Genomic DNA, 109,511 nt, shown 5'->3' on the forward strand with positions numbered 1-109,511 from the left:
GGCTGGCGGCGGTGTCGGCCCACAGGAGCAGCGCGCCCGAGCGCTTGTCCGGCTCGGCGGCGTAGCGGGCCACGGCGTCGCCGAGGCTGGCGAGGGAGGGCAGCAGCTTGTCGTTCGGGTTGTCGGCGAGCCGGACCGCGGAGCCCGTCACGTAGAGGGCCGCCACGATCAGGAACGGCAGGGCGCCCAGCAGCAGCACGCCCAGCCGGTCCGGCCGCCGGTTCATGATCCGGCGCACGGGCGCGGCCTCAGAGCGCGCCGTCGGCGGCCATCGTCACGTAGGCCGGGTCGAAGCGCAGCTTGACGTTGGCGGGATCGCCCAGCGTCTTGCCGCCGGGGAACGCCATGCCGACGGCGTCGGCCGACGGCGCCCCCTCGCCCAGCAGCCCGTGCTCGAACGAGAAGGTGCGCACCCGGTCCATGGTCCGCACCAGCTCCGCGCTGGTGGCGAACGCCGCCGCCTCGGCCGCGGTGTAGTGCATGCGGGTGGTCTTGAGTTGGGCGTCGTAGCCGGCGAGGTCGGTGCCCGAGGCCGACGCCATGGCGGAGCGGGCGTTGAGCCCGTCGGTGTCGTCCTTGGCCATGACCGCCATCACCTCGAACCAGGCGCCGACCAGGGCCTTGCCGAAGGCGGGGTTGTCCGCCAGCACCGCGGTGTTGACCACGGTCATGTCGATGATCTCGCCGGGGACGTCGGCGCTGCCGAAGACCATCGTGGCGTCCGGCGCCTTGCGGATCTCGGCGAGCTGCGGGTTCCAGGTCACCACCGCCTCGACGTCGGGCGCGGCGTAGGCGGCGACGATGTCGGCGTCGGAGGTGTTGACGACGGTGACGTCCTTCTCCGACAGGCCGGCCGAATCCAGCGCGCGGGCCAGCAGGTAGTGGGAGACCGAGAGCTCCACCAGGTTGACCTTGCGGCCCTTGATGTCCTTCAGGCTCTTGCCGCCCTTCAGCACCACCCCGTCGTTGCCGTTGGAGTAGTCGCCGAGGATCAGCGCCGTGGTGTCGACGCCGCCCGCCGAGGGGATGGTCAGGGTGTCCATGTTGGTGGCGACGACGCCGTCGAACTTGCCGGCGGTGTACTGGTTGATCGACTCGATGTAGTCGTTGATCTGGGTGAGCTCGATGGTGATGCCGTACTTGTCGGCCCACTTCTTCAGGATGCCGCTCTCGGCGGCGTAGGACCATGGCATCCAGCCGGCGTAGATCGACCACGCCAGCGAGAACTCCTTTTTCGGCGCGGCCATGGCCGGACCGGCGGCGGCCAGCACCAGGGCCGCGGCGGCCAGACCCTTGACGAACGCGGCGAGCCCCTTGACGGTGTTCGGCAGTGTGAGCATCGATGTCCCTCCTCGGCTCCGTTTGAACGGCCGTACCGACGAGGGGGGCGGGGCGTGCCGGGACGGCCCGACCGCGCGGCGATCCCTCCGGGGGACCCCCACATCGGTACGCGAACCTCCCGGGCTTTTGTCCCGCCGTGTGTCCAGCGGAGGCCACCGCTGGATCGCACCTCTCGGACCAGTCACCCGCCTGCGGCGGGCCGGAACCCTAGATGCGCCACGGTCCTCGCAAGGGGCGTGCCAGCGGCGGATGCGCTCTTTTCCACGGTCGCCAGGGTCGAGTGAGCGCAATCGGCGGGCAGAATGCACCTGAGTTGGGCATATGCCGGAATCGCATGCACGACCGGACGGCCCATCGCTCCGGCTTGCACGGTTCGGGCTTGGCACCATCTTTGCGCTTCTCCTCCGGTGCGACAGGGAGGAGCCTATGCGGGGATTACCGTTCTTCCACCGCCTGCGTGGCACGCTGGCCGCGTTGTTCCGCCACCGGGCGCGGGCCCTGCATCCTTGGCTGTTCCGGGACGCGGGGCGCTGACGGTTTCCCCGCCTGCCGCTGGCAGCGACAGATCGACGTCAGTCCGCCTCACTTCGTGAGGCATGACATGGATACTGCTGGGCCAACAGGCAGACACACGCCTTGCCCCCACCCTTCCCATGCTGCGCATGGGCCCCTCCCTTGCCGCTTCGCAGGAAAGGGCAAACCAAGCGCCCTCCCCTGCGAAGCGGGGGAGGGGCGGGGTGGGGGCGTGGCGTGTCACAAAGCGTCCGCCCCCATCGCGAAAGACAGTCCACCGCCGCCAGCCGGTCGAGAGCCAGTGGCTTGTCGAGATGAGAACGGACGCGTTCGACGCCGCGGCCTATTTCAGCCCCTGCCGGGCCATGGCGCCGAGGCGCAGGCGCAGCGCGTTCAGCTTGATGAAGCCTTCCGCGTCCTTCTGGTTGTAGACGCTGTCCTCCTCGAAGGTGACGTAGTCCATGCGGTAGAGCGAGTTGGGCGACTTGCGGCCGGCCACCATGATGTTGCCCTTGAAGAGCTTCAGCCGCACCGTGCCGTTCACCACCTCCTGGGTCTGGTCGATCAGCGCCTGCAGCGCCAGGCGCTCGGGGCTCCACCAGTAGCCGCAGTAGATCAGCTCGGCGTAGCGCGGCATCAGCTCGTCCTTGAGGTGGGCCGAGCCGCGGTCGAGCGTGATGCTCTCCATGGCGCGGTGGGCCGCCAGCAGCACCGTGCCGCCCGGCGTCTCGTAGACGCCGCGCGACTTCATGCCGACGTAGCGGTTCTCCACCAGGTCGAGGCGGCCGATGCCGTTCTCGCCGCCCAGCCGGTTCAGCTCGGTCAGCACCTGCATCGGCGACATCGGCGTGCCGTTCACGGCGACGGCGTCGCCGCGGCGGAACTCGATCTCCACGTAGGCGGGGGTGTCCGGCGCCTTCTCCGGGGCGACCGAGCGGGTGTACATGTCCTCGTCCGGCTCGATCCACGGGTCCTCCAGCGCCTTGCCCTCGTAGGAGATGTGCAGGAGGTTGGCGTCGGTGGAGTAGGGGGCCTCGCCGCGCTTGTCCTTGGCGATCGGGATCTGGTTCTTCTCGGCGTAGTCGATCAGCTTGGTGCGGCTGTTGAGGTCCCACTCGCGCCAGGGGGCGATGATCTTGATGTCGGGGCGCAGCGCGTAATAGCCGAGCTCGAAGCGGACCTGGTCGTTGCCCTTGCCGGTGGCGCCGTGGGCGACGGCGTCGGCGCCGACCTGGTTGGCGATCTCGATCTGGCGCTTGGCGATCAGCGGCCGGGCGATCGACGTGCCCAGCAGGTAGACGCCCTCGTAGACGGTGTTGGCGCGGAACATCGGGAAGACGAAGTCGCGCACGAACTCCTCGCGCAGGTCGTCGATGAAGATGTTCTCGGGCTTGATGCCCAGCATCTCCGCCTTCTTGCGCGCCGGCTCCAGCTCCTCGCCCTGGCCGAGGTCGGCGGTGAAGGTCACCACCTCGCAACGGTAGGTCTCCTGCAGCCACTTCAGGATCACCGAGGTGTCGAGGCCGCCGGAATAGGCGAGCACAACTTTCTTGATCTCTTTGCCGGTCGCACCGCTCATGGGACTCGCTCACGCCGAAGGGTAGGTCGGGAGCGGCGACAGTACGGCGTGTCGCGGCGGGCTTCAAGCCCGTCCGGCGGCTACTCCGCGCCGGCCGGCGGCTCCATGAAGGGCCAGCGGGCGTAGGCGAACAGCCAGATCCCGACCAGCTCGGCCCAGGGGACGAGCACCACCAGCACCCACATCGGGCTGCGCCCGGCCTTGGCGACGATCCAGCCCCCCAGCACCACCTTGTAGGTGATGTAGAGGGCGAAGATCAGGCCGGTCTGCCACGGCTCCAGCGCCGGCACCACCGCGGAAAGCCACTCGCTCATGATGTCCCATCCCTCACAAGGTGCGGCGCGCCTTGGGCGCCGGGCGCGCCGGCCGGGCCGGCAGGTTGGGCCAGCGCCGGTGCCCGAGCACGGCGTAGACCGCCAGCACGCCCACCACCGGCACCAGCACCAGCAGCGCCAGCCACGGCGAGAACCCGGCGCGGCGCAGGATGCGGGCCGCCGGCCACAGCACCAGCGGGCCGAACAGCAGCGTCATGACGAGGGGGTCCTGCAGCAGCTCCATGATGGCGGTCCCGGGTGGCCGTGAACGTCGCGGTGTCGCGGCGGCCTTGATGCCCGCAAGGGCCCGCCCTTGTCGAGCCCGAAAGCGCGGCGGTGCACGTCTCCCGTGCATTGCGCGGGGCGACCGCGTAGAGTGGCCGTCGTTTCCGCTCCCGCGATCCCATGCCCGTGACCGCCCCCACCGATCCGCCGATCTCGGTTCTGCGCGCTCCCGCGGCGACGGCCCGTTCCAACGCCTCCGACTTCCGCCGCGTCCGGGCCGTGCTCCTGGCGCTGGTCGGTCTGGTGGTGGTCGGGCTGGCGGGGCTCGCCGCCCTCGACGTCCTGCGCAGCCGCGAGCGGGCCGAGGCGGAGGCCATGCGGCAGACCCAGAACCTCGCCAACACCCTGGAGGTGCACGCCCGCGGCGCCTTCGCCACCGCCGAGCTGGCGGTCGCCACCCTGGCCGAGGCGCTGCGGCCGCTCCTCCACGGCGGCGGGCTGCCCGACGACGCCGGCGTCCGCGCCCAGGTGGAGAGCGCGCTGCGGCACACCACGGTGTTCCGCACCCTCGTCGTCGTCGACGCCGCCGGCCGGGTGCGCTTCGACGCCGATCCGGCCAACTCCAGCGTCGGGCTCGACGTCGCCGACCGCGAGTATTTCCGCTTCCACCGCGACAACCCGGGGGCCGGCACCCACATCTCGCCGCCACTGTTCAGCCGCGTCGGGCGCGGCTGGTTCGTCGCGGTGAGCCGTCGGCTCGAGGACGCCGACGGCGGCTTCGCCGGGATCGTCTGGGCGGCCATCGACCTCGCCTATTTCGACCGCTTCTACGCCACCCTCGACGTCGGCGCGCACGGCACCGTCACCCTGTGGAACCGCGACGGCATGGTGCTCGCCCGCCATCCCCGCGACGAGGCGCTGATGGCGGACCCCGGGCGTCACGCCGGCACCGTGCCGCGCACCACGGCCGGGGTGGCGGAAGCGACCCTGATCGGCCCCTCGGGCATCGACGGGCAACGGCGGATCGTCACCATCCGCGCGGTCGAAGGCTACCCGCTGTCGGTCGCCGTCCGGCTGGGCGAGGCGGACTATCTCGCCACCTGGCGGGCCGGCACGGCGCAGCGCCTGTTCGGCCTGTTCTGCGGCGTCGCCCTGATGATCGGCCTGACGGCGCTGCTGCTGCGCTACCTGCGCCGCCTGCAGGCCACCGCCGCGGCGCTGGCCGACAGCGAGCGGCGCGCCCGCGCCATCTTCGACAGCGCCTTCCAGTTCATCGGTCTGCTGCGCCCCGACGGCCGGCTGCTGGCGATCAACGCCGCCGGCTGCGCCCTCGCCGGCAGCGCCGCCGAGGCGATGGTCGGCCGCCTCCTGTGGGAACTGCCGCCCTGGCGGCGCAATCCCGAGGGCGCGCAACGGCTGCGCCGGGCGGTGACGGAGGCGGCGGCGGGGGCCTTCGTGCGCTTCGAGGTGCAGTCGCACCCGCACGCCGGGCCGCAGACCCTGGACTTCTCCATCAAGCCGATCCGCGACGACGGCGGCCGCGTCGTCATGCTGATCCCCGAGGCGCGCGACATCACCGAGCGCAAGCGCATGGAGGACAGCCTGCGCCAGAGCGAGGCGCGGCTGCGCTCCTATCTCGACGCGGCGATGGAAGGGATCTTCGTGGTCGACGGCGGCGGCCGATTCGCCGAGGCCAACCCCGCCGCCTGCGCGATGCTCGGCCTGGAGCGCGAGGACGTCGGCGCCGTCCGCCTCGCCGACGTGCTGGAGGACGGGCGGGGTCCGGGCGGCACAACCCGCGACGCGCTGGCGGCGCTGGACGGCGGCGGCCGCCTGCACCGCGAGGTGATGCTGCGCCGCCCCGACGGCGACACCCTGCTGTGCGAACTCAGCGCCGTCCGCCTGGAGGGCGGCGGCAGCCTCGGGGTGATCCGCGACGTCACGGCGCGGCGCCAGGCGGAGGAGGCGCTGCGCGCCAGCCGGGCGCGCCTGGCGGCGCTGATCGGCGCGCTGCCCGACATCGCCTTCATCATCGACGCCGACGGCCGCTACCGCGAGGTGCTGGCGGCCGGCGACGGGACGGCGCTGACGGCGCCGTCCGGGGAGTTGGTCGACCGCCGGCTCGAGGAGGTCCTGCCCGCCGACGTCGCGGCCCGGCTGCGCGGCGCCATCCGGCGCACCCTGGAGAGCGGCACGGCGCAGGGGGTCGAGTACCGGCTGGGCGGGACCTCGGGCGGACGCTGGTTCGAGGGGCGGACGGCGGTGCTGCCGGCCGACGTGGCGCCGTGCCCGGCGGTGCTGTTCCTGGCCCGCGACGTCACCGACCGCGTGCTGGCGGCGCAGCGCCTCGCCCAGGCCAAGGAGGAGGCGGAGAGCGCCAGCCGCACCAAGAGCGCCTTCCTCGCCACCATGAGCCACGAGCTGCGCACGCCGCTCAACGCCATCATCGGCTTCTCCGAGATCATGGCGCACGAGGTGTTCGGCCCCATCGGCAACCCGCGCTACGCCGAATACGCCGGCCACATCCGCATCAGCGGCACCCATCTGCTCGACCTCATCAACGACGTCCTCGACATGTCGAAGCTGGAGGCGGGGCGCTACGCGCTGGAGGAGCGCGACCTCGACCTCGCCGCCGTCCTGGAATCGGGGCTGGCGGTGGCCGAGGCGGCGGCCGAGCAGGGACGGGTGGCGCTGCGCCTGGCGCTGCCGGCCGTCCTGCCGCGCCTGTTCGCCGACGAACGCGCGGTGCGCCAGGTGCTCCTCAACCTGCTGTCCAACGCCGTGAAGTTCACGCCGCCCGACGGCGCGGTGACGATCGGCGCGGCGGTGGCGACGGACGGCGGGATCACGGTGACGGTGGCCGACACCGGCATCGGCATCGAGCCGGAGGCCCTGCCGCGGCTGACGGAACCCTTCCAGCAGGCCGACACCTCCATCAGCCGCCGCTTCGGCGGCACCGGTCTCGGCCTGGCGATCAGCCGCAACCTGATGGAGCTGCACGGCGGCCGGCTGACGATCGCCAGCACCGCCGGCGCGGGGACCACCGTGTCCATGCACTTCCCGCCGGAGCGGACCCTGGCGGAGGCGGCGGCGATCCCGCTCTAGACCGACGACGCACCGCCATCGCAGCCCTTTCCCCGCCACGAATCCCGACTAGAGTGAAGGACCGGCCCATTGGTCGGACCAGCAAAGGAGAAACGCGCCATGTCGACCCTACACAAGCGTGCCATGGAGGCCGTCCTGCAGGCGGCCGAACAGGACATCGCCAGCACGCTGGCCGAGCGTGGCATCAAGGACAAGTTCGACGACGAGGGGGACGAGGCGGTGCTGGACGTCGCCATCCTGCACGCCTACCGCATCTTCGTGCGCATCAGCGAGGCCAACGGCCTGTCGGTGGACGCCGGCCTGTTCGCCGAACTCGCCGGCGAGCTGGCCGACGAAATGGCGGAGGACGCCGACCAGGACTGACGGTGCAGCCGCGGCTCGTCCGCAAAAGGAGACGGCCACCGCAACGGGGGCTCGTGCGGTGGCCGTCATGTCCCGGCCGGGGTCTGGCCGGGTGGGGGTTTTGAAGGGAGCCGCGTCGCGCCGTCCCTCGCCGGTAGAGATACGTGGAGATCGTGGCAAAATTTTGAAGTTCCGTCGCGCTCCGCCGGACCGGCCGGCCGGGCGTCCGCGCGCGCCCGTGCCGCCGACCGGCGAGCCACGCCTGCCGACGCCGCGCCCCACGCGAAAATCCGCTTTGCCGGCGCGGGCTTACCGGTCTAGCCTGTGGTCAGACCAAACCGCCCCGATACAGCCGGTATGCACCGACATCCCCCGATCCGCTCCGACGCCCCCGTCGCCGTCCACGTGGAGAACCTGCACAAGCGATTCGGCGCGCTGGAGGTGCTGAAGGGCGTCTCGCTGACGGCGCGGGAAGGGGCGGCGATCGCCATGATCGGCTCCTCCGGGTCGGGCAAGAGCACGCTGCTGCGCTGCATCAACATGCTGGAGGTGCCGGACGACGGGAGGATCACCGTCGGCGGCGAGACCATCGGCCTGAAGAAGACGCGAACCGGCCGCACCGTGCCGGCCGACCCGCGCCAGGTCGACCGCATCCGCACCCGGCTCGGCATGGTGTTCCAGGGCTTCAACCTGTGGACCCACATGACGATCCTGGAGAACGTCATCGAGGCGCCGGTCCACGTGCTGGGCGTGCCGAAGGCGGAGGCGGTGGAGCGGGCGCGCGGGCTGCTCGACAAGGTCGGCATCCTCGCCAAGGCCGACGCCTACCCGGTGCAGCTCTCCGGCGGCCAGCAGCAGCGCGCCGCCATCGCCCGGGCGCTCGCCATGCAGCCCAAGGTCATGCTGTTCGACGAGCCGACCTCGGCGCTCGACCCCGAGCTGGTGGGCGAGGTGCTGCTGGTCATCCGCCAGCTCGCCGAGGAGGGGACGACGATGATCGTCGTCACCCACGAGATGGGATTCGCCCGCGAGGTCGCGTCGGAGGTGGTGTTCCTCCACCAGGGCCGGATCGAGGAGCAGGGTCCGCCGGACAAGGTCCTGGTCGATCCCGAATCGGAGCGCGTGCGACAGTTCCTGGCCCGCCACCTGGCGGGCTGACCCGTTCCATCGAAGCGTTTCGCCGGGCCCTCCGTGAAGAGGGGGCAGCGAACAGAGGAGGCTTATAACCGTGAACAAGACCATCGCGACGCTGGCGCTCGGCGCCATCCTGACGGCCGCGGCGTTCGGCGCCGAGGCCAAGGACTGGAACAAGATCCGCATCGCCACCGAGGGCGCCTACGCCCCGTGGAACGCCACCTCGCCGTCGGGCGAGCTGATCGGCTTCGAGATCGACCTCGCCCGCGAGCTCTGCAAGAAGATGAAGGCGGAGTGCGAGATCGTCGCCCAGGACTGGGACGGCATCATCCCCGCCCTGCAGCAGGGCAAGTACGACGCCATCATGGCCGGCATGTCGATCACCGACGAGCGCAAGAAGGTCATCGACTTCGCCGGGCCCTACGGCAGCGAGCCGACCGCCTTCGCCGCGCCCAAGGGCAGCGACCTCGCCAAGCTGAGCTTCGACGCCAAGAACGTCGACCTCGCCACCGTCGACCCCGCCGACCAGAAGGCCATCGACACGCTGGCCAAGGCGCTGGAGGGCAAGACCGTCGGCGTGCAGACCTCGACCATCCAGGCGAACTTCATGGAGAAGCACCTGCCCGACGTCTCCCTGCGCACCTACGGCACCCTGGACGAGGCCGGCATCGATCTGGTCAACAGCCGCCTCGACGCCATCCTCGGCGACCGCTCGGCGGCCCAGGAGATCGTCAAGAAGGAACAGAGCCTGACCATGTTCGGCCCGAACTTCGCGCGCGGCGTGCTGGGCGAGGGCGTTGGCGTCGGCCTGCGCCAGAAGGACACGGACCTCAAGGAGAAGTTCAACAAGGCGATCGCCGAGGCCAACCAGGACGGCACGATCCAGAAGCTGTCGGAGCAGTGGTTCGGCTACGACATCTCGGTGAAGTGACGGAGACGCCGCCCCCGCGCTCCGGTCCGGGGCGCGGGGGCGGCCGGCGCTGGCCCCAGCCATGCTCGAACTCCTCTCCTTCGGCGACCGCGGCTGGGGCGACCAGCTGCTGATGGGCGCCGCCATGACCGTCGCCGTCTCGGTGTCGGCGTTCTTGCTCGGCCTGCTGTTCGGCACGCTGGGCGCGGCGGCGAAACTGGGCGGCAACCTGATCCTCGCCGGCCTCGCCGAGGTCTACACCACGGTGCTGCGCGGCGTGCCGGAACTGCTGGTCATCTACCTGCTGTTCTTCGGCGGCAGCGGCGCCGTCATGGCGCTCGGCCGCCTGTTCGGCTACGACGGCTACATCGAGGTGAACGCCTTCTCCGTCGGCGTGCTGGCGGTCGGCCTGATCTCCGGGTCCTACTCGACGGAGGTGATCCGCGGTGCCGTGCAGGCGGTGCCGCACGGCCAGATCGAGGCGGCGCGCGCCTGCGGCATGAACCGCTGGCTGGTCCTGCGCCGCGTCCTGGTGCCGCAGACCCTGCGCTACGCCCTGCCGGGACTCGGCAACGTCTGGCAGCTCACCCTGAAGGACACCTCGCTGATCTCGGTGACGGCGCTCGCCGAGATCATGCGCATGGCGCACGTCGCCGCCGGTTCGACCCGCGAGCCGTTCCTGTTCTACACCGTGGCCATGGTGCTCTACCTGATCCTGACCTCCGTCTCCACGGCGGTGTTCGAGCGGGCCGAGCGTCACGCCATGCGCGGCGTGCGGAGGGCCTAGAGCCGATGAACTGGCAACTCATGTGGGACAGCCTGCCCACCCTGCTCTCGGGCGTGCCGCTGACGCTGCAGCTCGTGCTGCTGGCCGAGGCGCTGGGGCTGGTGGTGGCGACGGGGACGGCGCTGATGCGGCTGTCCGGCAACCGGATCGCCGGCTGGATCGCCCAGGCCTACGTCTTCGTCTTCCGCGGCACGCCGCTCTTGGTGCAGATCTTCCTGATCTACTACGGCCTCGGCCAGTTCGCGGTGATCCGCGACAGCTTTCTCTGGGTCTTCCTGCGCGAGCCCTACTGGTGCGCGGTGCTGGCGCTGATGCTCAACACCGGCGCCTACACCAGCGAGATCGTGCGCGGCGCCATCCTCTCGGTGCCGCACGGCCAGATCGAGGCGGCGCGCGCCTGCGGCATGTCGCGCTTCCTGCTGTTCCGCCGCATCGTCGCCCCCGTCGCCATCCGCCAGGGCCTGCCGGCCTACGGCAACGAGGTGATCCTGATGGTCAAGGCCAGCTCGCTCGCCTCCACCATCACGCTCCTGGAGGTGACCGGTCTGGCGCGGCGCATCATCTCGCAGACCTTCGCCGTGTTCGAGATCTTCATCCTGGCCGGCGCCATCTATCTCATCCTCAATTTCGCCATCGCCCGCTTGGTGCGCTGGACGGAGTGGCGGCTGACGCCCTACCTGCGCGCGCGGGCGTGAGGCGGGCGATTCGCCGCATTGACGGTGCGCCGCGGCACCGGTTATCCAGGCCGATCCCTCGGTCGTTCCGGTGCGCCATGCGCAAGTGGATTTGCCTTCTCGTCGTTCTGTGCGTCGCCCTGGCGGGCGGCGTGCCGGCGGCGTCGATGGCGTCCGCGGTGGCGCAGGATCACGCTGGGATGCAGGGGGCGGCAATGCATGGGGGCGTGGCCGGCGGCACGTCCATGGCGGATCACGCGCGTGCTGACGCGGACGACTGCGGCCGCCCGGCGGCGGGCGACCGGGGCGCCGGCGTTGCCGGCACGTGCCTGCCGGGGATGACGGCCGGATGCGGCATGTTCCCGGCGGCGGCCGTCCTGCCGGCCTTCGATTCCGTGGCCCTGCGCGTCACCCGCTCCGCCTACGGGCGGACGCCCGAACGGGTCGCCGCGGACCGCTCGACCGTTCCCGACCCGCGGCCTCCCCGCGTCTTCTCCTGAGTCCAGTGCCGTGCGGCGGGTCGCCACCCGCCGCCCCCGCAACGGATTGGGAAGAAGGACACATCCCTCATGTCCGCACGCACGTTGCTGCTCGCCGCGGTGGCCCTGGCCGCCGGGCTCGGCGGCGGCATCGCCTATGAACGCTCGGCCGCCGGCGCCGGTGCCGCGCCGGGCGAGAAGAAGATCCTCTACTGGGTCGCCCCCATGGACCCCAACTACCGGCGCGCCGCGCCGGGCAAATCGCCCATGGGGATGGACCTCATCCCCGTCTACGACGGCGAGGAGCCGGCCGCCGCGCCGGTCGCCGCGCCGGCCGACGGGGCCGGGGTCGTCGCCGTCTCGCCGGCCACCGTCAACGCCATCGGCGTCCGCATCGGGCAGGCCGTGCGGGCCGACTTCGGCGACGAGATCCGCACCGTCGGCTACGTCACCCTGGACGAGGACCGAACCTCCCACGTCCACGTCCGCGGCGACGGCTGGGTCGAGAGGCTGGCCGTCCGCTCGCTCGGCGCCGAGGTCAGGGCGGGCGATCTCCTGTTCGAGGTGTTCGCCCCCGAGCTGGTGGCCGCCTCCTACGAGTACGTGCGCGACCTGCAGCGCGGCAGCGACAGCTTCGCCGCCGGCGGGCGGGCCAAGCTGCGGGCGCTCGGCGTCTCCGAGCCGCAGATCGCCGAGATCGCCGCCACCCGCCGGACGCCCGAGCGCATCCGGGTGCTCGCCCCCCAGGACGGGGTGGTGACGCAGATCGCGGCGCGCGAGGGCATGTACGTCAAACCCGACGAGACGCTGATGACCCTGGCCGACCTGTCGTCGATCTGGGTCATCGCCGACGTCTTCGAAAGCCAGTCGGCGCGCGTCCGGCCGGGCATGGAGGCGGAGGCCCGCCTCGACCACCTGCCCGAGGACGTCTGGCGCGGCCGGGTCGACTACGTCTATCCCGACCTCGACCCGGCGACGCGCACGCTCAAGGTCCGCCTGCGCTTTCCCAACCCGGAGCTCAAGCTGCGCCCCAACATGTTCGCCAACGTCGTGCTCAAGGGGGCGGCGCGCTCCGGGGTGCTGGCGGTGCCGGCGGAGGCGGTGATCCGCACCGGGCGCAGCGACCGCGTCGTCCTCGACCTCGGCGCCGGACGGTTCCGGGCGGTGCCGGTGACGGTCGGCGCGCGTTCCGGCGAGCGCCTGGAGATCCTGTCCGGGCTGGAGGAGGGCGCGCGCGTGGTCCGCTCGGGCCAGTTCCTGATCGATTCCGAGGCCAGCCTCACCGCCGGCCTCGCCCGCCTGGAGACCCCGGAGCAGGGGCATCGGCACGAGCCGGCGCCGCCGGCCGCCCCCGAGGCGCTGGCGCAGACGTCGGCGACCGTCAACGCGGTGGACGCCGGCGGCCGCACCGTCAACGTCACCCACGGGCCGATTCCCGTGCTCGGCTGGCCCGGCATGACCATGGACTTCGGCCTGGCCGACGCCGTGGACGCCGCCGCCCTCGCGCCGGGCGCCCGGGTCCGTCTGTCCATCGGCCGCGACGCCGCCGGCGCCTTCGTGGTGGTCGGCGCCGAGGCGGAGGCCTCGTCATGATCGCCGCCCTCATCCGCTGGTCCCTCGACAACCGCTTCCTGATCGTGGTGCTGAGCGTCCTCCTGGCGGTGGGCGGGGCGTGGGCGGTGGCGACGACGCCGGTCGACGCGCTGCCCGACCTGTCCGACGTCCAGGTGATCGTCAAGACCTCCTATCCCGGCCAGGCACCCCAGGTGGTCGAGGACCAGATCACCTATCCGCTCGCCACCGCCATGCTCTCGGTGCCCGGGGCGCGCACGGTGCGCGGCTATTCCATGTTCGGCGACAGCTACGTCTACATCATCTTCGAGGAGGGCACCGACCTCTACTGGGCCCGCTCGCGGGTGCTGGAGTACCTGTCCCAGGTGACGTCGCGCCTGCCGGCCGGTGCCGCCCCGGCGCTCGGCCCCGACGCCACCGGGGTGGGCTGGATCTACCAGTACGCGCTCGTCGACCGCAGCGGCCGGCACGACCTGTCGCAACTGCGTGTGCTCCAGGACTGGTTCCTGAAGTACGAGCTGCAGACCGTCCCCGGCGTGGCCGAGGTGGCCACCATCGGCGGCATGGTCAAGCAGTACCAGGTGGTCGTCGATCCGCAGCGGCTGCGCGCCTACGGGCTGCCGCTCTCGGCGGTCGCCGCGGCGGTGCGCGCCGCCAACCAGGAAACCGGCGGCTCGGTCGTCGAAATGGCGGAAGCCGAGTACATGGTCCGCGCCGGCGGCTACATCGACGAGATGGCCGATCTGCTGGCGGTGCCGCTGAAGACCGGCGCCACGGGAACGCCGGTGCTGCTGTCCGACGTGGCCGAGGTCCGGCTCGGGCCGGAGTTGCGCCGCGGCGTCGGCGAGCTGGACGGCGAGGGCGAGGCGGTGGGCGGCGTCATCGTCATGCGCTGGGGCGAGAACGCGCTCGCCACCATCGACGCCGTCAAGGGCAAGCTGGCCGAGCTGCGCCGGGGCCTGCCCGAGGGCGTGGAGGTCGTCGTCACCTACGACCGCTCCGGCCTGATCGAGCGGGCCATCGACACCCTGACCCACAAGCTCGGGGAGGAGATGCTGGTGGTGGTGCTGGTGTGCGCCGCCTTCCTGCTGCACCTGCGCTCGTCGCTGGTGGTGGTGCTGTTCCTGCCGCTGGGGCTGCTGGCCGCGTTCGTCGTCATGCGCCTTCAGGGCATCAACGCCAACATCATGTCGCTGGGCGGCATCGCCATCGCCATCGGCGCCATGGTCGATGCCGCCATCGTCATGATCGAGAACCTGCACCGCAAGCTGGAGACGGTGCGCCTCACGCCGGAGAACCGCTGGCGGGTGGTGGCCGAGGCGACCACCGAGGTCGGCCCGGCGCTGTTCTTCTCGCTGCTCATCATCACCCTGAGCTTCGTGCCGGTGTTCGCGCTGGAGGCGCAGGAGGGGCGGATGTTCAAGCCGCTCGCCTTCACCAAGACCTACGCCATGGCGGCGGCGTCGATCCTGTCGGTGACGCTGGTGCCGGTGCTGATGGGCTGGTTCATCCGCGGCCGCCACATCGTGCCCGAGCACCGCAACCCGGTGAGCCGCCTGTTCATCGCCCTGTACCGGCCGCTGCTGGCCGGGGCGGTGCGCCACCCCGTGGCGACGGTGGTGCTGGCCGTGGCGCTGACCGCCACCGCCGCCTACCCGCTGGCGCGCTTCGGCTCGGAGTTCATGCCGGAGCTGGACGAGGGCGACATCCTCTACATGCCCAGCCTGTTCCCCGGCGTCTCCATCGGCAAGGCCGGGGAGATCCTGCAGCAGACCGACCGGCTGATCCGCACGGTGCCCGAGGTGGCCAGCGTCTACGGCAAGGTCGGCCGGGCCGAGACGGCCACCGACCCGGCGCCTCTGACCATGGTCGAGACGACGGTCCGCCTGAAGGCGCGCGAGGAGTGGCGCCCCGGCATGACCATGGCCGGCATCCGCGCCGAGCTCGACCGGCGGGTGAAGATCCCCGGCGTCACCAACGTCTGGATCATGCCCATCAAGAACCGGCTGGACATGCTGGCGACCGGCATCAAGACGCCGGTCGGCATCAAGGTGTCCGGCGCCGACCTGGACGAGATCGGGCGCATCGCGGCGCGCATCGAGCAGGCCGTGAAGGGCGTCCCCGGCACCGCCTCGGCCTACGCCGAGCGCACGGTGGGCGGGCGCTATCTCGACGTCGACATCGACCGCCGGGCGGCGGCGCGGCACGGGCTGTCGCTGGCCGACGTGCAGGACGTGGTGCGCACCGCGCTCGGCGGCATGCGGATCTCCGAAACGGTGGAGGGGCTGGAGCGCTATCCCATCAACGTCCGCTATCCCCAGGACGAGCGCGGCAGCCCGGAGGCGTTGCGCGAGCTGCCGATGGTGACCCCGTCGGGGGCGCACATCGCGCTCGGCGACGTCGCGGCCGTCCGCATCGTCGACGGGCCGGCGATGATCCGCTCCGAGGACGCACGGCCCAACGGCTGGATCTACGTCGACATCGCCGGGCGCGACCTCGGCGGCTACGTCGACGAGGCGCGCCGGGTCGTCGCCCAAACGGTCGAGCTGCCGCCGGGATACTCCGTCGCCTGGTCCGGCCAGTTCGAGTTCCTGGAGCGGGCGGAGAAGCGGCTCGGCATGATCGTCCCGGTCACGCTTCTGCTGATCGTCGTCCTGCTGTTCATGGCCTTCGGCCGGGCGCTGGACGTCGCCACCATCGTCGCCACCCTGCCGGTCGCGCTGTCCGGCGGCGTCTGGCTGCTGTGGCTGCTCGACTATCAGCTCTCGGTGGCGGTGGTGGTCGGGTTCATCGCCCTGGCCGGCGTGGCGGTGGAGACCGCCATCATCATGCAGGTCTACCTGAACATGGCGCTCGACCGGCGCCGCCGCGAAGCCGGCGCGGCTGGCCGTGCCGTCACCATGGACGACGTCCACGATGCGGTGACCGAGGGCGCGCTGCTGCGCCTGCGGCCCAAGGTGATGACGGTGGCGACCATCTTCGCCGGCCTGCTGCCGATCATGGCCGGGACCGGAACGGGGTCGGAGGTGATGCGCCGGATCGCCGCCCCCATGGTCGGCGGCATGGCGACCGCCACCCTGCTCACCCTCTTCGTGATCCCGGCGGTGTTCGTGCTGCTGAACCGGCTGAACGCCGTCCGCAACCCCGGGACCCCGTCCGCGACCGCCGGCGCGCTCGCCCACGGGCACCCGGCCGAATGACCCCCCAACCGGAGACAGACACCATGCGCGCCCTTTGCGTCCTGACGACCGCCCCTCTTCTCGCTGCCGTTCTTCTCGCCGCCGCGCCGGCGCTGGCCGCCGACGGCCACATGGCCGGGCACGGCGCCCTGACCGCCACCGCCACCGCCACCGCCACCGCCGACGCCGTGGCCGGCACCGGCACGGTCGACGCCGTGGACGCCGCCAAGCGCACGGTCACCATCAGCCACCGGCCGATCCAGGCGCTGGGCTGGCCGAGCATGACCATGAGCTTCGCCGTCGCCGCCGGGGTCGATCTCGCCGCCGTGAAGCCCGGGACCGCGATCGACTTCACCCTGAGGCGCGGCGCCGACGGCATCTACATGGTTGGGACCCTCGCCGGTCGGTGAGGGTGCCCCCTCCGCGCCGCCGGCCTCCCCTCCCGGGCGGCTGGCCGGCGGCGCTCCCGCCCAGCACATGGAAACGGCTGGCGTCACGCCCGCGGGGCCGAAAATTGTCCCACCAGGGCCAGCGCCAGCCTGACCATATAGGGAATGCCCCGTGGCGCCGACGTGCCGGGGGGCACCGTCCTGGGGGGAGCAAGAGCATGGGTCTTGGGGTCGTTCTTCGTCACGCCGGTCTGACGGCCGTCGCCGTTGCCGTCTCGGCCGCCGTTTCGCTGCCGGCAGCGGCCGGCGACCATCGGCACGGGCACGGTCGCGGCCACCACAAGCACCACCGCTACGGGCCCCCGGCCGTGGTGTACACGGCCCCGCCGCCGCCCGTCGTCGTCGTGCCGGCGCCGCCCGCCGTGGTCTACGCGCCGCCGCCCCGGGTCGTCTACGCGCCGCCGCCGGCGGTCGTCTACGCCCCACCGCCGATGCCCGGCGTGAGCATCCAGATGAACATCCCGCTGCGCTGACGGGCGCCGCTACTCGCCGGACGTCTCCAGCCGGCGGACCTCCTCGGCCAGCGCCGCGCGGGCCTCGGGCGGCAGGTGGCCGATGGCCCGCGCCAGCACGGTCAGCCGGCGGCGCAGGCCGTGCACCGTGTCGAGCAGCGAGAGCACCAGCGGCACCGTGTCGTCGTCGAGGTCCAGGTCCTGGCGCAGGTCGCAGATCAGCTCGATCCGCGCCAGGTCGATCGCGGTGAAGGTCACGGCGCCGCCGCCGCCGTGCGGGCGCACCCAATGCCGTTCGATCCACAGGGTGAGGTCGCCGCGCGACACGCGCCGGCAGGCGGCCAGCGCCTCGTCGAAGCCGATCCCGCTCATCCTCCCGCCTCCATCGCCTTGCGCGGGTCGTAGCCGGCCGGCGCCCAGGACTTGGCGAACGCCTCCAGCTCGGCATCCGGCCGGTCGGGCAGGGCGATCCGCACGGTCACGTACTGGTCGCCCCGCGTCTTGCGGTGGGGGTCGGGAACGCCCTTGCCCTTGAGGCGCAGCACGGTGCCGTTGTTGGCCCCCTTGGGCACGCTCAGCATCACCGCCCCGTCCACCGTCGGCACCCGCACCTTGGCGCCCAGCACCGCCTCGCCCAGGGTCACCGGCAGGTCGAGGCGGATGTCGTCGCCGTCGCGGCGGAACCAGGGATGGGGGCGGACCTGCACGGTGACCAGCGCGTCGCCCGACGGGCCGCCGCCGACGCCGGGCATCCCCTGGCCCTTGAGGCGCACGGTCCCGCCGTCCTCCAGCCCGGCCGGCAGGTCGATGTCGAGGGTGCGCCCGTCGGGCATCGTCACCCGGCGCTTGCCGCCCTTGACGGCGTCGAGGAAGTCGAGCGGCAGGGTCAGGCTGAGGTTGCCGCCCTTCACGCGCGCCTCGGTGCGGCGGCCGCCGGCCGCCCCGGCGAAGCCGCGGCTGCCGAACAGGTCGGCGAAGATGTGCTCGAGGTCGTCGGCGGCGAAGCCCTCGGCGCCCTGGTAGCGGGCGCCCCCGGGGCCGCCGGCGAAGTCGCGGTAGTAGTGGCGCTGCGGCCGTTCCTGGCCCGAGGCGTCGATCTCGCCGCGGTCGAAGCGGGCCCGCTTGTCGGCGTCCGACAGCAGGTCGTAGGCGGCGGTGATCTCCTTGAAGCGCTGCTCCGCCTCGGCGTTGCCGGGGTTGAGGTCGGGGTGGTGCTTCTTGGCGAGCTTGCGGTAGGCCTTGCGGATCTCGTCCGCCGAGGCGGTCTTGGACACGCCGAGAATGTCGTACGGGTTGCTCATGGCGCGATCGAAACAATGCTGGGGCGGGTTTCCCTGCCATATGCGTTCGATTTTACGCCATTCAAGTGGGAATAGCGGGCGGGGCCGGCATGCGCCGGCGGAAGGGCGCGGCCCCGCCCGGCCGGTCAGCCGCCGCGGATGCCGCCCAGCACCGGCAGGATCTCGCCCGTGATGAAGCTGGAGCAGGCGGGAGCGGCGAGGAAGACGTAGGCCGGCGCCAGCTCCTCCGGCTGGCCGGGGCGGCCCATGGGGGCGCTGCTGCCGAAGGACTTGACGCCCTCGGCCGGCTTGTCCGCCGGGTTCAGCGGCGTCCACACCGGGCCCGGCGCCACCGCGTTGACGCGGATGCCGCGCTCCATCAGGTGTTCGGCGAGCGACATGGTGAGGGCATGGATGCCGCCCTTGGTGGTGGCGTAGTCGATCAGGCTCTTGTTGCCGGCGAGGCCGGTGACCGAGCCGGTGTTGATGATCGAGCCGCCCTCCGGCAGGTGCGGCACCGCCGCCTTGGCCATGTGGAAGTAGCCGTAGAGGTTGGTCTTGATGGTGCGGTCGAAATGCTCCTCGGTCAGGTCCTCGAAGGTGGGGACATGCTCCTGGAAGGCGGCGTTGTTGACGAGGATGTCCAGCTTGCCGAGCTCGCGCACGGTGCGGGCGACGGCGTTGCGGCAGAAGGTGCTGTCGGTGACGTCGCCGGGGATGGTCAGGCAGCGCCGCCCCTCGGCTTCGACCGCCCGCCTGGTCTCCTCGGCGTCGGAGTGCTCGTTCAGGTAGACGATGGCGACGTCGGCCCCTTCGCGGGCGAACAGCACCGCCACCGCCCGGCCGATGCCGGAATCGCCGCCGGTGATCAGCGCCACCATGTCCTTCAGCTTGTCCGACCCCTTGTAGTCCGGCGCCCGGTAGCGCGGCCGCGGCTCGAGATCGGACTCCAGGCCCGGCTTCTTCAGGTGCTGCGCCGGCAGCGGCAACTCCGGCTCGGGGCGCGGCCCGGCCTGCATCGCGCCCTGGGACCCCGACCCCTTGGCGCGGGCGTCCGCCTCCTCCACCTGGCGCTGGATCGCGCGGTGCTCTTCGGCCGTGCGCTCGGCGTCGCGGGCGTGCTTGTCCAGGGGCGTGTCGTGGGAGCGGTCGCTCATGGGAGACCTCGGATCGCAAAGGGGGAAACGTCATGTTCCGCCCTGCAACCGGGCGCCCGGCGCTCCGGTTCCCGGATGCGGCAACCGCGGGCGATGCGTCCGGCCCGAACCGGTCTAGACTGCCCGGGCAAGCGTTCCGGACCGGGAGGACGAACGGATGGATCCCCAACGACTGGGGCTGGTTTCCACGCGGCTGCTCTATTTCCAGCTGGTGGCCGAGCAGGGTTCGGTGCGGAGGGCGGCGCTGGCCCTCAACGTGGCGCCATCGGCGGTCAGCCGGGCCGTCAAACACCTCGAGGAGGATCTCGGCGTTCCGCTGCTGGACCGCATCGGCCGCCGGCTGAAGCTGACGAGCGCCGGCGAGACGCTGCTGCACCATGCCCGCGCCAGCGTGCAGCAGCTGAGCAGCGGGCTCGCCTTCATCCAGGACCTGCAGGGACTGCGCCGCGGCAACGTCCGGGTGGCCGCCGTCGAGAGCATGATGCGCGAGACGCTGCCGGCCGTTCTCTCCCGGTTCTGGGGACGCTTTCCGAACGTCAGCGTCGATCTCCGCACCACCGGCTCGCAGGAGGCGCTCGACGCCGTGGCCGACGGCCGGATCGACCTGGCCATCGCCTTCGACGTGCCGGTGCCGCGCAAGGCGAAGCGCCTGGCGAGCGCCAAGCTGGGCTTGGGGGCCCTGGTGCGGCCCGACCACCCGCTGGCCGGCAACGGGACGGTGCGCCTGCGCGAGTTCGCCGGCGAGCGGGTCCTCCTGGCCGACACCTCGCTGACGCTCGGCCGGACCATCGAGCAGACGGCCGTGGCGGCCGGGGTGCGGTTCGAGCCGCGGGCCATCACCAACTCCATCGGCGCCCTCATCCACTTCGCCGTGCAGGGTTACGGCGTGACGTTCCAGACGCGCCTGGGCGCCGAGCGGGAGCTGAGCGAAGGCAGGCTGGTGTTCCTGGCCCTGCGCGAGCGGGGCCTGAGACCGCGCGAGCTGGTGCTGGCGGCCCGGGCCAACGGCCAGCTCTCCGAGGGGCCGGCAACTTTGGCGCACATGCTGAGCAAGGTCGTTGCCGATTTGGACGAGGAAACGTCCTGACCCGTACCTGTTGCCTCCAGGGCAACAGCCGGTGCGAATAATAACGTCTATCTCGCACATGCGAGAGCGTGCCACGCTGCGTCGACACCGTGTTCCGGCGCCGCCGGGACCGGGTCGAGCGTCCGGCAGAGGCCCGCATGAGTCCCATCCCCGTCGCGTCCGCACCTCCCTTCGCCAAGATGGTGGAACTGGAGAACGTCGTTCTCGAGTTCGGCCGGGGCGCCGCCGCCGTGCGGGCGCTCGACGACGTGTCCCTGGACGTCCGGCAGGGTGAGTTCGTGGCGCTGGTCGGGCCGTCGGGTTGCGGGAAGTCGACCATCCTCAGGCTTCTCGTCGGCCTGGCGAAGGCCAGCTCCGGCGCGGTGGTGGTGGGCGGCCGCGAGGTCGGGGCGAAGCCGCTGCGCGCCGGCCTCGCCTTCCAGAACCCGACGATGCTGCCGTGGCTGACCATCGAGCGGAACGTCATGCTGCCGCTCAAGATCGTCGAGCCGTTCCGGCAGCGGTACCGGCAGGAAAGGAACCGCGAGTTCCGCGACCGCGTCGCCGACCTGTTGGAGCTCGTGGGCTTGCGCGACTTCGCGCACAAGTACCCGTGGCAGCTCTCCGGCGGCATGCTGCAGCGCGCCAGCCTGTGCCGCGCGCTGATCCACGAACCCGAACTCCTGCTTCTCGACGAGCCGTTCGGCGCGCTCGACCAGTTCACCCGCGAGGAGCTGTGGGCGAACATGCAGGAGATCTGGCTGGCACGCCGCCCGACGGTGCTGCTGGTCACCCACGACCTGCGCGAGGCCGTCTATCTCGCCTCCCGCGTCATCGTGATGAGCCCCCGCCCCGGCCGCATCGTCGCCGACCTCCACGTTCCCTTCGCCCGCCCGCGGACGGTCGACACGACCTACGAGCCGGCCGCCGCCGCCCTGTGCCAGGACATGCGGCGGCTGATCACCGCAACCCCGCAGACAGGACGCCGGGCATGACCCTCTCCTCGCGCCAGGCACGCTCGCGGTTCTGGTCGTCGCTGATCATCGTCGGCACGTTCGTGGCCTGGGAGGTGGCGTGCCGTGCCCTGGACGTCAGCACCTTCGTCCTGCCGATGCCCAGCGAGATCGCGGTGGCGCTCTATCAGCGGTTCCCCGCGCTGTGGCCGCATCTCGTCCAGACGATCCAGACCACGACCATCGGCTTCCTCCTCAGCATGGTCGTCGGCGTCGCCCTGGGCGGCCTCGTCGGGACCTCGCGCGTCGCCTACGACGCCGTCTACCCGCTGCTGGTGGGGCTCTCCTCGATCCCCAAGGTGGCGCTCATTCCGATCTTCGTGGTGTGGCTCGGCGCCGGCACCGGCCCCGCCATCCTCACCGCGTTCGTGATCTCGATCTTTCCGGTGGTCGTCAACGTCGCGACCGGCCTCGCCACCACCGAGCCCGAGCTGGAGGACATCCTCAAGGCGCTGGGCGCCAGCCGGGCCGACATCTTCTGGAACGTCGGGCTGCCGCGCACCGCCCCCTACCTCTTCGCCGCCATGAAGGTGGCGATCACCGTCGCCTTCATCGGCTCCATCACCTCGGAGTCCATCGCCGCCAACAAGGGCATCGGCAACGCCATGCTGATCGCCTCGTCGAACTTCGACATGCCGCTGCTCTTCGCCGCCCTGACCCTGGTCTCCGTCACCGGCATCCTCTTCTACGTCGTCTTTTCGCTCATCGAACGCCGCGCCACCCGCTGGGCGACGCGCGGCCGCGATCCGATCGCTTGACTCAACCGTCCCTGGAAGGGAGTCCGAACATGAAGCGTCTCGTCCGCTCGCTGCTCCTCGGTGCGATGGCGACCCTGTTCAGCGCCGCGGCGTTCGCCGACGGCGTGCCGATCCGGTTCACGCTGGACTGGAAGGCGCAGGGACCGCACGCCTGGTTCTACCTCGCCAAGCAGAAGGGATACTTCGCCGCCGAGGGGCTCGACGTCACCGTCGACCAGGGGGAAGGCTCGGCCGCCGCCGTCACCCGCGTGATGTCCGGCGCCTACGACGCCGGTTTCGGCGACATCAACGCCCTCATCCAGGCCGCCGTCAAGGCGCCGAAAGAGGCGCCGGTGATGGTCTATCTCGTCTACAACAAGGCGCCCTTCGCCATCATCGCCAAGGCCGGCGGCCCGGTGCGCAAGCTGGCCGACCTCGAGGGGAAGACCATCGCCTCGCCGGCCGGCTCGGCCACCTTCAAGCTGTTCCCGGCGCTCGCCGAGGCCAACGGCTTCGACGCCTCGCGCGCCAACGTGCTGAACGCCGCGCAGAACCTGATCGAGCAGATGCTGGTGCGCGGCGAGGCCGACGCCATCGCCCAGTTCGGCCCGACCAGCTACATGAACTTCATCGCCATGGGCCTCGACCCCGACAAGGACTTCACCTGGTTCTTCTACAGCGACCACGGTGTCGATATGTACTCGAACGGCGTGATGGTCTCGCAGGCGCTCCTCAAGAAGAACCCGGACGCGGTGAAGGGGCTGGTCAAGGCCATCAACCGCGCGATCATGGACGTCGCCGCCGATCCCAAGGCCGGCATCGACGCCCTGGTGGCCGTCGAGCCGCTGACCAACCCGGACCTCGAGCGGCGGCGCATGCTCTACACCCTCGACAACCAGATGCGCACCGCCGAGACGCAGGCGCTGGGCCTCGGCGCCCTCGATCCCGACCGGCTGAAGGCCTCCATCGCGACGCTGGCCAAGGTCTACGAGCTGCCGGCGACGCCCGACGCCGCGGCCGTGTTCGATGCCTCCTTCCTGCCGCCGAAGGCGGAACGGATGCTCCCCCCGGCGAAATGACATCCACCCCGGAGCGGGGGCCGCGGCGCCCGCTCCTGCAGAGGAACGACGTGACCATGATTTCCGAGCACGAAAAGTTCATGGCCATGGCCATCGAAGAGGCCAAGGCCGGAGCCGCCATGGGGGAGCAGCCGTTCGGCGCCGTGGTGGTCCTCGACGGCGAGGTGATCGTCCGCAGCCGCTCGCTCAAGGTCTCCACCAGCGACACCACCGCCCATTCGGAGACCCTGGCGATCAAGCTGGCGACGCAGAAGCTGCAGAAGCGGCACATCCCCGACGCCGTGTTCTATTCCACCTGCGAGCCCTGCCCGATGTGCCTGGGCGCGGTGCTGAACGCCGGCATCCGCACGCTGGTGCTCGGCGCCCGCAACGAGGACATCAAGCGGCTGGCGACGCTCGCCTTCAACTTCAAGGACTACAGCGTCGAGAGCTTCGCCGCGATGGTCGGCTGGGACCTGACGCTGGTGACCGGCGTGCTGCACGAGGAGTGCGTCGACCTCTACCGCACCGCCGCGGTCGAGCTGACCCGCTGACCCCCGGACCCGCGAGGCAACCCCGATCATGCACCCGTCAGCGGTGAACGCCGTCATCCGCGGCCTCAAGGCGGCCGGCGTCAGCGTCGTCTGCTACTTGCCGGACTCGCTGTTCAAGGAGCTCTACCCGGCGCTCGACGCCGATCCCGACATCCGCACGATCCGCGTCACCAACGAGGGCGAGGGGGCCGCCATCTGCGGCGGCGTCTTCCTCTCCGGCAAGCGCGCGGCCCTGGTGATGGAGAACTCCGGCCTGCGCGCCTCGGTGGAGCCGCTGGCGCGGCTCGGCCTCGGCGCCGGCATCCCGGTGGTCATGCTCATGAGCTACCGCGGCGAACTCGGCGAGAACAACTGGTGGGCGGTGCCGCACGGCATGACCATGGAGCCGCTGCTGCAGGCGCTGCGCGTGCCCTACCGCGTCGTGACGGAGGAGGAGAAGATCGAACGCGCCATCCGCGACGCCTTCGACTGGTCCTACGCCGCCTACTACCACTCCGCGGTCGCCCTGGGCGGGAGCGTGGTCCGATGAAGCGCTACGATTGCATGGAGGCGCTGGCCAGGCGCCTGAAGGACGAGCTGGTGATCCTGTCGCTCGGCGGCAGCGTCGACGAGTGGTACAACGCCGCCCCCCACATGCGCGAGGCGAGCCTGTTCCAGCAGCAGCTCGGCTGCGTGACGCCGCAGGCGTTCGGGCTGGCGGTCGGCCTGCCGCACCGCCGGATCGTGTCGCTCGACACCGACGGCGGCATGATGTTCAACCTCGGCATCCTGGCCACCTTGGGCAACGAGCGGCCGAAGAACCTGTTCGTCGTGGTCTGGGACAACGAGTGCTACCAGTCCATCGGCGGGCCGCCGACGCACACGGCGTCGGGCCGCGTCGACATCGCGGCGATCGCCCGCGGCGCCGGCGTCGACGACGCCCACACCGCCCGCACCCTCGACGAGTTCGACGCCCTGTGCGCGCGCGGGCTGGCGGCGACGGCGCCGTTCCTCGTCGTCGCCAAGGTGTCGGGCCAGGTGCGGCCGGACATCCGGCGCAAGCACTCCGACGGGCGCGAGGACAAGTACATCTTCGTCCGCCACGTCGAGAAGACCGAAGGCGTCGTCATCATGGGGCCGAGCGAGCACAACTAGCCGGCACCGCACGCCCGTGCAGAAGGAAGCACACCCGTGTCCGCGTCGATCTCCTTCCACCTGAACGGGGAACGCTGCGTGCTGCCGCCGCAGACCTCCCCCACCACCACCCTGCTCGACTGGCTGCGTGGCCCGGCCGCCCTGACCGGCACCAAGGAGGGCTGCGCCGAGGGCGACTGCGGCGCCTGCACCGTGGTGCTCGAAGCGCCGGACGGTGCGCGGGTGCCGGTGAACGCCTGCCTCGTCACCCTCGGCCAGCTTCACGGCGCCGCCGTGCGCACGGTGGAGGGGCTGCGCGGCGCCGACGGCTCGCCCCATCCCGTGCAGCGGGCGATCGCCGACTCCCACGGGACGCAGTGCGGGTTCTGCACGCCCGGCGTGGTGATGACGGCGTGGGCGCACGCGCGGGAGGGCGGCGACCCGCACGAGGCGCTGGCGGGCAACCTGTGCCGCTGCACCGGCTACCGCCCGATCGTCGAGGCCTTCGCCCGCCTTCCGGACGAGGCGGCGCCTCCGCCGGCACCGACCGAGCCCGCCGTCTCGACGGCGTTCGAGGGACAGGGGCAGGTGTTCCACCGGCCGGCGTCCCTGTCCGAGCTGGTGGCCCTGCGCGCCGCGCATCCCGGGGCGTGGCTGCTGGCGGGGGGCACCGACCTCGGCCTGCGCCTGTCCAAGCACCGCGAGACGCCGGCCCGGGTGATCTGCACCTTGGGCGTGCCGGAACTGGAGGTGGTCGAGGCCGGCGCGGCGGGCCTGCGGGTCGGCGCCGCCGTAAGCTACCGGCGCCTCCTGTCGCTGTGCGCCGCCGAACCCGGCTTCGCGCCCGTCGCCGACCTGCTGCGCCGGCTGGGCTCGCGCCAGATCCGCGGCCTGGGCACCGTGGGCGGCAACCTCGGCACGGCGTCGCCGATCGGCGACGCGCTGCCGCCGCTGCTGGCGCTGGGCGCCACCGTGCGGCTGGCCGGGCCGGCGGGCGAGCGCGCGATGGCGGTGGAGGACTTCCTCCTCGGCTACCGCCGCAACGCCCTGGACCCCGGCGGCGAAGTCATCCGCGACGTCTGGATGCCCCGCCCGCCCGCGGGCGCCTGGCTTGCCTGCGAGAAGCTGTCGCGCCGCCACGACCAGGACATCACGATCGTCGGGCTGAGCGCGCTGGTCACGGTGGAGGACGGCCGCATCGCCGCGGCGCGGGTGGCGCACGGCGGCCTCGGCCCCAAGGCGGCGCGGTCGCCGGCCGCGGAGGCGGCGCTCACGGGGGCGGCCTTCGCCCCGGCCAGCTTCGAGCGGGCGGCGGAGGCGCTGGCCGGCGAGGTCGCGCCGATCGACGACCACCGCGCGTCCGCGGCCTACCGCCGGCGCGCCGGCGGCAACCTGCTGCGGCGCCTGGGTTGGCGCTGGTCCGGCGCGGAGGCGGCGTGATGGAGGCGGCGCCGCTGCTCACCCGCGTCGTCGGAGCGCCGCTGCCCCACGACAGCGGCCTCGCCCACTGCACCGGCGAGGCGCGCTTCGCCGACGACATCCCGGAGCCGCCCGGCACCCTGCACGCCGCGCTGGTGCTGTCGGACGTGGCGCACGGCCGCCTGGCGGCGCTGGACGCGGCGGACGCCCTGGGCATGCCCGGCGTCGTCGCCGTCCTCGGCGCCGCCGACGTCCCCGGACGGAACGACGTGTCGCCGTCGCCGCGGGCGGCCGCGCCGCTGTTCGCCGCCGACGCGATCCTCCACTGGGGGCAGCCGCTGGCCCTGGTGGTCGCCGCCACCCGCGACCAGGCGCTGGCCGCCTCGGCCCGCGTCCGCGTGGCGGTCGACGCGCGGGAGCCGGTGCTGACCGTCGAGGCGGCCCTGGCGGCGGGCGACCTGCTGATGGACCCGATGGTGCTCGCCACGGGCGACGCGGCGGCGGCGCTCGCCGCGGCCCCGCACCGGGCGGCCGGCGAGTTCCGCTGCGGCGGGCAGGAGCACTTCTACCTCGAAGGGCAGATCTGCCTCGCCGTCCCCGGCGAGGACGGCGACCTCGTCCTGCACTCCTCGTCCCAGCACCCGACCGAGGTGCAGCACGTCGCGGCCCGCGTGCTGGGCTGCGACTTCAACCGCGTCACCGTCCAGGTGCGGCGCATGGGCGGCGGCTTCGGCGGCAAGGAGAGCAACGCCTCCTGGGTGGCCGCGGCGGCGGCGCTGGCGGCGCACCGGACCGGCCGGCCGGTCAAGCTGCGCCTGTCGCGCACGGTGGACATGGCGGCGACGGGAAAGCGCCATCCCTTCCTGTTCCGCTGGCAGGCCGGCTTCGACGACAGCGGCCGCATTCTCGCCTTGGACGCCCTGATGGCCGCCGACGGCGGGCACGTCCTCGACCTCTCGGCCGGAGTGATCCTGCGCGCGGTCACCCACGGGCTGAACGTGCTCGACGTGCCGGCGGTGCGGATCGACGGGCGGGTGGTGCGCACCAACACCGTCAGCAACACCGCCTTCCGCGGCTTCGGCGGGCCCCAGGGCGTGCTGCTGGCCGAGGACGTGGTGCGCCAGGTCGCCCGCACGCTGGGCATGACGCCGGAGGCGGTGCGCGAGCGGAACTTCGCCGGCGGCGGCAACGGCGATCGGACGCCCTACGGTCAGGCGCTCGATGGCGATCTGATCCGGCGGGTCTGGGCGGAAGCCCGGGCGCTCGCGGACTGGGACGGGCGGCGGACCGAGGTGGACCGCTTCAACGCCGCGCATCCCTTGCGGCGCCGCGGCCTCGGCTCCTTCGTGCTGGCCTTCGGCATCTCCTTCGCGGTCCAGCACCTGAACCAGGCCGGGGCGCTGGTGCACGTCTACGCCGACGGCTCGATCCGCCTGAACCACGGCGGCACGGAGATGGGGCAGGGCCTGTTCGTCAAGGTGGCGCAGGTGGTCGCCGAGGTCTTCGGCGTGGCGCTGGCCCGGGTGCGGGTCAGCGCCACCAGCACCGCCGAGGTGCCCAACACCGCGCCGACCGCGGCGAGCACCGGCAGCGATCTCAACGGCTGGGCCGCCCACGCCGCCGCGACGGCGATCCGCGACCGCATGGCGGCCGTGGCCGCCGAGAGCTGGGGCGTGGAGCCGGGCGACGTCGCCTTCGCCGATGGCGTGGTGTCGGCCGGCAACCACCGCCTGACGTTCGGCGAGCTGGCGGGCCTGTGCCATCTCCGGCGGGTCTCGCTGTCGGCCACCGGCTTCTACCGGACGCCCGGACTGCACTGGGACGCCGCCACCATGCGCGGCGAGCCGTACTTCTATTTCTCCTACGGCGCCTCGGTGGCCGAGGTCGAGGTGGACCTGCTCACCGGCGAGCACCGCTGCACCGGCGCGTGGCTCGTCCAGGACTGCGGGCGCAGCCTGAACCCGGCGGTGGACCTGGGCCAGATCGAGGGAGCCTTCGTCCAGGGCCTGGGCTGGCTGACCTGCGAGGAGCTGCGGTGGGACGCGCAGGGGCGCCTGCGCACGCTCGGTCCGTCGACCTACAAGATCCCGGGCTCGCGCGACGTGCCCGAGACGTTCCAGGTGCGGCTCCTCGACGACGCGCCGGCGCGCGCGGCGACGATCTTCCGCTCCAAGGCGGTCGGCGAGCCGCCGCTGGTGCTCGCCACCGCCGTCTGGAACGCGCTGGTCGACGCGGCCGGCACGCCGACCCTGGACCTGCCGGCGACGCCGGAACGCCTGCTGCTGGCGACGGCGGCGGACCGCTAAGCAGGTTTTCCGAACTCCGCCCACCTTTGGGCGGGCTCGGAAAACCTGCAAAACCAGAGAGTCCGCAGGTTTGCCCAGGCCGGGCCATCTGTGGCCCGATCTGGGCAAACCTGCTTAGAGCGGGATCACTCCCGGTGGAATCACCGGGAGTGATCCCGCTCCACATTCGAATGCTTAGGGCAAGATCACGCCGACGGGTCGGATCAGTCGTGCGCCACCGCCGGCGCCGGGGAGGCGGCCGCCTGGGACGGGCTGCGCAGCACCAGGAGCAGCGGCACCGCCGCCAGGGTGACGATCATCATCAGCAGGAAATCGTCGACGTAGGCGATCATCGCCGCCTGCCGCGTCACCTCGGCGTTGACCGCCGCCAGCGCCTGGGTCGGCCCGGCCGAGGCGAGCGCCGAGAGGTACGGGTCGAGCGACGGGTTGGCGGCGGTGACGTGCTCCGCCAGCTCGGCGTGGTTGAGCTGGGTGTTCTGCGCCAGCAGGGTCGACACCACCGAGATGCCGACGCTGCTGCCGAGGTTGCGCACCAGGCTGAACAGGCTGGCGGCGTCGGTGCGGTCGCGGGCCGACAGGGTGGCGAAGGCGATCGTGCTCAGCGGCACGAACACCAGGCCCAGGCCGAGGCCCTGGACGACGCCGCTGATGACCACCGGCCAGTAGTCCATCTCCAGGCTGAAGCCCGTCATGGCGTGCAGCGACCACGCCGTCAGGCCGAGGCCGGTGAGGATCAGCAGCCGCGCGTCCACCCGGCGCACCAGCCGTCCCACGAGCAGCATGGAGATCATGGTGCCGACACCGCGCGGCGCCATCACCAGCCCGGTGGTGACCACGGGGTAGCCCAGCAGGTTCTGCAGCAGCGGCGGCAGCAGGGCGAGGCTGGCCAGCAGGATGATGCCGACGATGAAGATGAAGATCAGGCCGGTCACCAGGTTGCGGTCGCGGAACAGGCGCGGCTCCAGGAACGGCTGCTCGGCGGTGGCCGTGTGCACGGCGAAGGCCCAGAACCCCGTGGCCGCCAGGCCGGCCTCGAGGATCACCTCGGTGGAGGCGAACCAGTCGAGCTGCTCGCCGCGGTCGAGCATCATCTGCAGGGCGCCGACGCCGAGGCTCAGCAGGGCGAAGCCGAGGAGGTCGAAGGGGCGCCGGCGGGTGCCCTCGTCGGGCAGGAAGGTGAGGATGCCGAGGAAGGCGAGGATGCCGAAGGGCAGGTTGACGTAGAACACCCAGCGCCAGTTCAGCGTCTCGGTCAGCCAGCCGCCGAGCGTCGGCCCGATGATCGGGCCGACCATGATGCCGGCGCCCCAGAGCGCCATGGCCTGGCCGACCCGCTCGCGCGGGTTGATGTGCAGCAGGACGCTCTGCGACAGCGGCACCAGGGCGGCGCCGAACACCCCCTGGAGGACGCGGAACGCCACCATGCCCTCCAGGCTGCTGGTGGCGCCGCACAGCATCGAGGCCACGGTGAAGCCGGAGACCGAGACCAGGAACAGGCGCTTCTGGCCGATCCGGTCGGACAGCCAGCCGGTCACCGGGGTCATGATGGCGGCGGCGACGATGTAGGAGGTGAGGACCCAGGTGATGGTGTCCTGGGCGGCGCCCAGCGTGCCCTGCATGCTGGGCAGGGCGACGTTGGCGATGGTGGTGTCCAGCACCTGCATGATGGTCGCCAGCATGATGGACACGGTGATCAGGCCGCGGTGCGGCACCTCGGTCCCGGGGCGCCCGCCGGCGGCGGCGGTGGCGGTTGCCATGCTGTTCCTTCCGGGCTGTTCCTTCCGGGCTGTTCCTTCCGGACGCCTCAGCGGGCGTCCGTCGTTCCGGGGGCGGCGTCGGTGGCGTAGGCGGTGCCGGCGCTCAGGCCGAGGGCCGAGAGCACCGAGCGCACCGGGCCGGGCAGGCCGCGCCGGTGCTCGGTGTCGACGACGACGGTGGCCGACAGGCCGGCCCGCAGGGTGACGCCGGGCGGCGGCGCGTCGCTGAGGCGCACCCGCACCGGCACCCGCTGCACCACCTTGACCCAGTTGCCGGTGGCGTTCTGCGCGGGCAGCAGCGAGAACTCCGACCCGGTGCCGGCGCCGATGCTGGCGACGCGCGCCCTCAGCGCGTGGCCGGGATAGGTGTCGAGCTCGACCTCCACCTCCTGGCCCGGCGCCATGTGGGTGAGGTCGGTCTCCTTGTAGTTCGCCTCGACGTAGGTGGTGGCGCTCTTGACGAGGCTGAGGGCCGGCGTGCCGGTGGCCATGAACTGGCCGACGTTGAGGCGCGAGGTCTGGCTGACGACGCCGTCGGCCGGCGCCCGCACCTCGGTGTGGGCGAGGTCGAGGCGCGCCTTGTCGCGGCCGGCCAGCGCCTCCAGCACCAGCGGGTGGCGGTCGGTCGGGATGTCGGGGTCGCCGCCCAGCGCCGCCAGCGCGCTGGTCACGCCCTGGCGCGCCTTGGCCAGGGTCTGCTGCGCCGTCTGGAGGTCGTTCCTCGCCTCCTCCATGGTCGACTGGGCGGCGTAGCCGTTCTTCGACAGGCGCGCCTGCCGGTCGTATTCGTGCTGCCGGTACTCCAGGTCGTGCTCGGCGGCGCGCAGCTCGGCCTGGCTCTGGGCGTAGGCGGCCCGGCGCTGCTCCACCTGCAGCCGGGCCGAGGCCAGCACCGCCTCGGCCTGGGCGAGCGCGATGCGGAAGGGCTCGGGATCGATGCGGAACAGCACCTGCCCGGCCTGCACCCGCTCGTTCTCGGCCGCCGCCACCTCGAGGATGCGGCCGGAGACGTCGGGGGCGAGGGAGACGATGTCCTGCTGGACGTAGGCGTTGTCGGTCGAGACGTAGCGTCCGCCGGTCACCCAGAAATAGCCGCCGCCCAGCACCAGGACGACGGGCAGCGCCAGCATCAGCGCCCAGCGCCGGCCGCGGGCCTTGCGGCGCGGTGTCTCCGGGGCGGTGGCGGGTTCGGTGTTCGACATGGATGGAAAGCTCCGTGGGCGCCCGTCAGGGCGCGACGTTCCGTTTGGCGGGCCGCTCGGCGCGCTCCTCGGCGGAGCGCTCGCACAGATTGGCCCGCATGTGTCCGAGGGCCGCCACCAGGGCGGCGCGCGCCTCCGGGGTCAGGCCGGCCAGCGCCTCCTCGTAGATCTCCTCCGCCAGCTGGCGCATCTCGCCCAGCGCCGGCCGCGCCTTGTCGGTCAGGTAGAGCAGCCGGGCACGGCGGTCGCCGGGGTCGGGGCGGCGCTCCACCCATCCCCCCTCCTCCATGCGGTCGAGCAGGCGGGTCAGGGTGATCGGCTCGACGTCCAGGCATTCGGCGAGGTGGGCCTGCTTGGAGCCCTCCTCGCGGGCGATGTGGAACAGCGCCTGCCACTGGGCGCGGCTGAGGCCGCTGGCCCGGGCGCGCTGGTCGAAGCGCCGGCGCATCAGCCGGGCGACGTCGCCGATGAGGAAGCCCAGGCTGGGGGGCGGGTTGGCGGGGGGCGTCTCGATCATGGGGTCAATATAATAAGCTAGCTTATAATAGCCATGGCTTGATGAATGCGCGCGGCGCCGCGCAGCCATGCGGGCGGGGTGCGGGGACGCGGCCGGCCGAGGGCCGGCCGACGCCGCGCCGGCCTCTGTAAAGGATTCGGACTCCTCCCTTCGCAGTCTCCGAAGGCGGTACTATTTGCCGATTGTTCCGGCGTCATTCCCGTTGCACTTGGAACCGGTGGGCTCAAGGGGCGTTGTGGTTGCAAATCCGGACCTGTGCCGTTGTGCGTCGGCGGCGAGGCCTCGGGTGGAGACAAAACGGGACACAGATCATGCGCAAGATTCCGATGATGGTCGCCGCGTCCGGCTTGGCCCTGGCGTTGGCGGCCTGCGGCAACACCACCGAGCAGCGGTCCGCCACCGGCGGGGCCGGCGGTGCGGTGGCCGGCGCGCTTGTCGGCGGGCCGGTCGGCGCCGTGGTCGGCGGCGTCGGCGGCGCCGCCGCCAGCTCGCAGCTCGACGAGCCGATCGACGAGAAGGTCGGCGAACTGACGGACGACTCCGCCCGCAGCGGCAGCACCGGCGGCCGCACGACGGCCTCCGCCTCGTCCTCGGGCATGAGCGCCGGCGAGATCCGCCAGGTGCAGCAGGCGCTCAACGAGCGCGGCTACAGCCTCGCCGTCGACGGCGTCTGGGGCCCGAACACCCGCGACGCCGTGCGCCGCTTCCAGCGGACCAACGGCATGGAGGCCACCGGCCGCGTCGACCGTCAGACCATGGCCGCCCTGCAGACGAACGGCGGCAACGCCGGCCAGCAGCCGACGTCCGGCTCGTCGGCCACCGGCAACAGCGGCGCCACCGGCAACACCGGCCCGGCCGGCGGCATGAACCAGGACCAGCAGAACCAGTAACCGCCGGCCGCATCGGCCCCGTCCCCGCCGGCCATGCCGGCGGGGACGGGGCCGTTTGGCAATCGCCGACCGACTCGGCCCCCTCGATTCCCTCTCCTCCCCCTGTTGGCAATCGCCGACCGCCGGCCGAGTCGCCGGCTTTTCCCGCCGGCCGCTTGGCAGTCGCCGACCGCGGGCTTGGCAATCGCCGACCGCGACTCGCGGGCGACTCGCGTTATCCCCAGGCGATCGCCGACCAAGCAAATAGACTCCTGGCAAATAATCCGGCAACTAGCCTGGTCGGCGATCGCCAAATGGACTCTCCGGCCCTGTGCGTGATGGGATGCCCGGGATCGGAGGGGACCATGGGTGACGTACACCAGCTCATCATCGCGCACGGCCGGCAGGAGGCGCGCAACCTCGTCGAGCCGCGCCGCGCCAGCGTCGTCGACGTGGCCGCGTCGGTGCTGGAGGACGAATCCAACGCGCTCGGCATCACCTATTCCGGCTTCTGCCTGACCAGCCTGCCGCACCGCCGGCTGGCCGCCGACGCCGAGTGGCGGCGCGACCAGGGCCGGGTGACCCTGCTGGTCGAGCCGGGCAAGGAGCGCCGGCGCGACGGCACGCTGGCCCATGTGGGCGTGCCTTACGGCGCCAAGGCGCGGCTGATCCTGCTCTATCTCCAGACCCGGGCGATCCAGGACAACAGCCGCGAGATCGAGCTGGGACGCTCGATGAACGACTGGCTCGACCGCATGGGCGTCTCGGCCGGCGGCTCCACCTACAAGGCGGTGCAGGAGCAGGCGACGCGCATCAACCTGTGCCGCCTCACCTTCTTCTGGGACAAGAACGGCGCCGAGGGCTTCGCCAAGGAGAGCATCGTGTCGGGCGGCATCCGCCTGCGCGACGACGACGGCCAGGGCACCCTGTGGCGCGAGACGGTGCAGCTCTCCGAGACCTTCTTCGCCGCGCTGAAGCGGTCGCCCGTGCCGATCTGGGAACCGGCGATCCGCCACATCGGCGGCTGCTCCATGGCCATCGACGTCTATGTCTGGCTGGCCTACCGCCTGCACGTGCTGCGCGACCCCACGCCGGTCACCTGGACCGCCCTGTTCAACCAGTTCGGCGGCGGCTACAAGGCGCTGAAGCACTTCAAGCCGGAGTTCCGCGAGGCCCTCGACCTGGCGTTGGCCGTCTACGAGGCGGCGCGGGTCGAGGTGGGCGACACCGGGGTGCTGCTGCACCCGTCGGCGCCGCCCATCCCCGAACGCATGATCGCCGCCCGCTGACGGCCGCCCGCTGATGGCCGCCCGCCGACCGGCGTGAGGCGTGCGCCGGGGCGGTCGGCGATTGCCAAGACGGCGGTCGGCGATTGCCAGAGGCCCGGCGGCGCCCCCCTGATTCGGGACGGGGCGACGGCCGTCACGACGTCCCGCCTTCACGACGCTCCCATGCGGGGCGAGAAAATCGACGCCGCCCTGTCGGAGGCGGTCCCCGCCGTCCGTCCTTGGGACGGGAGCGGCCGTGCGCACGGCCGCCTCCGCCCATTCGATGGAGGAACACCGCGATGAAGGTCACGCAGCATCTCTGGTTCGCGAAGGACATGGAGGCCGCGCTCGGCTTCTACACCTCGCTCATCCCCGGCTCGTCGGTCCACTGGGTGTCGCCCCTCCCGGTCGACAGCCCGAGCGGCCCTGCGGGCAGCGTCAAGATCGCCGCCTTCACCCTGGGCGACCAGCGCTACATGGCGATCGAGGCGGGCCCCCTCGACCCGTTCAACCACAGCTTCTCGATCATGGTGGAATGCGACACCCAGGCCGAGATCGACCGCCTGTGGGGCGCCTTGGCGGAGGGCGGCGCGGTCGAGCAGTGCGGCTGGCTGCGCGACCGCTGGGGCCTCTCCTGGCAGATCGCGCCGAGACGGCTGGGCGAGCTGATGGGCGGTGCCGACCGCGACAGGGCCAGGCGCGTCGCCGAGGCCATGCTGCGGATGGTGAAGCTCGACATCGCCGCGCTGGAGGCCGCGGCGAGCGGCTGACGGGCCGGCATGCGCTCGTCGGACGGCGGCCGAGGCCGGGGCCGGGCGACGTGGGAATCCCGCCACACTTGTCACTCCCGGCCTCCGCCGTCGCGCGCCGAAGATCCCGCGAGGCCGCCGGAGGGACGTCGTTCCCGGGCATCGTGCCGCCGAGCAGCCCGCCGAGGGTCGCGGCGCCGGGCGTGGATGCCGGACGCAATCGGAGACGCAGAGATGACCGACACACACTATCGCTGGGTGATCGTCGCGGCGGGCGGCCTGCTGGGCTGCATCGCCATCGGCGCGATGTTCTCGCTGCCGGTTCTCCTCATGCCGATCGTGCGGTCCACCGGCTGGTCCGTGACCGGCATCTCCACCGCCATGACGGTCGCGTTCGTCGCCATGGCGCTGGGCAGCATGGGCTGGGGCGCCCTGTCGGATCGCTTCGGCCCCCGCGCCGTCGTGCTGGCGGGCTCCGTCCTGCTGGCCGCGAGCCTTGCCCTGGCGAGCCGCACCACCTCGCTCGTCCAGTTCCAGCTCATCTTCGGCGTCGCCGCCGGCGGCGCCACCGCGGCCATCTTCGCGCCGGCGATGGCCTGCGTGACGGGGTGGTTCGACACCCACCGCAGCCTTGCCGTCTCCCTCGTCTCGGCCGGCATGGGCATGGCGCCGATGACCATGTCGCCGCTGGTCGCGTGGCTCGTCACCATCCACGACTGGCGGACGGCCCTGCTGATGGTCGCCGCGATCGTGGCGGTGGTCATGATCCCCGCGGCGCTCCTGGTGCGCCGCCCGCCGGCGCTGCGGGGCGGGGCGGCGGGCACGCCCGCCGGCGACCGGCAGCCGGACCTGTCCGTGGCCCGGGCGCTGCGGTCGCCGCAGTTCGCCATCCTGCTGCTGACGAATTTCTTCTGCTGCGCCACCCACTCCGGCCCGATCTTCCACACCGTGAGCTACGCCGTGAGCTGCGGCATCCCGCTGATCGCCGCCGTCTCCATCTACAGCCTCGAGGGGCTCGCCGGGCTGGGCGGCCGCGTCGCCTTCGGCATCATGGGCGACCGCTTCAGCGCCAAGCGCGTGCTGGTCCTTGGCCTGCTGGCGCAGGCCTTCGGCGCGCTGGCCTACACCGCCGTGCGCGAGCTCGCCGGCTTCTACGCGGTCGCGGCCCTGTTCGGCTTCATCTACGCTGGCGTCATGCCCCTCTACGCCGTCATCGCCCGCGAGAACTTCCCGCTGCGGATGATGGGCACGGTGATCGGCGGGACGGCCATGGCCGGCGGGTTCGGCATGGCGACGGGGCCGCTGGCGGGCGGCCTGATCTACGATGCCTCCGCCGGCTACGCGTGGCTCTTCGTCGCATCCTTCGCCCTCGGAATCGGCGCCTTCCTGATCGCCCTGACCTTCAAGCCCTTCCCGAGGGCACGGCCGGTGCCGGCGGCGGCCTGACCGCCGCCGCGCGGAGCGCGGCCACGCGTTGCCGGTTTTTGACGCTCCGACCTAAAACCCGGACCGTCGTGCCACCATATGTCCGTCAGCCCACCGACCGGGCTGCACAGACGACGGTAGACGATGCTTCAGTTCCGCTCCCAACGTTCCCGTGCGGTGACCGCCGCCGCCGCCGCCCTGATGGTCGCCCTGGCCGCCGGCGCCGCCGACGCCCGCGCCGGCCGCAGCTCCAGCCTCGGCAGCCGCGGCGCCCGCACCTACGAGGCGCCGGCGCCGACGCGCACCGCCCCCACCACCGCCGCTCCCATGGAACGCTCGGCCACGCAGCCCGGCGTGACGCAATCCGCCCCGCGCCCCGGCCTGGCCGGCCCGGCACGCGGCGGCTTCTTCTCGCGCGGCGGCTTCATGGGCGGGCTGATGGGCGGCCTGATCGGCGCCGGCCTGTTCGGCCTGCTGTTCGGCGGCGGCTTCTTCGCCGGCCTGGGCAGCCTCGCCGGCGTGCTCGGTTTCCTGCTGCAGATCCTGCTGGTCGTCGTGCTGGTGCGCTTCGCCATGCGCTGGTTCCAGAGCCGCAACCAGCCGGCCTACGCCGGGGCGCCGAACCACCGCGAGGCGGCGTCCCCGCCGCGCGGCCCGCTGGGCGGCTCCCTCGGCGGGGCGACCGCCGGTCCGGGCGCCGCCCGGACCGGGCGACGGACCGGCCCGAGCGACGCGATCGGCGTGCAGCCGGCCGACTACGACGCCTTCGAGCGGCTGCTCGGCGACGTCCAGGACGCCTATTCCCGCGAGGATCTGACGGCGCTGCGCGGGCTGACCACGCCGGAGATGGCGTCGTACTTCGCCGACGAGCTGGCGGCCAACGCCGACCGCGGCGTCGTCAACCGGGTGTCGGGGGTCCGCCTGCTGCAGGGCGACCTCGCCGAGGCCTGGCGCGAGGGGGGCGCCGAGTACGCCACCGTGGCGATGCGCTTCGCCCTGGTCGACGTGACGGTGGAGCGCGCCTCGGGCCGCGTCGTCGAGGGCGACGCCGAGCGCCCGGTCGAGGCGGTCGAGCTGTGGACCTTCCGGCGCGCGCCGGGCGCCGCCTGGACCTTGTCGGCGATCCAGCAGACCCGCTGACCGTCCGGCCTCATGCGAAGCGGGGGCGCCGCGGCCGCGGCGCCCCCGCTTTCGCGTGGCGCTCCCCGCTTTCGCGGAGCGGCGGCGCCGGCGCGTCAGGACAGCGCCTGCACCGCGGCGTCGGCGTTGGCGTGGATCTCGAACAGGCTGGTGAAGCCGCTCATGTCGAACACCTCGCGGATCGACGGGGCCATGGCGGCGAGCACGATGCGGCTGCCGGCCGGGCGCGCCTTCTTGGCGGCGACGAGCAGGGCGCGCAGCCCGGCCGAGCTGATGTAGGCGAGCTGCGCCATGTCGACGACGACCGAGGCCTGGCCCCCGGCGACCGCCTGCACCAGCCTGCCCTCGAAGGCCCCGGCGGTGCCGCTGTCGACCCGGCCGGCCGGCTTGAGGACGAGAATGCCGTTTCGAGTTTCTTCCTGGATATCCATGGTTCGCCTTTTCCCTCCTCGGGGAGGTGGATCTCCCGCGCGTCTGTCCGCCCCTATAGCACACCGCGGCGTCGACGTCCTTCCTCCGATGGCGCCCGGCGCCGCCGGGTGGGACCGCCACGGGTGACCGGCCCGAGCCGGCCTGCTATACGTTGGCCGGACCGGCCCTCGTCGCCGGCCAGCCATCGGAAGCGGGAGCAGGGGCGGGACGGGCATGCGGTCGGGGGGCGACATCGCGGACGTGCCGGCGTCCGCCGGCCGGGCGGACGTGCCGGCGGATGCCGCCCTGCCGGCCGCCGCCGACGGCTCCTGGCCGGCGGCGCCGCTCGCGCGCGCCGTGCGCAACCCGCTGCTGGGCGCCGCCGCTCCGCTGCTCGACCTCGCCGGCCGGTTGCGCGACCTGCCGGGTCACCCGGACCCGGACGCCCTGCGCGACCGCGCGCTCGCCGAGGTGCGGCGGTTCGAGGCGGCCGCCGCGGAGGCCGGCGTCGGCGCCGAGGAGATCCGGGTCGGCCGCTTCGCCCTGTGCGCCACCCTCGACGACGTGGTGCTGGCGACCGACTGGGGGCCGGGCACGGCGTGGGCCGGGGACGGCCTGGTTGCCGCCACCGAGCGGGACGCCGCCGCCGGCGACCGCTTCTACGACCTGCTGGACACCATGCTCGGCAGCCCGCACCTGCACCGCAACGAGCTGGAGCTGTTCTACGCCTGCCTGTCCCTCGGCTTCGAGGGCAAGCACCGCACCGGCCCGCGCGGCGGCCACGCGCTGGCCCACCTGCGCGACCGTCTGTTCCGCCTGCTGCGGCGCGAGCGGGCCGGCGCCGACCGCGCCCTGTCGCCGGCCTGGCGCGGCGCCGGCGGGCGCTTCCGGCCGCTCGCCCGCATCGTGCCGGTGTGGACGGTCGGCGCCGTCGCCGCGGTGCTGCTGCTGGTCCTGTACCTGGCCCTCGCCCGCTCCCTGGCCGACCGCGCCGACCCGGTGGCGGTGCGGCTGGCGGCCCTGCTTCCCGACCGGCCGGTCGAGATCGCCCGGCTCGCCCCGCCGCCGGCGGTCGCCACCCCGGCGCTCGCCGCCCGCATCGCCGAGGCGTTGGCGCCGGAGATCCGCTCGGGCGCCGTGGCCGTGCTGGCCGGCGACGACGGCGCCCTGGTCGTCGGCGTGCGCGGCATCCCCTTCCCGGCCGAGAGCGACGAGCTGCGCGCCCGCCACCGCGCCGTGGTGGAGCGGATCGGCGAGACCCTGGCGGCGGTGCCGGGGCCGGTGCTGGTGCTCGGCCACGGCGACGGCGCGCCGGTGCGCACCCTGCGCTTCGCCGGCGTCCGCGAGCTGAGCGAGGCGCGCGGGCGCGCCGTCGCCGCCGTCCTGGAGCGTCACCTCGGCGCGGGCCGCGTCGTCGCCGAGGGGCGCGGCGACGACGGGACCGCCGACCGGCGTGTCGACATCCTCCTCTATCCGCGGTAGGGCTCCATGCCGACGCTCGTGCGCCTCGCCCTGTTCCGGCTGGCCGCCAGCCCGCGCCTGCGCCGCGCCGCCACCCTGGCCGGCGCCCTGGCGCTGGCGGCGGTGTTGTGGCAGCTGGCGCCGCTGCTGCGGCTGGCCGGGCAGCGGCCGCTCGACGGCGGGCTGGCGCGCGCGGTGCCGTCGCTGCTGGTGCTCGGCGCCTGGGGGCTGGCGGTGTGGCGCGCCGAGCGGCGCGCGCGCGCCGCCAACGAGCGGCTGGTGGCCGCCCTGGCCGGCTGCTCGCCCGACGACGCCGACATGCGGGCCACCCTGGACGAGATGGCGGCGCTGCGCGGCCGCATGGGGGAGGCGCTGGCGCGCCTGCGCACCCTGCGCTTCCGCGGCCGGAGCGGCCGGCGCCGCCTGCACGAGCTTCCCGTCTATCTGATGATCGGCGCTCCCGGCTCGGGCAAGACGACGGCGCTGGCGGCCGCCGGCCTCGGTTTCCCGCTGGGCGCGCGGCCGCACGCGCTGCCCCTGCCGCTGCCGGTGCCCGAGCAGGTCGGCGGCACGCGGACCTGCGACTGGTGGTTCACCGACGAGGCGGTGCTGATCGACACCGCCGGGCGCTACACCACCCAGGACAGCCGCCACGCCGTGGATTCGCGGGTGTGGATCGGCCTGCTCGACCTCCTGAAGGAGCACCGGCCGCGCCGGCCGGTCAACGGCGCGCTGGTGACCGTCAGCCTGGCCGACCTGGCGACCTGGAGCGACGGCGAGCGCCGCGCCTACGCCCTGACGCTGCACCGCCGCCTGCAGGAGCTGCGCCGCAACCTCGGCCAGGCCGTGCCGGTCTACGTCGTCTGCACCAAGGCGGACCTGCTGGCCGGCTTCACCGCCTTCTTCGACGCGCTGACCGCCGAGGAGCGCCGGCAGGTCTGGGGCGTGACCTTCCCGCTGGGCGACGGCCCGGGGGCGACGAGCCCGGCGGCGTGGTTCCGCGACACCTACCGCGGGCTGCTGCGCCGCCTCGACGAGCGGCTGATGGAGCGCCTGCACCAGGAGCCCGACATCGAGCGCCGCGGCCTCGCCTTCACCCTGCCGCTGCAGATGGCGACCCTGGAGGGGCCGCTCGGCGACCTGCTGGAGCGCGTCTTCGCCGTCGGCCCGGAGGACGAGCCGCTGCTGCTGCGGGGCGTCTACTTCACCAGCGCCACCCAGGGCGGTCCGGCGGTCGACCGCCTGGCCGGCCGCTTCGGCCCGCTGCGCACCGGCCCGGCGCTGCCGGTGGAGCCGCCGGCCGACGAGTGCCTGAGCTATTTCCTCGACCGGCTGCTGCACGAGGTCGTGTTCGCCGAGGCCGGGCTGGCCGGCGTCGACCGTGCCCTGGAGCGCCGGCAGGGCCGCCGCCGCGCCGCCGCCCTGGCCGGCACGGCCGCCGCCGCCCTGGCGCTGGCGGTCTTCTGGGTGCACGGCCACGGCGCCAACGGGCTGCTGATCGACCGCGTCGCCGCCGCCGTCGCCGAGGCCGAGGCGCAGCTCCGCGTCCTCGACACGCCGCCGCGCTCGCTGGCGCGGGTCGCCGACGGCGACGTCGCCGCCGTCCTGCCGGCGCTCGACGCGCTGCGCGCCATTCCCGCCGGCTACGGCGACCGCGGCGCGCCGGTGCCGTGGCGGCTGGCCGGCGGCCTCTACCAGGGCGACCGGCTGGGCGGGCTGGCCGACGCCGTCTACCGGCGGGCCCTGCGCAGCGTCTTCCTGTCGCGCCTCGTGCTGCGGCTGGAGGAGCGGCTGCGCGCCGGGTGGGCCGAGCCGGACCGGCAGTGGCCGGCCCTGCGCGCCTATCTCATGCTGGGCGGGCGCGAGCCGATGGACGCCGCCTTCGTCGGCGAATGGATGGCGGCGGACTGGCAGGCCACCTTGCCCGGGCCGGCCAACCAGGACCGGCGCCGGGCGCTGGGCGACCATCTCGCCGCCCTGTTCGACATCGGTTTCGCCGCCGTGCCCCTCGACGACCCGCTGGTCGCCCGGGTCGTGGCGGCGCTGCGGCAGGGAGGGTAGGGTGGCGGCGTCGGGCGCCGACCCGGCGCCGTTCGGCCCCGGCTTCCACGGCAAGCTGCCGGCGCGCGGCGATTTCGTGCAGCACGGGCTGCCCGGCGCCTTCGTCGAGCGCTGGGACGCCTGGGTGCGCACCGCGCTGGTGGACAGCCGGCTGCGCCTGGGCACCGCATGGGAACGGCTGTTCGCCGCCAGCCCGGTGTGGCGGTTCGCCCTGAGCGCCGGCCTGTGCGGCGGCGGCGCGGCGGCCGGCGTCCTGGTGCCCAGCGCCGACCGGGTCGGCCGTCTCTACCCCTTCACCGTGGTGGCGTCGCTGCCCGGCGGCGTCGACCTCGCCGGCGTGCCGTTCGCCGCCGTCTCCTGGTTCGAACGCGCCGAGGCCGCCGCCCTGGCGGCGACGCGCGGCGACCGGCCCGACCTCGACGCCGTCGCCGCCGCCGTGGCGGCGCTGCCGCGGCCGCTGGCCGACGTCGTTCCGGGCGCTGCGAACCCCTTGCACCGGGCGCGGCTGGAGGCGATGGTTGGGGCGTTGCCGGAGCGGCCGACCCTGTGGTGGTCGCGGGGCGGCCACTGGGTGGCGCCGTCGCTGGTCGCCTGCCCCGGCCTGCCCGCCGGCGAGCGCTTCGCCGCTTTCCTGGACGATGGCTGGGAGCGGTGGGGTTGGCGGGACCTCGAGCAGGATCGGAGTGGGGATGAGCCTCACTGACACCACGCCCCGGAAGATCGGCCCCTACCGGGTGCTGGCGCCGCTCGGCGAAGGGGCGATGAGCGTCGTCTACCGGGCCGCGGCGCCCGACGGCACGGAGGTGGCGCTCAAGCTGCTGCGCGGCGAGCTGTTGGCCTCCGCCGAACGGGGGGTATCGCTGGCCCGCTTCCGCCGCGAGGTGGAGATCGGCCGCCGCCTCGTCCACCCGCACGTGGTGCGGGTGCTCGACCACGGCGACTGGCTGGGCAGCCCCTATCTCGTCATGGAGCTGGTGGCCGGCCGCGACCTCAAGCGGTGGATCGACACCGGCGGCCTGCCGGCCGACCGGGCCGTGGCGGTGACCGCCGGCGTGCTCGACGCGCTGGCCTACGCCCACGGCGAAGGCATCGTCCATCGCGACATCAAGCCGGCCAACATCATGGTCGGCGACGACCTGCGGCCGAAGGTGATGGACTTCGGCATCGCGCTGGTGCCGAGCTCCGACCTCACGATTCCCGGCGACCTGCTGGGCACGCCGGCCTACATGGCGCCGGAGCTGCTGCGCGGCCTGCCGGCCGACCCGCGCTGCGACCTGTTCTCGGTGGGGGTGGTGCTGTACGCCCTGCTGGCGCGGCAGCGGCCCTTCTCCGGCGCCGTCGCCGCGGTGATGCAGCAGATCCTGTTCGACGACCCGCCGCCGCCGTCGGCCGTGGCCCCCTGGCTGCCGCCGGTCGTCGACGAGGTGGTGATGCGGGCGCTGGAGAAGGACCCGGCGCGCCGCCATGCCAGCGCCGCCGCCTTCCTCGCCGCCCTCGACCGGATCGCCGCGGTGCTGGCCGAGGACACGACGATGGCCGACCGCACCGTGGCGGCGACGGCCGTGGCGGCGGACCTGCCGGACCTCGACGGGCTCGTCGCGGCGCTGCGCGCCCACCTCGCCGCGCTGGCCGCCGGGGCGCTGACGGAGAAGGCGCTGGCCGGGATCGCCCGCTCCCTCGACGCCTGGTTCGAGGCGGCCGCGCACGCCACCCCGTCGGCGGCCGACCGCAACGGGCTGCGGGCCGCCGTGGTGGAGGAGGGCCTGGTGCCGCTGGCCGCCGCCATCGCCGCGGCCATGCCCGCCCCCGGCGCGCCGCCCGCCGCGGCGCGGGGCGACTGGATGCTGCTGGTGCGTCTGCTCGCCCGGCTGCGCACCGCGGCCCGCCAGCTCGGCAGCGGCGACGCCGCGGCGGCGGCGGTCGACGGGCTGGTGTTCGAGCTGCAGAGCGCGCTCCTGCTCTACACCGACCGCCTCAACCGCCTGCTGCTGGCCGGCGACGAGCCCGACCTGATGATGCTGAGCGCCGATTTCCTGCGCCTCGACGTGCTGCTGCACGCGCTCGAGGTGCTGGAGGCCGAGCGCGAGCTGCGCACCGCCCGCGGCACGCTGATGCTGTTCGCCAACCAGGCCATGCGCAAGGTGAACGCCATCATCGCCGACGCCCTGGCGCGGGCGGAGGGCGAGGGCGAGGACGCCGCCGCCGCGCGCTTCGGCGTCGCCCTCGTGCTGGCGCGGGTCGAGGAACTGCTGTCCATCGCCGGCCGCCTGCTCGAGGACGGCGACGACGCCGGGCGGTTCCGCGCCGTCGGCCAGGAGGTGGTGGTGGAGTTCGTCGGCCTCGCCCGCCGCCTCGCCGCGCGGACGGTGGCGGATCTCGTCGGCGCCGCGGCCGGCGAGGACCCCTACGCCTTCGCCGGCCGCCTGAAGACGCTGGGGGCGCTGTACACCTTCGCCACCCGGCTGCCCGGCGCCGCCGGCCAGGCGCCGCTGGCGGCGCTGACCGAGGACCTGTACGCCGGCCTGCGCCGGCTGCTGGCCGCGGTGGCCGGCGCCCCGGCCGGCGACGCCGCCGCCACCCAGCGCGTCGCCGCCGTCTTCGAGATGGCCGACGCCCTGGGCTGGGCGGAGATCCGCAACACCGCGGCGGCGGCGCTGCGCCGGCGTCTGCTGGGCTGAGCGCCGCGCCGCGGCGCCGTCAGGCCCCCTGGTCCATGGCGTGCAGCTTGGCGACGCGGCGGCGGAAGTCGGCGTCGGTGGAGAACTCCGCCGCCAGGAAGGCGTCGATCAGGTCGAGCGCCAGCCAGGCGCCGACGATCTGGGCGCCGATGCAGCAGACGTTGACGTCGTCGTGCTCGACGCACTGGTGGGCGGAGTGGACGTCGTGGCAGACGGCGGCGCGGATGCCCTTCATCTTGTTGGCGGCGATCGAGGCGCCGACGCCGGTGCCGCACACCAGGATGCCGCGCTCCGCCCCGCCGGCGGTCAGGGTCTGCGCCAGGGCCCGGGCGATGTCGGGGAAGTCGACGGGCGTGTCGTCGTGGGAGCCGACGTCGACGACCTCGTGCCCCTTGGCCTTCAGGTGCTCCAGGACCTGGGGCTTCAGCACCCAGCCGGCGTGGTCCGATCCGATGACGATGCGCATGTACGATGTCTCCTTGGAGTCCGAAAGCGGGATGCCGCGGCGCCGGCTGGCGAACCGACTCAGCGCAGCAGGCTGGGCAGCCACAGCGTCAGGCCGGGCCACAGGGTGAGGATCGCCAGGGTGGCGAGGAGCGGGACGTAGAACGGCAGCAGCGCCTTCAGCAGCGCGCGCATGCTGACCTTGGCGATGTCGCAGAGGAGGAACAGCGACAGCCCCATGGGCGGCGTCAGCAGGCCGATCATCAGGTTGAAGATGGTGACGATGCCGAGATGCACGGGGTCGACGCCGGCCGCCACCAGCGGCGGGGCGATGATCGGCACGATCAGCAGGGTGGCGGTCGTGCTGTCGAGGAACATGCCGGCGGCGAAGAACAGCAGGTTGACGATCAGCAGCAGCACCACCGGGTCGGTGGAGATGCCGAGCAGCAGCCGGGCGGCCTCCTGGGGGATCTGCTCCACCGCGAGGATCCAGCCGAACAGCGCCGCCACCGCGACGATGATGAGGATGGCGCTGGTGTTGCGCGCGGTGAGCACGGCGGCGTTCAGCAGATGGGCGACGGTCATCTCGCGGTAATGGAGGAAGCCGACGGCGATGACGTAGACGACGGTCACCGCCGCCGCCTCGGTGGGCGTGAACAGGCCGGACAGCATGCCGGCGATCATCAGGGCCGGGGCGATCAGGGCGGGCAGGGCGGGGCGCAGGTCGCGCCACACCGCGGCCCAGCCGGGCCAGCGTTCCGCCCGCGGGTAGCCCTGCCACAGCGCGATCACCGCCGCCGTCGCCATCAGCAGGGCGACGCACAGCAGCGCCGGCACGATGCCGGCGATCAGCAGCTGGACGATCGACACGCTGGTGACCGAGCCGTAGACGATCAGCGGGATGCTGGGCGGGAAGATCGGCCCGACGATGGCCGAGGCTCCGGTCACCGCGGCGGAGAAGGAGGTGGGGAACCCCTTGCTCTTCATCGCCGCGATCTCGATGCGGCCGAGGCCGCCGACGTCGGCCAGGGCGGCCCCCGACATGCCGGAGAAGATCAGCGACGAGAAGATGTTGACCTGCGCCAGCCCGCCCGGCACCCGGCCGACCAGCGTGTCGGCGAAGCGGAAGATGCGGTCGGTGATGCCGGACAGGTTCATCAGGTTGCCGACGAAGATGAACAGCGGCACCGCGACCAGCGGGAAGCTGTCCAGCGCGTAGGTGATGCGCTGGGCCAGCAGGCCGAAGGGCAGGTCCTCCCAGACGATGTAGGCGGCCGCCGGCAGCAGGATGGTGTAGACGACCGGGAACCCGGCGACGAAGAGGACGAGGAAGCTCGCCAGCATGATGGTGCCCATGGGCGTCGGTCTCCCGGTCCGGTCAGGGGGTGGCGTCGGCGGCGCCGGCGGCCTCGGGCCGCGGCGGCCGCACGAGGTGGCGCAGATGCACTCCGGCGGCCCCGGCGAAGCCGACGAAGGTCGCCGACAGGAACAGCCAGAAGGGGATCTTCAGGGTCGGCGTGGCGTTGTTCAGATACTTGAAGGCCGTCGTCCAGGTGACGTAGGCGACGAACAGCGAGACGGCGACGGCGGCCAGCGCGATGGCGATGTCGACGGCGCGCCGGACGCCGTCCGGCAGGGCCGCCTTGAATTCCGCCATGACGATGTTCTCGCCCGTCGCCACCACCAGCGGGAAGCCGGCGAAGACGAGGCAGATCAGCAGGAAGCGGGTCAGCTCCTCGGCGCCGACGAAGGGCACGCCGAGGCCCCGCGCGACGATCTGGAGCGACGGGATGAGGACCAGGCCGAACAGCAGCAGCACCGTCAGCGCGGTCAGCGACCGGGTGAGGAGGTTGGTCATGGCGGACACCTTGCCGGCGGCGGGCTCCGCTTCGGGAGCCCGCCGGCCGTGCGCTCACTTCACGGCGTCGATCTGCTTGATGTAGCTGTCCCAGGTCGGGAAGTCCTTGGCGACCTGGGCGAGGACGGACGTCTTGAAGGCGGCGAGGTCGAGGCCGCTGTCCGGGGTGACGAAGGTGACGCCCTTGCCCTTCAGCTCGCCGACCAGGCTGTTCTCGGCCTCGGTCGCCCACTGCAGCGACTCCTCGGCCTTGCGGTCGAGCGCCTGCTTGATCGCCTTGCGGTCGGCCTCCGGCAGGCCCTGCCAGATGTCCTCGTTGATGAAGACGGCGAGCACCGAGTGCATGTGCCCGGTCAGCGAGACGTGCGACTGCACCTCGTACAGCTTGTTGGCGTTGATCATGGTCAGCGGGTTCTCCTGCCCGACGACCAGGCCGGTCATCAGCGCCGTCGGCAGCTCGGCCACCTCGACCGGCGTCGGGATGGCGCCGAAGCCCTTGACCATCGACACCCAGAGCTCCAGCGGCACGGCGCGGAACGGCTTGTTGGCGAGATCGGCCGGGCTCTTCACCGCGAACTTGGCGGAGATGTGCCGCGCGCCGCGGTAGATGCGGCCGATGATGCGCACGCCGCCCTCCTTGACCAGCCGCTCGTTGATGGCGGTGACGACGGGGGTGTCGGGGTCGGTGGCGCGCAGGGCGTGCTCGGCGTCGCGGTAGATGAAGGGGGCGTTGAAGACGGCGACCTCCGGCACGATGCGCGCCAGCGAGGCGAAGTCGTGGTGGCCCATGGAGATCGACCCCATGCGGATGCCGTCCACCATCTCGGCCACACCGCCGAGTTGGCTCGCCGGGTACACCTTCAGGGTCACCCGCCCCTCGGTCGCCTCGGCGATCGCCTTGGCCGCCTCGTCGGCGAAGCGGGTCTGGATGTCGCCTTCGGCGCCGACGTGGGCGTAGCGCAGATCCTTGGCCAGCGCCGGGCCGGCGAGGGTGACGGCGGTCGCCGCGAGGGCGCCGGCGACGAGGGACGCGAACCGGTTGGTCACGGTCATGGTGTTTCCTCCGTTTGCTGGATCGGTTCTTGTTGGCTCGGCCCGGGCGCGCCGCCGCTGGCGGCGTCCCGGTGTGCGCCGCCGCTGGCGGCGTCCCGGTAGGCGGCGATGATGCTGCGCCGCCGGAACTCGTCGCCGATGGCGAAGTGCTCGCGCAGCTTGCGCTCCGCCTCGTCGGCGTCGCGGTGGAACAGCGACAGGAACACCTCGCGGTGGGCGTCGGCGAGGTAGTCGCGGATGCCGTCGACCGGCGTGGTCACGGCGCGCCGCTGGACGTGGGAGCGCAGCAGCAGGGCGGAGATCGCCTCGTACATGGTGACGAGCACGCCGCTGTGGCTGGCCCGCACGATCGCCCAGTGGAAGCGGTGGTCGGCTTCGCCGCCCCGCTGCGGGTCGGTCAGGGTCGCCATGATGCCGTCCAGGGTCGCCTGGATCTGCGCCAGGTCGCGCTCGGTCGCCCGCTCGCACGCCAGGCGGATGGCCTGGCACTCGATGGCGATGCGGCCCTGCATGACGTCCTCGAGGATGTCGGGCTGCTGGGCGAGGCAGAAGGTGAAGAAGTCGCGCAGGACGCCGAGATCGGCGTGGCGCACCACGGTGCCGCGGCCGTGCTGGATGTCGAGGAAGCCCAGCATGGCGAGCGAGCGCAGCGATTCCCGCAGCAGCGGCCGGCTGACGTCGAGGGCGATGGCCAGCTCGCGCTCGCCGAGCAGGCGGTCGCCCGGCTTCAGCTCGCCGTTCAGGAGCTTGTCCCGGAAGAAGGCGAACACCTTGTCCGACGCCCGCGCGCCGTCCCCGTTCGTGCCTTCGCTGCGTGTGACGACGACCATGGAGCAACTGACCTTGCCGTGGTCTGACCAGTTGATCACGGACCGTTGGCGCTGTCAACGACCGGCCGCGGCGCGCGGACCGGCGGGGCGGGGCGGGGGCGGGGTGGGACGGCCGCGGCGCGCCTCAGCGGCGCAGGCGCAGCCACGTGGTCTTCAGCTCGGTGTACTTGTCGAGCGCGTGCAGCGATTTGTCGCGGCCGATGCCGGACTGCTTGTAGCCGCCGAAGGGGGTGGTGATGTCGTCGGCGTCGAAGCAGTTGACGTAGACCACGCCGGCGCGCAGCGCCCGCGACACCGCGTGCACGGTGTTGACGTTGTCGCTCCACACCGCCGCCGCCAGGCCGAACGGGCAGTCGTTGGCGACGCGCACCGCCTCCTCCGTGCTGTCGACGGTGATCACCGACAGGACGGGGCCGAAGATCTCCTCGCGGGCGATGCGCATGGCGTTGTCGACGCCGTCGAAGACGGTGGGCTGGACGTAGCAGCCGCCGGTCTCCCGGCGCACCCGCTCGCCGCCGGCCAGCACCGTCGCGCCTTCCTCGCGGCCGACGTGGATGTAGCCGAGCACCCGCATGGTGTGCGTCTCGTCCACCAGGGCGCCCATGCGGGTGGCGGGGTCCAGCGGGTCGCCTGGCTGGTAGGATGCGGCGTGGCCGAGCAGGCGCTCCAGCACCCGGTCCTTGACGGCGCGGTGCAGGATCAGGCGGGAGCCGGCGGTGCACATCTCCCCCTGATTGAAGAAGATGCCGGTGGCGGCGGCGTCCGCCGCGGCGTCGAGGTCGCCGCAGTCGTCGAGCACGATGTGCGGGGTCTTGCCGCCGCATTCCAGCCCGACCCGCTTCATGTTGGACTGGCCGGAATACTGCAGGAACAGCTTTCCGGTCTCGGTGGAGCCGGTGAAGAACACCCCGTCGACATCGGCGTGCAGGCCCAGCGCCTTGCCGGCGACCGGGCCGAAGCCCGGCACCACGTTGAGGACGCCGTCGGGGATGCCGGCCTCCGCCGCCAGCTCGGCCAGCCGCAGCGCGGTGAGCGGCGACTGCTCCGCCGGCTTCAGGACCACCGAGTTGCCGGCGGCGAGCGCCGGGGCGACCTTCCAGGCCGCCATGATCATCGGGAAGTTCCAGGGCACGACGGCGCCGACCACGCCGAGCGGCTCGCGCGTCACCAGGGCCAGGGAGTCGGGGGCGGTGGGGGCGACCTCGTCGTAGACCTTGTCGATGGCCTCCGCGTACCAGCGGTAGCAGCGCGCGGTGGCCGGCACGTCGACCGCCAGGCTGTCGGCGATGGGCTTGCCCATGTCGAGGGTTTCCAGCAGCGCCAGCTCCTCGGCGTGGGCCTCGATGCGCTCGGCGAAGGCCAGCATCAGCGCCTTGCGCCGGGCCGGGGCGAGACCGCGCCAGCGGCCGTCCTCGAAGGCGGCGCGGCCGGCGTGGACGGCGGCGTCCACGTCCTCCTCGGCACACTCGGCGACCTCGGCCAGGGTGCGGCCGTCGATCGGGCTGATCGCCGGAAAGGTGCGGCCGGCCACGGCGTCGACGAAGCGGCCGCCGATGAAGGCGCGGTCGCGGATGGTCAGGGCCTTGGCGCGGATGCGCCAGGTCGCCGAAGTGGGCGCAGCGGCCGTCGTCGTCATGGCTCGTCCTTCCATCTGTGCTGCGGCCATCATGCCGCCGTGCCGGATGCCGGACAAGCCACCCTGCCGCACCACACCGACAGCGGGCGCGGTGCCCGGCCGCGGCGGCGTCATGGAACGCGGATGACGCGAGGCTTGCCGGCCGGCTGCCGGAGCGGTTCCGCGCGAAACAAAATTCCGCGCCGCCTTCGCAAATATATATTCCAAATGAACGGATATATCGCCGAGGTGAAATATGCGCACATCACAGTAATAACGTTTAAATCGCCTTTGCTCAAAGTATATCGTCGGCATAAGAACAATATTAATCGTTGACACGCTGCAGAACAGCATATACCAAAGGGAAACATATGGCATTTTCTTGTCACAATAACAGAAACATGGCGAATCGTATGTATGATATGATGGGTTTTGAAAGAAACAATGTGTTCTAAACATCATGATTTTTGTTAATAATCTTGGGGCATGCTAATTTAATTTATTTGTACTCGTCGCATCGTCGTGGGAATTCCTTGCTGAGTCGGCTTGGTGTTGCCCAGCAACAAATCGAGGAAAAGATGTACCGTTCAATCGTTGCCGGTATGGTTGCGGCCGCTTTGCTGATCGCCGCTCCGGCGGGGGCCGAGGTGAGTTCCAAGGACGTCCAGGTCGCCGCCAAGACCTTTGGCTTCACCGTGCCGCCGCTCAGCGGGACCGTCAAAGTGGCCATCGTTTTCGATGCCGCGGTGCCGGAATCGAAGATGGAGGCCGATCAGCTCGGCGGCATTCTCGGCAGTGGGCTCGCCGTGGGTTCGGCAACCCTGACCCCGGTCCTGGTGCCGGTGGGTCAGCTCGACAGCGGACTCGAGGGCGCCGGGGTCGCCTTCGTGACCAGTGGGCTGTCGGCCAGCCACGAGCGCATCTTCGCCGCGACGAAGGCCAGGAAGCTGCTCAGCGTTTCGGCGGACGCCGCCTGCGTCCAGAGCGCCCGCTGCGTCATGGGCGTGAAGAGCGAGCCCAAGGTCGAGATCGTCGTGAGCAAGACGGCAGCGGAAGCCTCCTCCGTCTCCTTCGCCCCGGCGTTCCGCATGATGATCACAGAGCTTTGAGCCGCCCCCGACCCCCGGCGCCACACCCCTTCCCTGAGGATTTTCGATGAAGACCAACTTCGTTGCCGGCGCGATGGGCGCCGCGCTCGCGCTCGGCTCGGCGCTTCCCGTGGCGGCGCAGACGATCGATTACGGCTCGCTGGAACAGCTCTTCGGCGAGCCGGTCACCACCAGCGCCACCGGCAAGCCGCAGCGCGTCAGCGACGCTCCGGTGAACATGGAGATCATCACCGCCGACGACATCCGCCGCACCGGCGCCGCGAACGTGTCCGATGTCCTGCAGCGGGTGGTCGGCGTCGACGTGGCGCGCTGGGGCGTGGCGTCGGCGGACGTCAGCGTCCGCGGCTACAATTCCGCGCGCACCCCCCGCCTGCTGGTGCTGGTCAACGGGCGGCAGGTCTACGCCGACCACCTCGGCTACACGCCGTGGTACGCGATCCCGGTCGAGATGGCGGAGATCCGCCAGATCGAGGTCGTCAAGGGGCCGAGCACCGCGCTGTTCGGGTTCAACGCCGTCGCCGGCGTCGTCAACATCGTCACCTACAGCCCGCTCAACGACGACGTGAACAACGTCACCGCGCGGTTCGGGACGCAGGACCACCGCGAACTGTCCGCCGTCACCACCCTGAAGCTCGGCGAGCGCGGCGGCGTGCGCCTGTCGGCCGGCGGACTGAACTCCGACGAGTTCGACACCCCCGGCCGGCCGCAGGACAGCACCTCGCTTGAGCCGCGGCGGCGGTCGGTGAGCATCGACGGCCAGTACCGGCTGACCGACGACGTCGTCGTCGGCGCCGAGGTGACCAAGGTCCACGCCGAGATGGCGGAGCGGTCCCTTTACGGCATGCTCCCCAGCAACTACGACACCATGTCCGCCAAGGCGTCCGTGAACGCCAACACCTCGCTCGGCCTGATGAGCGCCACGGTGTACCGCAACCAGCTCGACATGGACATCATCGGCGCCCTCGACTACAAGAACGTCGTCACGGTCGCCCAGCTCCAGGATCTCTTCAAGATCGGGACGGCGCACAGCGTCCGTCTCTCCGCCGAGTACCGGCACAACAGCCTCGACAGCACGCCGATCCACAACGGCACGATCTCCTACGACGTCTACTCCGCCGGGGCGATGTGGGACTGGGCGCTGTCCGACCACCTGTCGCTGGTCAACGCCGGCCGCGTCGATCACCTGCGTCTCAAACGCACCGGCGCCTTCGCCGGGCCGGCGCCCTTCACCAACGACGACTACGACCGCAGCCTGACCGAATACAGCTTCAACAGCGGCATCGTCTACAAGGCGACCGACGTCGACACGCTGCGCTTCTCGGTGGGCCGCGGCATCCAGGCGCCGGCGCTGTTCGAGTATTCCGTTCTGCAGTCCATCGGCGGCGGGACGCAGTGGAGGTACGGCAATCCCGACATCGATCCCAGCATCGTCATGAACTACGAGGTCGGCTACGACCGCGCCATCGACGCGATCAACGGCGCCTTCCGGGCCTCGGTCTACTACCAGACCAACACGGACCTGAAGTCCTATGCGCGCAGCTACACCACGACGCCGCCGGTGTCGATCTACGACAACATGGGCGATTCGAAGGCCGTGGGCTTCGACACGCAACTGAAGGGCCGCGTCGGCTCCGACTGGTCGTGGAAGGTCGGCTACGCCTACGAGCGCATCGTCGACGACCTGGTGCCCGGCTCCGGCCAGAACTTCGAGGACAGCCAGCCCAAGCACAAGATCTCGGCGGAGCTCGGCTACGCCAACGGCCCCTGGGAAGCGAATCTGTTCGGCCAGTACGTCTCGCAGGTGCAGTTCGTGCAGTCCGCCTCCGCCGGCGAGATCACCGTCCCCGACTACCTCTACGTCGGTGCCCGGGTGGGCTACGAGGTCGCGCCGGGCGTCCAGGTCGCCCTCACCGGCATGAACGTCACCCAGGACGAAGCGCGCCTGGTGTCGCAGCCCGCCGAGGAGCGGCGGGTGTACCTGACGCTGTCGGCGAGCTTCTGACGGCCACCGGGGCGCCGCCGCGGCGGCGCCCCGGCCAGCACGCACGCGGCGGCTCCGGGGGGCCGCCGCCGGGGCGTCTCCGCCGATCACCGGCTCCGTCGCGGACCGGTCGGACGCGGGACGCGGCCCATTCCACCCCCCGCAGCGGCATCCTTGCCGAGCGCGCAGTCTTCCCCTGCGCACGCATCACAGAAGAAGAGGATCCGGACGTGGCTTTCGCACGACTGAAGCTGTCCAACATGGGCTTCGCGATGAAGTTCGCCATCGTGCCGGCGATCGCCGTCGGGCTGATGTGCGGGCTGGCGTGGTTCGGTGCCGTGGGGCTCGGCGAGCAGGTCGAGAACACCCGCGCCATCGTCGACCGCAACCTCGAGGGGGCGATCCGGCTGTCGGACGTGGCGGCGCGCGTCCAGGCGGCCAACGGCGAGCTGTTCCGGATCATGACCCGCCAGGCGGCCAAGGAGACCGTCGACGTCACGGCGGCCATCGGGGCCCTGCAGTCCCGCCTCGACGCGATCGTCGCCGACCTCGCGACCTACCGGACCGACTTCGCCGCTCCCGAGCAGCGCGAGAAGATCGACGAGGTCACCGGCGAGCTCACGAAGTACAAGGAGGCGACGAGCTTCGTCGCCTCCATGCTGGAGCTGGACTTCGCCAGCGTGGTGTCGTTCATGGCGCCCTTCGAGGCCAACTTCACCCGCCTGTCCGGTCTCATCGGCAGCGTCGTCACGGAGACCGCCGCCGACTCCCGCCGCCTCGCCGGCCTTGCCGCCGCCGACGCCACGAGAACGGAGGGGATCTTTCTGGCGGTGGTGGTCTCGGCGGCCGTGGCGATCGCTCTGGCGACGTGGCTGACGGGCCGCGCCACCACCCGCTCGATCCGCCGCATCGCCGACGCCACCCTGCGCCTGGCCGACGGCGACACCGACGAGGATCTCGCCGGCCTGGGCCGGCGCGACGAGCTGGGCGCCATCGTCGCCTCCCTCGGCGTGTTCCGCGACAACATCGTCAAGGTCCGCGCCATGCAGGCCGACCAGGAGCGGCTGCGCCGGGAGGGCGAGGCGGAGAAGCGGCGCGCCATGGCCGAGCTCGCCGACAGCTTCGAGGCGCAGGTCCGCCGCGTCGTCCATGCCGTGTCCGAGGCCTCGTCGAGCCTCAAGGCGAGCGCCGCCGGCATGCGCGAGAGCGCCGACGGCGCCTACCAGCGCTCCAGCGAGGTGGCGCAGGCCGGCGAGGAGGTGACCGTCAACGTCTCGACGGTGGCGACCGCGGTGGAGGAGATGACCGCCTCGGTGGGCGAGATCGCCCGCCAGGTGTCCGACGCCGCCGCCATCGCCCGCGATTCCGTGGAGCGCGCCCGGCACACCGACGGGATCATCGCCGAGCTGGCGGACACCGCGCTGCGCATCGGCGACATCGTGGCGATGATCCACGGCATCGCCGGCCAGACCAACCTGCTGGCCCTCAACGCCACCATCGAGGCGGCGCGCGCCGGCGAGTTCGGCAAGGGCTTCGCCGTCGTCGCCTCCGAGGTCAAGAGCCTGGCCAGCCAGACCGGCCGCGCCACCGAGGAGATCTCCACCCAGATCGCCGCCATCCAGGCGCGCACCAAGGAGTCGGTCGAGGCGATCCGCCGCATCGGCGAGACCATCGAGCGCATGGACGCCATCGCCGGCGGCATCGCCGCCGCCGTCGAGCAGCAGGCCTCCGCCACCCACGAGATCAGCCGCAACATCCAGCAGGCCGCCGCCGGCAGCGGCGCCGTCTCCCACACCATCGCCGGTGTGCGCGACGCCGCCCGCACCGTCGGCACCAGCGCCGACCAGGTCCTCACCGCCGCCGAGGTCCTCAGCGTCCATTCCACCACGCTGGAATCCGAGGTGGACGCCTTCCTCATGCGCGTCCGCGCCTGAGGCGCCGGCGGGCGTCTCTGGTCCAATAACAGGACAATAGGCGGCGTTCCGGGTCGTTCCCTGGTGCCTGCGGCAGAACACCGCGGGCACCAGGGAACTTCAGCCGTTCCCGCTATCCCCTTGGAAATTCGGAATATTTCTCCATTGCTGCGGCGCAATAGGAATGAAGATTCCAATAATTCTCGATTACACGCATCATTCTTGCGGTGAATGCGGTTTCGCCCCCTCCGGTTCAGTGGTATGGTAACGCCCGCATTGTCCAATTGTTGGATCAAACCATGCCCAGCCATCCGGCAGCCCCATGAACGGCGTCTCGACCGTCAAGGCCATCTTCGAGGAGTTGCGCAAGGAGATCCCGGAGCGCTACCGCCCCGGTGACCTGCTGCCGAACGAGCGGCTGCTGGCCGAGCGGTTCGGCGTCGGCCGCAACACGATCCGCGAGGTCATCGTCTTCCTCGAGGCCTACGGCTTCGTCGAGAAGACCCAGCGGGGGCCCCGCGTCTGCGCGCCCGACGTCGAGGCGATGTTCCGCATCCTCGAGCAGTGCTTCGACCGCAGCGTGAAGACCTGCCGCGAGATGCTGCAGTTCCGCCGCCTCATCGAGGTCGGCATCCTGCCCGAGGTCGTCGACCTGATCAGCGACGAGGAGATCGCGCTGCTCGACCGTCTGGCCGACGAGATGGAGCACCAGCTGACGGTGCGCGAGGCGGCGGAGATCGATTTCCGCTTCCACGCCACCATCGTCGCGGCGTCGCGCAACACGATGCTGCAGAAGATGTACCAGGCGATGGCGCAGCCGATGATCTACTACCTTGAGATCGGCAAGAGCAACGCCACCATCGCCCCCACCACCGTGAACCACCACCGGCAGATCGTCGCGGCCCTGCGCGAACGCTCCTACCGCAAGGCGCTCGAAGCGTGCAGCTCGCACTTCAACTTCAGCGAGAGCGTGTTCAACGAGGAATCGTCCCCCGTGGGCGCCGCCGCATCCGCCGACCAAGGACGCGAATGATGAAAGCGTTGATGATCGAAGGCGTCGAGCGCTGCGCCTTCCACGAGGTTCCCGAGCCCTCGCCCGGTCCCGGCGAGGTGCTCCTGGCCATCCGCCACGTCGCCCTGTGCGGCAGCGACCTCAGCACCTACAAGGGCCTCAACCCCCTGGTGGCGCTGCCGCGCATCCCCGGCCACGAGATCGGCGGCGAGATCGCCGCGGTCGGCGAGGGCGTGCCGGCCGAGTACGCCGCCGGCCGGCGGGCGATCGTCATCCCCTACACGAGCTGCGGCACCTGCCCGTCGTGCCGCAAGGGCCGGGTCAACGCCTGCCGCAGCAACCGCACGCTGGGCGTGCAGCAGAACGGCGGCCTGTCCGAGTACGTCGTCCTGCCCCACGGCAAGCTGATCCTCAACGACACCCTGGCGCCGCGCCACCTCGCCCTCGTCGAGCCGCTGTCCGTCGGCTTCCACGCCGTCGCCCGCGGCCGCGTCGAGGCGGCCGACACGGTGGTGGTGCTGGGCTGCGGCATGATCGGCATGGGCGCCGTCGCCGGCGCCGTGCACCGCGGGGCCCGGGTGATCGCCGTCGACGTCGGCGCGGCCAAGACCGGGCTGGCCCGCCGCTACGGCGCCGCGCACACCATCGACGCCGCCCACGAGGACGTCGCCAAGCGGGTCGAGGAGCTGACCGGCGGCGACGGCGCCGACGTCGTCATCGAGGCGGTCGGGCTGCCGGCCACCTTCACCCAGGCGATCGACCTCGTCGCCTTCGCCGGCCGCGTCGTCTACATCGGCTACGCCAAGGAGCCGGTGTCCTACAAGACGCAGTTCTTCAACCTGAAGGAACTCGACATCATGGGGTCGCGCAACGCGACCGGTGCCGACTTCCAGGCCGTCATCGGCTACCTGGAAGCCCTGGAGACCCCGCCCGACGACCTGATCTCCAAGGTCTTCCCCTTCGCCGACGCCGAGAAGGCGCTGCCCTACTGGGTCGCCGAGCGGGACACCACGCTCAAGGTGATGATCGAGCGCTAGCGCCCACACCCCGGCGGCCGCGCCCCCCTCCCCCCGCGGCGGCCGCCCCATCGGAAAAGCGATCACCGACGGTCCGCAGCGGCGCCGCGCCGGCGCCGCCGCGCGCCCGGGCTTTGTGAAAAACCGGAGGAAATGATGAAACGCCTATTGGTTTCCGCCCTCGCGGCGTGCGTTCTGACCCTGGGCGCCGCCACCGGCGCCAAGGCCGCGACCGAGATCCTCGTGGCCTACGAGAACAATCCCGGCGAGCCGCTCGACCGGGTGATGCACTACTGGGCCGACCTGCTCAGCGAGACGAGCAAGGGCGCGGTGACGCTCAAGCTCTACCCCAGCTCCCAGCTCGGCGCCAAGAAGGACGTCATGGAGCAGGCGATGATGGGGATGAACGTCATCACCCTCTCCGACGTCGGCTTCCTGCAGGACTTCGATCCCGACGTCGGCATCCTGTTCGGCCCGTACCTCACCGACGACCCGCAGAAGCTCTTCCAGATCTACGAGAGCGACTGGTTCAAGAAGAAGGACGCGGACCTGCGCAAGAAGGGCGTCCACATCGTGATGTCCAACTATCTCTACGGCGTGCGCCACATCCTCGCCAAGAAGCCGATCAACACTCCGGCCGACATGAAGGGGATGAAGATCCGCGTCCCCAACAACGTCATGCAGATCAAGACGATCGAGGCGATGGGCGGGACCGCCACGCCGATGCCCCTGGGCGAGGTCTACCCGGCCCTGACCACCGGCCTCATCGACGGCGTGGAGAACCCGATCTCGGTCCTGTACGGCGCCAAGCTGCACGAGCAGGCCAAGTACCTGAGCCTGGTCGGCTACATCACCAACACCTCGGTCTGGGTCGGCGGCGAGGCCTTCTTCAGCGCCCTGCCCGAGGAGGTCGTCCGGATGGTGCACGAGACCGGCTACCAGGCCGGCCTGTACAGCCAGAAGCTGGCGGCCGAGGAGGACGCCAAGTTCATCGACAAGATGAAGGCCGAGGGCGTCACGGTGATCCAGCCCGACGTCGCCCCGTTCCGCGAGGCGACGACGGTCGTCTACACGCAATTCCCGAAGTGGACGCCCGGTCTCTACGACCAGATCCAGGCGCAGCTGAAGTAGGACGCGCGAGGGGTGCGGGCGGGCCCCCGGCCCGCCCGGCTTTGGGAGGACGACCTCATGGAATTGATCCGACGCCTGCCGTCGGCCGTCGCCGGGGGGGCGCTGGTGCTCCTGGTGGCGATGACCATCGTCGGGGTGGCCGCGCGCTACGTGTTCGACGCGCCGCTGCACTGGGCCGAAGAGATGTCGGGGCTGCTGATGATCTGGATCATCATGGTCGGCGCCGTCGTCGCCGAGCGCGACGGCCAGCATCTCCACATCCCCGTGCTGACCGATCTGCTGCCGCCGCGCGCCAACGCCGCCGTCGACCTGGCGATGACCCTGCTGTCGATGGCGGTGCTCGCCTACGCCGCCTGGCTCGGCTACGGCCTCGCCCGCAGCGCCGAGTACAAGCTCACCGAGATCCTGCAGATCTCCTGGTTCTGGATCGACATCGCCGTGCCGATCGGCCTGGCCGGCATCGAGATCCTCCTGGTGCGCCGCTGCATCGCCGACCTGGCGGTGATCGTCAAGGGAGAGGCGCCATGAGCTGGCCCGTCATCATCCTCGTCATGCTGTGCCTGTTCGCCCTGAACATGCGGCTCTACGTCGCCATCTTCGCGGCGGTGCTCGTCTACTTCGTCTTCTTCAGCCGCGTCCCCGACCAGATCGCCGTGCAGCGGCTGATCGGGGCGTCGCAGAATCTCTCGCTGCTGGCGATCCCCTTCTTCATCCTGCTCGGCACGCTGATGGACCACACCGGCGTCGCCAAGCGCCTGCTGCGGGTCGCCGACCTGATCGTCGGCAAGTTCACCGGCGGCATGGCCCTGACCAACATCATGCTGAGCACGCTGCTGGGCGGCGTCAGCGCCTCCAACCTGGCCGACAGCGCCATGCTCACCCGCATGCTGGTGCCGGAGATGGAGCGCAAGGGCTACGACCGCGCCTTCGCCGCCGCGGTGACCGCCTCGGGCGCCCTCGTCACGCCGATCATCCCGCCGGGCATCGCCCTCATCATCTACGGGCTGGTCGCCGACGTGTCGATCGGCGCCATGTTCATGGCCGGCATCCTGCCCGGCATCCTGATGGCGGTGCTGCTGATGATCGCCGCCTACGTCGTGTCGAAGCGGCACGGCTACCCGCCCTCGCGCACCACTTGGCCGAGCGCGGCGGAGACCGGACGCACCCTGCTGGGCGCATGGCCGGTGCTGGTGCTGCTGGTCGCCGTCATCGGCGGCATCCGCGCCAACGTCTTCACCCCCACCGAGGCGGGCGCTGTGGCGGTGGCCATCGTGCTGGTGATCGGCTTCGTCATCTACGGCGAGATGCGCATCAAGAACGTCGCCGACGCGCTGGTGGAGACCTTCAAGTCGACGGCGTCGGTGATGCTGGTGATCATGGCCTGCTCGGCGCTGGCCTGGATCCTGTCGCTGGAGCAGGCGGCGCAGCAGCTGGCGACCTACATCACCGCGGTCACCGACGACAAGTACGTGTTCCTGCTGCTGCTCAACCTCGTCCTGCTGCTGCTCGGCATGCTGATCGAGGGCAACGCGATCCTCATCGTCATGGTGCCGCTGCTGATGCCGACGGTGCACCAGTTCGGCATCGATCCCGTCCATTTCGGCATCATCGTCATCGTCAACCTCGCCCTCGGCTGCCTGTCGCCGCCGGTGGGCACGGTGATGCTGCTGGTGTGCAACCTGGCGAAGGTGAAGATCTCCGACTTCATGCGGGAATCCGTCCTTCTCTTCGCGGCCCTGCTGCTCTCCCTGCTGATCGTCACCTTCGTGCCGGAGCTGTCGCTCCTGCTCGCGCGATGATCCCGGCCGTCCCCACCCGTTCCTGCGTCGAGGCTTCCCAAGCATGGCCAAATATCTGAAGATCCACGCCGACGACACCGTGGCCGTCGCCCTGGAGCCGCTGGCGCGCGGCCAGGCCGTCGAGTCGCTGGGCGTCGTCCTGCTCGACGACGTGCCGCAGGGACACAAGTTCGCACTGACCGAGCATCGCCCGGGCGACCGGGTGATCAAGTACGGCAGCGTGATCGGCATCGCCCGGGAGGCCATCCCGCCCGGCCGCCACGTCCACACCCACAACATCAAGACCGCGCTGGGCGGGGTGCAAGATTACGCCTATGCCGGCCCCGCGGCGGCGTCCGCGGAAGCGGCGCCGGCGGCGGTGCCGACGATCCCGGCCTACGTCCGCGCCAACGGCGAGATCGGCGTGCGCAACGACCTGTGGATCATCCCGCTGGTCGGCTGCATCAACGGGCTGGCCAAGAACGCCGCCCGCCGGTTCGAGGCGTCCGGCCTGCTGCCCGAGGGCGCGCGCGTCCTGGTGCTGGAGCACCCCTATGGCTGCTCGCAGCTCGGCGACGACCTCGACAACACCCGCAACATCCTGCGCGACCTCGCCGTCCATCCCAACGCCGGCGGCGTCCTCGTCATGGGGCTGGGCTGCGAGAACAACACGCGCGAGCTGTTCCGCCAGGGCTTCGAGCATCCCGACCCGCGGCGCATCCGCTACCTCACCACCCAGGAGGTCGGCGACGAGCTGGAGGCGGCGCTGGCCGACCTCACGGCGCTGGCCGAGGTCATGCGCGGCGACGTCCGCCAGCCGGTGGGGGCCGACCGGCTGCGCATCGGCCTGAAGTGCGGCGGCTCCGACGGCTTCTCCGGCATCACCGCCAACCCGCTGCTCGGCGCCTTCTCCGACTGGCTCTGCGGGATCGGCGGAGCGACGGTGCTGACCGAGGTCCCGGAGATGTTCGGCGCCGAGCACCTGCTGATGGAGCGCGCCGAGAGCCGCGAGGTCTTCGAATCCATCGTCGGCCTGATCAACGACTTCAAGCGGTACTTCCTCGACCACGACCAGCCGGTCTACGAGAACCCGTCGCCCGGCAACAAGGCGGGCGGCATCTCCACCCTGGAGGAGAAGTCGCTGGGCTGCACCCAGAAGGCAGGCCGCACCCCTGTGCGCGACGTCATCCGCTACGCCGGGCGCATCCGCACGCCGGGCCTGACCCTGCTGGAGGCCCCGGGCAACGACGGCGTCGCGGTGACGGCGCTGGCCGCCGCCGGCTGCCACATCGTGCTGTTCACCACCGGACGCGGCACGCCGCTCGGCGGCATCGTGCCGACCATGAAGATCGCCACCAACAGCGACCTCGCCCAGCGCAAGCGGCACTGGATCGACTTCGACGCCGGCCCCATCGCCGCCGGCACCGCCACGGTCGACGGGCTGCTGCCCGCCTTCATCGAGCGCATCCTGGCGGTGGCCGGCGGCGCGCCGGCGCGCAACGAGGAGAACGACGTCCACGACGTCGTCATCTTCAAGACCGGCGTGACCCTGTAGCCGCCGCATCCCCCCGGCGGCATCGGCGAACGGTGCCGCCGCCGACCCACGCCGCCGCCGGGCGGCGCCCGACACGCCGACGGCCCGCGATCCTCCCCCCGTTCCGGGGTGGGGCGCGGGCGGGGCGACGCGCGCCGCCGCCGCCCGCCGGCGCAACCCGAGGACCCCGATCATGGAGCGTCTCAACGCCTCCTTCCTGCAGGGCCGCCCGCGCCCGACGCCGCGCATCGTGCAGTTCGGCGAAGGCAACTTCCTGCGCGCCTTCTTCGACTGGAAGGTCGACCGCCTCAACGAGGCCACCGGCGGCGACTGGGGGGTCGCGGTGGTCCGCCCGATCGCCGGCGGCCTGCCCCACAGCCTGGACGAGCAGGACGGCGTCTACACCGTGCTGTCGCGCGGCGTCGACGAGGCCGGCGAGAAGGTCTCGGAGAGCCGGCTGATCGCCTGCGTGCGCCGCGAGATCCCGGCGCACGGCGACTGGCCCGGCGTGCTGGCGCTCGCCCGCGACCCCGCCGTCGCGGTGGTGGTCTCCAACACCACCGACGCCGGCATCGCCTACGTGCCCGAGGTGGCCTACGACGACGCGCCGCCCGCCTCCTTCCCGGGCAAGATGACCCGCTTCCTGCACGAGCGCTGGAAGGCCTTCGGCGGCAGCGCCGAATCGGGCCTGCAGATGCTGGCGTGCGAGCTGATCGACCACAACGGCGACGAGCTCCGCCGCATCGTCCTGCGGCACGCCGCCGACTGGGGCCTGGAGCCCGGCTTCGTCGCCTGGGTCGAAGCCGACAACGCCTTCTACAACACGCTGGTCGACCGCATCGTCCCCGGCTTCCCGCGCGCCGAGGCCGACGACCTCACCCGCGAGCTCGGCTATGCCGACAGCTTCATGACGGCGGCCGAGCTGTTCCATCTCTTCGTCATCGAGCGCAAGGAGGGCATGCCCGAGCTGCGGCTGCCGCTCGGCGCGCACGACCCCGGCACGGTGGTGACCACCGATGTCACGCCCTACAAGGCCCGCAAGGTCGCCATCCTCAACGGTGCCCACACCGGCCTGTGCGCGCTGGCGCTGCTGGCGGGCGTGGAGACGGTCGGGGAGGCGGTCACCGAGCCGGCCGGCGCCCGCTTCCTCGACCGCCTCCTCAACGAGGAGGTGATCCCCTTCCTCACCCTGCCGAAGCCGGAGCTGGAGGCGTTCGCCGCCGCCGTGCTGCGCCGCTTCCGCAACCCCTACATCCGCCACCTCTGGCACGACATCAGCCTCAACGGCCTCGTCAAGTACCAGACCCGCAACCTCGACCGCCTGCTCGCCTACCGCGAGCGGCACGGCCGCCCGGCGCCGCTGATGACCCTGTCGCTGGCCGCCTGGCTCGCCTTCTATCTCGGCCGCTTCCCCGGCGCCGACCGGCTGCCACCGCGCGACTCCGCCGCCGTGCTGGAGCGGATGCGGGCGATCGGCGCCCTCGACGACGGCACGCCGGCGGGGCGGGAGGCGATGGTCGCCGCCTTCCTCGGCGAGAGCGCGTTCTGGGGCCGCTCCATCGACGACCCGCAGCTGCGCGCCGCCGTCGCCGCCGACGTCCGCACCCTGACGGAGGAGCCGTTCACCTTCGCCAAGCTGGCGGCGATCCTCGAGCGGACCTGAACCCGGCGCCGCGCCCTCGCCCGTTCCCGCGGCGGGGCCGGGCGAGGGCGGCCGGCGAAGTCAGGCCGCGGCGGCGAGGGCCGGCGCCGGAGCGGCAGCCGGCTCCTCCGCCTCGGCGGCGGCGCGCACGTCCTCGAAGGGGATGGCGCGGGCCTTGGGATCGCGCGGTCCGTCGCCGTGCCCCAGCGCGGCGGAGCGGACGAGATAGCGGGCGTGGACCAGGTCGACGCCGACGATCTCGCCGTCCACCGTCACGCGCCGCCAGGACCGGTCGTTGGTGGTGACCCGCACGGCGTCGCCGAAGCCGAGGGATGGCCGCACGGCGTGCGCCGCCGCCCAGGCGGCGACCAGCGAATCGTGGGCGCGCAGCATCTCGACGGTGAAGTCGTCCAGCACCTCCAGCAGGGCGGCGCCGGCCCGGTGCCCGTAGTGGCGCGCCAGACCGTCGGCGATGGCGTGGGCGTCGCGGTGGTGGCGGGTGACGGCGACGAGCTGCGCCGCCACCGTCTCCTCGGCGACGGCCGGCTCGTCGGGCCGGCGCAGCGCCTCGGCCGCCCGCCCGGCCAGCGCGCGGGCGGCCAGCTCGCGCACGATGGGAAGGGCCAGCGACGGGCGCCGGCGGCCGGCGGTCGGAGCGGTCAGGAGGGCGGCGGAGGTGGGAAGATCGGTCATCCCAGCGGGCTCCATGTTGCAGAACCGTGAACCGGAGCCCATAGGCGCACAACATGGTTAACGGAAGGTGACCGCGCTCAGCTCGCTTCGTGCGCTCCCGGCGGCCCCTCCGGCGGGGTGTAGACCCGCACCGCGTTGCGCAGCACGCGGAAGGTGGCGGGGGTGCGGGTGGACACCTCGCCGTCGGTGTTGATGCGGCGCGGCCGGCGGGTGCGGATCGTCACCTCCGCGCAGGCGAAGGCGCGGACGTCGCTGCGCCTGCCGTGCCGGCCCGTCCAGAAGGCGGGCAGCAGCGCCAGCAGCTCCCACCAGTGGCTAATCTCCAGGCTGTAGACGTGCAGGAGGCCGTCGTCGAGGCTGGCGTCGGCGCTCACCGTCATGCCGCCGCCGTAGTGGCGCCCGTTGCCGACGGCGACCTGCACGGTGCGCACCCGCCGGCTCCCTTCGGCGGTGACGATCTCGGCGGTGAAGGGGCGCATGCGGCGCAGGATGCGGAAGCCCGCCACGGCGTAGCCGAGGCGGCCCCAGCGCCGCTTCAGGGAGGAGGAGAGCTCGCGGGCGAGGTCGACGCTCATCCCCAGGCTGGCGACGTTCCAGAAGAGGCGGCCGTTGACCTCGCCGAGGTCGACGGTGTGGGCGTGGCCGGCGACGATGATGCGGGCCGCCGCCAGCGGGTCGGCGGGAATGCCGAGCGAGCGGGCGAGGTCGTTGGCGGTGCCCAGCGGCAGCACGCCGAGCGTCAGCCCGGTCTCGCGCAGCACCGGCGCCACCGCGTTGAGGGTGCCGTCGCCACCGCCGACGATGACGCAGTCGTAGCCGGCGGCGTGTTCGCGGATGAAGTCGGGAATCGGCTGCTTCTTCGGGCATTCCCGCTCGTCGATGGCCAGCCCGCCGTCGCGCAGCACCGTCAGCACCGGGTCGAGCGCGGCGGTGCCGTTGCGCGCGTGGCGGTTGACGACCATCAGGGCACGGCGCGGGCGATCGCCCTCCGACCCGCCGGTGGGCCGGGAAACCGCCTCGATGGTCATGTCGCGCTCCTTCTCCGCCGCCCCGCAGCCCGCCCCGGGGCACGCGATGCGAACGCCGCGACCCTGGCCCTGGTTCCCCCTGGCCCTGGTTCCCCCTGGCCGCCGGCCTCAGCCGGGCCGGCCGCGCGGCGGGAAATGGCCGGCGGTCGAGCGGACCGGGGCGCGCGTACCGGACGGCTCGTCGCCCTCGCCGTCGTCGCGGGGCGGCGGCCGGTTGCGCGCCTTGTCGGCCTCGGCCTCGGCGATCTCGCCCTCCAGGGCGCGGATGCGCTGGCGCAGCGGGGCCACCACCGCCCCCGTGGGGTTGCGGGCGGCGATCTGCTCCAGATCCTGGCGCAGACGCACGAGCTGCCCCTTCATCTCGGCCAAGCTGCTGCGCCGCTTGCCGACCCGGAACGCCCGATCCTCGAATTTGCTCACGTCGATCCTCCCGTTCGCTGCTTTTTCTGCCCGCCGGACACGGCGACGCCGGGATGCACGCCGGTCCCCTTGGACGGAGCGTACCGATAGACATAGGGAGTGGTGCGGCGGATCGGTAGCCCGCGCGGTCGGCGCCTGGACGGATGGGCCCTCATCCCTCCAGAATCGTCTCGACCTCCGGCATGTCGGACAGGCGCCGCGCCAGGCGTTCGGTGCAGCGCACCTCGACGATGCCGAAGGCGGCGGAGGGATGGATCGACTGCAGGTCGCCCACCATGCCGTTCTCCGACACGAATCGCTTGAGCTGGCCGACGATGGCGTCGCGCTCGGAGCGGCCGGGACGGACGGCGGGCCGGCTGAAGTGGATCTTGTAGCGCTTGAACATGCAGGCTCCGGTGAGGACGGGGCAGGGGGACGTCCCCCCTGTGGCACAGGCCGCGGTGTCCGTTCAAGCGCGCCGGGCGTGACCGGCGGGCCGTGCCGGCTGTTGATGCACCGTCGACGGTCCAACCGGAGGAGCATCCATGAACGACGACACCGCCCTGGAGTCCCGCATCCGCGCCCGCGCCTACGAGCTGTGGGACCGCGAGGGGCGTCCCGAGTACCGTCACCTCGACCACTGGGAGCAGGCCCGGCGGGAGGTTGAGGCGGAGGACGCGGCGGCCCGGGCCACGGCGCCGGCGCCCGGCCCGTCCGCCGGCGTGCAGACCCCGGCGAACGTGGTCGAGCGCAACCTGCGCGAGGCGGCCGAGCGGCTGAAGGCGGCGGCCGCCGCCGAGCCGCGACGGACGGCCGCGCCGCCCCTCACGCAAGACTGACGGACACCGCTTCCGGCCCCTTCTCGCCCTGGCGGACGGTGAGGTGGACGCGCTGGTTCTCGTCGAGGCTCGACAGGCCGGCGCGTTCCAGGGCGCGCACGTGGACGAAGACGTCGCGCTCGCCGCTGTCCGGGCGCACGAAGCCGTAGCCCTTGGCCGTGTTGAACCACTTGACGGTGCCGTCGACCTCGCTGGTCGGGCCGCCCGGGGCGGCGGCGCGGGACGGGCCGCCCGGGGTGTCGGGGCGCGGCCGCGCCGGCGCGCCGCGCGCCGGTCCGGCGGCGGGGCGGGCGCCGCGCGGGGCGGCGGCGGTCGGCCGTGCGGTTGGCCGGGCGGTCGACAGGTCGACGGAATGGATCGCCGACACCTGGGCGCCCTTGCGGCCCTCGACGAGGTCGACGACCAGGGCGGTGCCGTCGGGCAGTCCGTCGTGGCCGGCGGCCTGGACGGCCGCCGCCGGCAGCAGCGCGTCGGCCGACCCGTCGCGCGGCTGGACGAAGCCGAAGCCGCGCGACGGGTCGAACCACTTCACCGTGGCCTCGACGGCGGTCGCGAGGACGGTCTGCTGGCGGTAGACGTGGCGGGGGGGAGTCTGGCGCATGGGCTTACCGGCTTGGGGCCCGGCCGAGGCCGCGGCCTGGGAATCGTCCCCCACAGATCGCCACGCCCACGCGCCGTGGCAATGCCGCACCGCCGAAAAATTCGCGCCTCCCCCGTCCTATCGGGGAGGCGGCGGGGCGACCAGCCGCTCCGGTGCCGGCGGCGGCTCCGTCGGCGGCACCGGAATGGGCGGCGGCGGGTCGTCGAGCGGCGGGCGCGACGGGTCGCCGGGAACGTCCGGCAGGTCCGGCGGCATGCCCGGCGGCGGTCGGTGCGGCGGCTCCACCGGCGGGATCGGCGGGTAGGGGCCGGTCATTGCCCGTCCCGCCGGGCCGGCGGCTCGCCGGTACCGGCGCCGCCCTCGGCGAGCTGCTCGGCCTTGGCCAGCGTGTCGAGGCAGCGGGCCTCGTCGCCCTCGTCGGCGGCGGCGAGCGCACCGGTCACCATGGCCTCCATCTGCGCCTGCCGGGCGGCCCGGCCGAAGGTGTCGGTCGACGGCGGCGCCGCGGCCATGCCGGGATCGGGGCGGATCGCCGGCGCCGTCGGCATGTCGTTCAGGGTGCCGGGCGGCGGCTCGATGACCGCCGGGGCACCGACGTCGGGCGGCGCGATGACGCCGCCGGAATCGGCGAGCTCCTCGCTGGTGACGCCGCTGCCGTCGGCGACCGGCGGCGTGCCGCTGCCGCCCGCCGTGCCCGGCGGCAGGCCGGCGACCGACGAGGGCGGGGCCTTGGGCGGCGGTTCCGTCGACAGGCCGTTGGCGGCGGCGAACCGCTCGACCATGTCCGTGCAGGTCTGCGCCGCGGCGCCGGCCGGCAGCGCCGCGGCGGAGAGCGCCGCGACCCCGGCAAGCACCGTCAGCGGTGCCGCGAACCCCGTGAAGCGCGTCATCGTCCGATCCTCCGTACATCGACGATTCGTCTAACGCGGCGGTTGCCGTGCCAGTTCCCAGGAACATTATCGGTATGACCAGCGTTGCCTCGGCTGCGGCCTGCCGCTGGCGGGGAGGGACCCATGGGGAGCGGTCTCCAACACCTGGTGCTGGACCCGTCGGCGCTCGCCGCCCTGGCGGCGCTGCTCCTCGCCGCATTCGCCGGTGCCGCCGTCCCCGGCGGCCGCGGGCACCCGCCGCCCGACACCACCGCCCGTCAGGACCTCCGGCTGGCCCGCCACCGCCTCGCCGCCGCCCGCGCCCTGCTCGACGAGCCGCCGGCGGGGGCGGCCGGCGAGCAGCCGACCGTCGCGGTGCCGACCGCCGTGGTGGAGGCGCAGCTGCGCGAGGCGGTGCGGCAGATCCGCGGTGCCCGCGGCAAGCCGGGCTGGCTCGAGCTGCCGGCCGACCGCACCGCCGCCCTCGACCGGGCGCTGCCCGACCTGGAGCAGGCCGTGGCGATCCTGCGCCACCACGGCGACGGCGACACGCGGCGCCGGCTGTGCGCGGTGCTGGAGACGCTGCACGGCGTGCTGGACCGGCTGGAGCCGGCGGAGTGAAGCGGGACCGCCGCGGTGGCCGCGCGCTTTTCGTCGCGCTGCGCTGTTAGGGCGGGGGCGGGTCATCGCGCGTGACCGCCCGGCCAACCACGAGCGACCGACGATCATGACCGAAACCCTTCGGCAGCTCGCTGCCGCCGCCTCCCCGGAAGCCGAGGCCTTCTACGCCGAGAGCCTGCGGCTGCTCCGGGAATCGGGCATCCCCTTCCTGCTCGGCGGAACCTACGCGGTGTGCGCCTACACCGGCATCTCGCGGCCGACCAAGGACATCGACGTGTTCTGCAAGGCCGGCGACTTCCCGCGCATCCTGTCCTACTTCCAGGACCGCGGCTACGGCACCGAGATCGAGGACGAGCGCTGGCTCGGCAAGGTGCTCCAGGGCGACCTGTTCTTCGACGTGATCTTCAACTCCGCCGTCGCCACCAACCCGGTCAGCGACCGCTGGTTCAAGGAATCGCACACCGCCCGCGTCTTCGGCCACGAGGTGCAGGTGACGCCGCCGACCGAGCTGATCTATTCCAAGGCCTTCGTGCAGATCCGCCACAAGTACGACGGCGCCGACGTCGCCCACCTCATCCTGCGCTGCCACGACGCGATCGACTGGAAGCGGCTGCTGTCCTACATGGAGCAGTATTGGGAAGTGCTGCTGATGCACGTCCTCAACTTCCGCTTCATCTACCCGTCCGAGCGCGACCTGATCCCGCCATGGCTGCTCGACGAGCTGCTGCTGCGGGTGCAGGAGCGCGCCCGTCTGCCGGCACCGCAGACGCGGATCTGCCGCGGCCGCCTGTTCTCGCGCGAGGACTACCTGATCGACGTCACCGAATGGGGCTTCGCCGACATGGGCGGCGAAGGAACGAAGAATGGCTGAAGGCAAGCTGCGCGTCGCCGCCATCGGCGACATCCACGTCTCGGAGACCGCCGTCCATCCCTACCGCGAACTGTTCCAGGAGATCGCCCAGCGCGCCGACGTGCTGGCGCTGGCCGGCGACCTCACCAACCACGGCAAGCCGAGCGAGGCGGCCGTCCTGGCCGAGGACCTGCGCGGCCTCGGCATCCCGGTGGTGGCGGTGCTCGGCAACCACGACCACGAGTGCGGCGACGTCGCGGCGATGACCGGCATCCTCGCCCAGGCCGGCGTGCATTTCCTGGAAGAGGAGCCGTGCGAGATCCGCGGCGTGGCGTTCGCCGGGGTGAAGGGGTTCGGCGGCGGCTTCGAGCGGATGATGCTGGACGCCTTCGGCGAGACGGCGATCAAGCAGTTCGTCAACGAGGCGGTGCAGGAGGCGATGCGCCTGGAGAGCGCGCTGCGCCAGGTGGAGGCCGAACGCTGCTTCGTCGTCCTGCACTACGCGCCGATTGCCGCGACGGTGCAGGGCGAGCCGCCGGAGATCTACCCCTTCCTCGGCTCGTCCCGGCTGGCCGAGACGCTGGACCGCTACCACGGCCAGGTGCGGGCGGTCGTCCACGGCCACGCCCACCACGGCCGCTACGCCGGCGCCACCCCGCGCGGGACGCCGGTCTACAACGTCGCCCAGACCATCGAGAAGGACGGAGGCCGGCCCTACGCCCTGCTCGAGGTGTGAGGTTGCCGCGGGGCCCCCACGAACTCCCCTTTCCCCCCGAAGCATTCAAATGTCCTCATATCTCTGTGTCCAATTGCCGCAACCGCGTCCTCCAACAACAGCATTAAGAAAGTGGTAGTACCACCGACTCGATAGTATCAGGAGATTACGATCCTTCTCCTGCGAGTCAGTCATGCGTGCAAAAAATATTCGTATCCTGTACCGCCTGATGAGCGTCGTGGCGCTCGGTGCGGTCGGTCTGCTGGTGTTCGCGGCCGTTTCCGTGATGTCGTTGAAAGACACGATGATCGCCGAACGGCAGATGAAGACCAAGGAGCAGATCGAAACGGTGCTGTCGGTCGTCAAGGCGGTGGCCGCCGAGGCCAGGGAGGCCGGGCGCAGCACGGATGCGGCGCGCCAGGACGCGATGAGGATCGTCTCCACCCTGCGTTACGCCGGCGACCAGTATTTCTGGATCAATGACATGTCCGGAACGATGCTGATGCATCCGACGAACGGCGCGCTCGTCGGCACCAGCATCCTGGACGTCGCCGACGCCAACGGCAGCCGCATCTTCGCCGACATGATCGATCTCGTCCGCCGCCAGGGCGGCAGCTACTATCATTACTGGTGGAAGGGCGCCGCCGACCGCGACGCGCGGGAGAAGATCTCCTACGTCGTCCGCTTTCCCGACTGGGACTGGGTGCTGGGCACCGGCATCTACGTCGACGACGTCGACGAGGCCTTCTGGCACCAGACGCGCACCCTGGCGCTGATCGGCGCCGGCATCCTGCTGGTGACGGGATGCGCCGCCTTCGCGATCACCCGCGGCGTCACGACGCCGCTGGGGGACATGACCGCGCGCATGCGCGACCTCGCCGACGGGCGTCTCGGCGTGACGATCCCGTTCACCGACCAGCGGGACGAGATCGGCCGCATGGCGGCGAGCGTGGCGGTGTTCAAGGACAGCCTGATCGAGGCCGAGCGCCTGCGCGGCGAGCAGGAGGCGGAGAAGGCGCGGAGCGCCGCCGAGCGCAAGCGCACGATGGAGGCGCTGGCCGACCGCTTCGAGGCGACGGTCCGGACCGTGGTGTCGCAGGTGTCGTCGGCGGCGACGCAGATGCAGGGCAACTCCCAGGCGCTGTCGGCGATGGCGGAGCAGGGCCGGGCGCAGACCGCCGCCGTGGCCGCCTCCACCGAGCAGACCTCCGCCAACGTGCAGACGGTGGCCGCCTCGGCCGAGCAGATGGCGAGCTCGATCGGCGAGATCACCCGGCAGGTCGGCGAGTCCGCGGCGATCTCGCAGCGCGCCGCCGCTCGCGCCGAGACCACCAACGCCACCATCCAGGCGCTCGCCGACCAGGCCCGCAGCATCGGCGACGTCGTGCAGCTCATCAACTCGATCGCCTCGCAGACCAACCTGCTGGCGCTGAACGCGACGATCGAGGCGGCGCGCGCCGGCGACGCCGGCAAGGGCTTCGCCGTGGTGGCCAGCGAGGTGAAGAACCTGGCCAGCCAGACCGCCAAGGCGACCGAGGAGATCGCGACGCAGATCGCCGCCATGCAGCAGGCGACCGGTGGAGCGGTCGGGGCGATCAGCGACATCACCCGCACCATCGGCGACCTCAACCAGATCGCCACGACCATCGCCGCGGCGATCGAGCAGCAGGACGCGGCGACGCGGGAGATCGCGCGCAACGTCCAGCAGGCGGCGCAGGGCACCCAGGAGATCTCGACCAACATCGGCGGCGTGCAGCAGGCGGCCGAAGGCACGGGCAAGGCGGCCGGGGAGGTGCTGGAGGCGGCGCAGGAGCTCTTCCGCGACTCCGAGAAGCTCTCCCTCGAGGTCGACCGCTTCATCCAGCAGGTGCGCGCCGCCTGACCGGCGCCCGCGGCGGGCGCCGACCGTCCGACGGTTCGCCTACTTCGCCCCTTCCGCGGCCTGCTCGCGCCACAGGTTCCAGGCGCGGTCGATCTGCCCGGCGTTGGTGGCGGTGGTCGCGGCCCCCTCCTCGGGGGTCAGATAGGTGACCGGGCCGAGGCGCAGCGCCTCGCTCTGCAGGCGGGCGTTGACCTCGGTGTAGACGGCACGGAACACCGCCTCGCGCAGGCTGCGGCCGACCACGGTCGAGCCGTGGCCGCGCATCAGCACGGCGGGCGACCCGCCCAGCGCGTCGGCCAGCGCCGCCCCCAGCGGACGGTCGCGGATCAGCAGGTCGGTGGCCGGGCCGGCGACGTCGCGGATCTCGAACACCGGCACCGGCGAGGCGAGGAAGCCGCCCATGTGGCACATCGCCTGGAGCGGCACGCTCTTGACGACGCTGAACGGCACCACCGCCGGGGAGTGGCTGTGCACCACCGCCACCACGTCGGGACGGGCGCGGAAGATCTCGCCGTGGATGAAGCGCTCGAGATAGACCCGGCGGCCGCGCGGATCGAAGGGGCGGCCGTCCAGGTCGAACTCCATGATGTCCTCGGCCGTCACGTGGCCGGGCGCCATGTTGCGGGCGAGCAGGAAGCGGTCGGGGGCGCGGTCGTGGCGCACGCTGACGTGGCCGAAGGCGTCGACCACGCCGCGGTGGTAGAGGATGCGGTTCGCCGCCGCCAGATCTTCCACCAGCTCCCGCGAGGCGGCGATCGGCTCGCCCGCCGCCACCTCTGCGGCGTCGGCGCCGGCGCCGTGATGATCCGTGTCGCAGCCTTGGCATGCCATGGGATGTCCTCCATTCCCGTCGTCGGTTCGAGTTGCTGATCACTCGGTGGCGAGCATTTCACCGGGCATCGATGGCGTCAAGCGGCTTCGGCGTGCCGTCGCCGCAGTCCGGACCCTCAACAATATCGTTTGGCGTCGAGCGTTTTTCCGGCGACCGTGCGGTGGCTCGGGCCGGGAGGGAGGGGCATGGACGGGGATCTGGCGGCGGTGTTGGCGGTGACGCTCGGCGCGTGCCTGGCGGGCGGCGTGGTCAAGGGCATGCTGGGGCTGGGCCTGCCGATGGTGGCGGTCCCGGTGCTGTCCTTCGTGATGCCGGTGCCCCAGGCCATCGCCCTGCTGCTGCTGCCGGTGGTGGCGAGCAACCTCGTGCAGATGAGCCAGGGCGGGCGGGTGGACGAGGTGGTGCGCCGCTTCTGGCCGCTGCTCGTGGCGCAGGTGGCGGGGCTGCTGGTGGGAGTCCAGTTCCTGGTGGCGCTCGACGATTCGCTGCTGGCGGTGGTGCTGGGGGCGACCATCCTGGCGCTGGTGGGCCTCAGCGCCGGCCGTTTCGAGCCGCGCCTCGACGTCGGCGCCGAGCGCTGGGCGTCGCCGTCGGTCGGCCTGGTGGCCGGCGTGCTCGGCGGCTTCACCTCCTTCTACGGACCGCCGCTGATCGTCTATCTCAATGCCCTTCGCCTGCCCAAGGAGACGTTCGTCCGCGTGCTGGCGACCGCCTACTTCGTCGGCTCGCTGCCGCTGACCCTGGCGCTGCTGGCGAACGGCACCATGGGGGCGCGAGAGGTCTGGATGTCGGCGGCGGCGATGGCGCCGGTGTTCGTCGGGCTGCGGCTGGGCCGCGCCGTGCGCGACCGCATCCCGCAGCAGGCGTTCCGCAGCCTGGTGCTGGTGGCGCTGGCGGCGATCGCGGTGAGCCTGATCTGGCGCGGCCTGTCCGGGTGATCTAGGGTGTCGCCGCCCGCCTGCGAATCGAGGGGAGAGCCGATGGAAACGAGCAAGGGCACGAAGGCGAGGACGCCGGCGGCCGGCGGCGGGGCGGACGAGGAGAGCCTCGGCTATCTCGTGCGCGACACCCACAAGCACTTCGCCCGGTTGCTGCAGACCCGGCTGGAGGGCGAGGGGATCGGGCTCGGCCAATGGTACTTCCTGCGCGTGCTGTGGGACGGCGACGGGCTGACCCAGGCCGAGCTGGGCAACCGCGCCGGCACCATGTCGCCGACCACGGTGTCGGTCCTCAACGGCCTGGAGGCCCAGGGGCTGGTGGAGCGCCGCCGCCACCCCACCGACCGGCGCAAGTTCAACGTCTTCCTCACCAAGCGCGGGCGCCAGCTCAAGCGGACGCTGTTGCCGCGCGCCATGGGCGTCAACGCGGTCGCGGTCGAGGCGATCGCGCCGGAGGACCTGGAGCGCGCCTTCGCCGTGCTGAAGCGGGTGCGCGCCAACCTGATCCGGGCCCTCGCCGCCGACGCCGAGACGCCGCAAGCCGACGTTCCCGTCACCGCCGATTGATCCAGCTCAAGTCGCTCGCCGGCGAACGGTGGTACGGTCCGATCGTTCGCCAGCTAGCGACTTGAGGGAGGAACGGGATGATGGGTGGCCTCGACGGGATTCCGGAGCCGATGCTGCGGCTGTTCCGGTGCATCGGCATCGACCTCGGCGACGCGCGCCGCGCCGGCCTGGGGCCGCAGGTGGCGGCCATGGCCGAGGCCTGCCGCGGCTGCGCCGAGGCACAGCGCTGCCGCGCCACGCTCGGCGCGCCGGGCACCGCGGCGGTGCCGGACCGCTGCCCCAACGCCGGCCGCTTCGCGCTGGCCGACGGCTACCTGCGCCGCTGGCGCATCGCCGAGTGAGGTCCGCCCGGGGTGATCGCATTTGGAATGCGCTCCTACGGCAGACGCCAGAATCCCCGTCTCCCGCCCCGGGAGGGAAGCGACTGAACTGCATCGGGTTTGTCGGAGTCCGCCGATGCTGCCTAAGTCGTTGATTCCTCGATGAAGTCCATCTTTCAGGGAGACCCCATCGGCCCCGATGAAGGGCCTCCCTGAAGGCGGTTCAGTGAACAAAGTCAATTCGTTGGATTGCTCGAAACGGCGCCCCGGACGTGGGCGCCGACCCCCGTTCTCCGCCAATCCCCTGTCACTCGGGACGGTCCGGTGTTCCGGCCCCGAGCCGACATCCGCCTCACTTCCGCCTTGTGCCGACGGCGGTCGGTGGGCAGCCCGTCTCAGATCAGTCCGTTAGGCCCTGCGACCCTTTGATATCGAAGCGCTGCTGTGCCGCGGCGAGATCGTCTTGATGCTCGACAGCCCAGTCATAGAGAGCCAGGAGAGGGTCCTGCAACGTCCGCCCCAACGGGGTGATGGAATATTCGACGGCGATAGGCGACGTCACCGTGACCTCGCGCTGCACCAGCCCGTTTCTTTCCAACCTTCGCAAAGCGTCCGTCAACGCCTTCTGGGTGATGCCATCCAGCCGACGTTTCAGGGCATTGAAGCGCTTCGGCTCCTCGCAAAGGAAGGTGAGGATCAGGATCGACCATTTGTGCGCGATCTGGTCGAAAACCGGTCGCACGCCCGGAAGCGTTTCGAGAACTTGCTCCTCAGTGTAGGGCATCAGGTCTCCTTGACGATACTTAGGATACGGTAAGTGCGTAATTGACGCCTAGTGCATCTTATATGCCTGTGTGGGCGACTCGTCACCATCAACCGGAGAAGTCGCCTTGACACAGTCAGACGCGGAAAAGCCCGGCACGGCCATCGTAACCGGTGCATCGTCCGGGATCGGCAAGGTCTATGCCGAGAGGCTCGCCTCACGCGGCTACGACCTTGTCCTCGTTGCACGCCGACAGGATCGCTTGCAGCAAATCGCCGCCGACCTTCAGCAGCGGTTCTCGGTCGATGCCGAGGCGCTGGGCGCCGACCTTTCGACGCCGGACGGCATCCGGGCGGTTTCGGAGCGCCTGTCCAACGACGCCTCCGTTTCCCTGCTCGTCAACAATGCCGGATTTTCGGCCCTCAGGGCTTTGACGCAGACGCCGGACGAAACCATCAGACGCATGATCGCGCTCAACGTCTTGGCTCTGACCGCGCTTTCCAAAGCTGCGCTCGACGCTTTCAAGGGCCGCAACGCCGGAACGCTCGTCAATATCGGTTCTGGTGCCGGCTTCAGCCCCTACCCTGGCATTCCGGTGTACGGGTCCACCAAGGCCTATGTGTTCCTCTTCACGCAGAGCCTCCAGCATGAGGTCGAGGGAACGTCGGTGAACGTGCAGCTTGTCCTGCCGGGAGCGGTGATCTCCGAAGGCTGGGAAGTCGCAGGTGGTGGCGACCTTGAACCTCTGCCGGAGAGCGTTGTCATGACCACGGAAGATTGCGTCGATGCGGCTCTATCCGGCTTGGATCAAGGGGAAACGATCACCGCGCCGTCCCTTCACGACGCATCCGTTCTTTCCGACTACATAGCTCTGTCCGCCAAGCTGCTGCGGGCGATGTTCGACGCGAAACCTGCCGAGAGGTACATGGTGGAGAGATAGCGATCGCCTCGGACAATCCGGCTCGGTCGCGAAGGATGAGGTTGCTCAGGTGGGGAGCGGCGTCGACGTCCCGGCCAGGAGCCGATGCCGCCCGAATCATCGCTTCCTCGACAAACTCCAGCCTTCGGAGGTGGCCTTCCATCGGCGCCGATGGACTTGCTCGGAACGGCGCCCCGGACTGGGGCGCCGGCCGACACCCCCGGGGACCGCCCGTTCAGTCCGCCGCGTCCAGGGCCGTCTTGCGGCGCACCGGGCGCTTGCGGGCGGCGTCGCCGACCAGCCGGTTCACCTCGCGGGTCGACGGGATGCGGCGGCGGTCGCTGGTCTGTTCGGCCTCGTCGCGGGCCAGGCTCTCGACCATGGCGAGCAGGGTGCGCCGCGTCACCGCCACGTCCTCCGGCGGCACGGCGCGCAGGGCGACCGTGTTGACCTCCTCGGCCAGCGGCACCAGGACGTTCTTGAGCGACCGGCCGAGCGGCGTCAGGTGGACGTACACCTTCTTGCGGTGATCCGGCTGCTGGCCCCGGGTGACGTAGCCCAGCGCCTCCATGGCCTTCAGGGCGGAGTAGGTGGTCGGCTCCATCAGTCCGGCCTGCAGGCTGAGCTCGCGCTGGGTCAGCCCGTCCTTGTCCCAGAGGATGCGCAGGAACGTCCAGTGGCCGAACGAGACGTTGTGCTCGGCCAGCCGCATCTGCAGCGAGCGGGTGAGGCCGCGCGCCACGTCCTTGACCAGGTGGGCGAGGCGGTCGCCCGGCACGTCCTCGCGCCAGTGGCGCAGCGCCGTCTGCATGGTGCCCGATGGCGTGGCCGGGGCGGTGCCCGGAGTCGTGCGGGTGCGGCCGGTGCCGTCGTCGCTCATGGGGGTCCCCGCCGGGTTCGTGCGTGCAACCGTCATTGTAGCGCATCCGCCGCCGTCTGGTGGCGCAGCGCGACCGGGACGCCCTCGCGGGCCGAGCGCAGCAGCGCCAGGCACGCCTCGGTCGTCGCCATGCCCCAGGCGCCGTCGTGCAGCGGCCGCCGGCCGTTCACGACGGCGTCGTAGAGCTCGTCGATCACCTCGGCGCGCGGCACCGGCGGCAGCGGCACCGGCTCCACGTAGCGCTCGCGGTCGCCGTAGACGAGGATTCCGTCGGGGGTGGGGCGCAGGTCGGCACGCTCGCACGACACCACCAGCAGGCCGAAATGGTTGTGGTGGCGCGGCGGCTCCACCACCGGCCGGCCGGCCGGGCCGGTGCCGTAGGCGCGGGCGTTCTTCAGCGCCGCCTCCTCCTCGGGCGAGGCGACGCGGGCCAGCGCGGCGCGGGCGGTGCCGTAGCGGTCGGGATCGCGCTCCTGCCCCAGCTCGCCGACCCAGCCGCAGAACTCGTCGGTGTCGAAATGGCCGTAGCCGCTGTAGGTCAGCGAGGCGAAGGCGCCGTCGGCGAAGCGCAGGTGCGCGGCGTAGGCGCCCTCGGTCGGGCGCGCCGGGTCCCAGGCGCCGGTCGTGGCCTGGACCTGCGCGACGCGGCCGCCGCCCAGCAGGCGGACCACGTCCATCTGGTGGGCGGCCTGGCTGAAGACGACGCCGCCGCCGCGGGCGGTGTCCAGCTCCTCCGGCCGGCGCGGGCGGTAGAGGAAATCGGTGTAGTTCATCGCGGTGATCATGCGCACCCGGCCGAAGGCGCCGCTCGCGATCAGCGCGCGCGTCCTCAGGACGGGCGAATCGAAGCTGTGGCTGTGGCCGACGAGGAGGTGCACGCCGGCGGCGGCCGCCGCGTCGATCATCGCCCGGCAGTCCTCCAGGGTCAGCGCCATCGGCTTCTCCACCAGCACGTGCTTGCCGTGCGCCGCCGCGGCACCGACGTGGGCGACGTGGAACTGGTGCGGGGTGGCGACGTAGACCGCCTCCACCTCGGGGTCGGCGCAGAGCTCCTCCACCGAGGCGTGGCCGCGGCCGCCGAAATCCTCCGCGAATCGCCGCCGTGCCTCGGGACGCGGGTCGGCGGCGGCGACCAGGCGCAGGCGCGGGTGCCCGGCGAGGGTGGGCAGCATCAGCATGAAGCCGCGCCCCAGCCCCGCGACCCCCAGCTTCAGGATGCGTTCGGCCATGATCGGCCCTCCCTCAGAGGTCGAGCACGAGGCGGTCGCCGCAGGCGCGGGACACGCAGGGCATGATGGCGCGCACGCGCTCGTGCTCCGACAGCACCAGGTCGCGGTGCTCGGCGGCGCCCTCCAGCAGGCCGACCCGGCAGGTGCCGCAGGTGCCGCTCTCGCAGCTGCTCGGCACCAGGTGCCCCTTGGCCCGCAGGGCCTCCAGCAGGGTCTCCTCGGCGGCCACCGCGACATCCTCGCCGCTGCGGGCGAGGTGGACGGTGAAGGGCCGGTCGGTGGCGGCGTGGGCCGCCTGGCCCGTGCCGAAATCCTCGAAATGCACGGCGGCGGCCGACCAATGGCCGGTCATGTCGCGCACCGCCTCCATCAGCGCGCGCGGGCCGCAGCAGTAGACGTGCGCCCCCTTGGGCTCTTCGAGGATCGGCCAGAGGTCGAGCGAGCGCCCGGGGTCGCCGTGGTCGTGGTGGAGAACCACCTTGCCGCGGAACTCCGGCGCGGCGAGCTCCTCGCGGAAGGCCGTCGTCTCCGGGCTGCGGGTGAGATAGTAGAGCTTGAATGGCTTGCCGCCGGTCTCGACGAGATGGCGGGCCATGGACAGGACCGGCGTGATGCCGATGCCGCCGGCGATGAAGAGGTAGCGCGCCGGGCTGCCCTTCAGCGCGAAGTCGTTGCGCGGCACCGAGACCAGCAGCTCGTCGCCTTCCGCCGCCTCGTCCACCAGGCTCCGCGAGCCGCCGCGGCCGGCGTCCTCGCGCTTCACGGCGATCTCGTAGCGGTCGCGCTGCGACGGGGGATTGCTGAGGGAATAGCGCCGGACCATCCCGTTGGGCACGCGCACCAGCACGTGGGCGCCCGGCGCGAACTCCGGCAGGTCGGCGCCGTCGCGGCGGGCCAGCTCGAACAGGCGGATGCCCTCGGCGGCCCAGCGCGCGTGCCGCACCGTCAGCGGCATCGCCGTTGTTCCTTCGAGTTCGGCAACCATTCATCCCTCCGTCGCTTGCGATCCGTCTCCGTGGCGTCGGCCGACGCCCCGACGCAGCGAAATTAGAGATCTAAGACGCTGACGGCAAGGCCCGCTGATCGCTATCCGGTGAATTATCAGCGCATCGGAGATTCCCGTTGAAACCGAGCGCGGCGGTCATGTATTAGGTCTCTAAGATCGCCGGCCGGCACCCCGCGGACGCGGGGCGGAACCGGCCGGAACAAGGGCGTGCAAGAGACGGAGAGGACCCGATGCTGAGCGCTGAAGAGAACGATCTGCTGTGCCGCGTCGAAGGCGATGCGCCCATGGGGCGCATGATGCGGCGCCACTGGGTGCCGGCGGCGCTGTCGGAGCAGCTGGTCGAACCCGACGGGAGCCCGGTGCGCGTGCGCCTGTTCGGCGAGGACCTCGTCGCCTTCCGCGACAGCGACGGGCGGGTCGGCGTGCTGGGCGAGCGCTGTCCCCACCGCAAGGCGTCGCTGTTCTACGGCCGCAACGAGGAATCGGGCCTGCGCTGCCTCTACCACGGCTGGAAGTTCGACGTCGACGGCAACTGTACGGAGATGCCGTCGGAGCCGCCGGAGAGCGGCTTCTGCACCAAGGTGAAGCACACCGCCTATCCCACCCGCGAGGCCGGCGGCTTCGTCTGGGTGTACATGGGGCCGGCCGACGCCATGCCGGAGTTCGAACCGCCGCCCTGGGCGCCGACGCCGGACGCCAAGGTCAGCATCGTGCGCATCGACCTGCCGTGCAACTGGGCGCAGATCATGGAGGGGCAGATCGACAGCGCCCACAGCTCCAGCCTGCACTCCAGCGACATGAAGCCGGCGCGCGTCGACACCGCCAAGGCGGCCGACACCCACTGGCTGCGCCCCTCCACCGACAAGATGCCGCGCATCCAGGTGCAGGTCACCAACTACGGCATGCGCTACGCGGCGATCCGCCGGCCGATCGTCAACGCCACGACCCACGACTACGTGCGGATCACCACCTACGTCGCTCCCTTCACGGCGCTGATCCCGCCCAACAGCTCCTACAACGTGGCCAGCGTCATCGTCCCGAAGGACGACCACAACAGCTACTTCCACTTCATCGCCTGGCACCCGACCGACTGCATCGAGCAGGAGTCCTGGCGCAAGTTCTGCGCCGCCCAGGTCGGCGTCGACCTGGACGAGGACTACAAGCCGGTGCTGCGCCGGCGCGAGAACCGCTACGGCCAGGACCGCCAGGCCATGAAGCTGGGCGATTTCACCGGCATCCGCGGCATCCCCAACCAGGACATCGCCATGTGGGAGTCGATGGGGCCGATCGCCGATCGCACCAGCGAGCGGCTGGGCGCCAGCGACATCGCCGTGGTGCAGTTCCGCCGCCTGATGCTGGACGCCGTGCACCGCTTCGCGGCCGGCGACGAGCCCATCGGCCTCAGCCAGCCGCACGTCGCCCAGGCCAAGCTCTGCTCCTTCCAGGGCATCGTGCCCAAGAGCGAGGGCTGGCGCATGCTCGGCGCCTCCGAGGACGAGGCGACCCTGCTCGGCGCGCTTGAGCGGGGGCCGATCGCCGGCGCCGCCGAGTGACGCCCGCCGACCGCACCATCGAACCGACCGCACCATCGACCGCCCGGTGCGCACCGGGCAGAACCGGACAACCCGACAAGGGGGGGACATGATGACGAACGTGAAGAAGGCCCTGGGCGTCGCCGCCCTGGCGGTCGCCATGCTGACCGGCACCGCCGTCGCCCAGACCAAGGACATGCGCCTCACCATGGCCGGCGCCAGCCCCGGCGGCCTGTGGTCGCTGCTCGGCGTCGGCGTCGACCGCGCGGTGAAGGAGAGCTTTCCCAACTCCACCGTGACCTACCAGACCTCCGGCGGCGGCGTCGCCAACGTCGTCCTGCTGGAGCAGAAGCGGGCCGACATCGGCCTGGTCCACAACGCCGAGCTGCGCCTGGCGCTGCAGGGCGAGGCGCCGTTCCGCCAGAAGTCGACCGGGCTCGTGGCCATCGCCTCGATGTACGACTGGGCGCCGATGCAGTTCGTCGTCGCCAAGGACTTCGCCGAGCGGTACGGCCTGAAGACCATCGAGGACCTCGCGGCGAAGAAGCCGCCGATCCGCCTCGTCCTCAACCGCCGCGGCAACATCTCCCAGATGGTGGCGGAGAAGATGCTGGCGGCCAACGGCATCAGCGCCGGCGACATCGAGAAGTGGGGCGGCGCGGTGGTCCTGGCCGGCTCGGAGGAGCAGGCCGACCTGATCCGCGACGGCCGGGTCGACGCGCTCTTCAACAGCCTCTTCGTCGGCCAGCGCTCGCTGATCGAGGTGGGCCAGCACATGAACGTGGTGATGCTGCCGGCCGGCGACGCGACGATCGCCAAGGTCGCCGAGTCCATGGGCGTCACCAAGTTCACCATCCCGGCGAACTCCTACGAGTTCCAGAAGGAGCCGGTGCAGACCGCCTCGCTGGGCGCGCTCCTGGTCGCCGACCAGGCGATGCCGGAGGACACCGCCTACGCGCTGGCCAAGGCGCTGGTGGAGAACGTCGGCCAGATCACCTCGGTGCACCCCGCCATGAAGGCGCTGACGCCGGAGTTCATGACCAAGCAGGACGTCCTCCCCTTCCATCCCGGCGCCGAGAAGCTCTTCAAGGAGAAGGGCCTGATGTGACCGACCGGCCGCGCGTCCGGGCGGCGCGCGGCCGGCCTTCCGCATGAACAGGCAACCGTCGAGGTCAGCGCATGTCGGTCGTTAACGTTCTCTTCGGGACGGGCAAGATCCGCCGTCCCGAAGGCTGGCTGGGAACCGCGGTGAAGCTCTATTCCGCCGCGATCTCGGTCGGGGTTGTCTACAACACGATCTTCACCATCACGGACATGATGGGATTCCTGATCGTGTTCCTGTCGGCCATGCTGGTGCTCGTCTTCCTGACGGTGGCACCGACGATGGAGGACAGAAGCGGGCGGCCGTGGCTGCTCGACTGGGGGTTGGCGGCGCTGGCGGCGGCGTCGGGCGTCTATTTCTGGCTGCACCTCGACACCATCGTCCAGCGCATCGCGCTGTTCGACCCGCTGACGCCGTACGACATGTTCTTCGGCAGCGCCGTCCTGCTGATGACGCTGGAGGCGACGCGGCGGGCGACCGGGCTCGGCCTGCTGCTGATCGTCGTCGGCTTTCTCGCCTACAACCTGTTCGGCCACCATTTCGGCGGCGAGCTCGGGCACGGCTACATCCCGCCGGAGCACCTGATCGACGTCACCGTCTTCACGACCGACGGCATCTTCGGCGTGCCGCTGCGGGTGGCGGCGACCTACGCCTTCCTCTTCGTGCTGTTCGGCACGGCCCTGGCGCGGGCCGGCGGCGGCGACTTCTTCTACCGCATCGGCGCGCTGCTCACCGGGCGCACCACCGGCGGCACGGCGAAGATCGCCATCGTCTCGTCGGGCGCCTACGGCATGGTGTCCGGCAGCCCGACCTCCGACGTGGTCACCACCGGCTCGGTGACCATCCCGGCCATGGAGCGCGCCGGCTACAGCCCCCGCCAGGCCGGCGCCATCGAGGTCGCCGCCTGCACGGGCGGCTCGCTGATGCCGCCGGTGATGGGCTCGGTCGCCTTCATCATGGCCGAGTACACGACGATCCCCTACTACGAGATCGCCGTGGCGGCCATCGTGCCGGCCGTCCTCTACTATCTCGGCGTCTTCGTCCAGGTGCACTACATGTCCAAGCGCCTGGGCATGCGCGGCCTCGACCGGTCCGAGATCCCCTCGCTGCGCGAGTCGCTGCGCGGCGGCGACCTGTTCCTGGTGCCGCTGACGGCCATCGTCATCGGCCTGGCGCTGGGCTATTCGGCCTCGCTCGTCGCCTTCATCGGCACGCTCGCGGTGCTGGCGGTCTCCATGTTCCACAAGGAGAGCCGCCTGGGTCCGGTGGCGATCTTCGACGTGCTGACGGAGACGACCCTGAAGACGGTCGGCGTCGTCGCCGCCTGCGCCGCCGCGGGGCTGGTGATCGGCGGCCTCAGCATGACCGGCTTGGCGGCCAAGTTCTCGGCCCTCATCACCGTGGTCGGCGGCGGCACCATGATCGGTTCGCTGATGGTCGCGGCGGCGGTGACGATCCTGCTCGGCATGGGCATGCCGACGCCCAGCGTCTACATCCTCGCCACCATCCTGGTCGGTCCGGCCATCCAGGGCTTCGGCCTGTCGGTGATGGCGGCGAACATGTTCCTCCTCTACTTCGCCGTGCTCTCCGCCACCACCCCGCCGGTGGCGGTGGCCGCCTACGCCGCGGCGGCCATCGCCCGGGCCAACCCGGTGATGATCGCGGCCACGGCGACGCGGCTGTCGATCGCCGCGATCCTGGTTCCCTTCGCCTTCGCCTACAGCCCGGAGCTGCTGCTCATCGGCTCCCCGGTCGCCATCGTCGTCGCCATCGTCACGGCGGTGGTCGGCGTCGTCTTCGTCGGCATCGCCGTGGAGGGCTATCTCGACCGCCCCCTGCCGGCGTGGTCGCGGCTGCTGACCGGCGTCGGCGGCGTCTGCCTCGTCATCCCGTCGATGTGGCTGGCGCTGCTCGGGCTGGCGCTCGGCATCGCCGGCCTCAGCGTCGGCTACGACCGCAGTGGCAAGCGGGCGCGGACGGCGACGCCCCGTTCGGCCGCCCATGAGGCGACGGACGAGCCGATGTCCCTTCACCGCGAGGCGGTCGCCGGCAAGTAGGTTCCATCGGCCGGTGGCCGCACCGGCCCCCGCCTGACCTGCCACCCCCGGTGCGGGGAGGGTCGGGTGGGGGCGGTGCGGCAACGTTCAGCCTCCAATCAGACCATCACGGAAAAGACCATGACCGAACTTTCGTTTGGCTGCTGGAACTACGACCGGATGCGGGCGCTCGCCGACGGCTCCGTGCGTCCCGACGGCATCGATCTGACCTATCTGGAGATGCCGGTCGAGGAGACCTTCTTCCGCATGCTCCGGCACCGGGAGTTCGACGTCTCGGAGATGTCGCTGTCGTCCTACGCGGTGTCGCTGTCCTCGCCGGAGCGGCCGTTCGTGGCGATCCCGGTCTTCCCCTCGCGCTTCTTCCGCCACTCCTGCATCTACGTCAACGCCGCGGCGGGCATCCGCCGGCCGCAGGATCTGGTGGGCCGGCGGATCGGCGTGCCGGAGTACCAGATGACGGCGCCGGTGTGGATCCGCGGCATCCTCTCCGACCATTACGGCGTGCCGGTGGATTCCGTCACCTACGTCACCGGCGGCGAGGAGGAGCCGGGACGGTCGGAGAAGATCAAGCTGGACCTGCCGCCCAACATCCGGGTGGAGCCCATCGGCCCGGAGCAGACCTTGTCGCGCATGCTGCTGGAGGGCGAGATCGACGCCCTCTACACCGCGCGCATGCCCTCGACCTTCCTCACCGGCGGCGGCCGGGTGAAGCGCCTGTTCGAGAACTACCAGGAGGTGGAGCGCGACTATTTCCGCTCGACCGGCATCTTCCCGATCATGCACACCGTGGTGATCCGCCGCGAACTCTACGAGAAGAAGCGCTGGATCGCCCAGTCGCTGTTTAAGGCGTTCCAGGAGGCGCAGCGGCGCACCTACCAGGACCTCTACCAGACCGCGGCGCTGACGGCGATGCTGCCCTGGCTGACCGCCCACGTGGAGGAGACCCGGGCGCTGATGGGCGACGACTATTGGCCCTACGGCTTCGCCCGCAACGAGGCGACGCTGGCGACCTTCCTGCGCTACCACCACGAGCAGGGGCTGTCCAAGCGCCAGCTCGAGCCGCGCGAGCTGTTCGCGCCGGAGACCCTGGAGTCCTTCCGGATCTGACGGGCAACCGGCCCCTGGTGCGCCGGCGCGGGGTGGGGTAGGGTCGCGCCCCCGGGTCCACTCCGCAGTCTCCCCATGCTTCTCGATCCCACGGCGCTCGCCAGCCTCGGCGGGCTGGGCGCCGCCCTGTGCTGGGCCGTCAGCGGCCTGCTCGCCGTCGAGCCGGTGCGCGTCCTCGGCTCGGTGGCGTTCAACCGGGTCCGGCTGAGCGTCGCCTTCGTCATGCTGGCCCTGGCGGCCGGCCTGCTCGGCGCGTGGGACACCCTGGCCCTCGCCAGCCTGGTGCCGCTCGCCCTGTCGGCGGTCGTCGGCATCGTGCTCGGCGACGTCGCCCTGTTCTGGGCGCTGGACCGGCTCGGGCCGCGGCGCAACGCCGTGGTGTACGCCACCAACGCGCCGATGACGGCCCTGCTCGGCTGGGCCTTCCTCGGCGAGGGGTTCGCGGCGACGACCCTGGGCGGCATCGCCCTGGTCACCGCCGGCGTCATGCTGGCGGTGTTCTACCGGTCCCGCGAGCCCGACCCCCACCGCTGGGAGGCGGTTCGCGGATCGCTCGCGGCCGGCTTCGCCCTGTGCCTGGTGGCGGCGCTGTGCCAGGCCGCCGGGTCGGTGATCGCCAAGCCGGCGATGGCCGCCGGCACCGACCCGGTGGCCGCCGCGGCCGTGCGCGTCGGCACCGCCGCCGTCCTGCTGCTGGCGCAGGGCCTGCTGCCGGGGCAGCGCGACGGCTGGGCGGAGGCCCGGCAGCCGCGGGTGCTGGCGATGGTCGTGCTCAACGGCTTCGTCGGCATCGGTCTCGGCATGACCCTGCTGATGCTGGGGCTGGCCTACGGCAAGGCGGGGGTGGTCGCCACCCTGTCGGCCACCAGCCCGGTGCTGATCCTGCCGCTGCTGTGGCTGGTCACCCGCCGTCCCCCGGCGGCCGGCGCCTGGATCGGCGCGGCGCTGGCGGTGGCCGGCGTGGTGCTGATCGTCAACCGCTGACGCACGGCGGCTGCGCCCCCGGGCCTCAGCGGACCGTCGCCGTCTCGTCGCCGGGCAGCAGCGGCGCCGCCGCCTGCGGGGTGCCCCAGACCTCGTCCAGGCGGCGGTCGCGGCCGCAGGTGAAGCGGTAGAACCGGTACTGCAGCGGGTTCGTGTGGTAGTAGTTCTGATGGTACGCCTCGGCCGGGTAGAAGGGCCGGGCCGGCTCGACCGTCGTCGCGACGGGGCGGCCGAAGCGCTCGGCCACCGCGCGGCGCGACTCCTCGGCCAGGCGCCGCTGCTCCGGCGTCTCGGGAAAGATCACGGCGCGGTACTGGTCGCCGCGGTCGCAGAACTGGCCGTCGGCGTCGAACGGGTCGACGTTGCGCCAGTAGACCTCCAGCAGCGCGGCGTAGCTCACCTTGTCCGGGTCGTAGCGCACGCGGACCGCCTCCTGGTGGCCGGTGCCGCCGGCCGACACCTGCTTGTAGCTGGGGTCCGCCACCGTGCCGCCGGTGTAGCCCGACGTGGTGGAGAGCACGCCCGCCATCTTGTCGAAGGGCGGCTCCATGCACCAGAAGCAGCCGCCGGCGAAGACCGCTTCGGCGGTCCGTTCCTGCGCGACCGCCGGACCCGCCAGCAGGACGAGAGCCAGCATCGGGACGAAACGCATCGGACATCTCCTTGGTTCGCCGGGTGCACCCAGGCCGACAGGAGGATGGTGCGCCCGCCGCGACCTGGCGCTACACGTCTCGTCACGTCTGCGTGAGGGCCCGCCCCGGTACCGTCCCGGGGCGGGCCCCGCGCCGCTCAGCCCGCGTCCTTCAGCACGCCGCGCTGCACCTGGTCGCGCTCGATGCTCTCGAACAGGGCGCGGAAGTTGCCCTCGCCGAATCCGTCGTCGCCCTTGCGCTGGATCACCTCGAAGAAGATCGGCCCGATCACCGTCTTGGTGAAGAGCTGCAGCAGCAGCCCGCCGCCCGGCGCGCCGTCGACCAGCAGGCTGTCGCGCTTCAGGCGCTCCACGTCCTCGCCGTGGTCGGGCAGGCGCTCGGCCAGCATCTGGTAATAGGTGTCGGGCGGCGGCGGCATGAAGGCGGTGCCGTTGGCGCGCAGGGCCTCCACGGTGGCGTAGGCGTCGCGGGTGCCCAGCGCCACGTGCTGGATGCCCTCGCCGCGGTAGGCGTCGAGATACTCCTCGATCTGGTCCTTGCCGCCGTGGCCGGCGGATTCGTTGATGGGGATGCGGATCTTGCCGCAGGGGCTGGTCATCGCCTTGGACTTCACGCCGGTCAGCTTGCCCTCGATGTCGAAGTAGCGGATCTGGCGGAAGTTGAAGAGGCGGGTGTAGAAGTCCGCCCACTCCTCCATGCGGCCGCGGTGGACGTTGTGGGTGAGGTGGTCGATCTCGAACAGGCCGACCCCCGCGGGCGTCTCCGGCTCGGTCTCGTCAAACTCGAAGTCGACGTCGTAGATGGAGCGGTCGCCGTAGCGGTCGACCAGATAGATCAGGCTGCCGCCGATCCCCTGGATGGCGGGGATGTTCAGCTCCATCGGTCCGGCCGTCCCCGGCACCCCCTTGGCGCCCAGGCTCTGGGCGCGCTCGTAGGCGTAGGGCGCGTCGGCGACGCGGAAGGCGATGGCGCAGATGCTGGGGCCGTGCACCCGGGCGAAGGACTGGGCGAAGCTCTCGGGCTCGGCGTTGACGATGAAGTTGATGCCGCCCTGGCGCCACAGGGTCACCCGCTTGCGGCGGTGCCGCGCCACCGGGCGGAAGCCCATGGTCCGGAACAGCGTCTCCAGCTCGGCCGGGTTGGGGGCCGCGTATTCGATGAACTCGAAGCCGTCGGTGCCCATGGGGTTCGTGTCGGAGATCCGCGCGGCCTTGCGTCGCGTGCTCATGCCTCTCCTCCCTCGGCGGAAGTCCGTTTGCCCATCCATGTGGTGTCGCCGGGACGGTTCGGCACGCGGGCAAGCGGGGAGGGGGCACGAAAAAACGGCCGGGGGAAGGTCCCCCGGCCGGCGGAGTTGAGGTGTCAGCCTCACGGAAGTCGATCGGTTGGCCCGATCAGTGGAACTGGTCGGCCTCGGTGGAGTCCTTGTAGGCGGTGGTGGAGGACATGCCGCCGGACACCGCCATGGACACGGCGTCGAAGTAGCCGGTGCCCACCTCGCGCTGGTGCTTGGTCGCCGTGTAGCCCATCCGCTCCGCCTCGAACTCGGCCTGCTGCAGCTCGGAGTAGGCGGCCATGCCGCGCTCGGCGTAGCCCTTGGCCAGCATGAAGGCGGAGTAGTTGAGGGAGTGGAAGCCGGCGAGCGTGACGAACTGGTACTTGTAGCCCATGGCGCCCAGCTCGGCCTGGAACTTGGCGATGGTGGTCTCGTCCAGGTTGGCCTTCCAGTTGAAGGAGGGCGAGCAGTTGTAGGCGAGCTGCTTGCCCGGGAACTCCTTGTGGATGGCCTCGGCGAAGCGGCGCGCCTCCTCCAGGTTCGGCTTGGAGGTCTCCCACCACAGGCTGTCGGCGTAGGGCGCGTAGGCGAGGCCGCGGGCGATGCAGTGCTCGACGCCCATGCCCTTCTTCAGGCGGTAGAAGCCCTCCGGGGTGCGGCCCTCGGCGAAGTCGATGAAGGGGTGGTCGCGCTCGTCGATGTCGGAGGTGATGAGCTGGGCGCTCTCCGCGTCGGTGCGGGCGAACAGCACGGTGGAGGTGCCGCAGACGTCGGCGGCGAGGCGCGCGGAGTTGAGGGTGCGGATGAACTGCTTGGTGGGCAGCAGCACCTTGCCGCCGAGGTGGCCGCACTTCTTCTCCGAGGCCAGCTGGTCCTCGAAGTGGACGCCCGAGGCGCCGGCCTTGATCATCGCCTTCATCAGCTCGAAGGCGTTGAGCGGGCCGCCGAAGCCGGCCTCGGCGTCGGCGATGATCGGGGCGTACCAGTAGGTGCCGCTGCGGCCCTCGGCGGTGTCGATCTCGTCGGCGCGGCGCAGCGTGTTGTTGATGCGCTCCACCACCGCCGGCACCGAGTTCGCCGGGTAGAGGCTCTGGTCCGGATACATCTGGCCGGCCAGGTTGGCGTCGCCGGCGACCTGCCAGCCCGAGAGGTAGATGGCCTTGAGGCCGGCCTTCACCGCCTGCATCGCCTGGTTGCCGGTGAGCGCGCCGAGCGTGGGCACGAAGGGCTCGGTGTTGAGCAGCTCCCACAGGCGCTTGGCGCCCATCTCGGCCAGCGTGTACTCGATCCTGACCGAGCCGCTCAGACGCTTGACGTCGGCGTCCGTGTAGTCGCGCGTGATGCCTTCCCAGCGCTTGGCGTGGATGGCGGCCTTGGTCTTCTCGTCGATCGGGGCCATGTGCGTATCCTCTTGGTCCGACTGGGCATGCCGGCGGGGGTGCGTCCGTTCCCCCGTCCGGCCCGTCTGTTGTCCGGCGCGGCGCACTGCACCGCAGCACCTGATTGACAGTTATGACGGAACCCGCGGGGCCGCAATAAGTGCTTGTTTGTAAAGTGGTCTGTTTGTAAACTGCCTGTGAAGCGATTCTGTAAAGTCGTAAACTTTGTAAAGTCGGCAGGGCGGAGAGGCGCCGCGGGGTGATGGACAAGAAGGCGATGCTGGGGCCCAAGGTGCGGCGCCTGCGGCGCGAGCAGGGGCTGACCCAGGCGCAGATGGCCGACCAGCTCGGCATCTCGGCCAGCTATCTGAACCTGATCGAGCACAACCAGCGGCCCGTCACGGTGCCGCTGCTGCTGAAGCTGGGCGTCGCCTTCGGCGTCGACATCCAGACCTTCGCCGAGGACGAGGAGAGCCGCCTCGTCGCCGGCCTGCGCGAGGTCTTCGCCGATCCCCTGTTCGCGGCGTCCGACATCAAGAACCAGGACTTCAAGGAGCTGGCCGCCGTCGCCCCGACCCTGGGGCAGGCGGTGGTGGCGCTCTACCAGGCCTACCGGGAGCAGCGGGCCGACCTGGAGGCGCTGTCGGAGCGGGTGGCCGACCGCGACAAGCTGCACGTCGTGCAGAACGCCGCCTTTCCGCTGGAGGAGGTGCGCGACTTCTTCCACACCCACCACAACCACTTCGCCGAGCTGGAGGAGGCCGCGGAGGCGCTGTGGGCGGACGCCCGGCTGGAACGCAGCGACATCTACGGCGGCCTGGTGTCGTGGCTGCAGACGCAGCACGCCACCCGGGTCCGCCTGATGCCGGCCGACGTCATGGGCTACGCCGTGCGCCGCTACGACCGCCACGGCCGGCGCATCCTGCTGTCGGAGATGCTGGCGCCGTCGGGACGGGCGTTCCAGCTCGCCTGCCAGATCGCGCTCCTGCGCCACCGCGACCGTCTCAACCGGATCGTCGACGGCGCCGGACTGTCGGGCGACGAGGCGCGGCGGCTCGCCCGCATCGGCCTGTGCAACTACTTCGCGGGCGCGGTGCTGATGCCCTACGACGGCTTCCTCGAGGCGGCGCGGCAGGTGCAGTACGACATCGACATCCTGCGCCGCCGCTTCGACGCCTCGTTCGAACAGGTGTGCCACCGGCTGACCACGCTGCAGCGGCCGGGCGCCAAGGGGGTGCCCTTCTTCCTCATCCGGGTCGATGCCGCCGGCAACGTCTCCAAGCGCTTCAGCGGCGCCGGGTTCCATTTCGCCCGCTTCGGCGGCGCCTGCCCGCGCTGGATCGTCTACGAGGCGTTCCGCACGCCGGGCAAGATCCACACCCAGCTTGCGACGATGCCGGACGGCACCGCCTACTTCTCGCTCGCCCGCACGGTGGTGAAGGCCAGCGGCGGCTTCCGCAACCCGCCGCAGCAGTTCGCCATGGCGCTGGGCTGCGAGGTGGCCCACGCCGCCCAGATCGTCTATGCCAGCGGCCTCGATCTCGACAACACCCAGGCGGCGACGCCGATCGGCGTGAACTGCCGGCTGTGCCCGCGGCTGGACTGCTCGCAGCGGGCCTTCCCGCCGCTCAACAACCGGCTGATCGTCGACGAGAATCTGCGCGGGCTGACGCCCTATCTGTTCGCGCCGCCGGTCGGGGAGGGGCGATGATGTTTTTACAGTAACATCACGTTTATCTCATGAAATAACACACTTTCCGTACGGGCATTTTTTTGTGGCGCTGCGGTAGTGATGTGGTTTATCGATGGTCCGCGCGCTGCCCGGCGCGGAGCGACGGAACGGAAGGTGACTGGAATCCATGAGCAACATTCTCCGGGAACGAGTCCTGCGCGTCCACCACTGGACCGACAATCTGTTCAGCTTCACGACCACGCGCGACCCGTCGTTCCGCTTTCTGAACGGGCAGTTCACGATGATCGGGCTGGAGGTCGAGGGCAAGCCGCTGCTGCGCGCCTACTCCATGGCCAGCGCCAACTACGAGGAGTCGCTGGAGTTCTTCTCCATCAAGGTGCCGAACGGGCCGCTGACCTCGCGCTTGCAGCACCTTAAGGAGGGCGACACCGTCCTGGTGAACCGCAAGGCGACGGGCACGCTGATCGTCGACGACCTCCTGCCGGGCCGCACCCTCTACCTCCTGTCGACCGGCACCGGTCTGGCGCCGTTCCTCAGCGTGATCAAGGACCCCGAGGTGTACGAGCGCTACGAGCGCGTCGTCCTCACCCACACCTGCCGCACCGTGGCGGAGTTGGCCTACCGGGAGATCATCACCGAGACCCTGCCGAAGAACGAGTTCTTCGGCGAGATGGTCGCGGACAAGCTCATCTACTATCCCACGGTGACGCGCGAGCCTTTCGTCAACCAGGGCCGCATCACCGACCTGATCCGCAGCGGCAAGCTGTTCGCCGACGTCGGCTTGCCGTCCCTGGACCTGGACACCGACCGGGTGATGATCTGCGGCAGCCCGGAGATGCTGACGGACACGACGGCGCTGCTGGAGGAACGGGGCTACGTCATGGGCAGCCACGGCGAGCCCGGCCACTTCGTCATCGAGAAGGCCTTCGTCGAGCGCTGAGCGCCACGTTCAGTCGAACAGCTTGATCGCCGCCAGGAATCCGACCCCGGCGGCGATCAGCCCGCCGAGGCGGATCGTCATGTCGCGCCGCAGGATCTCCATGTCGGCGCGCAGCCCGGCGATCTCCGCGCAGACGTCCTTGAAGCCCTGCGTCGTCGCCGATTGGGAGGCGGCCATTTCGGCGCGGACGTCCTTGAAGCCCTGCGTCGTCGCCGATTGGGAGGCGGCCGTTTCCGCGCGGACGTCCTTGAAGCCCTGCGCCGTCGCTGACTGGGAGGCGGCCATTTCCGCGCGGATGTCCTTGAACCCTTCGGCCATTTCGGCTCGGACGTCCTTGAACCCTTCGGCCATGTCGGCGCGCACATCCTTGAGGCTGGCGGCCATCTCCGTCCGGACGTCCTTGGTGTCCTGGGCGGCAACGGTGCGGACGTCCCTGATCTCCGCCGACAGGGCGGCCTGAAGGTCCTTCAGGTCCTGCTTCGTGGCGAGATCCGACAGGTCGGCGCTGCGCACCTCGCGCAGCACGTCGGTGACGGTTTCCGCCTGCGGATCGGAGAAGCCGGCCGCGCGCAGGCGTTTGACGATGCGGTGCGTGTCGAAGGGGAAGGCGTTCATGGCAGCCGTCCGGGGGCGTTCGCGCCGGACGAGCATAGGGGACGGGGGTGGTCGCCGTCCACGCTTCGTTGGGCCGTGCGCCGGCCGTGGAATAAACGGGACGCCCGCCCGTTGGTGGCGGTGACGCACGGCCGGCCTCCGTTCCGCCCCGATTCCATGCTATGGCTGACCCGTGTCCCGTCTGCACAGTGGGCCCTCATGCGCATCCTGACCGTCCTTGCCGTGCTGCTGGTCGCCGGCCTCGCCAACCTTGCCGTCTGGTACCTGCCGAACCGGCCGGTTCCCCTCGACCCGCTGCCGACCGCGACCTTGCAGAGCGTGTCCTACGCGCCGTTCCGCGGCGGGCAGAGCCCGCTCACCATGGACGTCGCGACGCCCGGGCAGATCGACGAGGACCTCGCGGTGCTGTCGCGCCAGGTCTCGGGCATCCGCACCTACACCTCGCTGGAAGGCATGCAGGCGGTGCCCGCGCTGGCCCGCAAGCACGGGCTGACGGTCACCATGGGCGCTTGGCTGTCGAGCCGCCTCGACAAGAACGAGGAGGAGGTCGCCTCCCTCATCGATCTCGCCAACCGCTATCCCGACGTCATCACCCGCGTCATCGTCGGCAACGAGGTGCTGCTGCGCGGCGAGCTGACGCCGGACAAGCTGGCGGGCTACATCCGCCGGGTGAAGGCCGCGGTGAAGCAGCCGGTCTCCTATGCCGACGTCTGGGAGTGGTGGCTGAAGTACCCGCAGATGGCGGCCGAGGTCGACTATCTCACGATCCACCTGCTGCCCTACTGGGAGGACATCCCGGCCGGCGTGGAGATGGCGGCGGAGCACATCGCCTGGTCCTACCGCGAGATCGCCGACCGCTTCCCCGGCAAGCCGATCCTGGTCGGCGAGACCGGCTGGCCGACGGCCGGCCGCGCCCGCGGCCCGGCGGCCCCCGGCCTGGTCGCCAAGGCGCGGTTCGTCAACCTGTTCGTCCGCCTCGCCGAGCGCGAGGGCTTCGACTACAACATCATCGAGGCGTTCGACCAGAACTGGAAGCAGAAGCTCGAAGGCACCGTCGGCGGCCATTGGGGGCTCTACACCGCCGACCGCCGGCCCAAGTTCCCGCTCGCCGGGCCGGTGGTGGAGAATCCGCATTGGCCGCTTCATTTCGGTATCGCAACCGCAGCCGGCTTCGGGCTCCTGGCGCTGCTCGCGGTGAGCGGGCCGGCGCTGTCGCTGGGCGGCTTCGCCGCCCTGGCGGTGCTGACCCAGGGTGTGGCGACCGGCACCGTCCACGCCGCCGACGTGGCACTGCACTGGAAGTACTACTGGCACGAGGTGACGCTCGGCGTGGCGATGCTGGCGCTGTCCACGCTGCTGGCGGCGGCGGTGCTGCCGGCGGCGCGGCGGCTGCTGTCGGGCGGTGACGCGGGCGGCGGGGCGCTGGCCGGCCTCGGCCGGACCGTCGGCGCCGTGCTGGCCGGCGTGGCGGTGGTGTGGAGCCTGCTGATCGTGTTCGACGGCCGCTACCGCGACTTTCCGGTGGTCAACTACATCGTGCCGGTGTTCGGTCTTTTCGTTCTCGGAATAATTGCGATCGCGGTACGGCCTGAGGGGACCGGCCGCGCCGAGGCGTTCGCCGCGGCGACCCGCTTCCGCTCCTTCGGCGCCGCCGGGACGAGCCGGCTGGACCTCTGGCTGTCGCGCGGCCTGCTGCTGGCGGCGGTGCTGATCGTCCTGGCGGAGGGCGTGCTGCCCGTCGACGCGCCGCTGCGGGGCTGGCTGCGCGGCACCAGCGCCGCCCCGCTCAGCGCCATCGACTGGGCATCGCCCAACTGGGAGGCGCTGAGCTGGGCGCTCCTGCAGGCGCTCCTGGCGGTGCCGTTCGCCCTGCGCGCCCGCGAGGCGGCCCGCGCCGTGGCGGCGGAGCCCGCCGCCCAACCGGCCGAATAGGCGCCTCACGCCCCCGCCGGCGCCCCCGCCGGCGCACCGGCACGGGCGGCCGCGAAGGGCCGGTCGTGGGTGAGGGACGGGACCATGCCGCGGGCCTCGGCGACCCGCGCGAGGTCGAGCTCGGCGGTGACGATCCCCACCTCCTCGCCGCCGGCGTCGGCCAGGACCTCGCCCCACGGGCTGACGATCAGCGAATGGCCGTAGGTCTTGCGGCCCTGGTCGTGGGTGCCGACCTGGGCCGGGGCGACGACGAAGCAGCCCGTCTCGATGGCCCGCGCCCGCAGCAGGACATGCCAGTGGGCCCGCCCCGTCGGCACGGTGAAGGCGGCCGGCACCGTGAGGATGCCGGCCCCGGCCTTGGCCAGGCTGCGGTAGAGCTGGGGAAAGCGCACGTCGTAGCAGACGCTTAGGCCGATGCCGCCCCACGGGCTGTCCGCCACCACCGCGCGGTCGCCGGGGCGGAAGGTCGCCGACTCGCGGTAGCTCTCGCCGTTCGCCAGGTCGACGTCGAACATGTGGATCTTGTCGTAGCGGGCGGCCACCGCGCCGGTCGCGTCGAACAGATAGCTGCGGTTGGCCACCCGCTCGCCGTCGTCCAGCAGGATGCCGAGCGAGCCGGCGAGCAGCCACGCCCCGGTCTCCCGCGCCAGCTCGGCGAAGAAGGGGACGGCGGGGTGCTCGCCCTCGGCGCGGACGCGGTCCAGGACCTTGCGCCGGCCCTGCACGATCATGCTGACGTTCTCGGGCGTGGCGATGAAGTCCGCCCCGGCGTCGCGGGCGCGGCGGACCAGCTCGCCGGCGGCCGTCAGGTTGGGGGCGATCTCCGGCCCGGCGTTGACCTGGACGCAGGCCGCCTTCAGCACCCCCGCCATCTCAGGCGCGCCCCAGCAGGGGGTCGAGCTTGCCGGCGCGGTCGAGCGCGTGGATGTCGTCGCTGCCGCCGTACGGCTTGCCGTCGATGAAGACCTGCGGAACGGTGGTGCGGCCCTCGGCCCGCTGGATCATCTCCTCGCGGCGGCCGGGGTGCATGTAGAGGTCGATCTCCTCGTAGGCCACGCCCTTGCCGTCGAGCAGCTTCTTGGCGCGCATGCAGTAGGGGCAGAACGGGGTGGTGTAGATGACGACGTCGGCCATGGCGGCGGTTCTCCTCGGAAATCCAGGGGACTATATGGCGTGAACCGGCAGCTTCGCCAGACGTCACCCGCGCACCACGCGGGCCAGGGTCAACACCGCGATCCGGGCGGCGCCGGCCCGGGTCAGCGCCTTGGCGCATTCGCCGACGGTGGCGCCGGTCGTCAGAACGTCGTCCACCAGCACGACGGACCGTCCGGCCACCCGGTCGGCGCGGCCCGGGCGCAGCGCGAAGGCGCCGGCCACGTTGCGCGCCCGCCCCTCGCGGTCGAGACCGCCCTGGCTGCGGGTGCGGCGCCGGCGCACCAGCAGGTCGGGGGCCGCCGGCACGCCGGAGACCCGCGCGACCGCCTGGGCCAGCAGGGCCGCCTGGTTGTAGCGGCGGGCGAACAGGCGCCAGCGGTGCAGCGGCACCGGCACCAGCAGGTCGGCCTCGGCCAGCAGCTCGGCCCCGGCGCGCGCCAGCCACGCGCCGAAGGCGCGGGCGGCGTGGGTGCGGTCGCCGTGCTTGAAGCCCAGCACCAGCGGCCGGCTGGCGTCGTCGTAGACGAGCACGGAACGGGCGCGGGCGAACGCCGGCGGTGCCGCCACGCAGGCGCCGCACAGGGCCTCGCCGGGCACCGCGAACGCGAAGGGCAGGCCGCAGCAGGCGCACAGGGGAGGAGCGATGAAGGTGAGCCCGGCCCAGCAGGTCGGGCACAGGCCGCCCTGGCGGTCGACGATCTCGCCGCAGCAGAGGCAGCGCGGCGGCAGCAGCGCGTCCAGCGCCGCTTCGGCCAGCCGGGCCAGTCCGCGGGGCGCCGCCATGGCTCAGTTCAGGTTGGCGATGCGGTCGAAGATCAGCATCGTGTAGTCGTGCAGCGCGATGTAGATCGCCGGCGCCGTCACGAACAGCACGGCGATGGTGGCGAAGATCTTCAGCTGCTGCTGCAGGTTCGGGTCCTGGATGTGCGTCACCGCCTGGAACAGCGTCACCACCAGGCCGATCGCCGTGCTGACCAGCAGGGCCGGCATGGAGATCTTGATGATGACGATCAAGGCTTCGTAGGAGGCGGCGATGGCCTCGGGCACGCCCATGGTGCGGCTCCCGGATGCGGACGGCGGCGGTGTGGCACACCGGAGTGTAGCACAACGGACGGCGCCGCCGAACGGTGACGCGGTTGCCAACCCGGCCTCGCCATGGGTCGGCCAGCGGCCTCGCCGCGTCCTCGACGATCCATCCTGCGCTTGTCCCGAGGGCGCTCATGCGACCGCCACGGCGGTCACGACGAGGGCGTGCGGCGGTCGGCCGCCAGAATATGCATTCCCGTCTAAGAGGATCGGACGGCTAGCGGGACTCGCCCGAGCTCGTGGAAAGTAGTAACAGTCCGATCCCGCCACCGCTAAGGCGTGCGTAGCGGGAGTGTCCGGGAACGATTACCGGAGGTTGCCGGGAACGAGGTGCTCCATGCCCCAACTCAGCGGATCGGGGGCGTTGCCGGCGGCGACCGTGCTCATCGCCGAGGACAGCCCGACGCAGGCCGCGCAGTTGGCCCATCTGCTGGAACAGCGCGGATTCCGCGTGCTGTGCGCCGGCGACGGCGCGGCGGCGTTGGACATGGTGCGGCGGCACCGGCCCGACCTGCTGGTCAGCGACATCATCATGCCGGCGATGGACGGCTACGCCCTGTGCCGCGCCGTCAAGTCGGACCCCGCCCTGCGCAGCACGCCGGTCATCCTGGTCACCGAACTGTCGAGTTCCCACGACGTGTTCCGGGGCCTCGACGCCGGCGCCGACAACTTCATCGTCAAGCCCTACGACGACGATCTCCTGACCGCGCGCGTCAACTACCTGATGACGAACCTGGCGCTGCGCAAGTCGGGCACGCGTCAGCAAGGCATCGAGATCGAGCTGGCGGGCCAGCGCCACTTCATCACGGCGGACCGCCAGCAGATCCTCGACCTGCTCATTTCCACCTACGAGCAGGCGATGCGCCTCTACGACGAGCTGGAGGACCGGCAGAGGGCGTTGAGGCGCTCCTACGACACGCTGAACGCCCTGTACCACCTGGCCGACGGATTGAACCGCTGCCACGGCGCCGCCGATGTCGGCGCGGTGGCGCTGGACCGTGCCCTGAAGCTGCCGGGCGTCGGCGGCGGCTGGATCGACCTGCGCCGCGACGGCCGCTTCGAGCGGCTGGCCGCGCTCGGCCCCGCGGCCCCCGCCGTTGCCGCCGGCGGCGCGGCGTGTCCGTGCGCGGCGCGCCTGCTGGCCGGCGCCACGGCCGCCGCCGCCGACCTCACCGGCTGCCCGTGCCTGGCCGGCGCCGGGCGTGCCGGCCAGGCACGGGCCCACGCCGGTGTTCCGCTGCTTGCCGACGGGGCGGTCATCGGCCTCCTGCATCTCGTCGGCGTCGACGGGCCGCCGTTCGCCGACGACGAGCTGCAGACCTTCTCCGGCATCGGCAACCAGATCGCCACGGCCCTGGCGCGCGCCCTCCTCCACGAGGAGATGGAACGGAAGGTCGGCGAACGCACCCGGGAACTCCAGGCCGAGGTGGAGGAGCGGCGGGACGCCGAGACCGCCGCCCGCCAGGCCACCGAGGAGTTCCGTCAGGCCAACCAGACGATCTCCGCCATCCTCGAGGCGTCGCCGGTCGGCATCGTCGCCGTCGACCACGACGGTCTGGTGCGGACCTGGAACTATGCCGCGGAGGCCATCTTCGGCCACGCCGCAGCGGAGACGGTCGGCCGGCCGATGCCCGGCCTGCCGCCCGAGCTGAGGATGGCGCTGCCGGCCGATCCGGTGCACCGCTGGCTCGCCGCCGGCAAGGTGGTGCGCAACGCCGAGCACGCGGGACGCCGCAAGGACGGCGCCGCGGTGTCGCTGCGGGTGTCGTCGGCGCCGCTCGCCGACGCCACCGGCTGCATGCAGGGGACGGTGCTGGTCGTCGAGGACGTGAGCGAGCGCAAGCGCATCGAGGAGCAGCTCCACCAGTCCCAGAAGATGGAGGCGATCGGCAACCTGACGGGCGGCATCGCCCACGACTTCAACAACATGCTGGCGGTGGTGATCGGCAACCTCGACCTCGTCGGCGAGCAGCTCGAGGACCGGCCGCAGACCGCCGAGCTGGTCGCCGCGGCGCTGCAGGCGAGCCTGCGCGGCGCCGACCTGACGCGCCGGCTCCTCGCCTTCAGCCGGCGCCAGCCGCTCGCCCCGGAGACCGTCGACGTCAACCGGCTGATCCGCGGCGTGGTCAAGCTGCTGGCCCGCACGCTCGGCGAGCAGGTGGAGATCCGCTTCCTCGAGGCGGCCGACCTGTGGTCGGCCAAGGTGGATCCGGGCCAGCTCGACTCCGCCATCCTCAATCTCGCGGTGAACGCCCGCGACGCCATGCCCGAGGGCGGCCGGCTGACGTTGCAGACGCGCAACCAGTCGGTCGACGCGGACTTCAGCCGCACCCGGCCGGACATCGCGCCGGGCGACTACATCGTCATCGACGTCAGCGATTCCGGAACCGGCATCCCGCCCGACCTGTTGCCCCGCGTCTTTGAGCCCTTCTTCACCACGAAGGCGGCGAACCAGGGGACCGGCCTCGGCCTCGCCATGGTCTACGGGTTCGTCAAGCAGTCCGGCGGCCACGTCGCGGTCTACAGCGAACTCGGCCACGGCACCACCTTCCGGCTCTACCTGCCGCGAGTCGGCGCGGCCGAGGCCGGCGCGGCGGACGCCGCGGCTCCGGCGGAGACGCCCCTGGGCCGCGGCGGCGAGACGGTGCTGGTGGTGGAGGACGACGCGGCCGTCCGCTCGATGGTCCGCCAGCAGCTCTCCGAGCTCGGCTACCGGGTGCTGTGCGCCGGCGACGCGGCGGCCGGGTTGGCCCTGCTGGAAGGCGGGGAACGGATCGACCTGCTGTTCACCGACGTGGTGATGCCGGGCGACCTCAACGGGGTCGGGCTGGCCCGCGAGGCGAGCCGCCGCTGGCCGGGCCTCAGGGTGGCGCTCACCTCCGGGTTCACCGAAGCGGCGCTCGGCCGGGCCGGCGACGCCGGGTCGTTCCCGATACTGAACAAGCCCTACCGCCGGGTCGATCTCGCCCGGCTGCTGCGGCAGACGCTCGACGGTTGAAGGGAAAGGGATGTCGAACCGCCTCCTCATCATTGACGACGACGCGGCCGTCTGCGCCTTCGTGGCGACGGTTGCCAAGTCGTGCGGCTTCGAGGTCGGCACGGTGACCAAGGTCGACGACTTCTACGACATGGTGGCCGATTGGCGGCCGACCCACATCGTGCTGGACCTGCACATGCCGGACGCCGACGGCGTCGAGGTGCTGCGTTTCCTCGCCGACCGCCGGTGCCGGGCGCGCATCGTCGTGATGAGCGGGGTCGACCAGAGGATCATCGAGGCGGCGCGGCACCTCGGCGTCGGCAGCGGCCTCGACATCGCGGCGATGGTGCAGAAGCCGGTGCGCGTCCAGGAGCTGCGGCGGGTGCTCGACGGCATCGGGCGGGCGGCGGACGTCATCGACGAGGCGGCGCTGCGGCGGGCCATCGCCGCCGGCGAGTTCGAGCTGGTCTACCAGCCCAAGGTCACCCTGGTCGAACCGCCGGCGCCGGACGGCCGCCCGCGCACCGCCGGCTTCGAGGCGCTGCTGCGCTGGCGCCACCCGCAGCGCGGCGTGCTGCCGCCGGACGCGTTCCTGCCGCTCGCGGAGACGCTGGCGCTGATGGACGACCTGACCGACACCGTCGTCGACCAGGCGCTGACGCAGGTCCAGGCGTGGCGCGACGCCGGGTTCCGGACGACGCTGGCGCTCAACATCTCGGCGGCGAACCTGCACGCCGCCGCCTTCGCCGACCGGCTGGTCGCCCGCGTCCGCCAGGCCGGGGTGGCGCCTGACGCCATCGTCATCGAGCTGACGGAAACCGTCGCCATGACCGATCCCATCAAGGCCATGGACATCCTGACGCGGCTGCGCCTGAAGGGTTTCCGCCTGGCGATCGACGATTTCGGCACCGGCTATTCGTCGCTGGTCCAGCTGCAGCGTCTGCCCTTCTCCGAGCTGAAGGTCGACCGCCTGCTGGTGGCCGACTGCGCGACCTCCGGCCAGTCGCGCATGATCGTCAAGGCGGCGATCGACCTCGCCCACGCGCTGGGCATGACCGCCTGCGCCGAGGGCATCGAATCCGCCGAGGTCCTGGCGGTGGTGCGCGAGCTCGGCTGCGACCTCGCCCAGGGCTACCACATCGCCCGGCCGATGCCGGCGGCCGAGACCGTCGCCTGGCTGCGCCGTTCCTGAGGTGCCGGGCGGGACGCCCGTCGCGCGGACAAGACTCCTTGTGGGGGTGCGGCATCGGGCTATAGTTCCGGCCATGACCGATTCCATGACCGTCTTCGACCGCACGCTCGTCCGCCGCCGCCGCGACCGTGCCGCCCCCGGCTTCGCCGGGCACGCCTTCCTGTTCGAGGAGGTCGCCGAGCGCCTCGCCGACCGGCTCGACGACGTGTCGCGCGACTTCCCCCGTGCCCTCGACCTCGGCAGCCGCGACGGCGTCCTCGGCCGGGCGCTGGCCGGGCGCAAGGGCATCGACTCGCTGGTCGCCTGCGAGCTGTCGGAGGCTCTGGCGCGCCGCGCCGGTGTGCCGGCCGTGGTGGCCGACGGCGAATTCCTGCCGTTCGCCGAAGCGTCGTTCGACCTGGTGGTGTCCAACCTCGACCTGCACTGGGTCAACGACCTGCCGGGCGCGCTGATCCAGGTGCGCCGGGCGCTCAGGCCCGACGGCTTCTTCTGCGCCGCCATGCTGGGCGGCGAGACGCTCGTCGAGCTGCGCCAGTGCCTGTACGAGGCGGAGCAGACGGTGTGCGGGGGATTCAGCCCGCGCGTGTCGCCGTTCGCCGAGGTGCGCGACGCCGGCGGCCTGCTGCAGCGCGCCGGCTTCGCCCTCCCGGTGGTCGACACCGACACCTTGACGGTCACCTACGGTGACGCGTTGGCGCTGATGCGCGACCTGCGCGGCATGGGAGAGACGAACGCGGTCCTGGCGCGGCGCCGGGTGCCGGCGCGGCGCGAGATGATCCTGGAGGCGGCGCGCCTCTACGCCGAGCGGTTCGCCGAGCCGGACGGCCGCATCCCCGCGACCTTCCAGGTGCTCTACCTCGCGGGGTGGGCGCCGCACGAGAGCCAGCAGCAGCCGCTGAAGCCGGGCAGCGCCACCCATCGCCTGGGCGACGCGCTGAAGGGCGGCTGCGGCTGAGCGGCCTTGCGGCCGCGCCCTACACCAGGCTCCACGCCATCCAGCCCAGCACGGCGGCGTTGACCGCCATGATCAGCGGGGCGGCGTGGGCGACGGCGCTGCGCCAGGCGCGCGCCGCCAGATGGCCGGCGAGGCCGACCGCCAGCAGGCTGGGCAGGGTGCCCAGCGCGAAGGCGGCCATGCCGACGGCGCCGGTCAGGGCGTTGCCGCTCGCCGCGGCGACGGCGACGGCGCCGTACAGCAGGCCGCAGGGGATGAAGCCCAGCGCCAGGCCCAGCGCGTAGCCGCGCCAGCCCACCGGGTTGCCGAACAGCGGCCGGGCGCGCCCGGCCACCCACTCCCCCCAGCGCCGCTGCAGCGGGCTGTCGAGGTGCGGCAGCAGCGCCGCCACCCCGCGCAGGGCGTAGGCCAGGAAGAACAAGGCGGCGAAGGCGAGCAGCGCCACCGACAGCCACTTCAGGCCGGGCAGCGCGCCGACATGGCCGGCCACCGCGGCGGCGGCGGCGCCGATGCCGGCGTAGGTGGTGGCGCGGCCGAGATGGTACGGCAGCGCCGCCGCGCCGGCCAGCCGGTGGAACTCGCTCATGCGCGCCGCCGGCACCCGCTCCAGCCGGGCACCGACCTGGGCCAGCACGAACGGTCCGCACATGCCGACGCAGTGGGTGGCGCCGCCGACCAGCCCGGCGGTCAGCAAGGCCAGCAGCAGGCCGCCGTCACGGTCGACGACGAGAGCGCACTGGCCGAGGCCGGCTTCGAGCAGGGAGAGCACGGACGGGGCGTCCACGGGCATCCTCCGGGTCAGGGACCCGGGCAATGTGGCGTGTGGACGGCCCCTTGCCCATGACGTGGGTCAATGAAGGCTCAGTCGGCGCCCGACTGCGGCACCTCGTGCACCTCCACGGGCCGGGCGCCGTGGCGGCCGAGGATCGTCCGCGCCTGCGCCTCCTGGGTGGCGTCGCGCAGGTTGACCCACAGCAGGATGCCGCCCTTGTCCAGATGCTGGCGCAGCGGCTCGTTGCGCTTGTCGGTCAGCCATTGCGAGAGCACGCTGCCGACGGCGCCGCCGCCCACCCCGGCGGCCGCGGCGGCGAGCGCCGCCGCCAGCGCGGTGCCGCCGGTGGCGACCACGGCCCCGGTGGCGATGATGGCGCCGACATAGGCCGGCACGCCGATGGCCACGCCGCGGGCGTCGCCCTCGTCCTCGGGCGCCACGAACGACTGGCGCGGCGCGTCGGGGTCGTGCTTGGCCTCGTCGACGCTGCGCGGCACGCGGCCCAGCGTGCCTTCGATGGTCTGGTTGTTGGCCATGAGGCTCAGCTCGGAGCGATCGAACCCGGCCAGCGACAGTTCGTCGACGGCGCGTTGCAGCGCCTCGGCGCTGTCGAAGATTCCCACGGCCTCACGGACCACGCCTCGCGTGGCCCGCTCCCGGCCGGTATCGGTCTGGTGCGTCATCGCGTCCTCCGTTTCCGCACAGGGAAACGGGGGGCCGGTGCGGAAGTTCCCGGCCGCCGGCGCCCGCCCGGCGCCGTGACGGCGGGGGCCGGCACGACGCCGCGCGGCTCCGGCAGGCCGGCCAGGAACCACCACAGACCCAGCCCGATCAGCAGGGCCTTCGCGGCGAGGACGAGCGCGACGTGGCGGACGAGCGGGTTGCGCATCATGGCGGGGCGCCGGATGGTGGCGGGGGCCGCGGGTGGCCGTCTGGTCAGCGGCCGCGGTTGCCGCTACTATGCGCCCGCCGTCCGCGGGAGCGCCACCGCGGCGGACGGCGGATTGGCGAAGGGGGGTTACGTGAAACGACGGATTGCGGCCAGCGCGTTGGCGCTCGGCCTTTTGACGTTGGCGGCGGCCGGGCCGGCGCGCGCGGACGTGACGCTGTTCACCGGACCCGACCTGTACAAGGCGGTGGAGACCGGTGACATCAAGACGGTGCGCCAGTTGCTGCTGCGCGGTGCCAATCCGAACGGCGTCGGCGCCGGCGGCAAGACCCCGCTGATCGTCGCCGTGCAGAGCGAGCGGATCGACATCGCCACCGCGCTGCTGGAGAACCGGGCGACCACCAGCCGCGTCGACCCGGTCGGCAACAGCGCGCTCTACTGGGCGGCGACCCAGGGCAACGCCGATCTGGTCGAACTGCTGATCGCGCACGGCGCCCGTGTCGACCAGGAGAACCGCCAGGGCATGACGCCGCTGATGGCGGCGGCCCGGGCCGGCGCGGTCGATGTCGTCGACCGGCTGCTGAAGCACGGCGCCAGCGTCGACAAGGCCGACTTCACCGGCCGCAGCGCGCTGTCCTGGGCCGAGGAGGGGCGCAACGGCCGGATCGTCGCCACGCTGCGCAAGGCTGGCGCGCACTGACCGGCCTCCGGCCATGATCGCCACCGTCTTCGGCGGCCCCGGGCCGGTCTTCCTGTTGCTGCTGGCGCTCGCCATCGACGCGGCGGCGGGCGACTGGGTCGGCCGTCTGCTGCCGGATCCGGCCGGCCTGTCGGCGCGCCTGTGCGGCGTCCTCGACCGCCGCCTCAATCGTCCGGAACGCGGCGCCGCGACGCGGCTCGTGCGCGGCGCGCTGGTGGTGCTGGCGCTGCTGCTCGCCGCCGCGGCGGCCGGCCTCGTGGTGGAGTGGCTGAGCGGTGCCGCCAACGGCGGCTGGCTGCTCGAACTGGCGGTGCTGCTGGCGGTGGTGCGCGGGCGGGCCGCCTGGACGCGGGCGCGGGCGGTGCGTCGGGCCCTCGACGGGCCGGGCCTCGCCGCCGGGCGCGAGGCGCTGGCCGGGCTGACGCGGCGGCCCGTCCACGCCCTGGACGCCCACGGCGTCGTCCGCGCCGCCGTCGAGCATCTGGCCAAGGCGTTCGACCGCAAGGCGGTGGCGCCGGCCTTCTGGTACGTGCTGCTGGGGGTGCCGGGATTGCTGGCCTGGGCCGCGGTGGACGGGGCCGACCGGGCGGTGGGGCACGCCGGCGTGCGCCATCAACGCTTCGGCCTCACCGCGGCGCGGATGGACGACGCGCTGAACGCCCTGCCGGCCCGGCTGGCCGGGCTGCTGCTGGTCCTGGCGAGCCCCTTCGTCGCCACCGCCAGCCTGCGCGGCGCCGCCACCACGGTGCTGCGCGACGCCCGCCGGCACCCGTCCCTCAACATGGGCTGGCCGCTCGCCGCCACCGCCGGCGCCCTCGGGCTGGCGCTCGTCGGGCCGTTCCGCGACGGCGGCGTGACCGTCAGCGAGCCGTGGATCGGCGGTGGCCGGGCGCGGGCCGTGCCGGCCGACATCGACCGGGCGTTGGCGCTGACGGCGCTGGCCGACCTGCTGCTGGTGCTGCTGGTCGGGCTGCTGATGGTGGCGATGCAGGGGCTGTGAGCGATCGGTGGCCGTGACGCGGTCGCCACGGAATGGATGTGAAGGGATGTCGGCAATCGATAGGGCTCTCGCCATCGTCGCGTTCGGCAGCGGCCGCGGCTGCCGCGCGGCGGCATCGTGCCGCCACCCGTCGGCTCGACGCGCTGGCGCAGCGCTACGCCCTCGCGGCGGCCGGGGCGACGGTCGCGATCGCCGTCGCCGCCTATGGCGCCTGGCAGACCTGGTGGCTCTGCGGCATCGCGCTGACCGCCCTGGTGACGGTCACCGCGGCGCGGCCCGCGGCCGACGATCCGGCGCGCGCCGCGGAGGGGAACGGGGGTCAGCGGAAATTGTGGGAGAACTCCGCCCAATCGACGTCGGGCACCGGCGTGTAGGGGGGATAGAAGCGGCCGTGCCGGCTGTACAGGCCGTAGACCCAGGTGAACGGCCCGGTGAAGATCGGGTTGATCGGCGCCATGCCCGGCTTTGCCCAGGCGGTGCCGGTCGTCCGCCGCAGCGCCGGCATGTCGAGGGGGCGGCCGTCGGCGGTCAGCGCGATCCAGCGTGCGTTGGAATCGACGACCAGCCAGCCCCGCTCGGTCAAAACCTCCGTCACGGCATGGGACGCGGTCCCCGACGTCATCAGCGCCCGCCACGCCGAGCCCGCCTCCGCCATGCTGTAGACCGCCACGTGCCGGGTCGCCATGCCGTGCAGACGCAGGACGGTCTCTATGGCCCGGCTGCGGTCGTAGCACAGCCCATATCCCGCGGCCACCACGTCGGCGAGGTCACGGCTGCCGCCCAGCGGCAGACCCCGGTCGATCGGCGCGGCGCCCAGCACCGCGTCCTGGACCGCCGTGACCAGGGCGATTTCGGCCGCGAAGCCGTCCGGGGCGGCGAAGCCGGACCAGCCGGGCAGCGCCGCCGTCATCAGGGCCGCCGCGGCCCCGCGGTCCGCCGCCGGAATGGTGGACGGCACGTCGTTCCAGGCGAGGATCGCGACGCCGGCGGCCAGCAGGATCGACAGGGTGGCGAGGGCGATCCGGCGACCGCGCCCGACCGGACGTTTCAGGCCGACCGCCGTCGGCATGGGGTGGGTTGCCATCGCGTGTCCACGGGGTCCGAAGAAGCGGCGGCATTGTACCATCGGCCGGCGCCAGTCCGTAAGGAGTCACCGGGGCGGGACCGCCCGGGCCGCCTACTTGACCACCATGCGTTCGATCAGCACGCGGCGGACGACGTTGCGGCCGGTCTCGCGGTGCACCGCGTCGGCGACCGAGTCCTTGACCCGCTCCGCCGACCCCGGCCCGAGCAGGCCCGCCTCGCCGTAGTCGCGGATGTCGTCGTAGAGGCGGTCGCCGATCCGTTCGATCACGTCGTCGGCGAAGCCGGGATCGGTGCGCGGCGCCAGTTCGAGCGAGACCTTGAGGTCGAGGGACCGCCGGCCGCCCAGCTCGAATTCCCAGGCGGGCAGGGAGGCGACCGGCGGCCGCGGGCCCATGCGGGCGACCACCGCGCGGCGCTCGGCGTAGCGCTCGACGGCGATCACGCCGCCGAAGCCGAGGCCGGCCAGCGTCGCCAGGACGCCGACCACCGCCACCAGCAGGCGTGTCGGCGACGTCTCTTTGCGGTGGCCGCGGCTGTCCATGATGCGGCCTTCCATCGCGAGGATCGCCTTCCAGTATAGAGGGATCGGCGCCGCCGCGGGAGTCCGCGACGGGCGGACACCACGCCGCAGCCCGGTCAGGGGGACGGCGGCCGGTCGCCGGGGGCGTGCAGACGGTCGCGCAGCAGGTCGCGGATCTCGCCCAGCAGCACTTCGTCGCGCGGCGGGGCGGGCGGCGGCGTCGGCTTGGCGGCCTGGTGGCCGTGGAGGCGGTTGACCTGCTTGACGACGACGAACAGCGCGGCGGAGACGATGAAGAAGTTGATCACGGCGTTGAGGAAGCGGCCGTAGTTGATGGTGGCCGCCCCCGCCGCCTCCGCCGCGGCGAGGCTCTCGTAGGCGCCGCCGGACAGGTTGATGTAGTAGTTGGAGAAGTCCAGCCCGCCCATGATCCAGCCGAGCGGCGGAGTCAGCACATCCTTCACCAGCGAATTGACGATGCCGGTGAACGCCGCGCCGATGACGATGCCCACCGCCAGATCCACCACGTTGCCGCGGCTGACGAAGGTGCGGAACTCCTGCCACATGCCAAGCCTCCTGCGCTCGGCCAGGACAACGGCCAAGTTCCCGCCCGGTTCCCCCCGCTCACCGCGGCCGCGGCGGGAGGGGGCTCCCGCGTCACTCCACCTTGCCGTGGCAGTGCTTGTACTTCTTGCCCGAACCGCAGGGGCAGGCGGCGTTGCGCGGCGTGCGCGCCCACTCGTCGCCGGCCGCGGCGCCCAGGGCCGGGGCCATCGCGGCGGCGCCGGCGCTGCGGCGGACCATGCCGTCGGGCAGCGGCGCGTTCTCGTGCCCTTCGGCCGCCATCTCGGCGCCCGCCATGGCCAGGGCGGGATCGTCGCGGCCCTCGTGCATCTCCGGCTGGGGGCGGGCGAACAGGTCGGCCGCCTGCGGCGCCATGCGGATCTCGACGTGCATCAGCACCGCGGTGGTCTGCTCGCGCAGGTGGGCGAGCATGCTCTCGAACAGCTCGAACGCCTCGCGCTTGTACTCGTTCAGCGGGTCGCGCTGGGCGTAGGCGCGCAGCGAGATGCCCTGGCGCAGGTGGTCGAGCTGGAGCAGGTGGTCCTTCCACTCCTGATCGAGGATCTGCAGCAGCAGGCTCTTCTCCACGTGCCGCATGGTCTCCGGCCCGTAGTCCGCCACCTTCTGGGCGTACTTGCGGTCGGCGGAGTCGCGGACGCGCTCCTCGATCTCCGGCTCGGCGATGCCCTCCTCCTTGGCCCAGTCGGCGACCGGCAGGTCGAGGGCGAGCACGCGGTTGATCTCCTCGTGCAGGCCGGCCATGTCCCACTGCTCGGGGTAGGAGTTGGGCGGGATGCGCGCCGTCACCATCTCCTGCACCACCTGGTGTCGCATCGCCTTGATCGAGTCGCCGATGTCGTCCGTCTCCATGATCTCGCGGCGCTGCTCGTAGACCACCTTGCGCTGGTCGTTCATCACGTTGTCGAACTTGAGCAGGTTCTTGCGGATCTCGAAGTGGTGCGCCTCGACCTTCTGCTGCGCCTTCTCCAGGGCCTTGTTGATCCAGGGATGGACGATCGCCTCGCCCTCCTTGAGGCCGAGGCGCTGCAGCATGCCGTCCATGCGGTCGGAGCCGAAGATGCGCATCAGGTCGTCCTGCAGCGACAGGAAGAACTTCGACGCGCCGGGATCGCCCTGGCGGCCCGAGCGGCCGCGCAGCTGGTTGTCGATGCGCCGGCTCTCGTGCCGCTCGGTGGAGATGACGTAGAGACCGCCGGCCTTCTTCACGACCTCGCGGGCGGCCTCGACCTCCTGGCGGATGCGGGCGACCCGCGCCTCGCGCTCCGGCCCCTCGGGCAGGTCGGCCAGCTCGGTGGCGACGCGCATTTCGACGTTGCCGCCGAGCTGGATGTCGGTGCCGCGGCCGGCCATGTTGGTGGCCACCGTCACCGCGCCGGGCCGGCCGGCCTGGGCGACGATGTAGGCCTCCTGCTCGTGGTGGCGGGCGTTGAGGACGTTGTGCGGGATGTTCTTCTTCTTGAGGAAGGCCGACAGCAGCTCGGACTTCTCGATCGACGTGGTGCCGATCAGCAGGGGCTGCTGGCGGGTCCGGCACTCCTCGATCAGCTCGACGATGGCGTTGTACTTCTCCTGCGCCGTCCGGTAGACCTCGTCGTCCTCGTCCTTGCGCTGGACCGGCACGTTGGTGGGGATCTCCACCACCTCCAGCCCGTAGATCTCGGCGAACTCCGCCGCCTCGGTCATCGCCGTGCCGGTCATGCCCGACAGCTTGGGATAGAGGCGGAAGTAGTTCTGGAAGGTGATCGACGCCAGCGTCTGGTTCTCGCGCTGGATCTCCACCTTCTCCTTGGCCTCCAGCGCCTGGTGCAGGCCCTCGGAGTAGCGCCGGCCCTCCATCATGCGGCCGGTGAACTCGTCGATGATGATGACCTTGTCGTCCTTGACGATGTAGTCCTTGTCGCGCTGGAACAGGGTGTGGGCGCGCAGCGCCTGCTGGGCGTGGTGGACCAGCGCCACGTTCTGGATGTCGTAGAGGCCGCCCACCTTCAGCAGGCCGGCCTCCTTCAGCAGCTCCTCCATGTGCTCCTGACCGGCCTCGGTCAGCGAGACGGCGCGCTGCTTCTCGTCCTTCTCGTAGTCCTCGGCGGTCAGCTTCGCCATCAGGGCGTCGACCTGGACGTACATCTCCGAGGAATCGGTGGACGGGCCGGAGATGATGAGC

General features: G+C 71.9%; 106 protein-coding genes and 1 riboswitch (2 of these 107 only partly in view). Of the genes, 62 read left to right on the forward strand and 44 right to left on the reverse strand.

Annotation, left to right across the window (positions count from 1 at the left end):
* From ACSBPG_RS07820 to ACSBPG_RS07840, 5 genes are all read right to left on the reverse strand, one after another.
* Window positions 1–238, reverse strand: partial view of an ABC transporter permease gene (locus ACSBPG_RS07820; protein ID WP_435536573.1) — the 5' end (the start) only. Its footprint begins 584 nt before the window's first position; the window shows 238 of its 822 coding nt (coding positions 1–238); the start codon lies at window positions 236–238; its stop codon lies off the left edge, out of view.
* A 10-nt stretch (window positions 239–248) separates the two neighbouring features.
* Entirely contained in the window at window positions 249–1,340 is a 1,092-nt protein-coding gene (locus ACSBPG_RS07825; protein ID WP_435536574.1) for a putative urea ABC transporter substrate-binding protein, read from the reverse strand.
* Between the two features lie 114 nt (window positions 1,341–1,454).
* Window positions 1,455–1,563, reverse strand: a riboswitch (guanidine-I (ykkC/yxkD leader).
* A gap of 634 nt (window positions 1,564–2,197) precedes the next feature.
* Window positions 2,198–3,433 (reverse strand): argininosuccinate synthase, encoded by a 1,236-nt coding sequence (locus ACSBPG_RS07830; RefSeq protein WP_435536575.1) that lies wholly within the window; start codon window positions 3,431–3,433, stop codon window positions 2,198–2,200.
* 80 nt (window positions 3,434–3,513) lie between these two features.
* Window positions 3,514–3,747, reverse strand: coding sequence for a hypothetical protein (locus ACSBPG_RS07835; RefSeq protein WP_435536576.1), 234 nt, complete (start codon window positions 3,745–3,747; stop codon window positions 3,514–3,516).
* A 13-nt stretch (window positions 3,748–3,760) separates the two neighbouring features.
* Window positions 3,761–3,991, reverse strand: coding sequence for a hypothetical protein (locus ACSBPG_RS07840; protein ID WP_435536577.1), 231 nt, complete (start codon window positions 3,989–3,991; stop codon window positions 3,761–3,763).
* A gap of 167 nt (window positions 3,992–4,158) precedes the next feature.
* Here ACSBPG_RS07840 and ACSBPG_RS07845 point away from each other — a divergent pair, with 167 nt between their 5' ends.
* The 11 genes from ACSBPG_RS07845 (at window position 4,159) to ACSBPG_RS07895 (ending at window position 17,076) form a co-directional block, all read left to right on the forward strand.
* Window positions 4,159–7,077 (forward strand): PAS domain-containing protein, encoded by a 2,919-nt coding sequence (locus ACSBPG_RS07845; protein ID WP_435536578.1) that lies wholly within the window; start codon window positions 4,159–4,161, stop codon window positions 7,075–7,077.
* A gap of 99 nt (window positions 7,078–7,176) precedes the next feature.
* Window positions 7,177–7,440: a hypothetical protein gene (locus ACSBPG_RS07850; protein ID WP_435536579.1), complete on the forward strand. Its 264-nt coding sequence runs from the start codon at window positions 7,177–7,179 to the stop codon at window positions 7,438–7,440.
* Window positions 7,441–7,776: 336 nt separating this feature from the next.
* A complete protein-coding gene (locus ACSBPG_RS07855) occupies window positions 7,777–8,577 on the forward strand; it encodes an ABC transporter ATP-binding protein (RefSeq protein ID WP_435536580.1) in 801 nt (266 codons plus the stop codon).
* Between the two features lie 70 nt (window positions 8,578–8,647).
* Complete coding sequence (locus ACSBPG_RS07860) at window positions 8,648–9,484, forward strand: lysine/arginine/ornithine ABC transporter substrate-binding protein (protein ID WP_435536581.1); 837 nt, start codon at window positions 8,648–8,650, stop codon at window positions 9,482–9,484.
* 61 nt (window positions 9,485–9,545) lie between these two features.
* The gene (locus ACSBPG_RS07865; RefSeq protein WP_435536582.1) at window positions 9,546–10,250 is read left to right on the forward strand and encodes an ABC transporter permease; all 705 of its coding nucleotides are present in this window, start codon (window positions 9,546–9,548) and stop codon (window positions 10,248–10,250) included.
* Between the two features lie 5 nt (window positions 10,251–10,255).
* A complete protein-coding gene (locus ACSBPG_RS07870) occupies window positions 10,256–10,945 on the forward strand; it encodes an ABC transporter permease (protein WP_435536583.1) in 690 nt (229 codons plus the stop codon).
* A 335-nt stretch (window positions 10,946–11,280) separates the two neighbouring features.
* Entirely contained in the window at window positions 11,281–11,424 is a 144-nt protein-coding gene (locus tag ACSBPG_RS07875; RefSeq protein WP_435536584.1) for a hypothetical protein, read from the forward strand.
* A gap of 69 nt (window positions 11,425–11,493) precedes the next feature.
* A complete protein-coding gene (locus tag ACSBPG_RS07880) occupies window positions 11,494–12,996 on the forward strand; it encodes an efflux RND transporter periplasmic adaptor subunit (RefSeq protein ID WP_435536585.1) in 1,503 nt (500 codons plus the stop codon).
* Window positions 12,993–16,175 carry an efflux RND transporter permease subunit gene (locus tag ACSBPG_RS07885; RefSeq protein ID WP_435536586.1) on the forward strand — a complete coding sequence of 1,061 codons (3,183 nt, stop codon included), beginning with the start codon at window positions 12,993–12,995 and terminating at the stop codon, window positions 16,173–16,175. Before ACSBPG_RS07880 ends, ACSBPG_RS07885 begins: the two co-directional genes overlap by 4 nt.
* 23 nt (window positions 16,176–16,198) lie before the next feature.
* Entirely contained in the window at window positions 16,199–16,564 is a 366-nt protein-coding gene (locus tag ACSBPG_RS07890; RefSeq protein ID WP_435536587.1) for a copper-binding protein, read from the forward strand.
* A 197-nt stretch (window positions 16,565–16,761) separates the two neighbouring features.
* Complete coding sequence (locus ACSBPG_RS07895; RefSeq protein ID WP_435536588.1) at window positions 16,762–17,076, forward strand: hypothetical protein; 315 nt, start codon at window positions 16,762–16,764, stop codon at window positions 17,074–17,076.
* Between the two features lie 9 nt (window positions 17,077–17,085).
* Here the strand turns inward: ACSBPG_RS07895 and ACSBPG_RS07900 are convergent, their stop codons facing one another.
* The 3 genes from ACSBPG_RS07900 to ACSBPG_RS07910 form a co-directional block, all read right to left on the reverse strand.
* The gene (locus ACSBPG_RS07900) at window positions 17,086–17,427 is read right to left on the reverse strand and encodes a chaperone modulator CbpM (protein WP_435536589.1); all 342 of its coding nucleotides are present in this window, start codon (window positions 17,425–17,427) and stop codon (window positions 17,086–17,088) included.
* Window positions 17,424–18,356 carry a DnaJ C-terminal domain-containing protein gene (locus ACSBPG_RS07905; protein WP_435536590.1) on the reverse strand — a complete coding sequence of 311 codons (933 nt, stop codon included), beginning with the start codon at window positions 18,354–18,356 and terminating at the stop codon, window positions 17,424–17,426. Before ACSBPG_RS07905 ends, ACSBPG_RS07900 begins: the two co-directional genes overlap by 4 nt.
* A 125-nt stretch (window positions 18,357–18,481) precedes the next feature.
* Window positions 18,482–19,492: an SDR family oxidoreductase gene (locus ACSBPG_RS07910; protein WP_435536591.1), complete on the reverse strand. Its 1,011-nt coding sequence runs from the start codon at window positions 19,490–19,492 to the stop codon at window positions 18,482–18,484.
* A gap of 157 nt (window positions 19,493–19,649) precedes the next feature.
* Here ACSBPG_RS07910 and ACSBPG_RS07915 point away from each other — a divergent pair, with 157 nt between their 5' ends.
* The 9 genes from ACSBPG_RS07915 to xdhB all read left to right on the forward strand — a co-directional run bounded on the left by ACSBPG_RS07915 (window position 19,650) and on the right by xdhB (window position 28,758).
* The gene (locus tag ACSBPG_RS07915) at window positions 19,650–20,579 is read left to right on the forward strand and encodes a LysR family transcriptional regulator (RefSeq protein WP_435536592.1); all 930 of its coding nucleotides are present in this window, start codon (window positions 19,650–19,652) and stop codon (window positions 20,577–20,579) included.
* A 137-nt stretch (window positions 20,580–20,716) separates the two neighbouring features.
* Window positions 20,717–21,553 (forward strand): ABC transporter ATP-binding protein, encoded by an 837-nt coding sequence (locus ACSBPG_RS07920; protein ID WP_435536593.1) that lies wholly within the window; start codon window positions 20,717–20,719, stop codon window positions 21,551–21,553.
* Window positions 21,550–22,329: an ABC transporter permease gene (locus tag ACSBPG_RS07925; protein WP_435536594.1), complete on the forward strand. Its 780-nt coding sequence runs from the start codon at window positions 21,550–21,552 to the stop codon at window positions 22,327–22,329. The genes ACSBPG_RS07920 and ACSBPG_RS07925 overlap by 4 nt, the downstream gene beginning before the upstream one ends.
* Before the next feature lie 29 nt (window positions 22,330–22,358).
* The gene (locus ACSBPG_RS07930; protein ID WP_435536595.1) at window positions 22,359–23,387 is read left to right on the forward strand and encodes an ABC transporter substrate-binding protein; all 1,029 of its coding nucleotides are present in this window, start codon (window positions 22,359–22,361) and stop codon (window positions 23,385–23,387) included.
* 56 nt (window positions 23,388–23,443) lie between these two features.
* Window positions 23,444–23,920, forward strand: a complete 477-nt coding sequence (locus ACSBPG_RS07935; RefSeq protein ID WP_435536792.1) for a nucleoside deaminase — start codon at window positions 23,444–23,446, stop codon at window positions 23,918–23,920.
* A gap of 28 nt (window positions 23,921–23,948) precedes the next feature.
* A complete protein-coding gene (locus ACSBPG_RS07940) occupies window positions 23,949–24,449 on the forward strand; it encodes a thiamine pyrophosphate-binding protein (protein ID WP_435536596.1) in 501 nt (166 codons plus the stop codon).
* Complete coding sequence (locus ACSBPG_RS07945; RefSeq protein WP_435536597.1) at window positions 24,446–25,054, forward strand: thiamine pyrophosphate-dependent enzyme; 609 nt, start codon at window positions 24,446–24,448, stop codon at window positions 25,052–25,054. Before ACSBPG_RS07940 ends, ACSBPG_RS07945 begins: the two co-directional genes overlap by 4 nt.
* Before the next feature lie 36 nt (window positions 25,055–25,090).
* On the forward strand, window positions 25,091–26,473 hold the full coding sequence (locus ACSBPG_RS07950; protein WP_435536598.1) for an FAD binding domain-containing protein: 1,383 nt from the start codon (window positions 25,091–25,093) through the stop codon (window positions 26,471–26,473).
* Window positions 26,473–28,758, forward strand: a complete 2,286-nt coding sequence (gene xdhB / locus ACSBPG_RS07955; protein WP_435536599.1) for a xanthine dehydrogenase molybdopterin binding subunit — start codon at window positions 26,473–26,475, stop codon at window positions 28,756–28,758. Before ACSBPG_RS07950 ends, xdhB begins: the two co-directional genes overlap by 1 nt.
* Before the next feature lie 203 nt (window positions 28,759–28,961).
* On the opposite strand, the gene ACSBPG_RS07960 is transcribed toward xdhB, so the two are convergent.
* Genes ACSBPG_RS07960 through ACSBPG_RS07970 form a run of 3 tightly spaced genes read right to left on the reverse strand, consistent with a single transcriptional unit; the run spans window position 28,962 to window position 32,234 of the window.
* Window positions 28,962–30,515 carry a DHA2 family efflux MFS transporter permease subunit gene (locus tag ACSBPG_RS07960; protein ID WP_435536600.1) on the reverse strand — a complete coding sequence of 518 codons (1,554 nt, stop codon included), beginning with the start codon at window positions 30,513–30,515 and terminating at the stop codon, window positions 28,962–28,964.
* Window positions 30,516–30,562: 47 nt separating this feature from the next.
* A complete protein-coding gene (locus ACSBPG_RS07965) occupies window positions 30,563–31,717 on the reverse strand; it encodes an HlyD family secretion protein (RefSeq protein WP_435536601.1) in 1,155 nt (384 codons plus the stop codon).
* A 25-nt stretch (window positions 31,718–31,742) separates the two neighbouring features.
* Entirely contained in the window at window positions 31,743–32,234 is a 492-nt protein-coding gene (locus tag ACSBPG_RS07970) for a MarR family winged helix-turn-helix transcriptional regulator (protein WP_435536602.1), read from the reverse strand.
* A 311-nt stretch (window positions 32,235–32,545) separates the two neighbouring features.
* Here ACSBPG_RS07970 and ACSBPG_RS07975 point away from each other — a divergent pair, with 311 nt between their 5' ends.
* From ACSBPG_RS07975 to ACSBPG_RS07995, 5 genes are all read left to right on the forward strand, one after another.
* Window positions 32,546–33,124, forward strand: a complete 579-nt coding sequence (locus ACSBPG_RS07975) for a peptidoglycan-binding domain-containing protein (protein ID WP_435536603.1) — start codon at window positions 32,546–32,548, stop codon at window positions 33,122–33,124.
* A 344-nt stretch (window positions 33,125–33,468) separates the two neighbouring features.
* Window positions 33,469–34,392 carry a replication protein RepA gene (locus tag ACSBPG_RS07980; protein WP_435536604.1) on the forward strand — a complete coding sequence of 308 codons (924 nt, stop codon included), beginning with the start codon at window positions 33,469–33,471 and terminating at the stop codon, window positions 34,390–34,392.
* A gap of 278 nt (window positions 34,393–34,670) precedes the next feature.
* Window positions 34,671–35,141 (forward strand): VOC family protein, encoded by a 471-nt coding sequence (locus ACSBPG_RS07985; RefSeq protein ID WP_435536605.1) that lies wholly within the window; start codon window positions 34,671–34,673, stop codon window positions 35,139–35,141.
* A 213-nt stretch (window positions 35,142–35,354) separates the two neighbouring features.
* A complete protein-coding gene (locus ACSBPG_RS07990) occupies window positions 35,355–36,566 on the forward strand; it encodes an MFS transporter (protein ID WP_435536606.1) in 1,212 nt (403 codons plus the stop codon).
* A gap of 123 nt (window positions 36,567–36,689) precedes the next feature.
* A complete protein-coding gene (locus tag ACSBPG_RS07995) occupies window positions 36,690–37,685 on the forward strand; it encodes a Tim44 domain-containing protein (RefSeq protein WP_435536607.1) in 996 nt (331 codons plus the stop codon).
* Window positions 37,686–37,780: 95 nt separating this feature from the next.
* Here ACSBPG_RS07995 and ACSBPG_RS08000 read toward each other — a convergent pair whose 3' ends face one another.
* Window positions 37,781–38,116: an STAS domain-containing protein gene (locus tag ACSBPG_RS08000; protein ID WP_435536608.1), complete on the reverse strand. Its 336-nt coding sequence runs from the start codon at window positions 38,114–38,116 to the stop codon at window positions 37,781–37,783.
* Between the two features lie 241 nt (window positions 38,117–38,357).
* Between ACSBPG_RS08000 and icmH the strand changes: the two genes are divergently transcribed.
* From icmH to ACSBPG_RS08020, 4 genes are read left to right on the forward strand one after another with little or no spacing between them, the layout of a single operon-like run.
* Window positions 38,358–39,578: a type IVB secretion system protein IcmH/DotU gene (gene icmH / locus ACSBPG_RS08005; protein WP_435536609.1), complete on the forward strand. Its 1,221-nt coding sequence runs from the start codon at window positions 38,358–38,360 to the stop codon at window positions 39,576–39,578.
* Between the two features lie 6 nt (window positions 39,579–39,584).
* Window positions 39,585–41,618: a type VI secretion system membrane subunit TssM gene (gene tssM, locus ACSBPG_RS08010; RefSeq protein ID WP_435536610.1), complete on the forward strand. Its 2,034-nt coding sequence runs from the start codon at window positions 39,585–39,587 to the stop codon at window positions 41,616–41,618.
* Window position 41,619: 1 nt separating this feature from the next.
* Window positions 41,620–42,321, forward strand: a complete 702-nt coding sequence (gene tagF / locus ACSBPG_RS08015) for a type VI secretion system-associated protein TagF (RefSeq protein ID WP_435536611.1) — start codon at window positions 41,620–41,622, stop codon at window positions 42,319–42,321.
* Window positions 42,308–44,296, forward strand: coding sequence for a serine/threonine-protein kinase (locus ACSBPG_RS08020; protein WP_435536612.1), 1,989 nt, complete (start codon window positions 42,308–42,310; stop codon window positions 44,294–44,296). The genes tagF and ACSBPG_RS08020 overlap by 14 nt, the downstream gene beginning before the upstream one ends.
* Window positions 44,297–44,315: 19 nt before the next feature.
* Here the strand turns inward: ACSBPG_RS08020 and rpiB are convergent, their stop codons facing one another.
* The 6 genes from rpiB to ACSBPG_RS08050 all read right to left on the reverse strand — a co-directional run bounded on the left by rpiB (window position 44,316) and on the right by ACSBPG_RS08050 (window position 50,117).
* A complete protein-coding gene (gene rpiB, locus ACSBPG_RS08025) occupies window positions 44,316–44,762 on the reverse strand; it encodes a ribose 5-phosphate isomerase B (protein WP_435536613.1) in 447 nt (148 codons plus the stop codon).
* Between the two features lie 59 nt (window positions 44,763–44,821).
* A complete protein-coding gene (locus tag ACSBPG_RS08030; protein ID WP_435536614.1) occupies window positions 44,822–46,096 on the reverse strand; it encodes a TRAP transporter large permease in 1,275 nt (424 codons plus the stop codon).
* A gap of 22 nt (window positions 46,097–46,118) precedes the next feature.
* Entirely contained in the window at window positions 46,119–46,598 is a 480-nt protein-coding gene (locus ACSBPG_RS08035; protein WP_435536615.1) for a TRAP transporter small permease, read from the reverse strand.
* Between the two features lie 54 nt (window positions 46,599–46,652).
* Complete coding sequence (locus tag ACSBPG_RS08040; protein ID WP_435536616.1) at window positions 46,653–47,651, reverse strand: TRAP transporter substrate-binding protein; 999 nt, start codon at window positions 47,649–47,651, stop codon at window positions 46,653–46,655.
* On the reverse strand, window positions 47,648–48,481 hold the full coding sequence (locus tag ACSBPG_RS08045) for a FadR/GntR family transcriptional regulator (protein ID WP_435536617.1): 834 nt from the start codon (window positions 48,479–48,481) through the stop codon (window positions 47,648–47,650). Before ACSBPG_RS08045 ends, ACSBPG_RS08040 begins: the two co-directional genes overlap by 4 nt.
* 124 nt (window positions 48,482–48,605) lie before the next feature.
* Window positions 48,606–50,117 carry an aldehyde dehydrogenase gene (locus tag ACSBPG_RS08050; RefSeq protein ID WP_435536618.1) on the reverse strand — a complete coding sequence of 504 codons (1,512 nt, stop codon included), beginning with the start codon at window positions 50,115–50,117 and terminating at the stop codon, window positions 48,606–48,608.
* 557 nt (window positions 50,118–50,674) lie between these two features.
* On the opposite strand from ACSBPG_RS08050, the gene ACSBPG_RS08055 reads away from it, so the two are divergent.
* The 10 genes from ACSBPG_RS08055 to ACSBPG_RS08100 all read left to right on the forward strand — a co-directional run bounded on the left by ACSBPG_RS08055 (window position 50,675) and on the right by ACSBPG_RS08100 (window position 63,233).
* Window positions 50,675–51,205: a hypothetical protein gene (locus tag ACSBPG_RS08055; protein ID WP_435536619.1), complete on the forward strand. Its 531-nt coding sequence runs from the start codon at window positions 50,675–50,677 to the stop codon at window positions 51,203–51,205.
* 46 nt (window positions 51,206–51,251) lie between these two features.
* Window positions 51,252–53,207: a TonB-dependent receptor plug domain-containing protein gene (locus tag ACSBPG_RS08060; RefSeq protein ID WP_435536620.1), complete on the forward strand. Its 1,956-nt coding sequence runs from the start codon at window positions 51,252–51,254 to the stop codon at window positions 53,205–53,207.
* Window positions 53,208–53,416: 209 nt separating this feature from the next.
* Complete coding sequence (locus ACSBPG_RS08065) at window positions 53,417–55,120, forward strand: methyl-accepting chemotaxis protein (RefSeq protein WP_435536621.1); 1,704 nt, start codon at window positions 53,417–53,419, stop codon at window positions 55,118–55,120.
* 301 nt (window positions 55,121–55,421) lie between these two features.
* On the forward strand, window positions 55,422–56,132 hold the full coding sequence (locus ACSBPG_RS08070; protein WP_435536622.1) for a FadR/GntR family transcriptional regulator: 711 nt from the start codon (window positions 55,422–55,424) through the stop codon (window positions 56,130–56,132).
* Complete coding sequence (locus tag ACSBPG_RS08075; protein WP_435536623.1) at window positions 56,129–57,148, forward strand: zinc-binding alcohol dehydrogenase family protein; 1,020 nt, start codon at window positions 56,129–56,131, stop codon at window positions 57,146–57,148. The genes ACSBPG_RS08070 and ACSBPG_RS08075 overlap by 4 nt, the downstream gene beginning before the upstream one ends.
* A 135-nt stretch (window positions 57,149–57,283) precedes the next feature.
* Window positions 57,284–58,258 (forward strand): C4-dicarboxylate TRAP transporter substrate-binding protein, encoded by a 975-nt coding sequence (locus tag ACSBPG_RS08080; protein WP_435536624.1) that lies wholly within the window; start codon window positions 57,284–57,286, stop codon window positions 58,256–58,258.
* A gap of 57 nt (window positions 58,259–58,315) precedes the next feature.
* Complete coding sequence (locus tag ACSBPG_RS08085) at window positions 58,316–58,786, forward strand: TRAP transporter small permease (RefSeq protein WP_435536625.1); 471 nt, start codon at window positions 58,316–58,318, stop codon at window positions 58,784–58,786.
* Window positions 58,783–60,057, forward strand: a complete 1,275-nt coding sequence (locus tag ACSBPG_RS08090; RefSeq protein WP_435536626.1) for a TRAP transporter large permease — start codon at window positions 58,783–58,785, stop codon at window positions 60,055–60,057. Before ACSBPG_RS08085 ends, ACSBPG_RS08090 begins: the two co-directional genes overlap by 4 nt.
* A 43-nt stretch (window positions 60,058–60,100) precedes the next feature.
* Window positions 60,101–61,591 (forward strand): UxaA family hydrolase, encoded by a 1,491-nt coding sequence (locus ACSBPG_RS08095; RefSeq protein ID WP_435536627.1) that lies wholly within the window; start codon window positions 60,101–60,103, stop codon window positions 61,589–61,591.
* A gap of 172 nt (window positions 61,592–61,763) precedes the next feature.
* Window positions 61,764–63,233: a tagaturonate reductase gene (locus ACSBPG_RS08100; protein WP_435536628.1), complete on the forward strand. Its 1,470-nt coding sequence runs from the start codon at window positions 61,764–61,766 to the stop codon at window positions 63,231–63,233.
* Between the two features lie 60 nt (window positions 63,234–63,293).
* Here ACSBPG_RS08100 and ACSBPG_RS08105 read toward each other — a convergent pair whose 3' ends face one another.
* The 4 genes from ACSBPG_RS08105 to ACSBPG_RS08120 all read right to left on the reverse strand — a co-directional run bounded on the left by ACSBPG_RS08105 (window position 63,294) and on the right by ACSBPG_RS08120 (window position 65,738).
* Window positions 63,294–63,905, reverse strand: coding sequence for a hypothetical protein (locus ACSBPG_RS08105; protein ID WP_435536629.1), 612 nt, complete (start codon window positions 63,903–63,905; stop codon window positions 63,294–63,296).
* A gap of 77 nt (window positions 63,906–63,982) precedes the next feature.
* Entirely contained in the window at window positions 63,983–64,933 is a 951-nt protein-coding gene (locus ACSBPG_RS08110) for a lipid kinase (RefSeq protein ID WP_435536630.1), read from the reverse strand.
* Window positions 64,934–65,041: 108 nt separating this feature from the next.
* Window positions 65,042–65,353, reverse strand: a complete 312-nt coding sequence (locus ACSBPG_RS08115; protein WP_435536631.1) for a Gas vesicle protein V — start codon at window positions 65,351–65,353, stop codon at window positions 65,042–65,044.
* Between the two features lie 151 nt (window positions 65,354–65,504).
* Window positions 65,505–65,738: a hypothetical protein gene (locus ACSBPG_RS08120; protein ID WP_435536632.1), complete on the reverse strand. Its 234-nt coding sequence runs from the start codon at window positions 65,736–65,738 to the stop codon at window positions 65,505–65,507.
* Between the two features lie 139 nt (window positions 65,739–65,877).
* Here ACSBPG_RS08120 and ACSBPG_RS08125 point away from each other — a divergent pair, with 139 nt between their 5' ends.
* Window positions 65,878–66,171, forward strand: coding sequence for a DUF2934 domain-containing protein (locus ACSBPG_RS08125; RefSeq protein ID WP_435536633.1), 294 nt, complete (start codon window positions 65,878–65,880; stop codon window positions 66,169–66,171).
* Here the strand turns inward: ACSBPG_RS08125 and ACSBPG_RS08130 are convergent.
* The 3 genes from ACSBPG_RS08130 to ACSBPG_RS08140 all read right to left on the reverse strand — a co-directional run bounded on the left by ACSBPG_RS08130 (window position 66,158) and on the right by ACSBPG_RS08140 (window position 67,662).
* Complete coding sequence (locus ACSBPG_RS08130; protein ID WP_435536634.1) at window positions 66,158–66,772, reverse strand: cold-shock protein; 615 nt, start codon at window positions 66,770–66,772, stop codon at window positions 66,158–66,160. The genes ACSBPG_RS08125 and ACSBPG_RS08130 overlap by 14 nt on opposite strands.
* 117 nt (window positions 66,773–66,889) lie before the next feature.
* Window positions 66,890–67,087, reverse strand: a complete 198-nt coding sequence (locus tag ACSBPG_RS08135) for a hypothetical protein (protein WP_435536635.1) — start codon at window positions 67,085–67,087, stop codon at window positions 66,890–66,892.
* A complete protein-coding gene (locus ACSBPG_RS08140) occupies window positions 67,084–67,662 on the reverse strand; it encodes a hypothetical protein (RefSeq protein ID WP_435536636.1) in 579 nt (192 codons plus the stop codon). The genes ACSBPG_RS08135 and ACSBPG_RS08140 overlap by 4 nt, the downstream gene beginning before the upstream one ends.
* 123 nt (window positions 67,663–67,785) lie before the next feature.
* On the opposite strand from ACSBPG_RS08140, the gene ACSBPG_RS08145 reads away from it, so the two are divergent.
* The 4 genes from ACSBPG_RS08145 to ACSBPG_RS08160 all read left to right on the forward strand — a co-directional run bounded on the left by ACSBPG_RS08145 (window position 67,786) and on the right by ACSBPG_RS08160 (window position 71,709).
* Window positions 67,786–68,262 carry a hypothetical protein gene (locus ACSBPG_RS08145; RefSeq protein WP_435536637.1) on the forward strand — a complete coding sequence of 159 codons (477 nt, stop codon included), beginning with the start codon at window positions 67,786–67,788 and terminating at the stop codon, window positions 68,260–68,262.
* 106 nt (window positions 68,263–68,368) lie between these two features.
* Window positions 68,369–69,133 (forward strand): nucleotidyltransferase family protein, encoded by a 765-nt coding sequence (locus tag ACSBPG_RS08150; protein WP_435536638.1) that lies wholly within the window; start codon window positions 68,369–68,371, stop codon window positions 69,131–69,133.
* On the forward strand, window positions 69,126–69,848 hold the full coding sequence (locus ACSBPG_RS08155; protein ID WP_435536639.1) for a metallophosphoesterase family protein: 723 nt from the start codon (window positions 69,126–69,128) through the stop codon (window positions 69,846–69,848). Before ACSBPG_RS08150 ends, ACSBPG_RS08155 begins: the two co-directional genes overlap by 8 nt.
* 172 nt (window positions 69,849–70,020) lie before the next feature.
* A complete protein-coding gene (locus tag ACSBPG_RS08160) occupies window positions 70,021–71,709 on the forward strand; it encodes a methyl-accepting chemotaxis protein (RefSeq protein WP_435536640.1) in 1,689 nt (562 codons plus the stop codon).
* A 39-nt stretch (window positions 71,710–71,748) separates the two neighbouring features.
* Here the strand turns inward: ACSBPG_RS08160 and ACSBPG_RS08165 are convergent, their stop codons facing one another.
* Window positions 71,749–72,540, reverse strand: coding sequence for a class II aldolase/adducin family protein (locus tag ACSBPG_RS08165; protein ID WP_435536641.1), 792 nt, complete (start codon window positions 72,538–72,540; stop codon window positions 71,749–71,751).
* A 186-nt stretch (window positions 72,541–72,726) separates the two neighbouring features.
* Here ACSBPG_RS08165 and ACSBPG_RS08170 point away from each other — a divergent pair, with 186 nt between their 5' ends.
* The 3 genes from ACSBPG_RS08170 (at window position 72,727) to ACSBPG_RS08180 (ending at window position 74,387) form a co-directional block, all read left to right on the forward strand.
* Window positions 72,727–73,479 (forward strand): sulfite exporter TauE/SafE family protein, encoded by a 753-nt coding sequence (locus ACSBPG_RS08170; RefSeq protein ID WP_435536642.1) that lies wholly within the window; start codon window positions 72,727–72,729, stop codon window positions 73,477–73,479.
* 42 nt (window positions 73,480–73,521) lie between these two features.
* Window positions 73,522–74,046, forward strand: coding sequence for a MarR family winged helix-turn-helix transcriptional regulator (locus tag ACSBPG_RS08175; RefSeq protein ID WP_435536643.1), 525 nt, complete (start codon window positions 73,522–73,524; stop codon window positions 74,044–74,046).
* A 77-nt stretch (window positions 74,047–74,123) separates the two neighbouring features.
* Window positions 74,124–74,387 (forward strand): DUF6455 family protein, encoded by a 264-nt coding sequence (locus ACSBPG_RS08180; RefSeq protein ID WP_435536644.1) that lies wholly within the window; start codon window positions 74,124–74,126, stop codon window positions 74,385–74,387.
* Between the two features lie 379 nt (window positions 74,388–74,766).
* On the opposite strand, the gene ACSBPG_RS08185 is transcribed toward ACSBPG_RS08180, so the two are convergent.
* Window positions 74,767–75,150 (reverse strand): winged helix-turn-helix transcriptional regulator, encoded by a 384-nt coding sequence (locus ACSBPG_RS08185; protein WP_435536645.1) that lies wholly within the window; start codon window positions 75,148–75,150, stop codon window positions 74,767–74,769.
* Between the two features lie 106 nt (window positions 75,151–75,256).
* Here ACSBPG_RS08185 and ACSBPG_RS08190 point away from each other — a divergent pair, with 106 nt between their 5' ends.
* Complete coding sequence (locus ACSBPG_RS08190) at window positions 75,257–76,069, forward strand: SDR family NAD(P)-dependent oxidoreductase (RefSeq protein WP_435536646.1); 813 nt, start codon at window positions 75,257–75,259, stop codon at window positions 76,067–76,069.
* A 214-nt stretch (window positions 76,070–76,283) separates the two neighbouring features.
* Here ACSBPG_RS08190 and ACSBPG_RS08195 read toward each other — a convergent pair whose 3' ends face one another.
* From ACSBPG_RS08195 to ACSBPG_RS08205, 3 genes are read right to left on the reverse strand one after another with little or no spacing between them, the layout of a single operon-like run.
* The gene (locus tag ACSBPG_RS08195) at window positions 76,284–76,928 is read right to left on the reverse strand and encodes a MarR family winged helix-turn-helix transcriptional regulator (protein ID WP_435536647.1); all 645 of its coding nucleotides are present in this window, start codon (window positions 76,926–76,928) and stop codon (window positions 76,284–76,286) included.
* A 32-nt stretch (window positions 76,929–76,960) separates the two neighbouring features.
* Window positions 76,961–78,157 (reverse strand): Gfo/Idh/MocA family protein, encoded by a 1,197-nt coding sequence (locus ACSBPG_RS08200; RefSeq protein ID WP_435536648.1) that lies wholly within the window; start codon window positions 78,155–78,157, stop codon window positions 76,961–76,963.
* Between the two features lie 13 nt (window positions 78,158–78,170).
* A complete protein-coding gene (locus tag ACSBPG_RS08205; RefSeq protein ID WP_435536649.1) occupies window positions 78,171–79,142 on the reverse strand; it encodes a PDR/VanB family oxidoreductase in 972 nt (323 codons plus the stop codon).
* A gap of 251 nt (window positions 79,143–79,393) precedes the next feature.
* On the opposite strand from ACSBPG_RS08205, the gene ACSBPG_RS08210 reads away from it, so the two are divergent.
* The 5 genes from ACSBPG_RS08210 (at window position 79,394) to ACSBPG_RS08230 (ending at window position 85,945) form a co-directional block, all read left to right on the forward strand.
* Window positions 79,394–80,716: a Rieske 2Fe-2S domain-containing protein gene (locus tag ACSBPG_RS08210; RefSeq protein WP_435536650.1), complete on the forward strand. Its 1,323-nt coding sequence runs from the start codon at window positions 79,394–79,396 to the stop codon at window positions 80,714–80,716.
* Window positions 80,717–80,804: 88 nt separating this feature from the next.
* Window positions 80,805–81,803: a TAXI family TRAP transporter solute-binding subunit gene (locus tag ACSBPG_RS08215; protein WP_435536651.1), complete on the forward strand. Its 999-nt coding sequence runs from the start codon at window positions 80,805–80,807 to the stop codon at window positions 81,801–81,803.
* Between the two features lie 71 nt (window positions 81,804–81,874).
* Window positions 81,875–83,854 carry a TRAP transporter permease gene (locus ACSBPG_RS08220; protein WP_435536652.1) on the forward strand — a complete coding sequence of 660 codons (1,980 nt, stop codon included), beginning with the start codon at window positions 81,875–81,877 and terminating at the stop codon, window positions 83,852–83,854.
* 120 nt (window positions 83,855–83,974) lie between these two features.
* Window positions 83,975–84,961, forward strand: a complete 987-nt coding sequence (locus ACSBPG_RS08225) for a hypothetical protein (RefSeq protein ID WP_435536653.1) — start codon at window positions 83,975–83,977, stop codon at window positions 84,959–84,961.
* Window positions 84,962–85,036: 75 nt separating this feature from the next.
* Complete coding sequence (locus tag ACSBPG_RS08230) at window positions 85,037–85,945, forward strand: DMT family transporter (protein WP_435536654.1); 909 nt, start codon at window positions 85,037–85,039, stop codon at window positions 85,943–85,945.
* Window positions 85,946–85,970: 25 nt separating this feature from the next.
* Here ACSBPG_RS08230 and msrA read toward each other — a convergent pair whose 3' ends face one another.
* The 3 genes from msrA to aceA form a co-directional block, all read right to left on the reverse strand.
* Window positions 85,971–86,582, reverse strand: coding sequence for a peptide-methionine (S)-S-oxide reductase MsrA (gene msrA, locus ACSBPG_RS08235; RefSeq protein WP_435536793.1), 612 nt, complete (start codon window positions 86,580–86,582; stop codon window positions 85,971–85,973).
* Window positions 86,583–86,734: 152 nt separating this feature from the next.
* Window positions 86,735–87,826, reverse strand: a complete 1,092-nt coding sequence (hppD, locus tag ACSBPG_RS08240) for a 4-hydroxyphenylpyruvate dioxygenase (protein WP_435536655.1) — start codon at window positions 87,824–87,826, stop codon at window positions 86,735–86,737.
* 166 nt (window positions 87,827–87,992) lie between these two features.
* The gene (gene aceA, locus ACSBPG_RS08245; protein WP_435536656.1) at window positions 87,993–89,273 is read right to left on the reverse strand and encodes an isocitrate lyase; all 1,281 of its coding nucleotides are present in this window, start codon (window positions 89,271–89,273) and stop codon (window positions 87,993–87,995) included.
* A gap of 242 nt (window positions 89,274–89,515) precedes the next feature.
* On the opposite strand from aceA, the gene ACSBPG_RS08250 reads away from it, so the two are divergent.
* Both ACSBPG_RS08250 and ACSBPG_RS08255 read left to right on the forward strand, forming a co-directional pair.
* On the forward strand, window positions 89,516–90,964 hold the full coding sequence (locus ACSBPG_RS08250; RefSeq protein WP_435536657.1) for a helix-turn-helix domain-containing protein: 1,449 nt from the start codon (window positions 89,516–89,518) through the stop codon (window positions 90,962–90,964).
* Window positions 90,965–91,112: 148 nt separating this feature from the next.
* The gene (locus tag ACSBPG_RS08255) at window positions 91,113–91,886 is read left to right on the forward strand and encodes a ferredoxin--NADP reductase (protein ID WP_435536658.1); all 774 of its coding nucleotides are present in this window, start codon (window positions 91,113–91,115) and stop codon (window positions 91,884–91,886) included.
* A 9-nt stretch (window positions 91,887–91,895) separates the two neighbouring features.
* Here the strand turns inward: ACSBPG_RS08255 and ACSBPG_RS08260 are convergent, their stop codons facing one another.
* On the reverse strand, window positions 91,896–92,501 hold the full coding sequence (locus tag ACSBPG_RS08260) for a coiled-coil domain-containing protein (RefSeq protein WP_435536659.1): 606 nt from the start codon (window positions 92,499–92,501) through the stop codon (window positions 91,896–91,898).
* Window positions 92,502–92,699: 198 nt separating this feature from the next.
* On the opposite strand from ACSBPG_RS08260, the gene ACSBPG_RS08265 reads away from it, so the two are divergent.
* Entirely contained in the window at window positions 92,700–94,433 is a 1,734-nt protein-coding gene (locus ACSBPG_RS08265) for a glycosyl hydrolase family 17 protein (protein WP_435536660.1), read from the forward strand.
* Between the two features lie 5 nt (window positions 94,434–94,438).
* Here ACSBPG_RS08265 and ACSBPG_RS08270 read toward each other — a convergent pair whose 3' ends face one another.
* The 4 genes from ACSBPG_RS08270 to ACSBPG_RS08285 form a co-directional block, all read right to left on the reverse strand.
* The gene (locus tag ACSBPG_RS08270) at window positions 94,439–95,305 is read right to left on the reverse strand and encodes a carbon-nitrogen hydrolase family protein (RefSeq protein WP_435536661.1); all 867 of its coding nucleotides are present in this window, start codon (window positions 95,303–95,305) and stop codon (window positions 94,439–94,441) included.
* 1 nt (window position 95,306) lies between these two features.
* Complete coding sequence (gene grxC, locus ACSBPG_RS08275) at window positions 95,307–95,567, reverse strand: glutaredoxin 3 (RefSeq protein ID WP_435536662.1); 261 nt, start codon at window positions 95,565–95,567, stop codon at window positions 95,307–95,309.
* Between the two features lie 63 nt (window positions 95,568–95,630).
* Entirely contained in the window at window positions 95,631–96,371 is a 741-nt protein-coding gene (locus tag ACSBPG_RS08280) for a ComF family protein (protein WP_435536663.1), read from the reverse strand.
* 3 nt (window positions 96,372–96,374) lie between these two features.
* On the reverse strand, window positions 96,375–96,641 hold the full coding sequence (locus ACSBPG_RS08285) for a flagellar biosynthetic protein FliQ (RefSeq protein ID WP_435536664.1): 267 nt from the start codon (window positions 96,639–96,641) through the stop codon (window positions 96,375–96,377).
* Between the two features lie 370 nt (window positions 96,642–97,011).
* Here ACSBPG_RS08285 and ACSBPG_RS08290 point away from each other — a divergent pair, with 370 nt between their 5' ends.
* The 3 genes from ACSBPG_RS08290 (at window position 97,012) to ACSBPG_RS08300 (ending at window position 101,798) form a co-directional block, all read left to right on the forward strand.
* Window positions 97,012–99,672, forward strand: coding sequence for a response regulator (locus ACSBPG_RS08290; protein ID WP_435536665.1), 2,661 nt, complete (start codon window positions 97,012–97,014; stop codon window positions 99,670–99,672).
* Between the two features lie 10 nt (window positions 99,673–99,682).
* Window positions 99,683–100,843 carry an EAL domain-containing response regulator gene (locus tag ACSBPG_RS08295; RefSeq protein ID WP_435536666.1) on the forward strand — a complete coding sequence of 387 codons (1,161 nt, stop codon included), beginning with the start codon at window positions 99,683–99,685 and terminating at the stop codon, window positions 100,841–100,843.
* A 73-nt stretch (window positions 100,844–100,916) separates the two neighbouring features.
* Complete coding sequence (locus tag ACSBPG_RS08300; protein WP_435536667.1) at window positions 100,917–101,798, forward strand: methyltransferase domain-containing protein; 882 nt, start codon at window positions 100,917–100,919, stop codon at window positions 101,796–101,798.
* 19 nt (window positions 101,799–101,817) lie between these two features.
* On the opposite strand, the gene ACSBPG_RS08305 is transcribed toward ACSBPG_RS08300, so the two are convergent.
* Together ACSBPG_RS08305 and ACSBPG_RS08310 are read right to left on the reverse strand one after the other, a co-directional pair.
* Window positions 101,818–102,588: a sulfite exporter TauE/SafE family protein gene (locus tag ACSBPG_RS08305; RefSeq protein WP_435536668.1), complete on the reverse strand. Its 771-nt coding sequence runs from the start codon at window positions 102,586–102,588 to the stop codon at window positions 101,818–101,820.
* A gap of 71 nt (window positions 102,589–102,659) precedes the next feature.
* On the reverse strand, window positions 102,660–103,253 hold the full coding sequence (locus ACSBPG_RS08310) for a hypothetical protein (protein ID WP_435536669.1): 594 nt from the start codon (window positions 103,251–103,253) through the stop codon (window positions 102,660–102,662).
* A gap of 339 nt (window positions 103,254–103,592) precedes the next feature.
* Here ACSBPG_RS08310 and ACSBPG_RS08315 point away from each other — a divergent pair, with 339 nt between their 5' ends.
* From ACSBPG_RS08315 to ACSBPG_RS08325, 3 genes are read left to right on the forward strand one after another with little or no spacing between them, the layout of a single operon-like run.
* Window positions 103,593–104,159: an ankyrin repeat domain-containing protein gene (locus ACSBPG_RS08315; protein WP_435536670.1), complete on the forward strand. Its 567-nt coding sequence runs from the start codon at window positions 103,593–103,595 to the stop codon at window positions 104,157–104,159.
* Between the two features lie 13 nt (window positions 104,160–104,172).
* Window positions 104,173–105,159 carry a cobalamin biosynthesis protein CobD/CbiB gene (locus ACSBPG_RS08320; RefSeq protein WP_435536671.1) on the forward strand — a complete coding sequence of 329 codons (987 nt, stop codon included), beginning with the start codon at window positions 104,173–104,175 and terminating at the stop codon, window positions 105,157–105,159.
* Between the two features lie 32 nt (window positions 105,160–105,191).
* Entirely contained in the window at window positions 105,192–105,533 is a 342-nt protein-coding gene (locus ACSBPG_RS08325; protein ID WP_435536672.1) for a hypothetical protein, read from the forward strand.
* Here the strand turns inward: ACSBPG_RS08325 and ACSBPG_RS08330 are convergent.
* The 4 genes from ACSBPG_RS08330 to secA all read right to left on the reverse strand — a co-directional run.
* Window positions 105,479–106,243, reverse strand: coding sequence for a transglutaminase domain-containing protein (locus ACSBPG_RS08330; RefSeq protein ID WP_435536673.1), 765 nt, complete (start codon window positions 106,241–106,243; stop codon window positions 105,479–105,481). The genes ACSBPG_RS08325 and ACSBPG_RS08330 overlap by 55 nt on opposite strands.
* Window positions 106,244–106,336: 93 nt before the next feature.
* A complete protein-coding gene (locus tag ACSBPG_RS08335) occupies window positions 106,337–106,786 on the reverse strand; it encodes a flagellar basal body-associated FliL family protein (protein WP_435536674.1) in 450 nt (149 codons plus the stop codon).
* 95 nt (window positions 106,787–106,881) lie between these two features.
* Complete coding sequence (gene mscL / locus ACSBPG_RS08340; RefSeq protein WP_435536675.1) at window positions 106,882–107,331, reverse strand: large conductance mechanosensitive channel protein MscL; 450 nt, start codon at window positions 107,329–107,331, stop codon at window positions 106,882–106,884.
* Window positions 107,332–107,422: 91 nt separating this feature from the next.
* Window positions 107,423–109,511 carry the 3' portion of a preprotein translocase subunit SecA gene (gene secA / locus ACSBPG_RS08345; RefSeq protein WP_435536676.1) on the reverse strand. It continues 665 nt past the right edge of the window, so only the last 2,089 of its 2,754 coding nucleotides appear in the window; the start codon falls outside the window, past its right edge — the gene reads right to left on this strand; the stop codon is at window positions 107,423–107,425.

Source organism: Azospirillum sp. ST 5-10, from assembly GCF_051225715.1.
Lineage (GTDB): Bacteria > Pseudomonadota > Alphaproteobacteria > Azospirillales > Azospirillaceae > Azospirillum.

What these genes read in the sequence shown, in the direction of transcription:
- ACSBPG_RS08230 (WP_435536654.1), top strand. Translation starts at nt 85,037, where the DNA reads ATGCTTCTCGATCCCACGGCGCTCGCCAGCCTCGGCGGGCTGGGCGCC.
- ACSBPG_RS08030 (WP_435536614.1), bottom strand. Translation starts at nt 46,096, where the DNA reads ATGGGCACCATCATGCTGGCGAGCTTCCTCGTCCTCTTCGTCGCCGGG.
- ACSBPG_RS07960 (WP_435536600.1), bottom strand. Translation starts at nt 30,515, where the DNA reads ATGGCAACCGCCACCGCCGCCGCCGGCGGGCGCCCCGGGACCGAGGTG.
- ACSBPG_RS08155 (WP_435536639.1), top strand. Translation starts at nt 69,126, where the DNA reads ATGGCTGAAGGCAAGCTGCGCGTCGCCGCCATCGGCGACATCCACGTC.
- ACSBPG_RS07940 (WP_435536596.1), top strand. Translation starts at nt 23,949, where the DNA reads ATGCACCCGTCAGCGGTGAACGCCGTCATCCGCGGCCTCAAGGCGGCC.
- ACSBPG_RS08215 (WP_435536651.1), top strand. Translation starts at nt 80,805, where the DNA reads ATGATGACGAACGTGAAGAAGGCCCTGGGCGTCGCCGCCCTGGCGGTC.
- mscL (WP_435536675.1), bottom strand. Translation starts at nt 107,331, where the DNA reads ATGTGGCAGGAGTTCCGCACCTTCGTCAGCCGCGGCAACGTGGTGGAT.
- ACSBPG_RS08175 (WP_435536643.1), top strand. Translation starts at nt 73,522, where the DNA reads ATGGAAACGAGCAAGGGCACGAAGGCGAGGACGCCGGCGGCCGGCGGC.
- ACSBPG_RS08325 (WP_435536672.1), top strand. Translation starts at nt 105,192, where the DNA reads ATGGATGTGAAGGGATGTCGGCAATCGATAGGGCTCTCGCCATCGTCG.
- ACSBPG_RS08165 (WP_435536641.1), bottom strand. Translation starts at nt 72,540, where the DNA reads ATGGCATGCCAAGGCTGCGACACGGATCATCACGGCGCCGGCGCCGAC.
- ACSBPG_RS08135 (WP_435536635.1), bottom strand. Translation starts at nt 67,087, where the DNA reads ATGACCGGCCCCTACCCGCCGATCCCGCCGGTGGAGCCGCCGCACCGA.
- ACSBPG_RS08050 (WP_435536618.1), bottom strand. Translation starts at nt 50,117, where the DNA reads ATGACGACGACGGCCGCTGCGCCCACTTCGGCGACCTGGCGCATCCGC.
- ACSBPG_RS07970 (WP_435536602.1), bottom strand. Translation starts at nt 32,234, where the DNA reads ATGATCGAGACGCCCCCCGCCAACCCGCCCCCCAGCCTGGGCTTCCTC.
- ACSBPG_RS08150 (WP_435536638.1), top strand. Translation starts at nt 68,369, where the DNA reads ATGACCGAAACCCTTCGGCAGCTCGCTGCCGCCGCCTCCCCGGAAGCC.
- ACSBPG_RS07880 (WP_435536585.1), top strand. Translation starts at nt 11,494, where the DNA reads ATGTCCGCACGCACGTTGCTGCTCGCCGCGGTGGCCCTGGCCGCCGGG.
- ACSBPG_RS08110 (WP_435536630.1), bottom strand. Translation starts at nt 64,933, where the DNA reads ATGACCATCGAGGCGGTTTCCCGGCCCACCGGCGGGTCGGAGGGCGAT.
- ACSBPG_RS08060 (WP_435536620.1), top strand. Translation starts at nt 51,252, where the DNA reads ATGAAGACCAACTTCGTTGCCGGCGCGATGGGCGCCGCGCTCGCGCTC.
- tssM (WP_435536610.1), top strand. Translation starts at nt 39,585, where the DNA reads ATGCCGACGCTCGTGCGCCTCGCCCTGTTCCGGCTGGCCGCCAGCCCG.
- ACSBPG_RS07855 (WP_435536580.1), top strand. Translation starts at nt 7,777, where the DNA reads ATGCACCGACATCCCCCGATCCGCTCCGACGCCCCCGTCGCCGTCCAC.
- ACSBPG_RS08310 (WP_435536669.1), bottom strand. Translation starts at nt 103,253, where the DNA reads ATGACGCACCAGACCGATACCGGCCGGGAGCGGGCCACGCGAGGCGTG.
- ACSBPG_RS08105 (WP_435536629.1), bottom strand. Translation starts at nt 63,905, where the DNA reads ATGACCGATCTTCCCACCTCCGCCGCCCTCCTGACCGCTCCGACCGCC.
- ACSBPG_RS07980 (WP_435536604.1), top strand. Translation starts at nt 33,469, where the DNA reads ATGGGTGACGTACACCAGCTCATCATCGCGCACGGCCGGCAGGAGGCG.
- ACSBPG_RS07835 (WP_435536576.1), bottom strand. Translation starts at nt 3,747, where the DNA reads ATGAGCGAGTGGCTTTCCGCGGTGGTGCCGGCGCTGGAGCCGTGGCAG.
- ACSBPG_RS08300 (WP_435536667.1), top strand. Translation starts at nt 100,917, where the DNA reads ATGACCGATTCCATGACCGTCTTCGACCGCACGCTCGTCCGCCGCCGC.
- ACSBPG_RS07865 (WP_435536582.1), top strand. Translation starts at nt 9,546, where the DNA reads ATGCTCGAACTCCTCTCCTTCGGCGACCGCGGCTGGGGCGACCAGCTG.
- ACSBPG_RS07890 (WP_435536587.1), top strand. Translation starts at nt 16,199, where the DNA reads ATGCGCGCCCTTTGCGTCCTGACGACCGCCCCTCTTCTCGCTGCCGTT.
- ACSBPG_RS08180 (WP_435536644.1), top strand. Translation starts at nt 74,124, where the DNA reads ATGATGGGTGGCCTCGACGGGATTCCGGAGCCGATGCTGCGGCTGTTC.
- ACSBPG_RS08255 (WP_435536658.1), top strand. Translation starts at nt 91,113, where the DNA reads ATGAGCAACATTCTCCGGGAACGAGTCCTGCGCGTCCACCACTGGACC.
- ACSBPG_RS08290 (WP_435536665.1), top strand. Translation starts at nt 97,012, where the DNA reads ATGCCCCAACTCAGCGGATCGGGGGCGTTGCCGGCGGCGACCGTGCTC.
- ACSBPG_RS07935 (WP_435536792.1), top strand. Translation starts at nt 23,444, where the DNA reads ATGATTTCCGAGCACGAAAAGTTCATGGCCATGGCCATCGAAGAGGCC.
- ACSBPG_RS07825 (WP_435536574.1), bottom strand. Translation starts at nt 1,340, where the DNA reads ATGCTCACACTGCCGAACACCGTCAAGGGGCTCGCCGCGTTCGTCAAG.
- ACSBPG_RS08040 (WP_435536616.1), bottom strand. Translation starts at nt 47,651, where the DNA reads ATGACCGTGACCAACCGGTTCGCGTCCCTCGTCGCCGGCGCCCTCGCG.
- ACSBPG_RS08085 (WP_435536625.1), top strand. Translation starts at nt 58,316, where the DNA reads ATGGAATTGATCCGACGCCTGCCGTCGGCCGTCGCCGGGGGGGCGCTG.
- ACSBPG_RS07900 (WP_435536589.1), bottom strand. Translation starts at nt 17,427, where the DNA reads ATGAGCGGGATCGGCTTCGACGAGGCGCTGGCCGCCTGCCGGCGCGTG.
- ACSBPG_RS08280 (WP_435536663.1), bottom strand. Translation starts at nt 96,371, where the DNA reads ATGGCGGCGCCCCGCGGACTGGCCCGGCTGGCCGAAGCGGCGCTGGAC.
- ACSBPG_RS08035 (WP_435536615.1), bottom strand. Translation starts at nt 46,598, where the DNA reads ATGACCAACCTCCTCACCCGGTCGCTGACCGCGCTGACGGTGCTGCTG.
- hppD (WP_435536655.1), bottom strand. Translation starts at nt 87,826, where the DNA reads ATGAGCACGCGACGCAAGGCCGCGCGGATCTCCGACACGAACCCCATG.
- ACSBPG_RS08170 (WP_435536642.1), top strand. Translation starts at nt 72,727, where the DNA reads ATGGACGGGGATCTGGCGGCGGTGTTGGCGGTGACGCTCGGCGCGTGC.
- ACSBPG_RS07850 (WP_435536579.1), top strand. Translation starts at nt 7,177, where the DNA reads ATGTCGACCCTACACAAGCGTGCCATGGAGGCCGTCCTGCAGGCGGCC.
- ACSBPG_RS07915 (WP_435536592.1), top strand. Translation starts at nt 19,650, where the DNA reads ATGGATCCCCAACGACTGGGGCTGGTTTCCACGCGGCTGCTCTATTTC.
- ACSBPG_RS08250 (WP_435536657.1), top strand. Translation starts at nt 89,516, where the DNA reads ATGGACAAGAAGGCGATGCTGGGGCCCAAGGTGCGGCGCCTGCGGCGC.
- grxC (WP_435536662.1), bottom strand. Translation starts at nt 95,567, where the DNA reads ATGGCCGACGTCGTCATCTACACCACCCCGTTCTGCCCCTACTGCATG.
- ACSBPG_RS07985 (WP_435536605.1), top strand. Translation starts at nt 34,671, where the DNA reads ATGAAGGTCACGCAGCATCTCTGGTTCGCGAAGGACATGGAGGCCGCG.
- ACSBPG_RS07925 (WP_435536594.1), top strand. Translation starts at nt 21,550, where the DNA reads ATGACCCTCTCCTCGCGCCAGGCACGCTCGCGGTTCTGGTCGTCGCTG.
- ACSBPG_RS08130 (WP_435536634.1), bottom strand. Translation starts at nt 66,772, where the DNA reads ATGCGCCAGACTCCCCCCCGCCACGTCTACCGCCAGCAGACCGTCCTC.
- msrA (WP_435536793.1), bottom strand. Translation starts at nt 86,582, where the DNA reads ATGCTGGCTCTCGTCCTGCTGGCGGGTCCGGCGGTCGCGCAGGAACGG.
- ACSBPG_RS08265 (WP_435536660.1), top strand. Translation starts at nt 92,700, where the DNA reads ATGCGCATCCTGACCGTCCTTGCCGTGCTGCTGGTCGCCGGCCTCGCC.
- ACSBPG_RS08210 (WP_435536650.1), top strand. Translation starts at nt 79,394, where the DNA reads ATGCTGAGCGCTGAAGAGAACGATCTGCTGTGCCGCGTCGAAGGCGAT.
- ACSBPG_RS08055 (WP_435536619.1), top strand. Translation starts at nt 50,675, where the DNA reads ATGTACCGTTCAATCGTTGCCGGTATGGTTGCGGCCGCTTTGCTGATC.
- ACSBPG_RS08335 (WP_435536674.1), bottom strand. Translation starts at nt 106,786, where the DNA reads ATGGACAGCCGCGGCCACCGCAAAGAGACGTCGCCGACACGCCTGCTG.
- ACSBPG_RS08045 (WP_435536617.1), bottom strand. Translation starts at nt 48,481, where the DNA reads ATGGTCGTCGTCACACGCAGCGAAGGCACGAACGGGGACGGCGCGCGG.
- ACSBPG_RS08205 (WP_435536649.1), bottom strand. Translation starts at nt 79,142, where the DNA reads ATGGTTGCCGAACTCGAAGGAACAACGGCGATGCCGCTGACGGTGCGG.
- ACSBPG_RS08270 (WP_435536661.1), bottom strand. Translation starts at nt 95,305, where the DNA reads ATGGCGGGGGTGCTGAAGGCGGCCTGCGTCCAGGTCAACGCCGGGCCG.
- ACSBPG_RS07990 (WP_435536606.1), top strand. Translation starts at nt 35,355, where the DNA reads ATGACCGACACACACTATCGCTGGGTGATCGTCGCGGCGGGCGGCCTG.
- ACSBPG_RS07995 (WP_435536607.1), top strand. Translation starts at nt 36,690, where the DNA reads ATGCTTCAGTTCCGCTCCCAACGTTCCCGTGCGGTGACCGCCGCCGCC.
- ACSBPG_RS08160 (WP_435536640.1), top strand. Translation starts at nt 70,021, where the DNA reads ATGCGTGCAAAAAATATTCGTATCCTGTACCGCCTGATGAGCGTCGTG.
- ACSBPG_RS08295 (WP_435536666.1), top strand. Translation starts at nt 99,683, where the DNA reads ATGTCGAACCGCCTCCTCATCATTGACGACGACGCGGCCGTCTGCGCC.
- ACSBPG_RS08140 (WP_435536636.1), bottom strand. Translation starts at nt 67,662, where the DNA reads ATGACGCGCTTCACGGGGTTCGCGGCACCGCTGACGGTGCTTGCCGGG.
- ACSBPG_RS07870 (WP_435536583.1), top strand. Translation starts at nt 10,256, where the DNA reads ATGAACTGGCAACTCATGTGGGACAGCCTGCCCACCCTGCTCTCGGGC.
- ACSBPG_RS07945 (WP_435536597.1), top strand. Translation starts at nt 24,446, where the DNA reads ATGAAGCGCTACGATTGCATGGAGGCGCTGGCCAGGCGCCTGAAGGAC.
- rpiB (WP_435536613.1), bottom strand. Translation starts at nt 44,762, where the DNA reads ATGCGCATCGTCATCGGATCGGACCACGCCGGCTGGGTGCTGAAGCCC.
- ACSBPG_RS08225 (WP_435536653.1), top strand. Translation starts at nt 83,975, where the DNA reads ATGACCGAACTTTCGTTTGGCTGCTGGAACTACGACCGGATGCGGGCG.
- ACSBPG_RS07875 (WP_435536584.1), top strand. Translation starts at nt 11,281, where the DNA reads ATGTTCCCGGCGGCGGCCGTCCTGCCGGCCTTCGATTCCGTGGCCCTG.
- ACSBPG_RS07840 (WP_435536577.1), bottom strand. Translation starts at nt 3,991, where the DNA reads ATGGAGCTGCTGCAGGACCCCCTCGTCATGACGCTGCTGTTCGGCCCG.
- ACSBPG_RS08320 (WP_435536671.1), top strand. Translation starts at nt 104,173, where the DNA reads ATGATCGCCACCGTCTTCGGCGGCCCCGGGCCGGTCTTCCTGTTGCTG.
- ACSBPG_RS08070 (WP_435536622.1), top strand. Translation starts at nt 55,422, where the DNA reads ATGAACGGCGTCTCGACCGTCAAGGCCATCTTCGAGGAGTTGCGCAAG.
- ACSBPG_RS08200 (WP_435536648.1), bottom strand. Translation starts at nt 78,157, where the DNA reads ATGGCCGAACGCATCCTGAAGCTGGGGGTCGCGGGGCTGGGGCGCGGC.
- ACSBPG_RS07930 (WP_435536595.1), top strand. Translation starts at nt 22,359, where the DNA reads ATGAAGCGTCTCGTCCGCTCGCTGCTCCTCGGTGCGATGGCGACCCTG.
- ACSBPG_RS08125 (WP_435536633.1), top strand. Translation starts at nt 65,878, where the DNA reads ATGAACGACGACACCGCCCTGGAGTCCCGCATCCGCGCCCGCGCCTAC.
- ACSBPG_RS08220 (WP_435536652.1), top strand. Translation starts at nt 81,875, where the DNA reads ATGTCGGTCGTTAACGTTCTCTTCGGGACGGGCAAGATCCGCCGTCCC.
- ACSBPG_RS08185 (WP_435536645.1), bottom strand. Translation starts at nt 75,150, where the DNA reads ATGCCCTACACTGAGGAGCAAGTTCTCGAAACGCTTCCGGGCGTGCGA.
- ACSBPG_RS08080 (WP_435536624.1), top strand. Translation starts at nt 57,284, where the DNA reads ATGAAACGCCTATTGGTTTCCGCCCTCGCGGCGTGCGTTCTGACCCTG.
- ACSBPG_RS08090 (WP_435536626.1), top strand. Translation starts at nt 58,783, where the DNA reads ATGAGCTGGCCCGTCATCATCCTCGTCATGCTGTGCCTGTTCGCCCTG.
- ACSBPG_RS08000 (WP_435536608.1), bottom strand. Translation starts at nt 38,116, where the DNA reads ATGGATATCCAGGAAGAAACTCGAAACGGCATTCTCGTCCTCAAGCCG.
- ACSBPG_RS08020 (WP_435536612.1), top strand. Translation starts at nt 42,308, where the DNA reads ATGAGCCTCACTGACACCACGCCCCGGAAGATCGGCCCCTACCGGGTG.
- ACSBPG_RS08095 (WP_435536627.1), top strand. Translation starts at nt 60,101, where the DNA reads ATGGCCAAATATCTGAAGATCCACGCCGACGACACCGTGGCCGTCGCC.
- ACSBPG_RS07975 (WP_435536603.1), top strand. Translation starts at nt 32,546, where the DNA reads ATGCGCAAGATTCCGATGATGGTCGCCGCGTCCGGCTTGGCCCTGGCG.
- xdhB (WP_435536599.1), top strand. Translation starts at nt 26,473, where the DNA reads ATGGAGGCGGCGCCGCTGCTCACCCGCGTCGTCGGAGCGCCGCTGCCC.
- ACSBPG_RS08260 (WP_435536659.1), bottom strand. Translation starts at nt 92,501, where the DNA reads ATGAACGCCTTCCCCTTCGACACGCACCGCATCGTCAAACGCCTGCGC.
- ACSBPG_RS08330 (WP_435536673.1), bottom strand. Translation starts at nt 106,243, where the DNA reads ATGGCAACCCACCCCATGCCGACGGCGGTCGGCCTGAAACGTCCGGTC.
- ACSBPG_RS07885 (WP_435536586.1), top strand. Translation starts at nt 12,993, where the DNA reads ATGATCGCCGCCCTCATCCGCTGGTCCCTCGACAACCGCTTCCTGATC.
- ACSBPG_RS07920 (WP_435536593.1), top strand. Translation starts at nt 20,717, where the DNA reads ATGAGTCCCATCCCCGTCGCGTCCGCACCTCCCTTCGCCAAGATGGTG.
- ACSBPG_RS08075 (WP_435536623.1), top strand. Translation starts at nt 56,129, where the DNA reads ATGATGAAAGCGTTGATGATCGAAGGCGTCGAGCGCTGCGCCTTCCAC.
- ACSBPG_RS08145 (WP_435536637.1), top strand. Translation starts at nt 67,786, where the DNA reads ATGGGGAGCGGTCTCCAACACCTGGTGCTGGACCCGTCGGCGCTCGCC.
- ACSBPG_RS08305 (WP_435536668.1), bottom strand. Translation starts at nt 102,588, where the DNA reads ATGCCCGTGGACGCCCCGTCCGTGCTCTCCCTGCTCGAAGCCGGCCTC.
- ACSBPG_RS08285 (WP_435536664.1), bottom strand. Translation starts at nt 96,641, where the DNA reads ATGGGCGTGCCCGAGGCCATCGCCGCCTCCTACGAAGCCTTGATCGTC.
- ACSBPG_RS08100 (WP_435536628.1), top strand. Translation starts at nt 61,764, where the DNA reads ATGGAGCGTCTCAACGCCTCCTTCCTGCAGGGCCGCCCGCGCCCGACG.
- ACSBPG_RS07905 (WP_435536590.1), bottom strand. Translation starts at nt 18,356, where the DNA reads ATGAGCAACCCGTACGACATTCTCGGCGTGTCCAAGACCGCCTCGGCG.
- ACSBPG_RS07910 (WP_435536591.1), bottom strand. Translation starts at nt 19,492, where the DNA reads ATGAGCGACCGCTCCCACGACACGCCCCTGGACAAGCACGCCCGCGAC.
- aceA (WP_435536656.1), bottom strand. Translation starts at nt 89,273, where the DNA reads ATGGCCCCGATCGACGAGAAGACCAAGGCCGCCATCCACGCCAAGCGC.
- ACSBPG_RS07830 (WP_435536575.1), bottom strand. Translation starts at nt 3,433, where the DNA reads ATGAGCGGTGCGACCGGCAAAGAGATCAAGAAAGTTGTGCTCGCCTAT.
- ACSBPG_RS08120 (WP_435536632.1), bottom strand. Translation starts at nt 65,738, where the DNA reads ATGTTCAAGCGCTACAAGATCCACTTCAGCCGGCCCGCCGTCCGTCCC.
- ACSBPG_RS07895 (WP_435536588.1), top strand. Translation starts at nt 16,762, where the DNA reads ATGGGTCTTGGGGTCGTTCTTCGTCACGCCGGTCTGACGGCCGTCGCC.
- ACSBPG_RS08195 (WP_435536647.1), bottom strand. Translation starts at nt 76,928, where the DNA reads ATGAGCGACGACGGCACCGGCCGCACCCGCACGACTCCGGGCACCGCC.
- ACSBPG_RS07965 (WP_435536601.1), bottom strand. Translation starts at nt 31,717, where the DNA reads ATGTCGAACACCGAACCCGCCACCGCCCCGGAGACACCGCGCCGCAAG.